Origin of the sequence: Rhizobium sp. BK377, assembly GCF_014193935.1 — a bacterium.
Lineage (GTDB): Bacteria > Pseudomonadota > Alphaproteobacteria > Rhizobiales > Rhizobiaceae > Rhizobium.
Genome location: NZ_JACIAC010000010.1, coordinates 1 through 100,996, shown reverse-complemented (window position 1 = coordinate 100,996; position 100,996 = coordinate 1). Strand labels below are relative to the sequence as shown.

88 protein-coding genes and 1 pseudogene are annotated in these 100,996 nt (G+C 59.7%); 60 read left to right on the top strand and 29 right to left on the bottom strand.

From position 1 onward, the window contains the following. From FHT92_RS27925 to FHT92_RS27915, 3 genes and pseudogenes are all read left to right on the top strand, one after another. Positions 1-286: pseudogene (locus FHT92_RS27925) on the top strand (hypothetical protein); the annotation flags it as partial. A gap of 180 nt (positions 287-466) precedes the next feature. Beyond that, the gene (gene gmd, locus FHT92_RS27920; protein ID WP_183831311.1) at positions 467-1,570 is read left to right on the top strand and encodes a GDP-mannose 4,6-dehydratase; all 1,104 of its coding nucleotides are present in this window, start codon (positions 467-469) and stop codon (positions 1,568-1,570) included. Beyond that, positions 1,563-2,534, top strand: coding sequence for a GDP-L-fucose synthase family protein (locus FHT92_RS27915; RefSeq protein ID WP_183831309.1), 972 nt, complete (start codon positions 1,563-1,565; stop codon positions 2,532-2,534). The genes gmd and FHT92_RS27915 overlap by 8 nt, the downstream gene beginning before the upstream one ends. Before the next feature lie 195 nt (positions 2,535-2,729). On the opposite strand, the gene FHT92_RS27910 is transcribed toward FHT92_RS27915, so the two are convergent. Next, positions 2,730-3,623 carry an AraC family transcriptional regulator gene (locus FHT92_RS27910; protein WP_183831307.1) on the bottom strand — a complete coding sequence of 298 codons (894 nt, stop codon included), beginning with the start codon at positions 3,621-3,623 and terminating at the stop codon, positions 2,730-2,732. A gap of 200 nt (positions 3,624-3,823) precedes the next feature. On the opposite strand from FHT92_RS27910, the gene FHT92_RS27905 reads away from it, so the two are divergent. Then, positions 3,824-4,663: an oxidoreductase gene (locus FHT92_RS27905; protein ID WP_183831305.1), complete on the top strand. Its 840-nt coding sequence runs from the start codon at positions 3,824-3,826 to the stop codon at positions 4,661-4,663. Between the two features lie 76 nt (positions 4,664-4,739). On the opposite strand, the gene FHT92_RS27900 is transcribed toward FHT92_RS27905, so the two are convergent. Both FHT92_RS27900 and FHT92_RS27895 read right to left on the bottom strand, forming a co-directional pair. Then, positions 4,740-5,030: a hypothetical protein gene (locus tag FHT92_RS27900; RefSeq protein ID WP_183743246.1), complete on the bottom strand. Its 291-nt coding sequence runs from the start codon at positions 5,028-5,030 to the stop codon at positions 4,740-4,742. 97 nt (positions 5,031-5,127) lie between these two features. Continuing rightward, entirely contained in the window at positions 5,128-5,400 is a 273-nt protein-coding gene (locus tag FHT92_RS27895; protein WP_183831303.1) for an usg protein, read from the bottom strand. A 281-nt stretch (positions 5,401-5,681) separates the two neighbouring features. Between FHT92_RS27895 and groES the strand changes: the two genes are divergently transcribed. The 4 genes from groES (at position 5,682) to FHT92_RS27875 (ending at position 11,500) form a co-directional block, all read left to right on the top strand. After that, positions 5,682-5,996, top strand: a complete 315-nt coding sequence (gene groES / locus FHT92_RS27890; protein ID WP_183743250.1) for a co-chaperone GroES — start codon at positions 5,682-5,684, stop codon at positions 5,994-5,996. Positions 5,997-6,047: 51 nt separating this feature from the next. Beyond that, the gene (gene groL, locus FHT92_RS27885) at positions 6,048-7,676 is read left to right on the top strand and encodes a chaperonin GroEL (RefSeq protein ID WP_183743252.1); all 1,629 of its coding nucleotides are present in this window, start codon (positions 6,048-6,050) and stop codon (positions 7,674-7,676) included. Positions 7,677-8,179: 503 nt separating this feature from the next. Next, positions 8,180-9,274, top strand: coding sequence for a glycosyltransferase family 4 protein (locus FHT92_RS27880; RefSeq protein ID WP_183831301.1), 1,095 nt, complete (start codon positions 8,180-8,182; stop codon positions 9,272-9,274). A 21-nt stretch (positions 9,275-9,295) separates the two neighbouring features. Further along, positions 9,296-11,500, top strand: coding sequence for an amylo-alpha-1,6-glucosidase (locus FHT92_RS27875; protein WP_183831299.1), 2,205 nt, complete (start codon positions 9,296-9,298; stop codon positions 11,498-11,500). 38 nt (positions 11,501-11,538) lie between these two features. Here FHT92_RS27875 and FHT92_RS27870 read toward each other — a convergent pair whose 3' ends face one another. Next, positions 11,539-11,760 carry a hypothetical protein gene (locus FHT92_RS27870; protein ID WP_183831297.1) on the bottom strand — a complete coding sequence of 74 codons (222 nt, stop codon included), beginning with the start codon at positions 11,758-11,760 and terminating at the stop codon, positions 11,539-11,541. Between the two features lie 214 nt (positions 11,761-11,974). Here FHT92_RS27870 and FHT92_RS27865 point away from each other — a divergent pair, with 214 nt between their 5' ends. The 3 genes from FHT92_RS27865 (at position 11,975) to FHT92_RS27855 (ending at position 13,648) form a co-directional block, all read left to right on the top strand. After that, a complete protein-coding gene (locus FHT92_RS27865; RefSeq protein ID WP_183831295.1) occupies positions 11,975-12,451 on the top strand; it encodes an Hsp20 family protein in 477 nt (158 codons plus the stop codon). Between the two features lie 50 nt (positions 12,452-12,501). Further along, positions 12,502-13,011 (top strand): Hsp20/alpha crystallin family protein, encoded by a 510-nt coding sequence (locus tag FHT92_RS27860; protein ID WP_183831293.1) that lies wholly within the window; start codon positions 12,502-12,504, stop codon positions 13,009-13,011. Between the two features lie 259 nt (positions 13,012-13,270). Next, positions 13,271-13,648, top strand: a complete 378-nt coding sequence (locus FHT92_RS27855; RefSeq protein WP_183743262.1) for a hypothetical protein — start codon at positions 13,271-13,273, stop codon at positions 13,646-13,648. A 49-nt stretch (positions 13,649-13,697) separates the two neighbouring features. Here FHT92_RS27855 and FHT92_RS27850 read toward each other — a convergent pair whose 3' ends face one another. The 3 genes from FHT92_RS27850 to FHT92_RS27840 form a co-directional block, all read right to left on the bottom strand. Further along, positions 13,698-14,084, bottom strand: a complete 387-nt coding sequence (locus FHT92_RS27850) for a hypothetical protein (RefSeq protein WP_183831291.1) — start codon at positions 14,082-14,084, stop codon at positions 13,698-13,700. A 33-nt stretch (positions 14,085-14,117) separates the two neighbouring features. Continuing rightward, positions 14,118-14,543, bottom strand: a complete 426-nt coding sequence (locus FHT92_RS27845) for a DUF309 domain-containing protein (protein ID WP_246735580.1) — start codon at positions 14,541-14,543, stop codon at positions 14,118-14,120. A gap of 240 nt (positions 14,544-14,783) precedes the next feature. Then, positions 14,784-15,704 carry an MYG1 family protein gene (locus FHT92_RS27840; RefSeq protein WP_183831289.1) on the bottom strand — a complete coding sequence of 307 codons (921 nt, stop codon included), beginning with the start codon at positions 15,702-15,704 and terminating at the stop codon, positions 14,784-14,786. Positions 15,705-16,179: 475 nt separating this feature from the next. Here FHT92_RS27840 and FHT92_RS27835 point away from each other — a divergent pair, with 475 nt between their 5' ends. Together FHT92_RS27835 and FHT92_RS27830 are read left to right on the top strand one after the other, a co-directional pair. Continuing rightward, positions 16,180-16,380, top strand: a complete 201-nt coding sequence (locus FHT92_RS27835; protein ID WP_183831287.1) for a DUF4167 domain-containing protein — start codon at positions 16,180-16,182, stop codon at positions 16,378-16,380. Further along, complete coding sequence (locus tag FHT92_RS27830; RefSeq protein WP_183831285.1) at positions 16,377-17,402, top strand: fatty acid desaturase; 1,026 nt, start codon at positions 16,377-16,379, stop codon at positions 17,400-17,402. Before FHT92_RS27835 ends, FHT92_RS27830 begins: the two co-directional genes overlap by 4 nt. A 27-nt stretch (positions 17,403-17,429) precedes the next feature. On the opposite strand, the gene FHT92_RS27825 is transcribed toward FHT92_RS27830, so the two are convergent. Continuing rightward, a complete protein-coding gene (locus tag FHT92_RS27825) occupies positions 17,430-18,233 on the bottom strand; it encodes a helix-turn-helix transcriptional regulator (RefSeq protein WP_183743272.1) in 804 nt (267 codons plus the stop codon). Positions 18,234-18,425: 192 nt separating this feature from the next. On the opposite strand from FHT92_RS27825, the gene FHT92_RS27820 reads away from it, so the two are divergent. From FHT92_RS27820 to FHT92_RS27800, 5 genes are all read left to right on the top strand, one after another. Continuing rightward, a complete protein-coding gene (locus FHT92_RS27820; protein WP_183831283.1) occupies positions 18,426-19,517 on the top strand; it encodes an ABC transporter ATP-binding protein in 1,092 nt (363 codons plus the stop codon). 22 nt (positions 19,518-19,539) lie between these two features. Further along, positions 19,540-20,703 (top strand): spermidine/putrescine ABC transporter substrate-binding protein, encoded by a 1,164-nt coding sequence (locus FHT92_RS27815; RefSeq protein WP_183831281.1) that lies wholly within the window; start codon positions 19,540-19,542, stop codon positions 20,701-20,703. 81 nt (positions 20,704-20,784) lie between these two features. Further along, complete coding sequence (locus FHT92_RS27810; RefSeq protein ID WP_183831279.1) at positions 20,785-21,651, top strand: ABC transporter permease; 867 nt, start codon at positions 20,785-20,787, stop codon at positions 21,649-21,651. Next, a complete protein-coding gene (locus FHT92_RS27805) occupies positions 21,651-22,463 on the top strand; it encodes an ABC transporter permease (RefSeq protein ID WP_183831277.1) in 813 nt (270 codons plus the stop codon). The genes FHT92_RS27810 and FHT92_RS27805 overlap by 1 nt, the downstream gene beginning before the upstream one ends. 13 nt (positions 22,464-22,476) lie before the next feature. Continuing rightward, positions 22,477-23,238, top strand: a complete 762-nt coding sequence (locus FHT92_RS27800) for an SDR family NAD(P)-dependent oxidoreductase (protein WP_183831275.1) — start codon at positions 22,477-22,479, stop codon at positions 23,236-23,238. A gap of 4 nt (positions 23,239-23,242) precedes the next feature. On the opposite strand, the gene FHT92_RS27795 is transcribed toward FHT92_RS27800, so the two are convergent. From FHT92_RS27795 to FHT92_RS27770, 6 genes are all read right to left on the bottom strand, one after another. Further along, positions 23,243-24,277: an L-idonate 5-dehydrogenase gene (locus FHT92_RS27795; RefSeq protein WP_183831273.1), complete on the bottom strand. Its 1,035-nt coding sequence runs from the start codon at positions 24,275-24,277 to the stop codon at positions 23,243-23,245. A 9-nt stretch (positions 24,278-24,286) separates the two neighbouring features. Further along, the gene (locus FHT92_RS27790) at positions 24,287-25,693 is read right to left on the bottom strand and encodes a TRAP transporter large permease (RefSeq protein WP_183831271.1); all 1,407 of its coding nucleotides are present in this window, start codon (positions 25,691-25,693) and stop codon (positions 24,287-24,289) included. Between the two features lie 4 nt (positions 25,694-25,697). Further along, on the bottom strand, positions 25,698-26,270 hold the full coding sequence (locus FHT92_RS27785; RefSeq protein WP_183831269.1) for a TRAP transporter small permease: 573 nt from the start codon (positions 26,268-26,270) through the stop codon (positions 25,698-25,700). Between the two features lie 60 nt (positions 26,271-26,330). Beyond that, positions 26,331-27,305 carry a sialic acid TRAP transporter substrate-binding protein SiaP gene (locus FHT92_RS27780; protein ID WP_183831267.1) on the bottom strand — a complete coding sequence of 325 codons (975 nt, stop codon included), beginning with the start codon at positions 27,303-27,305 and terminating at the stop codon, positions 26,331-26,333. 23 nt (positions 27,306-27,328) lie between these two features. Continuing rightward, positions 27,329-28,087: a FadR/GntR family transcriptional regulator gene (locus tag FHT92_RS27775; protein ID WP_183743291.1), complete on the bottom strand. Its 759-nt coding sequence runs from the start codon at positions 28,085-28,087 to the stop codon at positions 27,329-27,331. Positions 28,088-28,279: 192 nt separating this feature from the next. Further along, positions 28,280-29,134, bottom strand: coding sequence for a helix-turn-helix domain-containing protein (locus tag FHT92_RS27770; RefSeq protein ID WP_183831265.1), 855 nt, complete (start codon positions 29,132-29,134; stop codon positions 28,280-28,282). 104 nt (positions 29,135-29,238) lie between these two features. On the opposite strand from FHT92_RS27770, the gene FHT92_RS27765 reads away from it, so the two are divergent. From FHT92_RS27765 to FHT92_RS27725, 9 genes are all read left to right on the top strand, one after another. Further along, positions 29,239-30,555, top strand: a complete 1,317-nt coding sequence (locus FHT92_RS27765; RefSeq protein WP_113146033.1) for an alpha-glucosidase/alpha-galactosidase — start codon at positions 29,239-29,241, stop codon at positions 30,553-30,555. A gap of 197 nt (positions 30,556-30,752) precedes the next feature. Continuing rightward, on the top strand, positions 30,753-31,547 hold the full coding sequence (locus tag FHT92_RS27760; RefSeq protein ID WP_112542294.1) for a DeoR/GlpR family DNA-binding transcription regulator: 795 nt from the start codon (positions 30,753-30,755) through the stop codon (positions 31,545-31,547). Continuing rightward, positions 31,544-32,506 (top strand): N-acetylglucosamine kinase, encoded by a 963-nt coding sequence (locus FHT92_RS27755; protein WP_183743297.1) that lies wholly within the window; start codon positions 31,544-31,546, stop codon positions 32,504-32,506. Before FHT92_RS27760 ends, FHT92_RS27755 begins: the two co-directional genes overlap by 4 nt. Before the next feature lie 27 nt (positions 32,507-32,533). After that, positions 32,534-33,790, top strand: coding sequence for an ABC transporter substrate-binding protein (locus FHT92_RS27750; RefSeq protein ID WP_183831263.1), 1,257 nt, complete (start codon positions 32,534-32,536; stop codon positions 33,788-33,790). After that, entirely contained in the window at positions 33,787-34,704 is a 918-nt protein-coding gene (locus FHT92_RS27745; RefSeq protein ID WP_183831261.1) for a carbohydrate ABC transporter permease, read from the top strand. The genes FHT92_RS27750 and FHT92_RS27745 overlap by 4 nt, the downstream gene beginning before the upstream one ends. Next, positions 34,704-35,561, top strand: a complete 858-nt coding sequence (locus FHT92_RS27740) for a carbohydrate ABC transporter permease (protein WP_183831259.1) — start codon at positions 34,704-34,706, stop codon at positions 35,559-35,561. The genes FHT92_RS27745 and FHT92_RS27740 overlap by 1 nt, the downstream gene beginning before the upstream one ends. Positions 35,562-35,572: 11 nt before the next feature. After that, a complete protein-coding gene (locus FHT92_RS27735; RefSeq protein ID WP_183831257.1) occupies positions 35,573-36,529 on the top strand; it encodes an SIS domain-containing protein in 957 nt (318 codons plus the stop codon). Then, entirely contained in the window at positions 36,526-37,827 is a 1,302-nt protein-coding gene (locus tag FHT92_RS27730; protein ID WP_183831255.1) for a D-tagatose-bisphosphate aldolase, class II, non-catalytic subunit, read from the top strand. The genes FHT92_RS27735 and FHT92_RS27730 overlap by 4 nt, the downstream gene beginning before the upstream one ends. Positions 37,828-37,898: 71 nt before the next feature. After that, positions 37,899-38,969, top strand: coding sequence for an ABC transporter ATP-binding protein (locus FHT92_RS27725; RefSeq protein ID WP_183743307.1), 1,071 nt, complete (start codon positions 37,899-37,901; stop codon positions 38,967-38,969). A gap of 76 nt (positions 38,970-39,045) precedes the next feature. Here the strand turns inward: FHT92_RS27725 and FHT92_RS27720 are convergent, their stop codons facing one another. Both FHT92_RS27720 and FHT92_RS29530 read right to left on the bottom strand, forming a co-directional pair. After that, positions 39,046-41,274: a methyl-accepting chemotaxis protein gene (locus tag FHT92_RS27720; protein ID WP_183831253.1), complete on the bottom strand. Its 2,229-nt coding sequence runs from the start codon at positions 41,272-41,274 to the stop codon at positions 39,046-39,048. 360 nt (positions 41,275-41,634) lie between these two features. Continuing rightward, positions 41,635-42,081: a hypothetical protein gene (locus FHT92_RS29530; protein ID WP_246735579.1), complete on the bottom strand. Its 447-nt coding sequence runs from the start codon at positions 42,079-42,081 to the stop codon at positions 41,635-41,637. Here FHT92_RS29530 and FHT92_RS29525 point away from each other — a divergent pair. From FHT92_RS29525 to FHT92_RS27695, 5 genes are all read left to right on the top strand, one after another. Beyond that, positions 42,022-42,705: a helix-turn-helix transcriptional regulator gene (locus tag FHT92_RS29525; RefSeq protein ID WP_281413053.1), complete on the top strand. Its 684-nt coding sequence runs from the start codon at positions 42,022-42,024 to the stop codon at positions 42,703-42,705. The genes FHT92_RS29530 and FHT92_RS29525 overlap by 60 nt on opposite strands. A 321-nt stretch (positions 42,706-43,026) precedes the next feature. Beyond that, a complete protein-coding gene (locus tag FHT92_RS27710; protein ID WP_183743312.1) occupies positions 43,027-44,217 on the top strand; it encodes an MFS transporter in 1,191 nt (396 codons plus the stop codon). Between the two features lie 255 nt (positions 44,218-44,472). Then, the gene (locus tag FHT92_RS27705) at positions 44,473-45,618 is read left to right on the top strand and encodes a Xaa-Pro peptidase family protein (protein WP_183831249.1); all 1,146 of its coding nucleotides are present in this window, start codon (positions 44,473-44,475) and stop codon (positions 45,616-45,618) included. A 226-nt stretch (positions 45,619-45,844) separates the two neighbouring features. Beyond that, positions 45,845-47,023 carry an alpha-D-ribose 1-methylphosphonate 5-triphosphate diphosphatase gene (locus FHT92_RS27700; protein ID WP_183831247.1) on the top strand — a complete coding sequence of 393 codons (1,179 nt, stop codon included), beginning with the start codon at positions 45,845-45,847 and terminating at the stop codon, positions 47,021-47,023. A gap of 269 nt (positions 47,024-47,292) precedes the next feature. Then, positions 47,293-48,252, top strand: a complete 960-nt coding sequence (locus FHT92_RS27695) for a S1C family serine protease (RefSeq protein WP_183831245.1) — start codon at positions 47,293-47,295, stop codon at positions 48,250-48,252. A 78-nt stretch (positions 48,253-48,330) separates the two neighbouring features. Here the strand turns inward: FHT92_RS27695 and FHT92_RS27690 are convergent, their stop codons facing one another. Together FHT92_RS27690 and FHT92_RS27685 are read right to left on the bottom strand one after the other, a co-directional pair. Continuing rightward, positions 48,331-49,224, bottom strand: coding sequence for a haloalkane dehalogenase (locus FHT92_RS27690; RefSeq protein ID WP_183831243.1), 894 nt, complete (start codon positions 49,222-49,224; stop codon positions 48,331-48,333). Continuing rightward, positions 49,214-49,813: a TetR/AcrR family transcriptional regulator gene (locus tag FHT92_RS27685; RefSeq protein ID WP_183743322.1), complete on the bottom strand. Its 600-nt coding sequence runs from the start codon at positions 49,811-49,813 to the stop codon at positions 49,214-49,216. Before FHT92_RS27685 ends, FHT92_RS27690 begins: the two co-directional genes overlap by 11 nt. An 80-nt stretch (positions 49,814-49,893) precedes the next feature. On the opposite strand from FHT92_RS27685, the gene FHT92_RS27680 reads away from it, so the two are divergent. Continuing rightward, positions 49,894-50,049, top strand: coding sequence for a hypothetical protein (locus FHT92_RS27680; protein ID WP_183743324.1), 156 nt, complete (start codon positions 49,894-49,896; stop codon positions 50,047-50,049). Between the two features lie 104 nt (positions 50,050-50,153). On the opposite strand, the gene FHT92_RS27675 is transcribed toward FHT92_RS27680, so the two are convergent. The 5 genes from FHT92_RS27675 to FHT92_RS27655 all read right to left on the bottom strand — a co-directional run bounded on the left by FHT92_RS27675 (position 50,154) and on the right by FHT92_RS27655 (position 54,473). Beyond that, positions 50,154-50,570, bottom strand: a complete 417-nt coding sequence (locus FHT92_RS27675) for an organic hydroperoxide resistance protein (protein WP_007826944.1) — start codon at positions 50,568-50,570, stop codon at positions 50,154-50,156. 159 nt (positions 50,571-50,729) lie between these two features. Beyond that, positions 50,730-52,055, bottom strand: coding sequence for an ATP-binding protein (locus FHT92_RS27670; protein ID WP_183831241.1), 1,326 nt, complete (start codon positions 52,053-52,055; stop codon positions 50,730-50,732). Beyond that, the gene (locus FHT92_RS27665; protein ID WP_183743328.1) at positions 52,052-52,792 is read right to left on the bottom strand and encodes a response regulator; all 741 of its coding nucleotides are present in this window, start codon (positions 52,790-52,792) and stop codon (positions 52,052-52,054) included. Before FHT92_RS27665 ends, FHT92_RS27670 begins: the two co-directional genes overlap by 4 nt. Before the next feature lie 134 nt (positions 52,793-52,926). Next, positions 52,927-53,967 (bottom strand): alpha/beta fold hydrolase, encoded by a 1,041-nt coding sequence (locus FHT92_RS27660; RefSeq protein ID WP_183831239.1) that lies wholly within the window; start codon positions 53,965-53,967, stop codon positions 52,927-52,929. 137 nt (positions 53,968-54,104) lie between these two features. Further along, positions 54,105-54,473 carry a DUF488 domain-containing protein gene (locus FHT92_RS27655; protein ID WP_183831237.1) on the bottom strand — a complete coding sequence of 123 codons (369 nt, stop codon included), beginning with the start codon at positions 54,471-54,473 and terminating at the stop codon, positions 54,105-54,107. Between the two features lie 206 nt (positions 54,474-54,679). On the opposite strand from FHT92_RS27655, the gene FHT92_RS27650 reads away from it, so the two are divergent. Both FHT92_RS27650 and FHT92_RS27645 read left to right on the top strand, forming a co-directional pair. After that, positions 54,680-56,455 (top strand): cytochrome c biogenesis protein DipZ, encoded by a 1,776-nt coding sequence (locus FHT92_RS27650; protein ID WP_183831235.1) that lies wholly within the window; start codon positions 54,680-54,682, stop codon positions 56,453-56,455. A gap of 43 nt (positions 56,456-56,498) precedes the next feature. After that, the gene (locus FHT92_RS27645; protein WP_183831233.1) at positions 56,499-57,257 is read left to right on the top strand and encodes an alpha/beta hydrolase; all 759 of its coding nucleotides are present in this window, start codon (positions 56,499-56,501) and stop codon (positions 57,255-57,257) included. A 100-nt stretch (positions 57,258-57,357) separates the two neighbouring features. Here the strand turns inward: FHT92_RS27645 and FHT92_RS27640 are convergent, their stop codons facing one another. From FHT92_RS27640 to FHT92_RS27625, 4 genes are all read right to left on the bottom strand, one after another. Next, positions 57,358-58,341 (bottom strand): ABC transporter permease, encoded by a 984-nt coding sequence (locus FHT92_RS27640; protein ID WP_183831231.1) that lies wholly within the window; start codon positions 58,339-58,341, stop codon positions 57,358-57,360. Next, a complete protein-coding gene (locus FHT92_RS27635; protein WP_183831230.1) occupies positions 58,338-59,330 on the bottom strand; it encodes an ABC transporter permease in 993 nt (330 codons plus the stop codon). Before FHT92_RS27635 ends, FHT92_RS27640 begins: the two co-directional genes overlap by 4 nt. After that, the gene (locus tag FHT92_RS27630) at positions 59,327-60,865 is read right to left on the bottom strand and encodes a sugar ABC transporter ATP-binding protein (RefSeq protein WP_183831228.1); all 1,539 of its coding nucleotides are present in this window, start codon (positions 60,863-60,865) and stop codon (positions 59,327-59,329) included. The genes FHT92_RS27635 and FHT92_RS27630 overlap by 4 nt, the downstream gene beginning before the upstream one ends. A 78-nt stretch (positions 60,866-60,943) precedes the next feature. Then, the gene (locus FHT92_RS27625; protein WP_183831226.1) at positions 60,944-62,083 is read right to left on the bottom strand and encodes a sugar ABC transporter substrate-binding protein; all 1,140 of its coding nucleotides are present in this window, start codon (positions 62,081-62,083) and stop codon (positions 60,944-60,946) included. A gap of 235 nt (positions 62,084-62,318) precedes the next feature. On the opposite strand from FHT92_RS27625, the gene FHT92_RS27620 reads away from it, so the two are divergent. Beyond that, positions 62,319-63,341: a LacI family DNA-binding transcriptional regulator gene (locus FHT92_RS27620; RefSeq protein ID WP_183831224.1), complete on the top strand. Its 1,023-nt coding sequence runs from the start codon at positions 62,319-62,321 to the stop codon at positions 63,339-63,341. Here FHT92_RS27620 and FHT92_RS27615 read toward each other — a convergent pair. Beyond that, entirely contained in the window at positions 63,338-65,641 is a 2,304-nt protein-coding gene (locus FHT92_RS27615; protein WP_183831222.1) for an FdhF/YdeP family oxidoreductase, read from the bottom strand. The genes FHT92_RS27620 and FHT92_RS27615 overlap by 4 nt on opposite strands. A 219-nt stretch (positions 65,642-65,860) precedes the next feature. Here FHT92_RS27615 and FHT92_RS27610 point away from each other — a divergent pair, with 219 nt between their 5' ends. From FHT92_RS27610 to cysG, 7 genes are all read left to right on the top strand, one after another. Beyond that, the gene (locus FHT92_RS27610; RefSeq protein WP_183743346.1) at positions 65,861-66,448 is read left to right on the top strand and encodes an ANTAR domain-containing response regulator; all 588 of its coding nucleotides are present in this window, start codon (positions 65,861-65,863) and stop codon (positions 66,446-66,448) included. 43 nt (positions 66,449-66,491) lie between these two features. Beyond that, positions 66,492-67,769, top strand: a complete 1,278-nt coding sequence (locus FHT92_RS27605; protein WP_210278629.1) for a CmpA/NrtA family ABC transporter substrate-binding protein — start codon at positions 66,492-66,494, stop codon at positions 67,767-67,769. Between the two features lie 454 nt (positions 67,770-68,223). Continuing rightward, positions 68,224-69,465: an MFS transporter gene (locus FHT92_RS27600; protein ID WP_183831218.1), complete on the top strand. Its 1,242-nt coding sequence runs from the start codon at positions 68,224-68,226 to the stop codon at positions 69,463-69,465. Between the two features lie 18 nt (positions 69,466-69,483). Continuing rightward, on the top strand, positions 69,484-71,934 hold the full coding sequence (gene nirB, locus FHT92_RS27595) for a nitrite reductase large subunit NirB (RefSeq protein WP_183831216.1): 2,451 nt from the start codon (positions 69,484-69,486) through the stop codon (positions 71,932-71,934). A gap of 11 nt (positions 71,935-71,945) precedes the next feature. Continuing rightward, positions 71,946-72,275 (top strand): nitrite reductase small subunit NirD, encoded by a 330-nt coding sequence (gene nirD, locus FHT92_RS27590; protein WP_183743353.1) that lies wholly within the window; start codon positions 71,946-71,948, stop codon positions 72,273-72,275. Beyond that, positions 72,275-74,929 (top strand): nitrate reductase, encoded by a 2,655-nt coding sequence (locus tag FHT92_RS27585; protein ID WP_183831315.1) that lies wholly within the window; start codon positions 72,275-72,277, stop codon positions 74,927-74,929. Before nirD ends, FHT92_RS27585 begins: the two co-directional genes overlap by 1 nt. Next, positions 74,901-76,376, top strand: a complete 1,476-nt coding sequence (gene cysG / locus FHT92_RS27580) for a siroheme synthase CysG (protein ID WP_183831214.1) — start codon at positions 74,901-74,903, stop codon at positions 76,374-76,376. The genes FHT92_RS27585 and cysG overlap by 29 nt, the downstream gene beginning before the upstream one ends. Positions 76,377-76,417: 41 nt before the next feature. Here the strand turns inward: cysG and FHT92_RS27575 are convergent, their stop codons facing one another. Further along, positions 76,418-77,305, bottom strand: a complete 888-nt coding sequence (locus tag FHT92_RS27575) for an AraC family transcriptional regulator (protein ID WP_183743357.1) — start codon at positions 77,303-77,305, stop codon at positions 76,418-76,420. 219 nt (positions 77,306-77,524) lie between these two features. On the opposite strand from FHT92_RS27575, the gene FHT92_RS27570 reads away from it, so the two are divergent. From FHT92_RS27570 to FHT92_RS27490, 17 genes are all read left to right on the top strand, one after another. Further along, entirely contained in the window at positions 77,525-78,280 is a 756-nt protein-coding gene (locus tag FHT92_RS27570; protein ID WP_183743359.1) for an SDR family NAD(P)-dependent oxidoreductase, read from the top strand. 401 nt (positions 78,281-78,681) lie between these two features. Beyond that, on the top strand, positions 78,682-81,975 hold the full coding sequence (locus FHT92_RS27565; RefSeq protein ID WP_183831213.1) for a GH36-type glycosyl hydrolase domain-containing protein: 3,294 nt from the start codon (positions 78,682-78,684) through the stop codon (positions 81,973-81,975). Between the two features lie 572 nt (positions 81,976-82,547). Continuing rightward, positions 82,548-83,855, top strand: a complete 1,308-nt coding sequence (locus FHT92_RS27560; protein WP_183831211.1) for an ABC transporter substrate-binding protein — start codon at positions 82,548-82,550, stop codon at positions 83,853-83,855. Continuing rightward, positions 83,855-84,814, top strand: a complete 960-nt coding sequence (locus FHT92_RS27555) for a carbohydrate ABC transporter permease (RefSeq protein ID WP_183743365.1) — start codon at positions 83,855-83,857, stop codon at positions 84,812-84,814. The genes FHT92_RS27560 and FHT92_RS27555 overlap by 1 nt, the downstream gene beginning before the upstream one ends. Next, a complete protein-coding gene (locus FHT92_RS27550) occupies positions 84,811-85,632 on the top strand; it encodes a carbohydrate ABC transporter permease (RefSeq protein WP_183831209.1) in 822 nt (273 codons plus the stop codon). Before FHT92_RS27555 ends, FHT92_RS27550 begins: the two co-directional genes overlap by 4 nt. 4 nt (positions 85,633-85,636) lie before the next feature. Then, entirely contained in the window at positions 85,637-87,688 is a 2,052-nt protein-coding gene (locus tag FHT92_RS27545) for a beta-galactosidase trimerization domain-containing protein (protein ID WP_183831207.1), read from the top strand. Positions 87,689-87,828: 140 nt separating this feature from the next. After that, positions 87,829-88,863, top strand: coding sequence for a LacI family DNA-binding transcriptional regulator (locus tag FHT92_RS27540; protein WP_183831206.1), 1,035 nt, complete (start codon positions 87,829-87,831; stop codon positions 88,861-88,863). Positions 88,864-88,900: 37 nt separating this feature from the next. Further along, entirely contained in the window at positions 88,901-89,998 is a 1,098-nt protein-coding gene (locus tag FHT92_RS27535; protein ID WP_183831204.1) for an ABC transporter ATP-binding protein, read from the top strand. Between the two features lie 2 nt (positions 89,999-90,000). Then, positions 90,001-92,247 (top strand): glycosyl hydrolase family 95 catalytic domain-containing protein, encoded by a 2,247-nt coding sequence (locus tag FHT92_RS27530; RefSeq protein ID WP_183831202.1) that lies wholly within the window; start codon positions 90,001-90,003, stop codon positions 92,245-92,247. 271 nt (positions 92,248-92,518) lie between these two features. Then, positions 92,519-93,652 (top strand): transporter substrate-binding protein, encoded by a 1,134-nt coding sequence (locus FHT92_RS27525; RefSeq protein ID WP_183831313.1) that lies wholly within the window; start codon positions 92,519-92,521, stop codon positions 93,650-93,652. Next, the gene (locus tag FHT92_RS27520) at positions 93,649-94,236 is read left to right on the top strand and encodes an ANTAR domain-containing response regulator (RefSeq protein ID WP_183743379.1); all 588 of its coding nucleotides are present in this window, start codon (positions 93,649-93,651) and stop codon (positions 94,234-94,236) included. Before FHT92_RS27525 ends, FHT92_RS27520 begins: the two co-directional genes overlap by 4 nt. Then, positions 94,236-95,084 (top strand): ABC transporter permease, encoded by an 849-nt coding sequence (locus FHT92_RS27515; protein ID WP_183831200.1) that lies wholly within the window; start codon positions 94,236-94,238, stop codon positions 95,082-95,084. Before FHT92_RS27520 ends, FHT92_RS27515 begins: the two co-directional genes overlap by 1 nt. Beyond that, positions 95,084-96,004, top strand: coding sequence for an ABC transporter permease (locus FHT92_RS27510; RefSeq protein ID WP_183831198.1), 921 nt, complete (start codon positions 95,084-95,086; stop codon positions 96,002-96,004). Before FHT92_RS27515 ends, FHT92_RS27510 begins: the two co-directional genes overlap by 1 nt. A 24-nt stretch (positions 96,005-96,028) precedes the next feature. After that, positions 96,029-97,645 carry an ABC transporter substrate-binding protein gene (locus tag FHT92_RS27505; RefSeq protein WP_183831195.1) on the top strand — a complete coding sequence of 539 codons (1,617 nt, stop codon included), beginning with the start codon at positions 96,029-96,031 and terminating at the stop codon, positions 97,643-97,645. Between the two features lie 66 nt (positions 97,646-97,711). Then, complete coding sequence (locus tag FHT92_RS27500) at positions 97,712-98,656, top strand: acetamidase/formamidase family protein (protein WP_183831193.1); 945 nt, start codon at positions 97,712-97,714, stop codon at positions 98,654-98,656. Continuing rightward, on the top strand, positions 98,653-100,329 hold the full coding sequence (locus FHT92_RS27495; protein ID WP_183831191.1) for an ABC transporter ATP-binding protein: 1,677 nt from the start codon (positions 98,653-98,655) through the stop codon (positions 100,327-100,329). The genes FHT92_RS27500 and FHT92_RS27495 overlap by 4 nt, the downstream gene beginning before the upstream one ends. 512 nt (positions 100,330-100,841) lie before the next feature. Next, on the top strand, positions 100,842-100,996 hold a 155-nt coding region (locus FHT92_RS27490; protein ID WP_183831190.1), incomplete at its 3' end, for a porin.

The window sequence follows — 100,996 nt, the reverse complement described above, 5'->3', positions numbered from 1 at the left end:
GATGCATCTGACGGCGCTTGCCGAGCGAACGCTGATGGTCGTGCAATGGGCAAAGACCAGCCGCCGGGCCGCAGAATTCTGCCTGCAGCAGCTCAGGAGCGCCCGCAATGCCGATATCGTCGTCGCCATCAACAACGTCAAACCCAAACGTCACGCCAAATACAATTTCCGCGACTCCGAATTATACGCAAGGTCGTTGATGAAATATCAGAATTTCGAGACATCTCCGATCGCGGCATGGTTCACCTTGCGTTGGCTGCACCCGTATCTGGGGATGCAAAAATGAGGCAAAACGCTTCGCTCCCCCGCATGACAGGCAAGGCCGGAGCCGCCCGTTCACGCTGCAAGGCACCGCCCCGTCGATGTATTCGGCAAGGCATTCCGCCTGACTGAGGCGGCGCAGCGCCCGTCCCTTGCAGCATCAGCTTGTCAGAAACAGCGTTCGTATTCGAGTTGGAGAGCGATCATGGATACCGGAATGAGACAGAACAGGAAAGTTGCACTAATTACCGGCGTAACGGGTCAGGACGGTGCGTATTTGGCCGAGTTGCTGTTGGATAAGGGCTATATTGTTCACGGCATCAAGCGGCGTTCGTCGTCCTTCAACACCAATCGCATCGAACACCTCTACGAGGATCCTCATGTCGACAATCCGCGTTTCATCCTGCACTACGGCGATATGACGGATGCAACAAACCTCATAAGGGTCGTCCAGGAAACGCAGCCCGACGAAATCTATAATCTTGCCGCACAGAGCCACGTCCAGGTCTCTTTCGAGACGCCGGAATATACCGCCAACGCGGATGGAGGCGGCACGTTGCGGCTGCTTGAAGCCATTCGCCTGCTGGGCATGACCAAGAAGACCCGTTTCTACCAGGCATCCACCTCCGAACTCTACGGCAAAGCGCAGACGGTTCCACAGAACGAGACGACGCCCTTCTACCCTCGATCCCCCTATGCCGTTGCCAAGCTCTATGCCTACTGGATCGTCGTCAATTATCGCGAAGCCTATGGCATGCATGCCTCGAACGGTATTCTGTTCAATCACGAAAGCCCGATCCGCGGCGAAACCTTCGTAACGCGCAAGATCACTCGGGCGGCCGCAGCCATCCATCTTGGCCTGCAGGACCGGCTCTATCTCGGCAATCTGGATGCCAAGCGCGACTGGGGACATGCGCGAGAATATGTCCGCGGCATGTGGCTCATGCTACAGCAGGACGAACCTGAGGATTATGTTCTTGCGACCGGCGAAACGCACACCGTTCGCTCCTTTGTCGAGAAGGCCTTTGCCAGGCTGGGCATGCCGATCGATTGGCATGGGGAGGGTATCGACGAAAAGGGATATGACAAGCTCTCCGGCCGATGCGTGGTAGAAATCGACCCCGCCTACTTCCGCCCCACTGAAGTCGACCTTCTGCTTGGCGATCCGACAAAGGCGCATACAAAACTCGGCTGGAAACACGAGATCACTCTTGATCAGCTGGTTTCGGAAATGGTTCGCGAGGATTTGAAAGTCATGGCCCGCAATGTTCCGTCGGTCGGTGCGAACAAGGGCCTGGTTCATGCCTGATGTCATCTACAGCCTTGCCGGAAAGAGGGTCTATGTCGCGGGCCACCGCGGCATGGTGGGCTCTGCGATCGTGCGGCGCCTCGGGTCCGAGGGTTGCGAGATTTTGACGGTCCCGCACGCCGAGGTCGATCTGAGGCGGCAGGATCAGGTGGAGGCATGGATGGCGAAGAACCGTCCCGATGCCGTCTTCCTGGCCGCCGCCAAGGTTGGCGGCATTCTCGCCAACGATACCTATCCGGCCGACTTCCTTTACGACAACCTGATTCTCGAGGCGAACATCATCCACGCCGCTTATAAAGTTGGCGTCCAAAAGCTGATGTTTCTAGGTTCGTCCTGCATCTACCCGAAGTTCGCCGATCAGCCGATTGTCGAAGCTGCGCTTCTGACCGGATCGCTCGAACCCACGAATGAATGGTATGCGATCGCCAAAATTGCCGGATTGAAGCTCTGCGCTGCCTATCGAAAGCAACACGGCGCGGATTTCATCTCGGCCATGCCCACCAATCTCTATGGACCAGGCGACAATTTTGATCTCGCATCAAGCCATGTCATGCCGGCCCTGATCCGCAAGGCACATGAGGCGAAGGCCAACGGCGATAAGGAAATACGCATCTGGGGCACTGGCACACCAAAGCGAGAATTTCTCCATGTCGATGATTGCGCCGATGCCTGTGTCTATCTGATGAAGACCTATTCCGCCGAAAGCCATGTGAATGTCGGCTCCGGAAAAGACATTAGCATCCTCGAATTGGCGCAGCTGGTTGCGGAGGTTGTCGGCTTCGAAGGCGAGATCACCCGCGATCTCACGAAACCGGACGGCACGCCACGCAAACTCATGAGTGCCGACAAACTTCGCAGGCTTGGCTGGTCTCCAAAGATCGTCCTGAAGGAGGGCATTGCCGATGCCTACCACTCTTTCCTGAATGGGCACTATCTCAAGCGCCAAATCGAGGCTGCGGAGTGAGTGCAGCCGGCCATTGCCACCTAACTGACGCGGCTGATCGTCAACGGATTCATTGGCCGGCGCCCCGCGGCCCTGGTCAACGAAACGCTGGCGGTCGGCACGAAAACTTTTCTCGGCACCTCAGATTTTCTTCAATGCCGATCACGCTTCGGTGCCGGATCGAGGTCGGCGCAATGTTCCACGGCGCACGTATCGTCATATTGTCCTGACGAGGCGAGCGGCATCTGACGCCGGAGGCGCCCCGAACATTCGCTTGTAGTCTCTGCTAAATTGCGATTGGCTGTCATAGCCTACCGCGACGCCCGCCGTGCCGGCCGCAGCGCGTTCTGAAATCAGCATACGTCTTGCCTCCTGCAGGCGCACCTGAGTTCGGTACTGTATCGGCGTCATCAATGTGACGGCTTTGAAATGGCGGTGGAAGGACGTGACGCTCATCCCTGCCATTTCGGAAAGTTCCTCGATCCTCATGGGCTCCTTGTAGTTCGCCTTGATCCAACTCGTTGCTTTTCCAATCTGCCACAGGTGGGAGCCGCTCCAGGCGAATTGGCCGAGCCTCTCGCCAAGACCAGTCCGCGCAAGCCGATAATGGATCTCTTGAACGATCAAGGGCCGGATAAATTCAACCTCGTCCGGGTTGTCCAGCAAATTCAGCAATCTCGCGAAAGGCTCAAGCAGCGATCTTGTAAGCTCGGAAGCGATAATGCCGGCCGGAGGGCTGGTCGGCGTCTGATGCGGTGGAAGGCGTTGCAGGACATCGGCAAGCATCGTCCGGTCGAGGTCCAAAGTGAGGGCAAGGTGAGACTTTCCGTTATCGGCTTTGAACACCTGTGATGCGACAGGTAAATCGACGGTGACGAGCAGGAATGTCGATTGGTCCACGTGAAACCGCTCGTGGCCGAGGCTAACTGTCTTGCCTCCCCGCAAGATGATGCACACCCGTGGATGATAAAGAGCGTGGATCGGATTGATGCTTGTCTCCATCTGGTGGAGCACAAGACCCGGAACGATTGTCGGCGTACGCGGCTTGTCGGCGTGACACTCGACGATGCCGCACATCGTTTCGACGATTTGTTTCACGATCATCTCCATTGCTCCGTGTCTGACACGTGCTCATCGATACGGAAAGGCTGGGGCGGACTGCTTGGCAGGATCGTGCAAAATATTGGCATGATTGCCGTAGTTTCAAAGGGGGCTTGTTGCCAAATTCAGCGACGTTCAGCTTCGCAGGCGGTGGCGTTACGGTTCCTGCCTGCCGAGCCAAGGAAATTTGAAACAGGAAAGGCAATCCAATGTCACAGAAGATTTGGTTCATAACCGGCTGCTCGACCGGTTTCGGTTACGAGCTTGCCAAGCAGGTGCTGGAGCGCGGCGATCGCGCTGTGCTAACCGCTCGCCGCCCGGAAAATCTCGAAGACCTCGTTGAAGAATATGACGGCAACGCTATCGCGCTGCCACTCGACGTAACCGATGAGAAGGCTGTCGAGACGGCCGTTTGCAGCGCCGAAGCGCACTTCGGTCATATCGACGTGCTGGTGAACAATGCTGGCTACGGCTACTTCTCCGCCATCGAAGAAGGCGAAGACGCCGAAATTCGCCGTCAGTTCGAAACCAACGTCTTCGGCCTCTATTCAGTGACACGAAAGGCCCTGCCCCGGATGCGCGCTCGCCGAAACGGTCACATCATCAACATATCCTCGGTTGGTGGTCTGATGGCGTTTCCGGCGACCGGTTATTATCATGCCAGCAAGTTCGCCGTTGAGGGGTTTTCGGAATCTCTGTCGCAGGAAGTCGGGCCGCTCGGCATCAAGGTGACAATCGTGGAACCGGGCGGCTTTCGAACGGATTGGGCTGGTCGCTCCATGATCGAATCCAAGACCGTGATCGACGATTACGCCGAAACAGCGGGCGCCCGACGCAGGGCCGCGCGTGAATATTCAGGCAAACAGCCGGGCGATCCAGTTCGCGGCGCGGCGGCCATAATCAGGGCAGTCGACGCAGCCGAGCCTCCTCTCCGGCTCCTCCTTGGTTCGGATGCATATAAGCTCGCGCAGGGACGCCTGGAGGTTCTGCGGAAGAATTTCGACGCCTGGCAACACGTGACAGTTAGCACGGACTTTCCGCAGAACTAAATTACAACAACATTCGGCCGGTGTCATAGACGCCGGCCGATTTTGGGGCTCGCTCCACCCCATACGCCACAATTCGCTAGTGAACGGCCATGCTCACCAATCGGTAGGGGTGGGCGGCTTTGAATTCTGAAAGCATTGTCGTTGCCTGCTGCAGCACGCGCTCAGCATTTCGAACGTCATCGCGCGCAAGCTCGTCGGCGTTGATCCGGATTGCCGCGGCCATGTTGTTGGATAGCACCGCAAAATGCTTGTTGCCTTCGACAAAGGCCTCCCGTGCTGTGTCCTCCAGAATCCGCGCGATATCGATGAGGGTCTCTTCGCGTTCCTCAACGCTAAGGTTCTTGATGACACTGATCTTTTCTTCCACGTTCCGTCACCCATTCCAAAAAGACATGAGATAGCGACCGAACTCATCGGCTTCGGTCGCAAGAAGAGCTAGGAAGATAAAAATCCAGTTTCAAGTCTCAGTGCAGCTTGAACTCGCCTTCGACATGGCGCCATTCGTTCGGCCCTATCAGGCGCTGGTGGGAATAGCGGACCGAATGCAGCGGCCCATCGAGATTGGTTTGCCAGAAATCCAGAAACTTATGCATCTCAGGGAAATCCGGCGCAAGATCGTAATCCTGCCAGACGTAGGTCTGCAGAACTGATTCAAAATCGGGAATGCGGTAGAGAATGTGAGCGGTGGTGAGCCCGTAGCCATTCAATTGACGTTCGAGATCCGATGAAAATCGCATGCTTCATCTCCGTTTCATGACAGTCAAAAGGTGGCGCAATTTTTTGCGGCCATCAACGGAATTGTGAACGTCTGATTCAGGTTTTCTGTTCCTTTCCAGTGTGTTAGCAGCCACCAAGTGCGAGTGCTAATTTTTTTCATTCGCCCTCTTGAAATCGAAAAAATGCAAAACCAGATCATTTTGCGCAAAACGCTCGACCGAGGTCTTTGCACCCGCCCGGACTGGTCATCCGGTCCGGCCAGGGGAACAACATAATCATTGTTTGTCCATCGGAGGAAAACATGTCGTTCCGACCGCTTCATGATCGCATTCTCGTCCGCCGTGTCGAATCGGAAGAAAAGACCAAAGGCGGCATCATCATCCCCGACACCGCCAAGGAAAAACCGCAGGAAGGCGAGGTCATCGCCGTCGGCTCCGGCGCGCGCAACGATGCCGGCCAGATCCAGGCGCTCGACGTCAAGGTCGGCGATCGCATTCTATTCGGCAAATGGTCCGGCACCGAGATCAAGATCAATGGGGAAGACCTTCTGATCATGAAGGAAAGCGATGTCATGGGCGTCATCGAAGCCCAGGCCGAGCACAAAAAGGCGGCCTGAGGCGCTTTCCAACCATCAGTCAAATAGCTGCCTATCAAAGGAGTGAAGAAAATGGCTGCAAAAGAAGTCAAGTTCCATACCGATGCCCGTGATCGCATGCTGCGAGGGGTCGATGTGCTGGCCAATGCGGTAAAGGTCACGCTCGGCCCGAAAGGGCGGAATGTGGTTATCGACAAGTCCTTCGGCGCGCCGCGCATCACCAAGGACGGTGTTTCGGTCGCCAAGGAAATCGAACTTGAAGACAAGTTCGAAAACATGGGCGCCCAGATGCTGCGCGAAGTCGCCTCCAAAACCAACGATCTTGCCGGTGACGGCACCACGACCGCCACGGTTCTCGCACAGGCCATCGTCAAGGAAGGCGCCAAGGCTGTCGCCTCCGGTATGAACCCGATGGACCTCAAGCGCGGTATCGACCTTGCCGTCGATGCGGTCGTTAGGGAACTGAAGGCAAACGCGCGCAAGATCTCGAACAACTCCGAGATCGCCCAGGTCGGCACCATCTCCGCCAATGGCGATGCCGAGATCGGCCGTTATCTCGCCGAGGCCATGGAAAAAGTCGGCAACGAAGGTGTGATCACGGTCGAAGAAGCCAAGACCGGTGAAACCGAACTCGAAGTCGTCGAAGGCATGCAGTTCGACCGCGGTTATCTCAGCCCATACTTCGTCACCAATGCCGACAAGATGCGGGTCGAATTCGAGGAACCCTATATCCTTATCCACGAAAAGAAGCTGTCGAACCTGCAATCGCTGCTTCCGATCCTCGAAGCTGTCGTCCAGTCGGGAAAGCCGCTCCTCATCATCGCTGAAGACGTCGAAGGCGAAGCTCTTGCGACCCTCGTCGTCAACAAGCTGCGCGGCGGCCTGAAGATTGCTGCTGTCAAGGCTCCGGGCTTCGGCGATCGCCGCAAGGCAATGCTCGAAGACATCGCTATCCTGACGGGCGGCACGGTCATCTCCGAAGACCTCGGCATCAAGCTCGAGAACGTCACGCTCAATATGCTTGGCCGCGCTAAGAAGGTGGCGATCGAGAAGGAGAATACGACCATCATCGACGGCGTCGGATCGAAGGCCGAAATCGACGGTCGCGTTGCCCAGATCAAGGCCCAGATCGAAGAAACCACCTCCGACTACGACCGCGAAAAGCTGCAGGAACGTCTTGCCAAGCTCGCTGGCGGGGTCGCGGTCATCCGCGTCGGCGGTTCGACTGAGGTCGAGGTTAAGGAAAAGAAGGATCGCGTCGACGACGCGCTGCATGCAACCCGTGCGGCTGTCGAGGAAGGCATTTTGCCGGGTGGCGGTGTTGCGCTGCTGCGTGCCGTCAGGGCCCTCGACAATCTACCCACAGCCAACGACGATCAGCGTGTCGGCGTCGATATCGTCCGCCGCGCGATTGAGTCGCCTGCCCGCCAGATTGCCGAAAACGCCGGTGCAGAAGGTTCGGTGATCGTTGGCAAGCTGCGTGAGAAGACTGACTTCTCCTACGGTTGGAACGCCCAGACCGGGGAATACGGCGACCTCTATGCGCAAGGCGTCATCGATCCGGCCAAGGTCGTGCGTACCGCGCTTCAGGATGCCGCTTCGGTTGCTGGCCTGCTGGTAACGACGGAAGCCATGATCGCCGAAAAACCCAAGAAAGATGCCGCGCCGGCCATGCCCGCCGGCCCTGGTATGGACTTCTAAAGCGATTGCGGAGGTCCGCTCCGTCTGCCGGGGCGGACCTCCCACATGCATCGAAACCAACCAAGTTCCATCGGTCGAGATCAATGGAGCCAGGCGATGAGAAAGGAAGATATAAACAGACCGATAGGGCGGAAAACCGCGACAGTGATCAGTACCGCGTATCCGCTTAACCCGACTATGCATGTCGAGGCCCCTGCCGAGGCGTTTGCTGACGCCGGCAATGATGCGAAACGGTCCGTACTCGCTTCATGGGCACCCGAGAAGAACGATCGGCTATCTCAAGGGATAATTTCATCCCATTTCTTCGACATCCAAAGGCCTCGTCGGGGGAACCCGCCGCGAGTTCGCGGGTTAGGTAGCCCTGGCCTGTGCAGCTACCGGAAAGGAGGATGTCGCCGACAATCATTCGAGACCTAGACATCCTATCCGGCCGCTGCGTGCCTTTAAGGATGCAGAGGCGGTTCTTTCCCGAGGACTCTTTGCTCAATTGAGGAGGTTTGCCGATGAAGATCGCTCAGATCGCACCGCTCGCCGAAAGCGTTCCGCCCAAGCTTTACGGGGGGACCGAGCGGATTGTCTCTTATCTCACCGAAGAACTTGTCGCCCAAGGCCATGACGTCACGCTTTTCGCCAGCGGCGATTCGATCACCAACGCCAAGCTCGTGGCGTGCTCGGATGTCGCGCTCAGGCTCAACCCGGCGGTCAGGGACCACCTGCCGCATCAGGTCGTGATGCTGGAGGAGATCCGCAGGCGCGCACACGAGTTCGACGTCCTGCATTTTCATATCGATCTCCTGCATTTCCCGCTGATCCGGGACTTCGCCGATCGTACGGTCACCACGCTGCATGGGCGTCTCGACCTGCCTGATCTCAAGCCCTTCTACGAGGCTTTTGCCGATACTCCCCTCGTCTCGATCTCCAATGATCAGCGCCGCCCGATGCCGCCGGTCAGATGGTCTGGAACAGTTTATCATGGCCTGCCTCGCGACCTGCTGCCGTTCACGGAAAAGCCGAAAGGTAATTACCTTGCCTTCCTCGGTCGCATATCTCCCGAAAAACGACCGGACCGTGCCATCCAGATCGCCGCAAAGGTCGGTATGCCGTTGAAAATGGCAGCCAAGATCGACAATGCCGACAAAGCCTATTGGCAAACCGTTATCGAGCCTATGGTCAAAAGCCATCCGAACGTCGAATTCATCGGCGAGATTAACGAGCATCAGAAGGCAGCCTTCCTCGGCAATGCCGGCGCGCTGCTCTTCCCGATCGACTGGCCGGAGCCCTTCGGGCTGGTCATGATCGAAGCCATGGCGTGCGGCACGCCGGTTATTGCCTTCCGTTGCGGTTCCGCTCCTGAAGTGATCGACGAAGGCGTCTCGGGTGTGCTGGTCGACAGTGTTCAGGAAGCCGCAGAAAATATCGAATGGCTGCTGCGGCTTGATCGTCGTAAGGTCCGAGCAGCCTTTGAGAAGCGTTTCACAGCCGAACGGATGGCGCGGGACTATCTCGGCATCTACCGCGACCTGCCGGGCGTTCGTACCAGAGCCGCGTCTGTTCGCCGGGCGAACGGCCAGTCGCTCGACCTGAAAGTCGTTGCCTAACCGCACGGAGGAGCCATTTCGATGGTTGCAACAGGCAGTAATCCGGCCGTTACATGGGCGAGCCCGGCAGCGCCGATCGCACAGTTCTTTATTCCTGCGACAGCATCTCTGCAGGAGAGGCGACCCCGCACCCTTAAACACGGCGACACCTTCGCCGTCTTCGATCACAACGGCGACGTGCTTTCCGGGCCTGGCAGCCCGGAAGGCCTGTTTCACGGGGATACACGCTATCTCTCGCATCTCTATCTGACGATCAACGGCAAGCGACCAATGCTGTTGTCGTCGACTCTGCGCGACGACAACGCTACCCTGAGGTGCGACCTGACCAATCCCGATCACTTCGACGACAAGGGCAAGCTCACGCTTGGCCATGACCTGATCCATCTGCGCAGGACCCGCTTCCTCTGGAATGCGGGCTGCTACGAGCGGCTGACGGTCAGGAACTATGACGAGCGACCGCAGCATGTCCGGATAGAGATCGGATTTGGAGCTGATTTCGCTGATTTGTTCGAGGTGCGGGGAACGGTGAGGGCCAGGAGGGGACGACATCTTCCAGCTATCACGGAGCGGGATGCGATCCTGCTCTCCTATATAGGCTTGGACAACCGGAAACGGTCGACGCGGCTATCCTTCGATCCGCAGCCGGACCAACTTGGCAGCGATCATGTCGTCTATGATCTCCACTTGGCGCCACACGAGACGCGGTCGCTGTTTATAGAGATCGGTTGCGACCGGACGGCAACCCAACGCCACGGCCACCGTTCCTTCTTCTTTGCCCTGCGGGATGCCCGCCGGGCATTGCGCACCTCGTCCTCACGCGCGGCTTCGATTGCAACATCAAACGGGATCTTCAACGAAGTCGCGCGTCGCAGCATCGCCGACCTCTACATGCTGATGACCGACAAGCCTGAAGGGCCATATCCGTATGCCGGGATCCCCTGGTTCAGTACGGTCTTCGGGCGCGACGCCATCATTACCGCTCTTGAGATGCTTTGGCTCGATCCGCAGATCGCCCGCGGCGTTCTTGGACATCTCGCAATCAACCAGGCGACGGAGATCGACCCCGCCTCCGACGCCGAGCCAGGGAAAATTCTGCATGAGGTCCGCGCCGGAGAAATGGCTGAACTACGCGAAGTTCCTTTCCGCCGCTATTATGGCAGCATCGATTCTACTCCGCTCTTCGTAATGCTCGCCGGCGAATATGTCAGGCGGACCGGCGACGTCGCCACTGTCTCTCGTCTTCTGCCGCATATCGAGGCGGCGCTCGCCTGGATCGACGAGCACGGAGATCGCGATGGCGACGGCTTCGTCGAATATGGGCGCTTGACCGAAGAAGGCCTAGTCAATCAGGCTTGGAAGGACAGCCACGACTCCGTTTTCCATGCCGACGGCGCATTGGCGAAGGGACCGATCGCCATCGCCGAGGTGCAGGCCTATGTCTATGGCGCTTGGCAGGCGGCAGCCGAAATCTTCCGGCGGCTCGACCGGTCGGAGCGGGCTGCAAGCTTCCTTGCCCGGGCAGAAGGCTTGCGCCGCGCCTTCGATGCTTCGTTTTTCGATGAAGAACTCGGCACCTATGTGCTGGCGCTCGATGCAGACAAGCAGCCTTGCAGGGTCCGCTCCTCGAACGCAGGCCATGCGCTGTTTACCGGCATCGCCTATCCCGAAAGGGCTGTAAAGGTGGCCCGCACGCTGATGGGTGCCTCCTCCTTCAGCGGTTGGGGCATCCGCACCATCCCCTCGACCGAGGCCCGCTACAATCCCATGAGCTACCACAACGGCTCGATCTGGCCGCATGATAATGCCATGATTGCCAGCGGGCTTGCCCGCTATGGTTATCGCACTGAGGCTGCCCGGATCTTCGAGGGCCTTTTCGCCGCATCGACCTATATCGAGCTGCGGCGGCTTCCAGAACTCTTTTGCGGTTTTGCGCGTCGGCGGGCACAGGGGCCGACCTTCTATCCGGTTGCCTGCTCTCCCCAGGCGTGGGCAGCCGCAGCACCCCTCTCGCTGCTGCAATCCTGCCTAGGGCTCGATTTCGATCCGAACGCTCTGCAGATCAGTTTTCTTGAGCCAGAGCTGCCCCCTTTCCTGGATGAAGTGCTCTTGCGGCATCTATCTATCGGCAACGGCTCGGCTGATGTCGCCATCCGGCGCTCCGGTCGCCAAGTGGTGGTCGATGTCGTCGAACGCAGGGGCGACGTGCGGGTGCTTACAATAGTGTAGATGAACCACGATCTTCGGAAGGCTGGTGTCTGCCTTCCCTATTCCAGTTCTTCTTCATCCGACGTCAGCAGATCCACGAGCGCAGCAACCCTGCCCGTAGCCAAGCGCCGCCCTTCGCCTATCAGGGCCTCGTCATTGCTGGCCCACGCAAATGCCTCTGCGAGTTCAGCCTGCGTTGCACCAGTCGCGATGACCTCGGCTACAAGTGCTTTATCGACAGGGCCAAGCACGGCGATGACATCGTCTGAAGTCATTGTCATATCCATTGCTCCTCTGTTAGCTACTTACGCTCGGATGTGGTGACACTGCCCCAAAAATCAATTTTTTATCGAAGAATTCCGGTCCCTTGAAACAGCAAGTCACTGAATTATATTAGCATTGTCGGTCGCCAAAAGGAACCGGCACAAGTCCAGGAGACGCCTGTCGCTCTTGGCGTCTCCTTGTATCCATGTTGCTTATAAGGAGGATATGGCTATGAGGACAAACCTCGATTTCTCTCCCCTCTTCCGGTCAAGCGTCGGCTTCGACCGAATGTTGACTGCGCTCGAAACAGCAAGCCGCATCGACACCATCGACAACTGGCCGCCTTACGATATCGTCAAGACGAGCGAGGATGACTATCGCATCGTAATGGCAGTCGCGGGCTTCTCGCAGAACGAGCTGACAATGACACAAGAGCAGAACATGCTCGTGGTTTCTGGTCAGAAGGCGAATTCCCAGGAGGTGCAATATCTGCACCGCGGTATCGCCGGGCGGAGCTTTCAGCGCCGGTTTGAGTTGGCCGACCATGTAAAGGTCGTGACCGCAGGTCTCGTCAACGGTCTGCTGACCATCGATCTCAGGCGCGAAATCCCAGAAGAGATGAAGCCACGTCAGATCGAGATCAAGACCGACCAGGCGCTGCCCAAGGCCGAGACAAAACAGATCGACGCTGAGAAACAAGCGGCTTGAGCCTTCCGCCGACGGGAGAGCTGTGCCCAATCAACAGAAAGGAGAAAACTATGAGTGTCCGTGATCTCATTCCCTGGAGCCGCAACACCGGCAACCAGGTTCCCAGCCTGTTTCGCGACGACGATCGCGATCCTTTTTTATCGTTGCATCGCGAGGTAAACCGGCTGTTCGATGACGTCTTCCGTGGCTTCGGTTCCGGCTTGCCGTCTCTAAGTGGCACGACAAGCTTTGGCGGCGGATGGCCGACCGTCGAGATCTCCGATAGCGAGAAGGAGATCAAGGTGACGGCTGAAGTGCCCGGGCTTGAGGAGAAGGATATTGAAGTCCTGCTCAGCGACGGCGTGCTGACGTTGAAAGGCGAAAAGCAGTCGGAAACCGAGGACAAGGACCGTCGATTCTCTGAGCGCTATTACGGTCGCTTCGAGCGCCGCATTCCGCTCGGCGTCGAGGTCAAGGAAGATAATATCGATGCCCGGTTCAAGAACGGCGTGCTGACGGTGACCTTGCCGAAAACCGAGAAGGCGCAGTCGCAGGTCAAGCGCATCGCCATCAAGAGCTAAACGACTTTGCTGGCGGCGTGCCTTAGGGCAGCCGCCGGCGTCATCGTCCCGATTCGGGAAGACCTATCTTGCCTGAAGAATGAACAGCGCGATCCGCCTGCACGCCGAAATTCAGGCCCGGGGTCATGTGGACAAGAATATTCATGGATGGAGCCTTGCCGTGCTCGTAAAGCAACGCCTACGTCGTTATTCGTGTGGCTGCGGGTATTGCGATCGACGAACCCGACATTGGACCAAATCCATTGCGAAGGAGTCAGCTGTGGCCAATCTTCCCGATATGACGAAACACCGCGGCTTTCCATCGGGTATGCCGGGGAGCGGGATTCAATTCACCATTCGCCGCGCCAACCCGAAGGGTGTGACGCCGATTAAGGCTCTGCCTCGTCGCGCCCGGCCAGGCACCGCTGAACACCGAGTCGACGCAGCTTTCCTGCATGCGCTTTGGCATTATTTCGGGGCGGAACCCTTCGAGCGCGGCAATCTGGACGCGGCTCGGCTCAACCTGCTCTTTGGACGAGAAGTGGTGGCTGTCGACAAGGATTTCGACCCGATGTCCTATGCGGCAATGCTGATCATCAACGAGAAAGTGGCACGTCAGAGTTTCCCGGAAGCGTTTGAAGACGTGATGGAAGTTTGATGAGAGGCTGATGATGGACGCTGTCGGTCGGCTCTCGCCGATCGGCGAGCTAGTCTCCCGTTTCAATGTCCACTTCATAGTCGTCAAGCGTATGCTGAACGGCCTTATTTCCAGCATAGACGCGCTTCAGTCGGGCAAGTTCTGCATCGGTTCCGATGCAGAGTCGCTGCAGTTCCCTATCAATTTGCGCCCTGCGCTCCGCGTCGGAGGAATCTTCGCCGCGGTAATGATCGCATCCATTGCGCCGCTCCATAAAGGCGCGCACGTCCTCCGGCAGTTTTGACACATCTGCTTTCCCATCTGCAGCCAACGATGGCCCGCAGCACGAACTGGAGAATGCGAGAAGCAGGAGACCTTTTGCAATCACGCGTCTGACTATCATCAGATTGAGGAATGCCATCATCATCGGAAAACCAGGCTCATAGCGATTGCCCATATGTTGTCTCAGCCAGAGCTGCCAATAAACCCTTTATGGCGCAAAGCTTAGTGGATCTCCAAGAATGAAATCATAAACTGGCTCCGGCTGTCCCGGCGTGGTCATCCGCAACACTGGCGCGGCCCTTGCCGATGCTTCCGCTCTATCGGCAAGCGTCGTCAGTGACATTCCGAGCGCCTGCGAAAAGGCGTCATGCGGGATTTGCGATAGCTGACGAAACAGCCCGGCAGCACGACCGGCATGACGCAGAGCCGGTGCGCGTTTGCCTTCGCGGGTCTTCACGCCGGCGGCGGAAAGCAGGATCAACCCCTTGAGCAAGGTGCGCAGCGCAGTGCCTCTTTCCGCGACGTGCCAGATCCCTTCCCAGGCCTCATGCGCTTCCCAGTAATAACCATGGTTGAAAAGATCCGCGCCCCACGCGAATTCGTCGGAATCGAGTGTGGGAAGAACTGGCTCCATCTCGACCCGATAACTATGTCCTGCCGGATCCCGCACAGGATGAGGCATCCGGCCTGGCAAATAGGCGTAACGCGGAAAGCTCCGCTGCGGCAGTAGACGAGGACGCTGCATAACCTGAACCGTCATCACGCCGAAAACGATGATCGCAAGCGAAGCTGTACGCAAGCCGCCAGACAAATCGCTTCATCGTACACCATTGGATCCTCACAAGCCTAAGGGGCGTCGTTGATGCGTGACGTCCTACGATAGCGCCTGTTCTACGGCGATTTGTGCCATCGCAAATGCTGCTTCTCGAGTTTTTGCTGCCGCGACGAACAGACCCTTATGGCAGAAAGTCGCTCCTTCGACGCCGCAGATACGTTCGAGTTCATCGCCTATCAGGCCCGCCCAGGATGCGGGCAGGTCGGCGCGCAGCTCGAAGCCTTCGTCAGCACGGCGGATACCGGTCACGCACCAATCGTTTTCCCGCGGGTGAACGACGAAAAGTAGATGATCGGCCTTGGCTCTTACGATCGCCGCGCGAAAAGGCATGCCCATCGGCAGTTCGAGGACGCGCCCCTCGCCTGTTTCGTCGATCGCCTTGAGAACGAGCGCTTCGGCACGCAGCTTGGCATCCTGCGTCGCGATACCGGCCTCGACGAAGCTTCGTGCGATCGAAAGGGCGGCATGGAACGCCCGGTCGTCGGCCTCGGGAATCTTGGCATCGAAAACGGGTTTCAGAGTTTCCAGCAAGGCCGGCAGCGTAAGGCCGGCCAGCTCGCCTGCGATGGAAGGATCAAGCACACCATTGTCGGTCAGATCGACAGGCAAGACGAACTTGGCGTCGAAAGAGGCATGCACCGACGAAACATGCGCTTCGGGCACTCCCAGAGCTGCAAGATAGTCAGTTCCATAGTGTTTCCAGACCAGACCGAAGGAACTGTAGGGCCGCCCGTCCTCACGCACGGGCGCACCACGCTGATGGTGGTCGAAGATGCCTGCGGCGGGATCATACCGCCCACCGACGTCGTAGATGATGCGATCGGTGGCCGGTGTGGTCCATTCGACATTTCGGCTGCGAATGATCTTGGCCTCAGGGAACAGTCGAGTCAGGATGACGCTCGAAAGCAGCTCATCGGCGTGGAAGCCGCCAGAATGCGTAACCAGGTATGAAAGGGTCATTGTCAGATGCGTCTCTCGGAACGGGACTTTGTTGCCCGTTCTGATAGCCTGCGTCGGTCACCAGCTCAACAGCAGGCGGGGAAGCGATATAATTCTTTCGATCCGGATAGCTTGGAGACATCCCCGACGTGATGCAGCCACAATGCTGCAGTAATACCCCGAACATCCGAGGATATTGTATTCTCGATGATGCATGCTCCGTTGCCCGATTGCCGACGCGCTTGCGACCTTCCCATCAGCGATTTGTAGCAGCCGCAGTGGAGTTTGCTTCTGCGCGTGGATCTCACACTGACCAGATCAGAACGACCTCATCTGCCGACGGAAACACCGTCTCGCCGATCGCTAACGCACCCTGCCGCAGTCTCCTAGGACAAGGCATCAGTTGCAAGCTGCGACAGCGGACCATCGCCGAGCAAAGCGCCCAAGCAATCATTCTCAGACAATCAGGAGCGAACCCTCGCGGTTCGGATCTATCATGAATAATCACCATTTCGTCCACCGTAATAGAAGTGCTACACCATCGAGGCAGCGCCTGCTGGATCGACACAAGCAGTACCTTCAGTTTGCCGAGCTGAAGTCTTTGGCCGGCGACCGGATCGGCGCAGAAAATGACTACCAGCATGCCGAACACTTCTTCCGCAGCGCTGCCCAACAGAAAGACGCCGACCGACTATGAACGCAACGATGACGGCTGGCCAAGACGCCGGTGCCGAAAAAGCCTGGCTCAAGATTCTCTCGAATTACCGCAAACCCAATACAGGCCGAAGCCTGTACGAACTGGCCGTGACGCTGATACCGTTTATCCTTCTTTGGGCGGCAGCATCGGTTGCGATCCACTTCGGCTATTGGCTCGGCTTAATCCTCGTCGTCCCTGCCGCCGGCTTCCTGTTGCGGCTCTTCATGCTGCAACATGATTGCGGGCACGGCTCGTTCTTCGGACGGCGTCAGTGGGATGACTGGACGGGGCGCGTGATCGGCATCCTCACACTCACACCCTACGATTATTGGCGCCGTGCGCATGCGGAACACCATGCCTCAGCCGGCAATCTGGACGAGAGAGGTGTCGGTGATATCGCCACGCTGACGGTCGCGGAATATCGTGCCCTGACGCGTCGGGGAAAACTGGCCTACCGCCTCTATCGGCATCCGCTGGTCATGTTCGGCATTGGTCCTGCCTATCTTTTTCTCTTCAAACAGAGACTGCCGTTCGGTATGATGCGCTCCGGGGCGCTGCCCTGGGTTTCAACGATGGCGACCAACGCCGGCATCGCTGCGCTTGCCATTCTTCTCATCTGGGCCGTCGGCATCGTTCCCTTTCTGCTGATCCATCTGCCGATCGTTCTGCTTGCAGGAGCGGCGGGTGTCTGGCTGTTCTATGTCCAGCACCAATTCGAAGACACCCACTGGTCCACGCCTCCGGAATGGACGTTTCCCCATTCCGCCATGCATGGTGCCTCGCATTACGATCTGCCGCGCCCGCTGCGATGGATCACCGCCAATATCGGCATGCACCATGTCCACCATCTGTCGAGCCGAGTGCCGTTTTACAGGCTGCCGGAAGTGCTGCGTGACTATCCGGAGCTGGCGAAGCTTGGGCGCATCAATATGCGTGACAGCCTCGGCTGCGTGAAGCTCATCCTCTGGGATGAGACGGCACGACGGCTGATTTCGCTGCGTGAGGCAGAGGTAAGCGCCTGACGACTGTCCGGGTACGCACCCCAATCGTCAGCTCAGATTTTTCAGATAGAGCGAGAGCAATTGCGTCTGCGAGGAGATGCCGAGCTTGCGGTAGACGTTGCGGCGGTGGACCTTCACCGTTCCCGTCGAAATATTGAGCTTGAGACCGATCGATTCCGACGAATGGCCCTGTAACACCAGTTCGACGATTGCCGTTTCCCGACCCGTAAGGTTGAGATCGTGCCAGACGGTGTCAGCGCGTGGCATGACCTCACTTTTACGGCGGCTTTTACCCCTTGCGGCAAGCTGGGCAACGAAGCGCGGCGCGAGCCCAGCCCAGTAATGTTTCACCATACTGGCCACGAGCGGCTCGACCTTTTTCAGCGTCGCGAATTCGGCGGTCGGAAAAACGCCGGTCCTTTCGCGCCGCATCAGCGACAACACGACAGTAATATCGCCATCGACGGGCACGAAGAAGCCGATTTCCTCGGCAAGTCCGGTCTGGACGTAATAGGTGCGGTAATATTCGCTGGAGAAGAACCTGTCCGGCGCCAGTTCGCGCATCCTGAAGACTCCTTCACGACGTTCTCGAGCGGTATGATAGAAGGGGTCGAGCAGATAAGGACCGGCCTGATAGAGTGTGACGAAAACAACGTGCTCCTCGCGGTCGAAGGTGCTGTAGAGATCGATCGGCCGCTCTTTGCCGCGATAGGCGAAGACGACGACATAGTCGAAGCGCACGAGCGCGGCCATCATCTGGCGGAAGGTGTCGCCGAAAGTGACATCGGTCATGGCGGCCTTGCCGACCGTTGCATTGAAGGCGGCAAACAGCGTTTCCAGGTCTATGCTCATCTAGCCCTTTCCCTCTGCCGTTCCACGCAAATTCGCGCAGACTGGATATACACCTTCCACGAAACGTTATGCGCCTAAATACCTCTCTCGGGGTATATACCGCGCAGGAAGCTCAGGCTTACTCTTTCCTTAACGACGGTGGCAATAAGGCAGCGACAGACTGCCACTCCGAACCAACCGCAGGGAACAGACGTGGCATCCGCTTCGACGAACGATATCGAGTTCCGTTCGGTCACGAAAAACTATGGCGCCGTGACCGCCGTGACGGACATCAACCTTACTGTGCCTAAGGGCGCGTTCCTGGCGCTGCTCGGTCCCTCGGGCTGCGGCAAGACGACCTGCCTGCGCATGATCGGTGGTTTCGAGCAGCCGAGCGAAGGCACGGTGCTGATCGACGGGCACGAGATGAATGGCGTTCCCGCCTATCGCCGACCCGTCAACATGGTGTTCCAGCATTACGCGCTGTTTCCGCATTTCAATGTCGAGCAGAACGTCGCCTATGGGCTGAAGCAGGTGCGCCCTAAGATTACGGCAAAAGAGATCGACCGGCGCGTCGCCGAGGCGCTCGAAATGGTCCGGCTCGGCGGTTTTGCCAAGCGGCGCATCCATGAAATGTCGGGTGGGCAACAGCAGCGTGTCGCGCTTGCCCGCGCCATCGTCAACCGCCCTTCCGTGTTGCTGCTCGACGAACCTCTGGCGGCACTCGACAAGAAGCTGCGGTCGGCCATGCAGATCGAGCTGCAGACCCTGCAGCGCGAACTCGGCATCACCTTCGTCCTCGTCACCCATGACCAGGAAGAGGCACTTTCGATGGCCGACGTCGTCTGCGTCATGAGTGCCGGGCGCATCCGTCAACTCGGCAGCCCGCAGGAAGTTTACGACCGCCCCGCAGATCTTTTCGTCGCCGATTTTGTTGGCAAGACGAACCGTATCGCTGCGGCAATGGAAGCCGATGGTACGACGCTCAGGCTGGCGGATGGCTCAGCAATCGCCTCCGGCAAGCAGCTCGCGTCGGGCGAAGTCATCGCTGCCCTGCGCCCCGAGGCAATCCATCTGACGCGCAAGGCTGCGCCATCAGGCACGTCGTTCAAGGGAACCGTGACGCATCGCATCTTCCTCGGCTCGTCCGCGGAATATGCCGTCAACGTACCCGGGCTCGGCGATTTCCTGATCACGGTGGACCGCCGCAGCATGAACGAGAGTGATCTCGTGGAGCCAGGCGAGGAAGTTTTCCTCGGTTTCGACCCTGCCGCCATCCATGTCTTTCCAGCATCGAATGCATAAACCAAAACAAGGGAACAGCATCATGAGCAAGGATTATAAGGACAATCTGCCCATTTCCGCCGAAGGCTTCATGGACGAATTCATGCGCCTGAAGCGCGGTTCCGTCAGCCGCCGTCACTTCCTCGGGGTCACCGGCCTCGGTCTTGCGACCGCCGTACTGTCGCGCTTCCCGGGCGCACTGTCGACGCCTGCCCATGCGGCCGAAGATCTGGGCACGCAGATGTCGATCGCCACATGGCCGAACTATCACGACCCAGCAACCTTCGAAAACTTCAAGGCAGCAACCGGCGTTGCCGTCGAGGTCAACGTCTTCGGTTCGAACGAGGAAATGCTCGCAAAGCTACAGGCCGGCGCTTCCGGCTGGTCGCTCTTCGTGCCGACCAACTATACGATTTCGACCCATCACAAACTCGGCCTGATCGACGAGCTCGACCTGTCGAAGATCCCGAATTTCAGCCAGGCAACCGAAAGCCCGCGCTTCACCAAGGAAGGCCAGATCGACGGCAAGACCTATGCCGTGCCGAAGAACTGGGGCACGACCGGCTTCTCTGTCAACACGTCCAAGATCAAGACCAAGCTTTCCAGCTGGAAGGACTTCTTCGAGATCGCCCAGACCGAAGCCGATGGCCGCGCCATGGTGCATGACTATCAGCTGACGACAATCGGCAGCGCGCTTGTCTCGCTCGGCTACGACTTCAATTCGATCAAGGCCGACGAACTTGCCAAGGCAGAAGAACTGCTGATCAAGGTCAAGCCGCATCTCTTCGCCATCAACTCCGACTACCAGCCGTCGATGCGTTCGACCGATGCATGGCTCACCATGTGCTGGACCAATGACGGGGCGCAGCTCAACCGCGACATGCCGGAACTTGCCTATATCCTCGGCACCGACGGCGGTGAAATCTGGACCGACTATTATGCGATTCCGAAGGATGCGCCCAACAAGGCCGCGGGTTACGCACTGCTCAACTATCTGATGGACCCGCAGAATGCGGTAAAGGAGCACATCGCCAACGGCGCGCCGACCACCGACAGCCGCGTCATCGCGCTGCTGCCCAAGGAGGTCACATCGAACAAGATCGTCTATCCGGACGAAGCAGCGCTCACGCCACTGGAATTCGGCGCCGCCGTGACACTCACCGATCCGGGTCGCGCGGAACTGATGGCGCGCTTCAAGTCGGCGTAAGTCTATCCTGCATCCCGGCTTCCCTAGCCCGCAGCGTGGAAGCCGGTTCAGCTTCGTGATCCGGTGGATGAAGACCAAGCCATGCCCCTGCCCCACGCCACCAAACGGCGCCTGATCACCGCGGCCCTCGTTGGCCCGGCCAGTGTCTGGCTGTTCGTCTTTCTGGTGCTGCCCTTCATCGCCATCATCGTCTTCGCCTTCGGCGAACGGGCGCCGGAAGGCGGCTATCAGGCGGCTTTCACCTTCGAACAGTTCGCCAATCTCGGCGCGCGCTCGGCCGCCTTCGTCAATACGCTCATCCTGGCGCCGATTGGGGCGGCTGCCTGCCTCATCGTCGCCTACCCGGTCGCCTATTATCTCGCGGTCAAGGCGAGCCCGCAGCGCCGGCTGCTGCTCGTCTCGCTTGTCGTCGTGCCCTTCTGGACCAGCCTGCTGGTGCGCACCTATGCCTGGATGTACCTGCTCGGCGCGCGCGGCATTCCCCATCTGCTCGAATTCGTCGGCATTGAAAATGTCAGGCTGATCAATACGCCCGGCGCCGTGCTGCTCGGCATCGTCTACGGTTACCTGCCGCTGATGATCATGCCGATCTATGTCAGTCTGGAAAAGCTGGATCGCCGGCTGCTCGAAGCCTCGGCCGATCTCGGTGCTAAGCCGATCTCGACCTTCTTCGGTATCACCCTGCCGCTATCGCTTCCGGGCGTGATGACCGGCGTTGCGCTGGTCACGATCCTGCTCCTCGGTGAATATCTGATCCCGCAGCTTCTCGGCGGCGGCAAGGTCTTCTTCATCGGCAATGCACTTGTCGATCTCTTCCTGCAATCGCGCAACTGGCCTTTCGGTTCGGCGATTGCCGTCACACTGGTTGCCGTTGTTGTCATCGTGCTGCTTGTCGCCATGCGTATCGCCTGGCGCGTCGCCGGTACCCGGGAGGTGGATCTCATCTGATGCGCGCGCTCGTCACTTTCGTCTATCTGTTTCTCTACACGCCGATCGCGCTCGTCGTGCTGTTCTCCTTCAACGCGGGCCGCAATGCCAGCGAATTCACCGGCTTCTCGACACAATGGTATGGCCTGGCGCTGTCGAATACGTTCCTGATGGAAGCGTTGCGCAACAGCCTGATCATCGCGATCACCAGTGCAGCGCTCGCCGCGATCTTTGGAACCATGGCTGCCATCGGCATGGAGCGGCTCGGCGCCCGGACGCGCGCGGTTTTTGACGGTCTCTTTGCTGCAGCGATCGTCGTGCCCGGTGTCGTCATTGGCATTGCAACACTCGTTGCCCTCGTCGAGGTCTTCGGCTTCATCAACCCCGTCATCGCCGCCCTCTGGCCGGGCGATCAGCCGCCGAAGCTCGCGCTCGGTTACGGTTCGATCATTGCCGCGCACGGTCTCTTCACCATGGCACTGGTGACGATGATCGTGAAAGCCCGCATCGCGAGCCTCGGACGTGATATCGTCGAGGCCTCCAGCGATCTCTACGCGACGCCATTCACAACGTTCCGGCAGATCGTGCTCCCGCAGATCATGCCGTCGATCCTGGCGGGCTTCTTGCTGGCTTTCACCTTCTCGTTTGATGATTTCATCATCGCCTTCTTCGTGGCCGGCTCGAATACGACGCTGCCGATCTATGTCTTCGCCTCCATTCGCCGCGGCGTGACGCCTGAAATCAATGCGATCGCGACTATGGTGCTCGTCGCCTCGCTCGCGCTCATTTTCATCGCGCGCGTCCTGATGCGCGAAAAGACAACGACAAACTGACCGGGGAAATGCCATGATACTGAAAGATCGCGTTGCAATCGTCACGGGCGCAGGCTCGGGCATCGGTCGCGCCGGCGCGCAGATCATGGCGCGCGAGGGCGCCCATGTCGTCGTTGCGGATATCAACTTCACGAATGCCGAAGAGACCGTGAGCCTGATCGCCGAGGCAGGCGGTAGCGCCGAAAGCCTGGTGGTCGATGTGACCGACGACAGGGGGCTTGAAGCCGGCATTGTCGCTGTTGCCGCACGCCACGGCCGGATCGACATTCTGCACAATCATGCGGGCGCACAGGTGGCGGGTGATCTGGAACAGGTTGCGATCGAAGGCTTCGACAAGTCCTGGAGCCTGAACGTGCGGGCACATTTTATGGCGGCGCGTTTCGTCATGCCGATCATGAAGAAAGCCGGCAAAGGCGTGATCCTGAACACATCCTCATCATCAGGTGTGCTCTACGACCGCGAAATGATCGCCTATACGACGACCAAACATGCTGTCATCGCCATGACCCGGCAGATGGCCGGTGACTATGCAAAATTCGGCATTCGCGTGAATGCGCTCTGCCCCGGATGGGTCGACACGCCGTTCAATGAGCCGTTCATCGCGCAGATGGGTGGGCGCGGCAAGATTGAAAGCTATATCGCTGAAAAGGTGCCGCTCGGCCGCTGGGCTGATGTTTCGGAAATCGCCGAACCGATCCTGTTCCTGGTATCGGACCGCTCCTCCTATATGACGGGCCAGATCCTCGTCGTCGATGGCGGCGAGACAATCGTCTGACCGACTAGAAGGTGAGCTGTACCTTACAAGCCAGTGAACGATCGCCGGCAATGATAAAGGCTGAAACGGCATCGTCGAGCGGCAGGCTGTGGCTGATGATCGGCCGCACATCGATCTTCCGACGTGAAATCAGGTCGACCGCCGTCGCGAATTCCTCGTGAAAACGCTGTGTTCCGTGGATATGCAACTCCTTGCCGACGATGGCGTTGAGGGGAAGAGGCACATCCCCGGTAACGCCGACCTGAACGATGGTGCCGCGAGGCCTGATCGCCGCAATGGCGCTATGAATGGCCGGGGCGGCAGCAGAACATTCGAAGACAAGATCGAAATAGCCTTTTCCCACTTGGAATTCGGCAAGTGAGGCTGCATCCTGGGCCACATTGATCGTGCGGTTAGCGCCCATGGCTTTCGCCCGCGCGAGCGCCGCATCGGCAAGATCAGTGACGACGATTTCGCTGGCTTCATAATGACTGACAACGGCAACCATCAGGGAACCGATCGGTCCGGCGCCTGTCACCAGGACTTTTTTGCCGGCAATGCCCGGCGCACGCGATGCGGCGTGCAGGCAAACGGATAGGGGCTCGCTGCAGGCCGCTTCAGCAGGCGTTGTCGAGGCTCCAACTTCGACGCATTGTCTGGCCGGCACTACCAGCCATTCCCGGAACATGCCCTGCTCATGCGGCAGGCGCATTGCGCTGCCCATGAAGCGCATTTTCAGGCAGTGGATCGGCATTCCGATGCTGCAATATTCGCAAGCACCGCACGGCTGGCTTGGATTGACCGCCACCAGCGTGCCTGGCTCCAAGCTCACCCCCTCGCCTGCCAGTTCGACCGTTCCGGCGGCCTCGTGACCTGGTATCATCGGCTCGCGGACCCGAACCGGTCCGAAGCCGCCGTCCTGGTAATAATGCAGGTCGGAGCCGCAGATGCCTGCGGCCGCCATCTTCAAAAGCACCTCGCCCGGAGCGGGAGCTGTAACCGGAGCAGTCTCGATCCTGAGATCGCCCTTCGCATAAAGCCTTGCCAGCCGGGTCTGCATCGCAACCTCCTACTTCAGAAGCCCGAGCTGCTGTGGCAGCCAGAGGGATACGGAGGGAATGAAGGTGATCAGGATCAGGGCGATGAAGAGCGGCGCCAGCCAGGGCAGGATCGCCATCGTCGTGCGCTCCACGGATAGTTTCGCCACCCGCGACAGTACAAAAAGCACCATGCCGAGCGGAGGGTGAAGCAGGCCAATCATCAGATTCAGGGTCATGATGAGGCCGAACTGCACCGGATCGATGCCGAACTTCGCAACGATCGGCAGAAGGATCGGCACGAGGATGGTGATGGCCGCGATCGTGTCCAGGAAACAGCCGACGAAGAGCATCAGCAGATTCACCAGGATCAGGAAAATCCACTTATTGTCAGTGATGGATAGGATAGCATCGGACAGAAGCTGCGCGGCCTGACTGACGGTCAGCAGCCATGCGAAGACCGAGGCGGCAGTGACGATGAAGAGAACCGAAGCCGTCGTCTCGATCGTGTCGAAGCTTGCCTTGGCGAGCGTCGAAAGCGTCATCGTTCGGTAGCGCACAAGGCCGAGGAATAGGGACCAGAGGACAGCGGCGACGGCCGCCTCCGTCGGCGTGAACCAGCCCATGGTCATGCCGCCGATCAGGATGACCGGCGTCATCAGCGCCATGACGGCGGAAAAACGGAAATACCAATCGAGCACCAGAAGCACGGCAAGGGCAATACCCGCCGCAGCGTTCATCGATACACCGGATCGCGTCATCAGGTAAATCGTCAACGGTACGAGTAGGACGACGATAATCTCCATTCCGGCCGAAAGTAACTGTTTGACGTCGAACGGCGCATCGGAACCCCAGCGCTTCACATAAGCAAAGGCGGCGACTGTGATCATCATCAGCAACGTCATGACGATGCCGGGCAGAATGCCAGCCATGAAAAGAGCGCCGATCGAGACATTCGCCATCATGCCGTAGATCACAAAGGGTAAGGACGGCGGGAAGATCGGGCCAAGCGTCGCGGATGCCGCCGTCACCCCAACCGCAGCCTCGACCGGGTAGCCGTGATCCTTCATCGCCTTGATCTCGATCGTGCCGATGCCGGCTGCATCGGCCAGCGCCGTACCCGACATGCCGGAGAAGATGACGGAGCCAATGATGTTGACCTGCGCGAGACCACCTTTCATCCAGCCGACGAGCGCGACGGCGAAGGAATAGATGCGGCCGGTCACTCCGGCAGAATTCATCAGATTGCCAGCAAGGATGAAGAAGGGAACAGCGAGTAGCGGGAAGCTTTCGACACCCGCGATCATGCGCTGGGCGACGATGATGTCAGGGGCAATGCCATAGAGGACAATGTAGAGAACCGATGCGACGGCCATCGAGATTGCGACGGGCACGCCGATCAGCATCAGCAGCAGAAATGAACCAAGCAAGAGCAGCATCAGGTCATCCTTCGACAGCGTGGAATTCTTCGGGGCGCTCCAGAACGGAATAGCCGCGGCGCATATTGGCGATGAAGACGATCACCGCGCGGATCAGCATCAGCACGAAGGCCGCAAGCACGCTGTAGAACACGATGTTGCGCGGCAGATCGACGGTGACCATCTGCTCGTCGGCAACGATCTGAACATAACGCCACATCAGATAGCAACCATAGGCAAAGAAGCCGATGCGGACGATATCGACGAAGGTCGCGAGAAGGCGCGCAAGGCCTGCAGGCATGTAATGGTAGAAGACGTCCACCTGGATGTGGCGCGAGGTGCGCACGCACATAACGGCCCCTAGAAAGACAACGCCGATCAGGCAGTTGACGGCGATTTCCTCGGTCCAGGCATAGCTGTTGTTGAGCACATAGCGGGTGAAGAACTGCAGGAAGACGCAACCGGCCATCAGCCAGAAGACGATCAGCGTGATCCAGTCTTCGACGGCGTAATCCGAGACATTGGCGGTGGGCGCATGCCCTTCGAACTCGTGGCCGATTTCCTCGGCGGTGATTGGAGTATGTATTTCTTGCGACATGATCGGCCCTGTTCCGGTTGAGGAAGAAGGGCGCGCAGCGTCCCGCGCGCCGTTGTGCTTTTACTGGATGGCGCGGATCGCTTCCCAATCTGCTTTATCGTAGCCGAAGTCCTCGAACTTGACCTTTTCCATCACTGCCTTTTCGAAATCGGCCTTATCGACCTCGGTGACACTGAGGCCTTTTTCCTTGAAGGTGGCGATCAGGCCGTTTTCCTTGCCCTCAATGGTTTTGGTCGTGCGCTCAGCGGCTTCCTGCATGACGTCGCCGAAGATCTTCTTGTCTTCATCGGAAAGGCTGGCCCAGAGCGTCTTCGAGATCACCGTATTCAAATGATCGACGATATGGCCGGTCAGGCTGATGTTCTTCTGGACTTCGTAGAATTTCTTGGCCTCAATCGTCGTCAACGGGTTTTCCTGAGCTTCGACCGTGCCGTTCTGAAGTGCCAGATAGACTTCAGCAAAGGCGATCGGCGTGGTGTTGGCGCCGCAAGCCCGTGGCATGGCGAGGTAGGCAGGAACATCAGGCACCCGGATCTTCAGGCCCCGCATATCGGCGCATTTGGCAATCGGCTTGTTGGACGTTGTGTGGCGCGTGCCGTAGTAACTGACGGCGGCGATATGGTTGCCGGTCTTGTCCTCATAGCCCTTGGCGAGGCGCTTGAAGACGTCGCTCTTCGTGTAGGCGATTAGGTGTTCAGGATTGCGGAAAATATAAGGGAAGTAGGTCACGCCGATCGGCTTGTAGTCGCGGGCAGCAAAGCTCGAACCGGAGATGATGATGTCGACCGTCCCGAGTTTCAGGCCCTGATTGATATCGGCTTCCTTGCCAAGCTGCGAAGCCGGATAGACCTCGATCTTGTAACGGCCGTTGGTGCGCTTGTTGATCTCGTCGGCGGCCCAGACGGAATCCGTATGGAACGGTTCAGAGGTCTCGTAGACATGCGCCCATTTAAGCACGGTCTGTGCGTGTGCGATTGCCGTCGTCGCCATGATTGCGGCGGCGGTGCAGAGTATCGTCGTCAGTTTCAGCTTCATCGCTCTCTCCTCCTGAGATCTCGTTAAATGCCTGCGTTTCCCTTGTTTGGCCCGGCCGGATGGCCGCGCCCCTCCTCGCCCGAAAACTCCTCCCCGAAGCTTTCGGAAAATCTCTTCTGCGAATTCGTCAGATGCGTGCGCATGGCGGCCTTCGCTCCTGCCGTATCGCCAGCGGCGATCGCGTCGCGGATAACCCGGTGTTCTTCCAGCGCGGTGCGCCATGACACCGGTCCTTCGAAATGGCTGGCAAGCTTTTCGAAATACGGCGTCATGCGCATGTCGAACAACTCACCGGTGACGCGGAGCAAGGTCGCGTTGCCGACGATTGCCGCAATGCCGGTATGAAAGGCGCGGTCGGCGACAAGCACGGCGCGCGCGTCCTCAACCACGCCGCTCATCGCGTTCAGCGCCTTGTCGAGAAGGGCAATGTCCTGTGGACCAGCGTTCCTTGCAGCTTCCTCTGAGATCGCACACTCGATGATCGCGCGGGCTTGCAGCAGTTCGAAGGGCCCTTCTACCGGTTCACGGTAGTTACTGATCGCTTCGGCCGCAGATTTGCGTGTGACATAGATGCCGGAGCCCATGCGGATATTGATGTAACCCTCGACTTCCAGCACGATGAGCGCTTCGCGAAGCGTGGGGCGCGAAACCGAAAGCCGCTCCGCAAGGTCGCGCTCAGCCGGCAGCCTGTGGCCGACAGCGAGTTCGCCTCGGATGATCATCAGACGAATCTGGTCTGCCACCTGCCTGTAGAGGCGGCGTGATTCAACTGCCGAAAACATTGTGGCCTCCCGGCGCGCTTCTCCTCAAACGCACAACTGGTCAACTGGCCTGACCAATTAACCTCAAACTACCATCGGGAAAGTTGTGCGTCAATCGGACGCATGCACTCAGACCAGGCTGCTCAATTGATGGGGGAAGCAGATCGTGCCCGCATTTGCAATTCCTCGACCGCGCTCCGATCAGGATACACGCTACGGCTTACCGAGCGACAGACGGAACTGTCGCGGTGTCGTGCCGGTTCGCTGTTTGAAGATGTCGTAAAACCGGCTGCTGGAGCCGAAGCCGCAGTCGAGGGCAATCTCCAGGATCGAGTCCTCCGTCTCGGCCAGTCGCTGCATCGCTCGCGCGAGGCGGTAGCGTGTCAGGTATTCCATTACGGAGATGCCAAGCACATCGCGAAACGCCCGGTTGGCTGTGGTTGGATGCACGTTGGCGCGCCTTCCGAGATCCACCAGGTTAAGCGGTTCGGAAAAATGCCGATTGATCAGATCGGTCAACACCTCTGAGTGGCGGATGGCGGGGCTTACCGGGGTCGCAGCGGCTGCAGCGGACGAGCCTCGATCATCGGCGTGATCAAGGATGAGCCTGCGCACCCTGAGCTTGGCCTCGTCGGCGATCAGCTGACGCCGGACGGGATCGCCCCTGTCCCATTCCTCGACCCAGGCAGAGACCGTGGCCGGCGTCGTCTCGCGGCGGCGAGGCTCGACGACGAAGGCACCCTGCATGATTGCCTGTCTCGCCTTCTTATCGATGGAGAGCGCGAGAAAGTCGACGAGCGGAAGGTAGACGCAAATGAGCGGCGCTTCCGGCGTCACCAGGATTGTCTGATGGGGAATGGCCGCCCAGAAGAGCACAAGACGCCCGGCCTCCACCCTCTCCTGCCGGCCATTGAAGAGATAAGTCATGGCGCCATCGAGAAGCAGATTGATCTCGACATGGTCGTGCCAATGCGCGGCACTCATGGCATCAGCCGTGTGGCGCTCGATCAGGAAGCTCCGCGGCGATCCCGCCCACTCGCCGCTCCTGCTGAATTGATCGTCCGTCATGTCCTTCCTGCGCTTCGATCCGGGAATACTCCCTCCAATAACAGGAAGAAATTCTGATTTGGAAGAGGCACCAGTATGACGGTTTTAATTTACGGGAGACCGAAATGCCGAAGATTTGCCTCGTGGGTGCGGGCAGCACCGTTTTTGCGCAGAACATTCTGGGGGATGTGCTCTCCACACCCTCGGGCAGTGATTATGTGATCAGCCTCTTTGATATCGACCCGGAGCGGCTGAAGACGTCGGAGATCGTGGCGCGACGCATCTGCGAGGCGCTCGACCTGACGAAAGTCAAAGTCGAGGCAACCCTCGATCGTCGCGAGGCACTGCGCGGATCGGATTTCGTCATCCTGATGATGCAGGTCGGCGGCTACAAGCCTGCGACTGTCACGGATTTCGACGTACCGAAGCGATACGGGCTGCGGCAGACCATTGCCGATACGCTCGGCATCGGCGGGATCTTCCGCGGACTTCGCACCATTCCTGTGCTGGAGGCGATCTGCCGCGACATGGAAGAGGTCTGCCCCGACGCGCTGCTGATGCAATATGTGAACCCGATGGCAATCAATTGCTGGGCGATCAAGGAGCTGGCACCCAGTATCCGTACGGTCGGCCTTTGCCATAGCGTGCAACATACCGCCGCTCATCTCGCCGCCTGCCTTCGCGAAGACATTGCAGACATCAATTACATCTCGGCTGGCATCAACCACGTCGCCTTCTTCCTGAAATACGAGAAGCTGCATGCCGATGGCCGGCGCGAAGATCTCTATCCCCGCCTGAAGGCCCTCACCGGCGAGGGACGCGTGCCGGACGACGACCGGGTGCGTTTCGATGTGCTGAAGCGGCTCGGCCATTTCGTCACGGAATCCAGCGAGCATTTCTCCGAATATACGTCCTGGTACATCAAGGACCGCCGTCCCGAGCTCATCGACAAGCTCAACATCCCGCTCGACGAATATATAAGCCGCTGTGAGCGGCAGATTTCCGAATGGCATGCCCTGCGCCGCGATCTCGAAGGCGACAAGCCGATCGAGGTCTGCCGCAGCAATGAATATGCCGCAGGCATCATCAACGCTGCCGTCACAGGTAACCCCGCACTGATCTACGGCAACGTTCCCAACAATGGCCTGATCGAGAACCTGCCGCCCGAATGTATCGTGGAAGTGCCCTGCCATGTGGACCGGAACGGTATCCAGCCGACCCGCATCGGCAGAATTCCCTCGCAGCTTGCCGCGGTCATGAAGCTCAGTGTCTCGGTTCAGGAACTGACCGTGGAAGCGGCGCTGACAGGCAAGCGCGATCGCATCTATCAGGCCGCGCTGCTTGATCCGCATACATCGGCAGAACTGTCGCCGGATGAGATCTGGGGCCTGGTTGACGACCTGATCGAAGCACACGGCGATCTGCTGCCGAAATACCACTGAGGCCGTCAGAGCCGCGACCACCAGAATGCTAGTCGTCAAGAAGCACGCCATCCCTCGGGAGGGCGTGCTTTTGTTTGTCTTTTAAATCCCCGTCGCGGTCCGCAAAAAGATCACAAACGATCAGAATCTTGATTGACATTGATCGTATTGAGTGGGAACGTTGACGCAAATAAAGGATAAACAGCAGGGGGCGATCCGTGAATCAGACTGGCGGCGTGAAAACTGACCGGCTCGATGCCATCCGCAGCCATCTCTATGCGAACGGCTTTTCGACCATTCAGGATCTGGCCGATGCGGTCGGCGCTTCGCTCGCAACAGTCCGGCGCGACCTGCAGGTTCTTGAGCAGGACGGCGCGATCGACAGGGTGCACGGCGGAGCCCGCATCGCCGAAGGGTCATCGGTCGAACTGGCCTTCCAGGAGCGTGAAAAGCGCCATCTTTCGGCCAAGCGCGCGATCGCGAACGCGGCCTATGAAAAGCTTCTGCCGCGCACGGCGATCTTCCTCGATGCCGGCACGACGGTTCTTCAGCTTGCCCGGCTGATCCGCATCAATCCGATGCCGCTGCGCATCTTTACCAACGGCCTGATCGTCGCGCAGGAATTCCTGAACATTCCGCATCTCGAAGTCGTGCTTCTCGGCGGCCATCTGCGCAGTGAAAATGCCTCTCTCGTCGGCCCGCAGGCTGAAGCAATGCTGGAAACGATCTGGTTCGATCAGCTCTTTTTGGGTGCCAGCGCCATCAGCCCGGATGGGGCGATCTATAGTGTCGACAGCGCGGAAGCCAGTCTGAACCGGCGCATGCTCGCCCGCTCTGCCAATGGTTATGTTCTCGCTGATTCCTCGAAATTCGGGACGATGGCGACTTACAAAGTCGCGCCGCTGAATGCGGCAAAACTCATCACCGACAAGGGCCTGGCGCCCCAATGGCGCGCCGAACTCGCCAATTTCGGTGTCGATGCAACCTATGCCGAGCTCGGAGCAAAAGAATGAGCGACGAGCTGATCCTTGGCATCGACGGCGGCGGCAGCAAGATGCTCGTCACTCTGGCCGACAAAGACGGCAGGATTCTGCGCACCGCGCTTGGCGGCGGCGTCAATCCGATGGACAACCCGGACTGGCGGCGGGAACTGGAGAAGTATATCGAACCTTTCCGCAATGAGCCGGGACTGGCCGCCGTTGGCGCTGCCTTGCCTGCTTATGGTGAAGTTGCGCATCTTTCCGCTCTCCAGAAGCGATGCATCGATGAAGCCTTCCCGGATATCCGCAGAACTGTCCTCAACGATGTCGACGCCGCCCATCTCGGCGCATTTGCCGGGCGCCCGGGCATACTCGTCCTGTCGGGGACCGGTTCCATGTCCTGGGCACGCAACGGCACAGGTGCCTCCGCACGCGTCGGCGGTTGGGGCGATGTGATCGGCGACGAAGGCAGCAGCTACTGGATCGGCCGCGCAGCATTGCATCTCATCAGCCAGAGCCTTGATGGGCGTGCCAAACCGACTGTGCTGGCAGAGGCGATTTATGATCACCTCAAGCTCGACATTTCCGATCCGATCAATGCGCTCGGCAGCTGGATCGACGGGCTCGCAAGGCCGCGCGCCGGTATTGCCGCGCTCTCGATCCTCGTCGACCGAATTGCCCAGCAGGGTGACGAAGGGGCGATTGGCCTGATCGAAAAGGCGGCCGACGAGCTTGCCAAGCACCACCGGGCGATATCAGGCCATTGCGAGAGCGGAACCGACTGGACCTATGCGGGCGGCACCTTTTCCAGCCGTCTCCTGCTCGAGGCGGTCGAACGGCGGATCGGCCGGCGCGCGATCGCACCTGCACTTCCTCCCATTGGCGGCGCGCTTCTGGCTGCCGCCCAACTCCTCGACTGGCAGCTTGATGGGCGCTGGTTCGGGCAAATCGCGGTCGAGGCTGAAGCCGTGATCGCACGATCAAGACAATGACTGTCAACGATAAAGAAGGATGGGAACATGCGTAAATTGATATTGCCTTTGCTTGCCTCAGCCGCCCTTGTGATTGGTCTGCCTGCGTTGGCAGACGATGCCAAGCCACTTGCCGGCCAGTCGATCACGGTCCTCATGCCATCGCCGCAGGGCGCCACGGTAGCGGCCGATTTCGAAGCCGAGACCGGCATCCATGTAGACCTCCAGACACTCTCCTGGGACGACATCCGGCCGAAACTGGTAACGGCGCTGGTCGCCGGCACGGCACCGGCCGACGTTACCGAATTCGACTGGTCGTGGACGGGACAGTTCAGCGCTGCCGGCTGGTACATGCCGCTGAACAATGTGATCGACAAGGATACGGTCGCTGACATCGGCGTCGCCAAGATCTTCACTGTCGACGGCCAATTGCTCGGCGTGCCCTATACCAACGACTTCCGCGTCATGCTCATCAACAAGAAGCATTTCACGGATGCCGGCGTCACCGAGACGCCAAAGACGCTCGACGCGCTGGTCGCTGCCGCCAAAAAGATCAAGGAAAAGGGCATCTCCACCTATCCAATCGGCCTGCCGCTCTCGGCGACGGAGGGTGCCTCCACCAGCTGGTATCTGCTGACCAAGGCCTTCGGCGGCGAACTCTTCGACAAGGACTTCAAGCCGCTTTTCCTCACCCCCGATTCAGCCGGCTATAAGGCGCTCGCCTTCGAACTGAGCCTGCTGAAGGATGGTCTGGTCGACCCGGCCTCGACGGGCCTCAAAGACAGCCAGATCAACGAGAGCATGTTCGCCCAGGGCCTGACCAGCATCATGATCTCGGGCGAACCCGGTCGCCTGGGTCAGATGAACGATCCGAAACAGTCGAAGGTCGCCGGCCAGGTGGAAGCGATCCTCGTGCCGACCGAAAGCGGCCAGACCCGCAGCTTCGGCCTTCCGGAAGCACTCGCCATTCCGAACGTCTCGCAGAACAAGGAAGCGGCAGTCGCCTTCGTCAAATGGTTCACCAGCAAGGAGTTCCAGAAGAAGAACGCGGCAAACGGCTTTCTGCCGACACGCACTTCGGCCCTCTCCGAGCTCAATGCGGACGGCAAGCTGACAAGCGGCGATGCGCTCGTTGCGCAGTCGAAGACTGTCGAGCCGCTGTTCCAGCAGGGAACGCCGCCGTGGTATCCGCAGTTCTCAAGCGCGGTGAACACGGCGATCAACAGCGCGGCGAAGGATCAGATGACGGTTGATCAGGCCATGCAGGCCATCGCCGACGCCGCCAAGCAGGCCATGGCGCAATGACGACAGCTACTGTCGAAGGTATCGCAGCCAAGCGGAGTGTCGGCTTCAATGCCGACACGATGCTCGGCCTGCTGCTGGTACTGCCGATCCTTGTGACAATGGCAGCACTTGTCTTCTATCCGATGGGCCGGACGGTCTGGGACTCGCTGCACCGGGTCAATCCAATGCAGGCGGGAACGCCCTTTGTCGGACTGGAAAATTACACCCGCATGCTGTCGGACGGACAGCTGGCGACGACCTGGACGAATACCCTTGTCTATGTCGTTTTCGCCGTCGCTGCCGAAACCATCTTCGGCGTGCTGGCTGCAGCGCTCATCAATCAGATGAAGGTCGGGCGCCAGTGGGTGCTTGCCGCCGTCATCCTGCCCTGGGCGCTTCCCGGTGTCGTCAACTCCGTCATCTGGCTATGGATCTATCAGCCCGGCGCTGGCCTGTTGAACGGCATTCTCGTCGCACTCGGCCTGCCCTTCGAAAACCATGTCTGGTTCAATGACCGGACGAGCGCGATCATCGCAGTCACCGTCGTGCATGTCTGGCGCATGATGCCGTTGACGATCGTCATCGTGCTGGCGGCCATGCAGAGCATTCCGGCGCATCTCTATGAGGCTGCCCGTATCGACGGCGCGACGCGCGTGCAGATGTTCAGCCTGGTCACGCTTCCGCTCGTGCGCAGCGCCATCGCCGTCGCCATGACGAATGCAACTGTCAACGCTTTCAACCTCTTCGACGAGGCCTGGGTGCTCGCCGGATCAAGTCTCGAAACGCGGCCGATCCTCGTGCAGATCTATCTCGAGACGTTCCAGAACCTTCGCTTCTCCTACGGGATGGCGCTGTCGGTAGTCATTACCCTGGTGTCGCTGCTCGTCTCGCTGGTCTACGTCCTCCGCGTCTATCGCAACACACGGTTCGACTGATGAAACCAACCATTCTCTATCGCCTGATGATATGGACGGGTCTTGCCGTGCTGCTGATCTGGTCGCTCGGTCCAATCTACTGGACGATCGCAAGTTCGGTGACGCCGACAGAAGATTTTTCCACGCGGCCGATCCATTTCTTCCCGCAGCATTTCACGCTCGACCATTATTCGCGCCTGCTCGGCATCAACATTGCGCGGATCGGCGGAGTGGAAGTGTGGAAGCAGTTCCGCGCTGCGCTGCTCAACAGCGTGATCACATCTGCGGCCGCCACGGCTCTCTGCGTCGCGATCTCGGCACTCGGAGCCTACGCCTTCACCCGGATGCGCTTTCCCGGGCGTCACCTTCTGTTCGGTGCTGTCGTCGCGACACTCGCCATCCCTGCCTATGCGGTGCTCATCCCGCTCTATCAGATCATGATCAAAATGCATCTGGTCGACACCTATACCGGCGTCTCGCTGATCTATGTCTCGGCCTATCTGCCGCTCTCCCTCTGGCTGTTGCGCAGCGTCTTCGAGCAGCTTCCGATCGCACTCGAAGAGGCTGCACAGCTCGATGGCGCAGGCCGCCTCTTCATCTTCGTCAACATCGTGCTGCCGCTCGCCGGACCCGGTCTGACGGCGGCCGCCATCCTCACCTTCCTGGGGGCCTGGGGCCAATACCTCGTCCCCCTCATCTTCTCACCGCAGGCTACGAAACCCCTGACGGTTCTCATTCCTGAATTCGTCACCAAGAACTTCATCGACTACGGGCTGATCACGGCAAGCGGATCGATTGCGATCGTTATCCCTGCTTTGGTCGTCATCTTTCTCAACCGGTACCTCGTCAGCGGCCTGCTGGCTGGTTCGGTCAAATAATCGGAGACATCATGAACACGACCGAGAAGGTAATCTTCGAGCAGTTCCCCTATTGGGAAAAAGCCATCGGCTCGAATACGGCAAGCAGCAAGGCGGACGACCTCCTCGTCTTTATCGGCTGCGGCACCTCCTTTAACCTTGCCTTGTCTCTGGCCGCCTATGCCAACAGCCTCAAGCGCAGGGCGATTGCGGTGCCCGGCGCAGAGTGGCTGAACCGCCCCTCCTATTTCTGGCCGGAATGGCAGAAGACCCATGTGGTTGCGCTCTCGCGCAGCGGCGAAACGACGGAAACGGTCGCTGCGGCCAAGGCGAGCCGCGCTGCCGGCGCGTTCGTTACTGCCGTCACGGTCGAGCCCAAAAGCGCACTCGCCAGGAATTGCGACCAGCTGATCTGCTCGCCAACCCATCCGGACGAAGGCATCGTCATGACGGTGTCGGCAAGCCTCATGGTCTTGCTCAGCCTGCAGATGATCGGTCAGACCGTGCCGGCTTCGATCGTCGCATCGGCGAGGCAGCTTGCGAACACGCTCGACGCTTCCCTGCCCGATATCATCAAGGACCGTTCGCACTTCGTCTTTCTCGGCGGTGGACCGCTTTTCGGCATCGCGCTTGAAGGTGCATTGAAGCTTATGGAGATGAGCCAGCTCATGACGCAGGCCTTCCATCCGCTCGAATATCGCCACGGGCCGATCAGCCTCGTCGACGAGAAGACGGCGATTATCGTGCTCTACAGTTCGGACCAGAGAGAAGCCGAGGCCAAGCTGGTTGGCGAGCTGCGCGAAAAAGGCGCCGTCGTCATCGGCTTCGGCGGCCCCGGCGACCTGGCGCTTCCTGTTGATGTCGATCTGTCGCTCGCCGGGCTCGCCGTTCTGCCCGCGCTGCAGATCCTCGGCGAACGTGCCGCTCAGGCACGCCACATCGATACGGTCTCACCGCGTCATCTCACTAAAGTTGTCACACTCGCATGAGCGCCGCGGTCGATCAAAATCGCCAGATTGCTCTGGCGAAACTCTTCGGGGACAGAGGGCTGCCCCTGCCCCGTGGCATCACGTCCGTTTGCTCCGCCCATCCGCTGGTCATCGAGGCAACATTGCGACGTGCCGCCCGGCAGGGCGACGTGGTCCTGATCGAGGCAACCTGTAATCAAGTCAATCAGGAGGGCGGCTATACCGGTATGACGCCGGCGGATTTCCGCGCCTTCATCGAACGAATTGCGGCAAGCGTCGGCTTTCCCGCCGCGCGCATCATTCTCGGCGGAGACCATCTCGGCCCGAACCCGTGGCGGAAACTCAGCGCTGACGATGCCATGGCACGCGCCGAAGCCATGGTAAGAGCATATGTGGAAGCCGGCTTCGAAAAGCTGCATCTCGACACATCAATGGGCTGCGCCGACGAACCTGTGGCTCTTGCCGATGAACTGACCGCAGCAAGAGCCGCGCGGCTGGCAGGGGCCGCCGAAGACGCCGCCCGCCGCAGCGGCCGTCGTCCGCCGGTCTATATCATCGGCACGGAAGTGCCGCCGCCGGGTGGCGCCACACATGCCCTGGACGAGATCGAGGTCACGCGACGGGAGGCCGCCGTGAAGACGCTTGACGTTCATCGTGAGGCTTTTACCCAGGCTGGGGTCGGTTACGCACTGGAGCGGGTAGTCGCCATCGTCGTCCAGCCGGGCGTCGAGTTCGGCAACGCCAATGTCGCGCTCTACAGGCCCGAGCGCGCGCAAAAGCTGATCTCCGCGCTCGACGGGATGAAGGGACTGCTTTTCGAAGCCCATTCCACCGACTACCAGCCGGCAGCCGCGCTCTCGGCCCTGGTCGACGGCGGGTTTGCGATCCTGAAAGTCGGCCCCGGCCTGACCTTTGCATTGCGGGAGGCGCTCTACGGCCTCGACGCGATCGCCGCTATTCTCTCCGGGGACAAGAGAGCCGGCCGGCTGGCGGTGACCATGGAGGAGATCATGCTTGCTCAGCCCAGCCACTGGTCCGGCCATTACAGCGGCACGACTGACGAACAGCGCCTGCAGCGACATTTCAGCTATAGCGATCGCATCCGGTACTATTGGCCCGACGCGCGGGCAGCAACGGCAGTCGACGAACTGCTCGCCCGGCTGCCCGAGGCGATCCCGGAAACGCTAATCAGCCAGCATCTCGCTCGCCTCTACCCTGATGTGGTTGAAAAGCGTGTCGTGCCGAAAGCCCGCGATCTTTGCCTAGCTGCCATTGACGCGGCGCTGGCTCCTTACGCCACCGCGACGGCGCCTCGGTAGAAGAGGCGTCGCATGTCGCTCTTTCCGAGCGAACGCAGATCCGAAATCAGATTTTTCAGCCGGAGACAATTATGGCGTCCGTAAACGTGGCGAATGTCCGCAAGAACTATGGTCACTTCGAGGTGTTGCACGGGGTCGACATCGACATCCGCGATGGAGAATTCGTCATCCTCGTCGGACCCTCCGGTTGCGGCAAGTCGACCTTGCTGCGCATGATCGCAGGGCTTGAGGAGATTTCCGGCGGTAATGTTTCGATCGGCAGCAAGGTCGTCAACAATGTCGCTCCGAAGGAGCGCGACATTGCCATGGTCTTTCAGTCCTACGCGCTTTATCCGCATATGACGGTCGAAGCGAATATGGGATTTTCGCTGCGACTGGCGAAAGCGCCGAAAGAGCAGATCAAAGAGCGTGTCCGCGATGCGGCGCAGATCCTCGGCCTCGAACATCTCCTCGACCGCTACCCGAGAAATCTCTCCGGCGGCCAGCGGCAGCGTGTTGCCATGGGCCGCGCAATCGTGCGCCAGCCACAGGTCTTCCTCTTCGACGAGCCGTTGTCCAACCTCGACGCCAAGCTTCGCGTGCAAATGCGCTCCGAGATCAAGCAGCTGCATCAGCGACTGAAAACGACGACCATATATGTGACGCATGATCAGATCGAAGCCATGACCATGGCCGACCGCATCGTCGTTATGCGCGATGGTTATGTTGAGCAGATCGGCTCACCGCTCGATCTCTACGACCGGCCGGCCAATCTCTTCGTCGCCGGTTTCATCGGTTCGCCGGGCATGAACGTCATCAAAGGCAAGATCAGCGCGTCCGGGCCGCTTGAATTCATCGCAGACGGAGGAGCGCACCTGCCGCTTCCGGAGACTGCCGCGGCAGCGCGTGGTACGGAAGTGGTCTACGGCATCCGTCCGGAACATCTGATCGTCAGCCCGGAAGGCGTGAGCGCCGAGGTGGCGGTCATCGAACCGACAGGCGCTGAAACCCAGATTAACGCCAAGCTTGGATCGGATCCCTTAGTGGCAACGGTGCGAGACCGGCTTTCCCTGCAGGCTGGCGATACCGTCAGGATGATGCCTGATCTCACCAAACTGCATCTCTTCGACGCCAAAAGCGAAAAGCGCCTGTCGATCGGCTAGCAGCTCCTTTGGGCCACTGAACGAAAACGGCGCGGCGATGATCGCCACGCCGCACTTCGCATTAACGGTTCGAGCTTTAGAACTCTTCCCAATTGTCGCCCTTCGTATCAAGTGCGCTATTTCCTGAGAAAGCAGAGGCGATCTTGCGACCGAGGGCGCGAACCGGTGACGGCGCCGGTGCATCGTTTCGCGCGGCGGCACGAGGTGCTGCAGAACGCGGAGCATGACCGGTCTCGTTCAGCTTGAACTGGGCAAGAAGCTCGTTGAGCGAAGCGACCTCCTTCGCAAGGTTGTGACTTGCGGCAGTCGACTCTTCGACCATCGCAGCGTTTTTCTGCGTATCCTGGTCCATTTGATTGACGGCCAGATTGATCTGGTCGAGACCGGAGGACTGTTCCTGCGATGCTTCGACGATCGCGGCGATATGGCGGTTGATTTCCTGGACCTCGGCGGCGATCGCTTCCAGCGCCCTGCCGGTTTCGCCGACGAGACCGACACCGGAATTGACCTGTTCGCTCGACGTGTTGATCAGCGACTTGATCTCCTTGGCGGCGTTTGCCGAGCGCTGGGCGAGTTCACGCACTTCCTGGGCGACGACCGCAAATCCCTTGCCGGCTTCACCGGCACGGGCGGCTTCGACGCCCGCGTTCAAAGCGAGAAGGTTGGTCTGAAAAGCGATATCGTCGATGACGCCGATGATGTTGGAGATCTCGCCCGAGGACTTTTCGATCTGCTGCATGGCCGAAACCGCTTTGCGGACGACTTCACCGGATTTTTCCGCGCCAGTCTTGGCGCGTGAGACGAGCTCTCCGACTTCCTTCGCACGCTTGCTCGAATCCTTCACCGTCGTGGTGATTTCTTCGAGGGCAGCAGCGGTTTCCTCGAGCGCTGCCGCCTGCTGTTCCGTGCGCTTGGCAAGGTCGTCGGCGGCCGACTTGATTTCGTTTGCTCCGGAGTCGATACCGCGCGCATTCTGCGACACCCGGTTCAACGCCGATTGCAGCTTGTCGGCGGAGTTGTTGAAGTCGCTGCGAACGCCATCGAGCTTCGTCACGAAGGGCTGATCGATGCGGTAGGACACATCGCCGTCGGCGAGCTTAGCGAGACCGACGGCAAGGTTGTCGACGGCAAACTGCACATCGGCAGCATCTTTCGCCTTTTCCTTCTCCCGCTCGATCTGCTCCCTTTCGCTCATGCTACGATTGGCTTCTGCCTCCTGCTCGAGGCGAACCCGCTCGATCGCATTCTGCTTGAAGACCTGAACAGCGCGCGCCATGGCGCCTATTTCATCCGGCCGGGCCTGACCCTGAACCTCGACATCGAGATCGCCTGCAGCCAGACGCGCCATCGTGCTGGTCGTCTTCTTGATAACCGCAGCAATCGATCGCGCAAAGACGAGGAAGCCAACAAGCGAAATCAGCGAGACGATAACCGTACCGATCGCAGCCATCCAGAGCGCCTGCCGCGACGCTTCAACGACCTCCGTCACATTGGAGCCGATTTCGAAAACGCCGATCTTGCGGCCGGAGAAATCTTCGAACGGAATGGCCGCCACTTCATAGTCCTTATCGCCGAGAATCGCGTGGACACGGACGCGGTCACCGTTGAATGCTGCCTGCAACTGCTCTTGAGTGAGAATTGCCTTGTCGCCGAAAGTCGAGGCCTGTGATACGAATTTCCCGTCCTGAAGGATATGGACTGCAACGGCCGCATCGACCGACTGCGCCAGCGGCGCAAAATAGTCGTTGGTGAGCGAGGTGCCGACATCGACGATGCCGACGGTCTTGCCGTCCTTGATGACGGGAGCCGAAGCAAACATGCTGACGGCGGTCCGCCCAGGTTCGATGCCGGCGCTCAGCTTACCCTGCGTTAGTGCTGCAACGATCGTCTTGCGACGTCCCTTGAGATCGTCGCCAAAAGTATCCGGCGCATGGATACGTGCAACGGCCATGCCATCGGAATTGCTGAAGGTGATGAGCTGAAGGCCCTGCGCTTTGATCGCCGGTAGGCTCGCAGTATATTTTGCAAGAAGGGATGCGCGATCATTCTTGCCGATCAGATCAGCCGTTTCAGGCTCGCCGGCAAGGGTTACCGCAAGCCCGGCTGCCGCCCGCTTCTGAGCCTCCATATCCGCCTGGATTACATGCAGATCCGACGAAAGCTCCTTCTGAAGCGATTGATCGCTCATCGCATTCTGACGATACCAGGCAAGACCACCGATTGCCGCGCTCGCAAACATAACGGCCGCAAATCCATAGGCCGTGATGCGGATCCATATCGGCCGCTTGATCTCTTCCGCGTTCATGACGTCCCCTCAAATATCGATGCCCTTAATTCTTGAGGGGAAAACTTGTTTTTTACTTAATTTCGGATGGTCAATATCAGCAACGAACTGCGGCTTTGCGTCGCCGACGATACCGTGTTCAGCCGCACCTCAGGTTCATGCGCGGCGGTTTATTCCTTTATAAATCAAAGAGTTTTCCATCCTCACCCAATCGGGTGATGCTCAAGTATCGATCCCTTCTCTAAAAGATCAGGCTGGACTAATATTCGGCCTCGGCCGCTCATATGACTTTGCCAATCGAGAGACAGTCAAATGGAGCATACGGATATTGTCAATGCGATCTACCAGGCTTCTGTAAACATACAGTTGTGGTCGAGTACTCTATGCGCGGTTGTCGATTATGTCGGAGCAACAGCCGGCAATATTGTCTATCAGGCACCTGATGGGAAAAGCAGCTTTCTGATCCCCGGCCGGATGCGCGAAGATCTGAACGATCTCTACCTGCAACATTACGCCGGTAATCCCTATGCAAGGGCGTTCGAGAAAATTCAGCCGGACCATGTGGCAATCGGCAATGAACTCATCGACGATGCTGCCGTTCGACAGACCGCTTATTATGCAGACATCTGCGCGCCTCAGAATATCTACAATCAGCTCTTCGTTCCCCACGCCAGCCTGCATGAACGCGGTGGCATCGGCGGGGTAGCGCTTTTTCTCTCCAAAACCCAGGATGCGGAAAACGCCCAGGCTGCCCGGAAGCTCCTGCAGTTGACGCCGCACCTTTCCCGTTCGATAGAGCTTTCCCTTCTCGTCGGAAGCATAAGGCATGAGGCCAGCCTTCTGCAGCGGCTGCTCGAAGCTCTGCCGGATGCCGCCATGCTGCTTGATGACCAGGGCGAGATTGTTCTGTTGAACTCCGCCGCTGAAGACATCCTGAGACGCGGCGACGGCCTTTCGATCAACAGACATGAGCGCATGGCGCTGCCGAGCATTTCCAGCAGCTCTAAGGCTCTGACCCACGCGATCCGGCAAGCCATCGAAATTGCAGGCGGCTCCGCCGCGCAATTACAAGGCGCAGTGCAGATTCTCCGGCCGTCGGGCCTGCCACCCTACCTCGCGCAGGTCACTCCCTTGCCGCCAAATTCCTTTGTCGCCTGGGATTCGGCAGATTCCGGCGCCCGCGTGCTTCTTCAGATCGTCGATGCGGAAAGCCGGGCCACCGGGCAGGCAGAACAGCTCCGCAGCATCTTTAGCCTGACTGCTGCGGAAACGAAGGTAGCTGTGCTCGTCGGCTGCGGATTCTCAGTTCCGGAGACCGCCCGGATGCTTGCCCTTTCTCCCAATACCGTCAAAACGCATACGGCACGGCTTCTGTCCAAGACAGGTGTGCGATCTCAAGCGGCATTTGCGCGGCTAATGGCTTCCGTTCCTGCGCGGCCGGGTCGGCCTTAGTCTGTCTCCATCGAGGCCCGGGCCGTAGCAAGGGTTAGCGCCAGCGCGGCGATGGGACTTGAACATCATATTTTTCTGCCAGGCTCGCTACGGTCGAGGCTGGCTAAGCCGCGCACCGCGAAAGGTCAGATATCCGATGGTTTGACGTCCTGCTTACGGCTGTCAGAACAGAACGCGAGCATCTGCCGACACCTCGTAAAGGTTGCTGTTGCGGTTGTCGTCAACAAGATATATCTCAAAAATGCCACTCGAAATTGTCTTTTTCGCCGTCGTTGCGATTGAGGTCCAACTCCCGAACCGATCACATCCCGGAGCGATCGAATGCACGTCCAGCCGCAACATCGGATCTATGTCTGCTTCTTTCTCTTCGCGATCTCGATGGGAGCGCTGCTCTCGCGCTTGCCTGACCTTCAGGATGCCTTGGGCGTCAACAAGTCCGAACTCGGCCTCACGCTGATCGGCGCGGCGATCGGCGCGCTGATTTCCCTGACATTCGCGTCACCGCTCATTGCCCGCGTCGGCGCGCGCAGGACGGCGTTTCTGACGGTGCTCGGCACGTCTGCGCTGCTGGCGACGATCCCCTGGACCAATACCGCCTGGCTCGTCTTCTTCATTCTGCTCTGCGAAGGGTTGCTCGCCGGAGCGCTAGAGATCAATCTGAATGTGGAGATCGATCGGATCGAAGCCCGGCTCGGCCGCGGCGTGATGAACAGAGCGCACGGCTTCTGGAGCCTTGGATTCTTCCTGACCGCTCTCGTCGGTTCTGCCCTCCGTCAGGCGGGCGTTCCGATGCATCTGCATCTCGCGCTGACATTCACTTTCGTTTTGATCGTCGGCATTGTCGTCATCTCCGGCATTGAGAATGCACCGGCCCGTGCTGGGGTCAAACATGTGGAAGGTGCAAGCATAGCGTTGCCGACATGGGGGCTTATGCCCCTTTGCATTATCGGTATTGCCGCCTTCCTGGTGGAAGGCGCCGGCATCGACTGGTCGGCTATCTATATGCGGGACGCCTTCACAGTCGAGCCCTTTATCGGTGGTCTCGGGCTCACGCTGTTCACTTTCTTTATGGCCGCAGCCCGACTGTTCGTCGACCCGCTTGTCGATCGGTTTGGTGCTCGCGCCGTTGCGACCTTTCTCCTGGTTCTCTCGGTAGGGGGCGTCTGCGCCGTCTGGCTTGCGCCGCACCCCTATGTCGCACTCTTCGGTTTCGCCCTGATGGGCGCCGGTTGTAGCGCAGTCTATCCCCTTGCCGTTTCCGCAGCGGCACAGCGGACCGACCGCCCGGCCCATCTCAATGTCGCGGCCCTCGGACAAATGTCCTTCGTCGTGTTCTTCCTGGCGCCGCCATTGCTTGGCTTCGTCGCCGAACATGCCGGCATCAGGATCTCGTTCCTTGTCTGCCTGCCGGTTATCATCGCGGCTCTGTGTCTGACGAGAGCGCTGAAGCCGCGCGGAATTGACAACAAGGCGAGAATCGAGAGCGAAGCCAATCAAGCAGCGCGTGTGTGATCGGCTATGGCTGGCCAAGCTCGGGCTTGGTCAGGCCGGCCAGAAGAATGGCGAAGGGCGAGCGTACAGGGCAACCTCTGGGTGCCTGCCTCCACCTTTTCGCCTTTCGACACATCGTGGACATGGACACCGGGGATCGTTTATTCGCTGACGAGCACGAGGCAAATCCTGTGGAATGTTTGTCGACACAGTGCCCGCAACCGCCCTATGCTGGAATCAATCATCTAATTTCGGCAAAAATAACGGATATATAGCGTGTCTCTCCCAGCTTGGTCCCATCCCGTCGCAGCCATTGCAGATGAGGAACGAAACAGTCGGCTGTCTCGCTTGCGCGAGCGCATGGAAGCGCATGGCATTGCCGCCACGCTGCTTGGCCCAACCGAGAGTCTACGCTATTTCACCGGACTCGCCTGGCACCTGAGCGAGCGGCTGCTCGGCGCGGTCGTGACGGACGACAAGCTCACGTACATCGTACCCGGTTTTGAGCGCAGCCGCGTCGAGACGCTGCCACATCTGCCCGGTGAGATCGCCGTCTGGGAAGAAGAAGAAAGCCCTGCCGCATTGGTATCGCGGCTCGTCGGCCCGTCCGGCAAGCTCGCGCTCGACGATGCGTTACCGCTCGCCTTCTGCCACGCCTTTACGAAAGAGATGGGGGCGACCCGCCTTGCCGATGCAGGGCCTGCCATCCATGCACTACGCGCCATCAAATCGCCGGCGGAAATTGCCCTCATCCGGTATGCGATGGGCATCACGCTGGATATTCACCACAAGGTCCGCAGCATGCTCGCCCCCGGCACAGCAGCCTCGGATGTGGTTCGCTTCATCGACCAGCAGCATCGTTTGGCCGGCGCCGATGGCGGCTCGACCTTCTGTATCGTCTCCTTCGGTGAAGCGACTGCACTGCCACATGGGGCGGACGGCGAACAGATCCTGCAGGCGGGTGACGTCATTCTCGTCGATACGGGCTGCCGGATCGATGGCTATCATTCCGACCTGACACGCACCTATATGCTGGACGAGGGCAATGACGCGTTCGAACGCGCCTGGGCGATCGAACGCGAGGGCCAGGAGGCCGTTTTCGATGCGGCAAAACTCGGTGCGGCCTGCGAAAGCCTTGATGCCGCTGCCCGAAACACTTTCGCGCGCCACGGCCTCGGTCCGGACTACCGCCTGCCTGGCTTGCCGCATCGCGCCGGTCACGGTCTCGGCCTCGAAATCCATGAAGCGCCTTATATCGTCCGAGGCAACAAAACTCCGCTGGCCCCAGGAATGTGCTTTTCGAACGAGCCGATGATCGTCTTTCCGGGGGAATTTGGTGTCCGCCTGGAAGACCATGTGCATATGACCGAGAACGGTCCCTGCTGGTTTACGACGCCGGCTGCAAATCCTTACGCAGTCTGAGTTCCATTCCGAAGACATGCGTAGCCTGGTCACAGACGCTGCCACGTGCCGCCGCATCAAGCTGAGCCGAGGTCCGCGACAACAGCCCGCAGAAGGCGCACGTCGGCGACCACGGAAGGACCACTTTGCGGATCAAAGATCTTGCTGACATGTTTCGTCATCACAGCAGCGTAACAGGCTAGGCCGTCGCATCGGCAGATCAGACAGATCCAGGATGGAGCACAGAATGTGGCTGAGTGATTTCGAAGTCGTGCTGCGTGATAGGGTCATACCTCGGGGCGCAGTCAGGATCGAAGACGGCATGATCGCAGAAATCAGGGAAGAACCTGCGGCTTCCGCTGATGTCAACGGCGACGGCAGGCTGCTGCTTCCCGGGTTCGTCGACATGCATGGAGACATGATCGAGCGCGAGATCGAACCGCGTCTGAGTGTGCGCTTTCCTTTGGAGCTTGGCATCTTCGAACTGGACAAGAAACTTGCCGGCAATGGCATCACCACCGCCTTTGCCGCGCTGTCCTTCCACGCCAGCAGCGGCCATGGCCAAATACGCTCGGAAGAACATTCGCGTTCGATTATCCAGACCCTGATTCAGCTCCGAAAAAATGACTTACTTGTCGACCACCGGGTCCATGCACGCTTCGAAATCACCTTCACCCATGCCCGCGCCGTCATCGAGGACCTGCTGCGGGCCGGAGCGCTCGACCTCGTTTCACTGATGGACCATACGCCGGGCCAGGGCCAGTATCGCGATATCGAACGCCATATCGAAACGATCGCGCGCAATAACAGGATCACCCTTGAACAGGCCGCCCAGCGTGTTCAGCAACGCATGGAAAATCGTGCCCAGAACAATGACGCGGTTGACAATCTCCAGGGCATAGCCGCGACGGCGCGCGAGCACGGCGTCATCATCGCCTCCCATGACGATGACAGCGCCGAGAAGGTGATGGTCGTCGAGGGATTGGGTGCACGCATCAGCGAGTTTCCAGTCACCATGGCAGCGGCCCAGGAAGCTCGCAAACTCGACCTGGCAACAGCCATGGGGGCGCCGAACGCGCTTCGCGGCTTGTCCTACTCGGGCAATCTTTCTGCCCGCGAGGCCTATGAACACGGCGTTCTCGACATTCTGGCAAGCGATTATCATCCCGCCAGCATGTTGCCAGCCGCCATCGCGCTTGCGAAAGCCGGAGCAGGTGGGCTGTCGGCATCTGTGGCGCTCGTCAGCGCCAACCCGGCGTCCGCGCTGGGGCTCACAGATCGCGGCGCGATCGAAGTTGGCCTACGCGCCGATCTAGTTGTAGCTGAGGGAGGTCATCTGCCACGGCTGAGAGCAACCTTCAGCCGCGGAAAACTGGTTTACTCGGATGGAACAGTCCCGGGACTATCAACACCATCCGCGATCTGACACTGAAGACGGCCATTGCGTTTCGCGGGATATTGCGACGCGGTCGTCGACTTCCACTCGCCTCCTGGCACCAAAACGCTCATCCTGCCCCGCTGCTCTGCAAGACAGCAACCTCGCACATTGCGGCTTCGGGCATCACGTCTCTTGAAAGACGCCGCTACAAGTCTCACCTGATATCTCCATTGTTCACCTGTCGAACGACAGCCCTTTGCCTCCAGCAGTCGCTGCCGGTCCTCAACGTCGACGCCTCGCGTGTCGGAGGAGATTTCATGGGATTCATTGATCGTGACATTCAGCCGTCCTCAGACGCCGGGCTGCTGGATGCCTATTCCGAAACGGTGTCGAATACCGTCGATATGGTCGGCCCGGCAGTTAGCCGCATCGAGCGCATCGGCGGCCGGGCGGGACATGGTTCCGGCTTTGCCATTTCGCCCGACGGTCTCATCGTCACCAACAATCACGTCGTCGGCGATGCAAAGGCCGTCACCATCAAGACGCCCGATGGTGCGGTCGTGGAGGGACGGGTTCTCGGCCGTGACGAAGACACCGACCTTGCCCTGATCCGAGCCAACGACTGGTCCGGCGCCTGGGCGCAGCTTGCCGACTCGAAGAAGCTGAAGCGCGGGCATATCGCCGTTGCCATCGGCAATCCGCTTGGCTTTGAATGGACCGTCACAGCCGGCGTCGTTTCCGCTCTCGGCCGCTCGATGCGCGCTGCGAGCGGTCGTCTGATGGAAGATATCATCCAGACTGACGCAGCGCTCAATCCCGGCAATTCAGGCGGTCCACTGGTCTCTTCGACGGGTGAGGTCATCGGCGTCAACACGGCCGTCATCCAGGGCGCGCAGAGCATTGCTTTTGCGGTTGCCTCGAATACAGCCAAACATGTCGTGTCCGAAATCCTGCGCTTCGGGGAGGTCCGCCGCGGATATATCGGTATCGCCGCCGATACGGTCGATCTGCATCGGCGTATTGCGCTTGAGGCCGGCGTTCCGCAACGGACGACTGTCCGCCTGCGCCGCGTCGAAGACGGCGGCCCTGCCGCCAGAGCCGGCCTTCGTGAAGGCGACTATCTGCTTGCAATCGCCGGCCATCCCGTATCGGGGATAGACGACGTCGTCCGGCTGTTGGATGGGTCGACGATCGATGCCGACGTCGATTTGCTGATTTTCTCTATCGCAGGGCGGATTGAACAACGCACTGTTCGTCCTGCAAAAAGAATACACTAGCATCTGCAGCAGCTGCGCGGAAAAGAGAACGAAGTCGATGCTCGCCTTCGTTCTCCAGTGTGGCAATCGCTCGGCTGGCTATCCGACGAGGTTCTGCGCCTCGGTCTCAGCGATGAACTCGGCAACTGTCTCGCCGATGATTTCGGGGTGATCCTCCTGCAGGTAGTGCAGGCCTTTTCCCAGCTTGATCAGCCGGCAATTGCGCAGACGTCTTGCGAAATCCTCGGCAACAGTCGGCGGAATGAGCGCACCGGGATCGCCGGCGAAGAGAAGCTTCGGATAGTTCGATACCGCCAGAGCCTCATGTGCCTTTTCCATGGTCGCATAGACATCCGCCGGCTCACCCGCAATCGGCAATTCGTTCGGAAATCGCCAGGTCGGCCGGCGCGAGGCCGATGTCGGGAATGGCGCTCGATAGACGGCCATCTCCTCATCGCTGAGTTGACGATGCGTCGCCCCCGGCAATACGCCTTCAACGAAGATATTGTCCTGGAGGATGAGCGCCTCCCCCTCTCCCGGGGTGCGGAACTTGCGAAAAATCTCACGCTCGGTGCTGTTCTGCAGAAATGCGTCCCAGGTTGGGATCGGCCTGATAAACTCCATGAAGGCCAAACCCCGGACGAAGTCGGGACGGCGGGCAGCAAGATGGAACGCCAGCCCGCTGCCCCAATCCTGGGCAACGAGATAGGCCGACTTGATGCCCATCTTCGCTATGAAGGCGTCGAGGTAGCGCACATGGTCTTCGAAGCGATAGGCAATGTCGGGCTTGCCCGATTGTCCGAAGCCGATCAGATCAGGGGCGATGCAATGGGCGGCATCTGCGACATGCGGAATGATGTTGCGCCAGATATAGGACGACGTGGGATTGCCATGCAGAAGGAGGGCGACAGGGCCGTCCGTTCTGCCGGCCTCCCGATAGGCCATTTCGGAATCGAGCACCGGCACGCGCGGCAGACTGATATCATGTCTCATGGGTGTGATCCTTGAACACGGTGGCAAAAACGATCCTCTTGAACCGCTCCAGGGGTTGGGCATCCCGCGAGACTTTCATGCGCAGGATCGCACCTTCCCATGAAGCAAGGAGGAATTCGGCCAGATCTTCCGGCCCGATTGCATTATCGATCTCCCACGAGGCCTGTCCTTCGGCAATGCAAGCCGTAAATGGCGCGCTCCATTCGCCAAAAATTTCCGCGAGCCGCGTACGCAGCATCTCGCTCTGCGGGGCCGCCTCAAGGCTGAGATCGCCTATGAGGCAGCCGCGGCTGAAACCGTCGGCAGCCAGACGGCCGGTGATGATATCGAGGTATTTCTCGATGCGCTGGCGTGGCCTCAGCGCCTTATCCCCCAGCGCCGTCTCGATAGCGCTCTGAAGATCCTGAAAGTAGAGGTCCAGCACTTCCTTCGTGAATTCCTCTTTAGAACGGAAGTGGTTGGTGAACGAGCCTTGGGGCACGCCTGCTTCGGCGACGATGTCGCGGACGCCCGCGCCAATGTACCCCTTGCGGAACATGACCTTGCGGCCTGCCTCGAGAATTGTGTTTCGATGTGAGTGCTTTGCCATAGGAGTTATAATATGGACGACCGTATTAAAATCACGGACGAAATTGCGGCCGCCGCTCAGCGGGCGTCGGACCGAAAAACATGCATAAAAATAAAGGCACCCGCCTGCCGGCCGGTGCCTTCATTATTGCCTTCCGCGATATCGGACTGAGACCAGCCTATAGGGAACTCGACATTCCCGAGGTCGCAGCAAGCAGACCAAGCAGTGGCGACGGCTCGTCAGATAACACGTCATAAACACAGGGTGCTGCAAAAACCGCGGCTCCCAGAATGAAGATAATGATCCTTTTCATCGAGCCTCCGTGGACGCAGCCAAATGCATCCAAGCCACACCGGAATGTTTAGACGAGATTGAGCTCGACATTGATGTTGCCGCGCGTCGCCTTCGAATAAGGGCAGGTCTGGTGGGCTTCCTCGATCAACGTGCGGGCGACTTCAGGCTCCAGACCCGGCAGGCTGATGTTTAGCCGTGCCTGCAGGAAATAGGCATCGCCCGTCATGCCGAGATCGACTTCAGCGTCAACCGCGGTATCGGCGGGAAGCCTCAGCTTGCGCTTGCCGGCGGCAAGACCCATCGCACCGATGAAGCAGGCAGACCAGCCGGCTGCGAAGAGCTGTTCAGGATTGGTGCCGGCATGGGCGCTGCCCGGAGGCGAAAGCTTCACATCGAGCTGCGCATCGCTGCTGCGGGCGGAGCCGTCGCGACCGCCGGTGGTGTGGGTCTTGCCGGTATAGAGAACCTTTTCGATCGTCGTCATGAGAGCACTCCTTGATTTCGCGTCGCTGTCTGCGACATCTGGTAACGGAGTGGTTTTGACCGTTTGACGTATCCTGTATGTTTCCAAAATCGGCCGAACTGTATCAAAGCGTAGCGCCGGTCTATCTGGACATTTTCGCATACAAATGCAGCCAAAAATTCAGTTGGCGCGGATCGTCACTTCGGCCGCGAGACCACCGCCCTCGCGGTTATAGAGCCGCACCGAGCCGCCGATGGCGGCTGCCAATTGCTGGGCAATGGCAAGGCCAAGGCCTGTGCCGCCAGTCTCACGGTTGCGCGACTGTTCCAGCCGGAAGAAGGGTTGCATGGCGGCTTCGAGCATGGCGTCCGGAATGCCGGGGCCGCGGTCCATTACGGTGATAACGATCGCCTCTTCACCTTTTCGCTCAACGCTGATTTCGGCTGCGCCTGCAAATTTCAGGGCGTTGTCAATGAAGTTCGTGAGAACGCGACGAAGCGCATGCGGTTTTGTCGATGCAACGCCCTGTACGAGGCCGACGACACTGACGGCCTTCTGCATGTCTTGATAGTCATAGGCGATGCTGTCGATGAAGGAAGACAGGTCGATACGGGAAAACTTCTCGCCATTGCCATGCGCACTCCGGGCATAGGCGATCCCATCCTGGACCAACCGCTCAATCTCACCGAGATCGCGCACCAGCTTGTCCTTTTCAGGGGAATCGTCGGCCATGTCGGCGCGCAGCCGCATGCGCGTGATCGGCGTCTGCAGGTCGTGGGAGATTGCAGCCAGAATCTGAACCCGCTCTTCGAGATAGTGAGCGATCCGCTCCCGCATGGCGTTGAAGGCGCGCGCGGCATGGGCAACCTCACTCGGTCCGCGTTCGCTAAGCGGCGCTTCTTTCTTTGTCGGATCAAGCGCGTCGGCGGCCGCCGCAAGCGCCCCGAGCGGGCGGATCGCCTGGCGCACGGCAAACCAGGTACAAAGCACCAGGAGCGCCATCTGGACTGCGAGCACATAGGGGAGCCATGCCGCAATGGGCATGGGCGGGCGCGGCGTGATGTCGATCGTCAAGGGACTTCCGTCACTCAGCGTCAGATGCGCCTGCAACCGCGTAACATCGCCCGGAACGGATTCCATGCGGATCGGATAGGCGCCGCCGACTGCTTCTTCGATCCTGCCGCCAATTTCCCTGCCCTTGCTGGAGTTATCGGGCACGCCCGGCAGACCCGGCCCAAGTTCGAAGCGATAATTGCCGCGGCTGAGACGATCGAGCAGGTCGCCGCGCTGATCCGCCGGCAGGCGGTCGAGCACCGCAATCGAGGTTGCAACGTCACTTTCCAGCGTACCGAGCATGACGGCCTTGGCCGACATGGAACGTTCGATGAAGAGCACCGTAAATGACAAACCGTAGGCAATCGCCAACCCGAAAAGCAGGATAAGGAAAAGCCGAGCCTTTAGCGAGCTCGGCCAAAATCCGGAGCGAAGGGCACCGCTCGCACTCATGATCTGGCCTCTTCAATCTCCACCGGAACGGAAAAGACGTAACCTTCGCTGCGCACCGTCTTGATATAGGTCGGCTCGCGTGCGTCGTCGCCCAATCGCTGACGCACGCGGCTGACCAGAAGGTCGATCGAGCGGTCGAAGAGTTCCGCATCGCGGCCCTGGGTCAGGTTCAGGAGCTGATCGCGGTTGAGCACCCGCTGCGGATGGTCGATAAAGACGCGCAGCAGCCGATATTCGGCACCGCTCAGCGCAATCTCGGTTCCCTGCCTGTCGAGAAGATGCCGGCCGACCGTATCGAGACGCCAGTCGCCGAAGCGAAGCCATTGTCCTGCCTCCGAAATCTGCAGGTTTGGCGGCAAGGAGCGGGTGCGCCGCAAGACGGCCTTGATGCGTGCCAGCAATTCGCGTGCGGCAAAGGGTTTCGGCAGATAGTCGTCGGCGCCCATCTCCAGCCCGATGATGCGATCCATCTCGTCGCTGCGGGCCGTCAGCATCAGAATCGGCGTTGCCTTGTGCTTGCCGGCACGCAGCTCACGACAGAGCACGAGCCCGTCATCGCCTGGCATCATGATATCGAGCACGATGAGATCGACCGTATTGCCTTCGAGAAAGCTGCGCATTTGGCGGCCATCGGCGGCGACTGACGTGCGAAGCCCGTTCTTCTTCAGATAGCTTGAAACCAGCTCGCGGATTTCACGATCGTCATCGACGATCAGGATATGGTCGACGTGCTCCATGTCGGACTTTCGGATCCTCTGCTTGTTGGCGCTGCAGAATCGTTATCTCAGATGCAGACTCGTTGCTTACTGTTTTGACTCTGAATTGGCTGCCGCGAAACTGGGAATTCCGTTCGCGGCAGCCGAGGCAGGTTTTAGAAGCGATCGACATCCAGAATGGCCTGGGCAAAGGCCTGCGGTGCTTCTTGCGGCAGGTTATGACCGATACCGCCAGTGATGTTGCGATGCTCATACCTGCCGGTGAACTTCTTCGCGTAGGCCGAAGGTTCCGGATGCGGCGCGCCATTGGCGTCGCCTTCCATTGTGATGGTCGGTACGGTGATAACAGGAAAGGCAGCGAGCTTCTTTTCCAACGCGTCATATTTCTTTTCGCCGTTGGCAAGGCCAAGCCGCCAGCGGTAATTGTGGATGGTGATCGCGACATGGTCAGGGTTTTCGAATGCCTTGGCAGAGCGGTCGAAAGTTGCGTCATCAAATTTCCACTGCGGCGAAGCAAGCTTCCAAATCAGCTTTGCGAAATCATGCCGGTTGGCCTCATATCCCTCGCGGCCGCGTTCGGTGGCGAAGTAGAATTGATACCACCAGGACAGCTCGGCCTGCGGCGGAAGCGGCTTCTTGTTCGCCTCCTGACTGCCGATCAGATAGCCACTGACCGAGACCAAGCCCTTGCAGCGCTCCGGCCAGACAGCGGCCAGGATGTCCGCGGTGCGGCCGCCCCAATCGTATCCGCCGATCACGGCGCGCTCGATGTCAAGCGCATCCATGAAGGCAATGATATCAGTGGCGATGGCAGCCTGTTGACCGTTGCGCGGTGTCTTTGCGGAGAGGAATTCGGTTGTGCCATAGCCGCGCAGATAGGGGATCAGTACCCGATAGCCGGCATCGACGAGCGCAGGCGCTACATCGACATAGCTGTAGATATCGTAGGGCCATCCATGGAGCAGCAGCACAACCGGGCCATTTGCCGGACCGGCTTCAGCGTAGCCGACATTCAGTACGCCAGCCTTGATCTGCTTCAGCGCTGCAAAGGACGTATTCGAGCCTGGCTTGACGGCCGGCGCGGTCACCTGTGACTGAGCGCTGGCGGCGCTGGTCAGGCCGAATTCGACGGCCGCCATGGTCATGGCCGCAACGCCGAAAAGACGACGACGCTGAAGATTGATTTCGTTGGACATTGGTTCTCTCCGTTTCGAGTGGGTGGCAGGGAGAAAACAGCCGGCATGTATCCCCGATGTTTCGGGCATCCGCTTTTATTGCATGCGGATGTAGCATCCGGCCTTCCGGATACATTCGGATACAATTGGCTGCCTTCTTAATTGGAAATTCGCTGGATGAGGACATCGCGGAGCACGACGGCGTTGTTGCGCTCGTCATCGCGGGCCGCGTAAAGCAGGGTGACGGTGCCTTTCTTTGTGAAATCGAGCACCTGATTTATCTCTTCCTCTTTCTGCTGAAGCTCGGCCCTGTAGCGCTTGCAGAACTCCTCCCAGCGCGCCGGTTCATGATTGAACCAGTGGCGCAATTCAGTGCTCGGCGCGACATCCTTTAACCAGGCATCGAAGGCCGCGCGCTCCTTGCTCAGGCCACGCGGCCAGATTCGATCGACCAGCAGCCGGATACCATCCGTATCTGCCTTGGCTGCATAGGCGCGCTTCAGTTTTATGGCTTCCGCTTTGACCATTTTTACATCCTCCGTGCCTGATCGACGCCAGGTAAGGCGGCGATGGAGTGAAGATAGCGCAGCCGCAAGGAAGGCGCTTCCTACACTTCGGTACATATTGCCGCGAACCCGGACACATAGGAGATACATGGCCTCAACAGATTAGCGTCGTTGCTGGCCGAGCCGCATCGCCGTCCAGAACCCAACAGGTTTCAGAGGAAACGATGATGACGCTTCTTATCATTGCCTATCTCGGAGGGGCGCTGACCATTTTCAGTCCCTGCATCCTTCCAATCCTCCCCTTCGTCTTCGCCCGCGCCGGACAGCCATTCGTGCGCAGCACGCTGCCAATGCTGATCGGTATGGCCGCCACATTCGCGTTGGTGGCCACACTTGCCGCCATTGGCGGGAGCTGGGCGATCAATGCCAATGAGTATGGCCGCCTTGCTGCGCTGACCCTGCTTGCCGTCTTCGGCGTCAGCCTGATTTCGCCGCGTATCGCAAGCTTCATTACCCAGCCAGTCGTCAAGTTCGGCAATCGGCTGCTGAACACCTCCGGCAAGAGTGGTTCCGCGCCGACTGCGGCCAGCGCGCTCATTCTCGGCGTCGCGACCGGCCTGCTTTGGGCACCCTGCGCCGGGCCAATCCTCGGTCTCGTACTGACCGGCGCCGCACTCCAGGGCGCCAACCTGCAGACGACGTTGCTGCTGCTTGCCTACGCCGCTGGCGCCGCCACTTCTCTGGCTATTGCACTCTCAGTCGGCGGCAAGATCTTTGCCGGCATGAAGAAGTCGCTTGGCGTCAGCGAGCGCATTCGTCAGGGCCTCGGCGCTGCCGTACTTGCAGGCGTCGCTGTCATTGCACTCGGTCTCGACACTGGCCTGCTTTCGCAGCTTTCCTATGCCAGCACCGCATCCTTCGAGCAGACCGTTCTCGAGAGGGTGAATGTGAAGCCCACTGATGGAGGACCGTCCGAAGTCGCGAGCAACGACAAGACGATCGGTCTTTCCGTTGCGAAGAAACCTTTCCATAGCGATCTGCCGGTCGAAGGTCGGGCGCCGTCGCTTGACGGTGCCGTCGAATGGTTGAACTCGCCGCCGCTGACAATGGAACAACTCCGCGGCAAGGTCGTGCTCGTCGATTTCTGGACCTATTCCTGCATCAACTGCATCCGCACTATCCCCTATGTCCGCGCCTGGGCTGAAAAATACAAAGAACAGGGCCTGGTTGTGATCGGCGTGCATGCCCCGGAATTTGCCTTCGAAAAGAAGATCGACAATGTCAAAAAGGCCATTGGCGACTTCAATATCGGCTATCCGGTCGCGATCGACAACGACTACAAGATCTGGCGTGCGTTCGATAACAGCTACTGGCCGGCTCATTATCTGATCGACGCCAAGGGCCAGATCCGCGAACATCACTTCGGCGAAGGCAACTACCGACAGACCGAGCAGGCGATCCAGGATCTGTTGCGCGAAGCCGGCAGCGAGATGGCAACAAGCGCACCGGTCGTGCCGGATGCGAAAGGTGCCGAGATGAGCCCGGACCTGAAGGACATCGGCTCCGGCGAGACCTATATCGGCTATCAGCAGGCCACTGGCTTTGCCTCCAATGAGAGCATGGGCGCCGATGCTACCAGGGACTATTCGGTCAAGCAGCCGGGTCTCAACCGGTGGGGTCTTTCGGGCAAATGGACTGTCGGCGCCGAAGAGGCGACGCTGGATCAGGCAGGCGGCGGTATCGCCTACCGCTTCAGCGCCCGCGATCTGCATCTCGTTCTTGGCCCAAGTGCTGACGGCAAACCGGTTCGCTTCCAGGTGACGATCGACGGCAAGGCGCCGGGTGCCGACCATGGCAGCGATATCGATGCCGATGGAAACGGCACGGTGACCTCGACCAAGCTCTATCAGCTCGTGCGCCAGTCCGGCGCGGTGGAAGCACGCAACTTCGAGATCCATTTCCTCGATCCCGGCGTTCAGGCCTACGCCTTCACTTTCGGCTGAACATTCCATCTCTCGTTTAACTTGAACAACAGGAGCAAATATCATGAAACGCAAGTATTTTTCTACCATCGCCCTCGCCTTCGCCACCAGCATTATCGCTTTTGCCGCCCAGGCGGCGGATGTGAAGAACATCGTCATCGTCCACGGCGCTCTCGCCGACGGCTCCGGCTGGCGCCAAGCGACCGAAATTCTCGAACGCCGCGGCTTCAACGTCACCATCGTGCAGGAGCCGATCACCTCGCTTGCCGATGACGTCGCCGCCACCAACCGAGTGCTGGACCTGCAGGACGGCCCGACCCTGCTCGTCGGGCACAGCTATGGCGGCATGGTGATCACCGAAGCCGGCAACAGTCCCAACGTCGCGGGCTTGGTCTATGTCGCGGCTTTCCAGCCGGACAAGGGTGAAAGCCTCATCAGCCTAGCAAGTTCCAAGCCGGCTGGCGGCATGAATATTCGTGAAACGAAGGACGGAAAATACCTCTATCTCGATCCGGCCGCCTTCGCCAACGACTTCGCCGCCGACCTGCCGAAGGACGAGGCCGCGTTCTTAGCGAAGTCGCAGGTCTTCGCCTCCAAGGACGCCTTCTCGGCCAAGGTCGGCGATCCCGCCTGGAAGACCAAAAAGAGCTGGACGATTGTCGCGACCGAAGACCGATCGATCAATCCCGACCTCGAGCGCGACATGGCAAAGCGGGCCGGCAGCAAGGTAACGGAGATCAAAGCAAGCCATGCAGTCTTCGCGTCTCAGCCGGAGAAGGTCGCCGATGTGATCGCGAAGGCTGCCGAGGCAGCCGGCAAGTAATCGGATCAAAAGCGCCAACCGGAGCCGGCAGATCACTCCGCCGGCTCATTTCTTTTGGCCGTACAGTCTTCGCCTCGATGAGGCGAAGCGCCGAGTTTCGTCACGAAACCTTCTGCCGCCCGTAAAGCAGCAACATGCCGATGATGACGGCACCATAGATCAGCTGACGCCCGGCCTCTTCGATCTGCATGACCGAGAGGATCGACTGCAGCAGGGTTATCAAGATGACGCCAGCGACGGTTCCGAGATAGGAACCCTTGCCGCCCAGCACATGCGTGCCGCCGAGCACGACGGCGGCAATCGACGGCAGGAGATACGCGTCACCCATGGACTGGGAAGCTTTCGAAGCGTAGCCCGCGAGCAGCACACCACCGAGCGCGCTCAGACCGCCCGAGATGATGAAGGCGAGCAGGGTAATCCTGCGCGTATTGATGCCGGACATGTAGGCGGCGCGTTCGCGATTGCCGATCGCGTAGAGCGACCGGCCGAAAGTCGTGCGCGTCAAAAGGAAGACGGCGAGCAGGCCGACGACGAGCCACACCAGAACGCCGTTCGGAAGACCCGGAATGGTGTAGCCGGTTGCAAGGAAGCGCATGGCCGCAGAAGCCGAATCCTGAGGGGAGAAGCCACCGGTATACACGACCATCAATCCTTGGGCGACGGCATTGGTGGCAAGCGTGATGATCATCGAGGGAATGCGCAGATAGGCGACCGCGAGCCCGTTGACGAACCCGATTGCTGCGCCGCAGAGAATGCCGAAGGGGATCGCGAGGATCGCACCCGTCGTTCCGTAGGCGGTGGCGGCGCAGGCCATCATCGCTCCTGTCGTAACCACCCAAGGCACCGACAGGTCGATCTGTCCAAGCAGGATGACCGCCATCATACCCGTCGCAATCACACCGAGGAACGAAGCCACCTTCAGCTGCTGCAACAGATAATCCGGAGACAGGAAGTTGGAGGAATAGAGCGAACCGCCGAGAAGCAACAGGATGATGCAGCCGAAGGCGATCGCCACGGCGGGATCGACACCGCGCAAGCGTGGAGGCACGGGAATTTGCCGCATGGTGGAAGCATCCTCGCTCATTGGAACCACTCCAGACGATTGCGCACCCGCGACAGGCCGATGCAGCCGATGCTGACTGCCAGCATCAGCACAACACCCTGGAAAAGCGGCTGCCAGAGCGGGTCGAAGTCGAAGACGAACAAGAGGTCGCCGATGGTGCGGAAGGCGAGCGCGCCGAATATCGCGCCGATGGCACTTCCCTTGCCGCCTGCGAGCGAAACGCCGCCGAGCACCACTGCCGCAATCGAATAGAGCGTATAGGCATTGCCGCTCGCAAAGGCCGCCTCGCCGGTATAGGAAAAGAAGGTCAGATAGAGCCCGCCAATCGCCGACAGCAGGCCTGCCAGCGCATAGGCGGCAAGCTTTGCCCGCTTCACCGGCATGGCCGACATATAGGCGGCGTTTTCCGCCGATCCGACTGCATAGGCGGTGCGGCCGAACACGGAACGGCTGAACGGCACCCAGATCACCAGGATGACTAGCGCGAGCACGACAAGGCTTGCCGGGATGACGCCAAACGTCGAGGTGAAGGCATCGGCGAGATCCTCGTTGACCGAGCCGCCGGGTGTGGGGCGTAGCAACAGCGCCAGTCCATAGAAGACCGCACTGGTCGCAATCGTCGTGACGATGGGCTGCAACCGACCGAAGATGATGACCAGCCCATTGAGCAGGCCGCAGGCAAGACCCGTCAGGAGTACGGCAATGACGCCAAGCCCCGTCTGCAGCGGCGTACCGACGACGAGCCACGATGCGAGGCAGTTGCACAGGATCAGGATCATGCCAACCGAAAGATCGATGCCCGCAGTGATCACCACGAAACACTGCGCCATGGCCACGAAGGCAAGCAATGTCGCCTTGTTGGCGGCCGTCTGCACCACGTTGGGCGTGAAGCCGGCGGGATGGTTCGAGACATAGATGATGAACATTAGAATGAAGAGAAGGGCTGCAAAGAGCGTGCCCTTCTGCTGAACGTACCGGTAGCGCCATTCGCCGCTCGCCTGCATGCTCATTGGGCTATCCTTTGCTGTGCTTGGCTGGCGTCGATATTGAGAGCGGCGCTGACGAGCTCGCGCTCGTTGATCTCGTTTCCTTCCAGAACGCGAATGATGCTGCCATCATACATGACGAGCACGCGATCGCAGCAGCCGATCAGTTCATCATAATCGGTGGAATAGAAGATGATGGCGGCACCCGCATCTGCAAGCTTGCGCAGCAGGGCATAGATTTCCTGCTTGGTGCCGACATCGATACCGCGTGTCGGGTCGTTGAGCAGAATGATGCGCGGGCGGTTCATCAGCCATTTGGCGATCACCACTTTCTGCTGGTTGCCACCTGACAGCGAGGCGACGGGCATATCGATCGTCGCGGCCTTGATCGCCAGAAGCTTCAGCAGCTCGTCGATTTCGCGAAGCTCGGCTGCTCGATCAATAACACCGTTGCGCGAAACGCGGTCGAGTGCCGCAATCGAGAGGTTCTCGCGCACCGTCATTGGCAGCATCAGCCCCTCGGTCTTACGATCCTCTGGGATCAGCGCCATCGAGATCTCGCCCGATTTCGCTTCGCCGGGACTCTTCAACGCAACCGGCTTGCCATCAATCGCCACCTCGCCCTTGAGGTCGCGCAGCACACCGAAAAGCGCCAGAAGCAATTCTCGCTGCCCCTGCCCGTCCAATCCGCCGAAGCCGATAATCTCGCCCGGCCGCACATCGAAATTGATTCCGGAAAGCCGGTCTCCCCAGGAAAGGTCGCGACAGGACAGAACCGGCGTGGCTGCTCTCGATTGCATCGGCTTGGGCGGAAAGACATTGGTATATTCACGGCCGATCATCAGTTCCACGACCTGCTGGTCACTCTTGCTGCCGGCGAGATAGGATTCGATGCTGCGGCCGTTTCTAAAGACCGTGCAGTCGTCGGCCAGTTGTGCAATCTCATGCATGCGATGCGAAATATAGATCAGCGCCATGCCCTCGGCCCTAAGTTGCTTGAGCACGCCGAAAACCTTCTCGACATCCGACTGGGTCAAGGCCGAGGTGGCCTCGTCGAGGATCATCAAACGCGGCTTGCGGGCCAGCGCCTTGGCGATCTCTACCATCTGCCGGCGAGAAAGCGGCAAATCCTTCACCAGGGATGATGGATGGATATCGGCAGCACCGGCGCGAGCAAGTGCTTCCTCGGCAATCTGGCGCTGTCTTTTACGATCGATCATACCGAAACGCAGCGGCGGATTGCTGATGACGATATTGTCGGCCACCGAAAGATCGGGAATAAGCGACAATTCCTGGAAGACACAAACGATACCGGCGCCATTGGCGGCGGCCGGTGACGCGAAAGAAACTTCATTTCCGTCGAGCAGCATGCGTCCTTCATCGGGCGCTACCACACCGGCCATAATCTTGATGAGCGTCGATTTGCCGGCACCGTTTTCGCCGAGCACAGCGTGGATCGCGCCCGGTCGAACAGCGATATTGGCTTCCTTCAGCGCAATCGCACCGCCATAGCGTTTCGATATGCCTTCCATGCGCAGAAGTGGTTCAGAAAGGATCATGCATCCAGCCTCCATTCGGTCGTGTCGAGATCGAGACAGCGGGCGCGGACGCCCGCAGTCAGGTCCGGATGGTGGTGCTTACTGATTTTCCTTGTTCTGCCCCATGATTTCCTGCGCGGAGAAGTTGATGCCGCAGGTCGGGAAGGAGTTGCCGACGAAAAAGTTATCGGACTGGTTGGGGTAATAATCCTCACCTTCCTTGAAATCGGGATCGGAAACGAGTGCCGTCGGCAGCTTGACGGCCTGAGGAACGACCTTACCCTCAAGCGCCGCAATGGCCGTCTTGATGGCAACAGCAACCTGCGCCGGGCCAGTACCGGCCGACGAGCATTTCAGGCCATCTGCCGCATGGGCGGCGCAGAATTTACGGAAGCCGTTCTCTGTCTCACCGCCGAAAGGCACGAAGGGATGCTTTGCATCGATCATCGCCTGTACCACGCCGGTATCGCCGCCTTGCGCGGTGATGCCGTCAAATGGGCCATTGGTGGCGATCGCATCGGCGGTTGCCTTCTGCGCCACGCCGTCATCCCACTTGCCGACAACTTCGGTGACGGTAAACTTCTTGCCCGAAGCGTCCAGCGTTTCGTGGATACCGTTATGACGATCCGTATCGACGGAGGTGCCGGCAACACCGCGCACTTCCAGGATCTTGCCGCCTTGCGGCAGGTGCTTCACCAGCCAATCGGCCCAGAGAGCACCAAGGCCCTTCTGATCGACGTTGACATTGATCGCATCCTTGGTGTCGAGAATATTGTCGAACGCGACGAGAACGACGCCGGCTTTTTTGGCGCGCTTGATAACCGGACCGAACGCTGTCGGATTCTGAGCATTGACGACGATGGCATCGTAACCGGCATCGATGAAATTGTTGATCGCCGAAATCTGGGCCGGAACATCCTCGCCGGTCGAGACGACCTTGAACTCTTTCAGCTTGGCAGCGACGTCGGGCTGGGCGGCATAGGCCTTTGCCGTCTGAACCATCTGGATGCGCCATGTATTGGCGATATAGCCGTTAGCAAGCGCGATGCGGTATGGGCCATCCTTCTTCGGAAATTGCAAGAACTGGGTCTCAGCGGACCATGGAACCATGCAATCCGGATCGGCGGCGGGTCCGGACACAACCTTTGGCTCCGCTATGGCCGCGCTGCAGAGAAGAGCAAACGCCGACGCGGAAAACGCGGCGACACCAGCCATCTTAGCTTTCTTCACCTTGAACATTGAATACCTCCTCCTCAGGCGGCCCGAGCCGCCCCTCCACAAGATATTATTGGCATGCTGATTCCGGGAAGGCTCCATCCCATCCCTTTCCGGTGCGATTTGAGCGTAACATAGTTGACAGCGCTGTCAAATCGGATTTGCTAGCGCTGTCAACTAGGATTATCGCGATAGATATTTCGCAATTGCGAGATGGATTACGGATCAATATGAATTGTTCTGTTAGAGCGAGAGGACAATGCGAAGAATAACTTTGGATGATGTGGCAAATCTGGCTGGCGTCAGCCCTATCACGGTTTCACGCGTACTTCGCAAGCCCGACGCGGTCTCGGAGGCGCTGCGGCGGCGCGTGAATGCCGCCATTCAGGAGCTCGGTTATGTCCCCAACATCGCGGCCAGCCGACTTGCCTCATCGCGCACGCATGCAATCGGCGTCATTGTGCCAACCCTCTACAACGTGATCTTTGCCGAATATCTTTTTGCGCTGCACGACGTGCTTGTCGGTGCCGGCTTCCAGGTGATCGTCGTCAACAGCCGGTATTCGGAGCAGGAGGAGGAGAATGCCATCAAGGTATTGCTCGGCCAGCGGGTTGAAGCAATCATTATCGCCGGCATTCATCATACGCAGCTTGCCCATCAGCTTCTGACGCGGGCACATTTGCCCGTCGTCGAGACGTTCGAGTTGTCGCCCGATCCGATCGATCTCAATATCGGCATGCTGCAGGATCGCGCCGGGCAGGCGGCAACGCAGCATCTCATCGACCGCGGCTTCAACCGTGTTGCCTTTCTGGCAGGCAATCTCGACCATCGCTCCCAGTCGCGCTTCGACGGCTATCGCCTGGCGATGCAGGAAGCAGGCCTGGAGAACCTTGAGATCGTCACCCAGCGGCCGCGGCACAGCTCGGTTGCGCTCGGCTCCGACCTCCTGACCTTAATGCATGAACGTGGCGACCGCCCGGAAGCGATCTTCTGCACCGACGACAACGTGGCGCTCGGCGCCATGCAGGAGTGCCGCAAGCGCGGCATCCGCGTGCCAGACGATATCGCCATAATCGGCTTTCATGATCTGGAATTTTCCGCCTGCGCGTCACCGTCCCTCTCATCGATCATGACGAGACGTTTCGAAACGGGCAAACTTGCCGCCGAAAAGGTGCTGGCGGCCCTCAATTCGACGAGCCGCCAGCCACCGAACCAGATCGATCTTGGCTTCGAGGTCATCGCACGCGAAAGTACAGGCGTTACCGTCGAGGCTTCGAGCTAAGCCGCAGCCTGAACCTTGCTCTTGGCGATCTTGACGGGAACGCCCTTGTAACTTGGTGTGCCTGACTTGCGATCGTAGTGATCGAGCGCGATCACCGCATTCATTTCCGGATAATAGCCCGCCACCGAACCGACGGGGATACTATATTCGACCGCGGTGAACCCGATGACGGTCTTCCCGCCGCCGTTGCTGGTCGCTGAACGGATATCGATCCGGTCTCCATCACGCAGGCCTCGTTCGGCAAGATCCTGACTGCTCATGAAGATGACGTCACGGCGGCCGAAAATGCCGCGATAGCGATCGTCGAGACCATAGACCGTCGTATTGTATTGGTCGTGGCTGCGCAGCGTCGTCAGCACCAATGTCGTCGGGTCCTTCAGGCGGGGATCTTCGTCAAGACCGGGTGCGACAAGGAAGTTGGCCTTTCCGCTCGCCGTCTTCCAGACACGATAGGAGGCCGAAACATCGAGCCGGAAGCCGCCGCGGACCCGGACGCGGCTGTTGAACTCGTGAAAATCCGGAAAGACCACTTCGATCTTTTCGCGGATGCGATCATAATCGGCGACCAGCCCGTTCCAGTCGATGTCGTATTTTGTACCGAGTGTGGCCATCGCAATGCCGGCGATGATGGCGGGTTCGGATTTCAGCGACTCGCTCGGCGGCTGGAGGAAGCCGCGCGAGGCATGCACCATCGACATGGAGTCTTCCACCGTCACGGACTGTGGGCCTGACGCCTGGGTGTCGAGGTCGGTCCGCCCGAGGCAGGGAAGGATGATCGATGTCTTTGCCGTTAGGAGATGCGAGCGGTTGAGCTTGGTGGCGATATGGACAGCAAGATCAAGCCTGCGCATCGCCTGGAAGGTGACGTCAGGATCTGACATGGCGACAGCCAGATTGCCGCCGAGGCAGATCAGCGCTTTGGATTTGCCGGCCGCAATCGCCTCAATGGATTCGACCGCGTTGTGGCCCTTCTCTGCAGAAGGACGAAAACCGAAGGCGCGCTCCATACCGTCGAGCAGCGCCTTGTTCGGGATTTCGGTGATGCCGACGGTCCTGTCGCCCTGCACATTGGAGTGACCGCGCAGCGGGCAGAGTCCGGCGCCCAGGCGGCCGACATTACCGCGCAGCATCAGGAAATTGGCAAGCTGCTGGACATTCGCCGTTCCGTTGGCATGCTGTGTGATCCCCATGCCATAGCAAAGAATGACGTTGCGGGCATTGAGATAGACATCGACGGCGCTGTTCAGCGCCTCCATGGTAAGGCCGGACACGCTGAGGATATCGGCCCAGCCGGTTTTGGCGAGATCCTCCTTCAGGGCATCGATACCGATGGTGTGTTCGGCAATGAAAGCCCGGTCGAGAACACCTTCGCCCCCGACCGCAAGATCTGCCTCGTCGCGCTCGAAGATCAACTTCATCAGACCCTTTAGGGCGGCAAGGTCGCCGCCGGTGCGCAGCTGATGATAGGCTGATGCAATGCGCGTCGAGGATAGGGTCACCATCTCCACCGGATTTTGCGGCGCGGCAAAACGCTCGAGCGCCCGCTCTTTCAAGGGGTTGAAGACGATGATCGGCACGCCGCGGCGCGAGGCCTCGTGCAAGGTCGTCATCATTCGGGGATGGTTGGTTCCGGGATTGTGGCCGAAGCTGAAGATTGCATCGGCCTCGTCAAAATCCTCAAGCGTCACCGTGCCTTTGCCGACGCCCAAAGACAGCGGCAGGCCGACGCTGGTCGCCTCATGGCACATGTTGGAGCAATCTGGGAAATTGTTCGTGCCATAGGCGCGCACGAAAAGCTGATAGAGAAAAGCCGCCTCGTTGGAGGCGCGGCCCGATGTATAGAATTCGGCCTCGTTGGGGCTCGCTAGCTTGTTGAGTTCCGCACCAATCAAGCTGAAGGCATCATCCCAGTCGATCGCTTCATATTTATCCGTGGCGCTATTGTATTTCAGCGGATGCGTCAGCCGCCCCTGGTCTTCGAGCTTGTGATCGATCCATTCCCAAAGCTCTGAGACAGTGTGTTCGGCAAAGAATTCCGGCGCGACGCGCCGGGCTGTCGATTCCCAGGTGATGGCCTTTGCACCGTTTTCGCAGAATTCGAAGGATGAGGTATGCTTGGGATCGGGCCAGGCACAGCCGGGACAGTCGAAGCCGTCGGGCTGGTTTGCCCTAAGGAGGGTCGTACTTCCCTGCCCAACGATCTGCTGATGCCTCAGCGTTTTCGCCACCGCTTTCAGCGCATCCCATCCGCCTGCGGGGTGACTGTACGCTTCGACGCCTTCCGGACGCTTGTCGCTCATCTTCGCTCTCCGTCTTCAAGATAGCCCGAGGATAACCGCGAGTGTCGGGGCGGTGCATTATACTGAGGCATAGGTAGCCAGTTGTCGACAAGTGTAGGAATGCGGGCAGGATTGCACATATATAAAGCAAATAGATCATTATTTCATCAACTTCATAAAATGCCTAATAAATTGCCTTTTTGCCTTGTCGGCCTTGTTGCATTGCGTCATAAATGTCGCATGAGCCGGCTCGATCTGACCATCCTTGTGATCGATGAAAATACCATTCGCGCCTCCATCATCGAAGAGGGGCTGCGAGAGGCTGGTCATGCGCGCGTCACTGTCATTCACGAGGTTCAGGGTGTGGCGCGTATTATCGATACGCTGAGGCCCGACGTCATTATCATCGATATCGAGAACCCCAATCGGGACATGATGGAGCATCTGTTCCAGCTGACCCGTACCGTCGGCAGACCGATTGCCATGTTCGTCGACCGCTCCGACACGGCCTCCATTGAGGCCGCGGTGGATGCCGGGGTGTCGGCCTACATCGTCGACGGGTTGAAGAAGGAGCGCGTCAAACCCATTCTTGACATGGCGGTCAGCCGCTTCAATGCCTTCAGCCGGCTGCAGCGCGAACTTGCCGATGCCAAGTCAGCCCTGGAGGAACGCAAGATCGTCGAACGCGCCAAGGGCATATTGATGAAGATGCGCGGCCTGTCGGAGGAGGAAGCGTTTGCATTGCTTCGTCAGACGGCAATGAACGAAAAAAAGAAGATGTCCGACATCGCCCAGAGCGTCGTGACCGCGGCAGGGCTTTTGATGTGATGGCCGGTCTGGTTGCGACTGTCCGGAGGAAGCCGGAGTGAACATGATGACGAAAAGCCCTGATCCCGATGCCGGCCCGCCCGCACCCGCCCGCGCCAACGGCGAAGGTTCCAGAACTCTGCGGGCCGGCTTCATTCCGCTCATCGACGCTTCCGTGCTCATCACCGCAGCGGAATTCGGCTTTGCCAAGCGGGAGGGCTTGACGCTGGATCTCGTCAAGGACGTCTCCTGGGCAAACATCCGCGACCGCCTCGCTTTCCGGCAGTTCGATATCGCCCACATGCTCTCGCCGATGCCCGTTGCCTCCATGCTCGGCCTCGGCTCGAATCCGTCACCGACGATTACTCCCTTCTCTCTCGGACGCGGCGGCAACGCAATCACGCTGTCGACCCGTCTGTTCGACAGGATGAAGGATGCAGCGCACCTGTCGGAAAACGCCAGCGCCCTTGAAAACGCCGAGGCACTGGCAACGGTGCTGGCGGCAATGAAGGCAAGCGGCGAGCCGCTGCCAACCTTCGGCGTCACCTATCCCTTTTCCTCGCATAATTATGAATTCCGCTACTGGCTCGCCGCCGGCGGCATCGATCCGGACAAGGACGTCAAACTCGTCGTCGTGCCGCCGCCGCTGACCTCCGACGCGCTGGCCGCTGGCGCGATCGATGGCTTCTGTGTCGGCGCACCCTGGAATATGGTGGCTTCAGAGCGTGGCGTCGGCCGTATCGTCGCCGCCAAACAGGATATCTGGCCATCTGCGCCGGAAAAGGTGATCGGCATGCGCCCGGAATGGGCGGACAGCCATCCGGAAACGGTCTCTCGACTGATCGTCGCCCTCGATGCTGCGGCCCGCTGGTGCGACCGGCCGGAAAACCACGATGCGCTTGCCGAGGCCCTCGCGGATCCCCGCTATATTGCAGCACCGGTTCACATCATCCGCCATGTGCTGGCAGGCGAATTCAGCCTCGATGCAAAAGGGAACCGGCGCATCATCGACAATTACTTCATGTTCCATTCGGGCTTTGCCAATTATCCGCGCACGAGCCAGGCGCTGTGGATCTATAGCCAGATGATCCGCTGGGGTCAGACCGAACTCGGACTCAACCCCGCACGCGCGGCCGCTTCCGCCTACCGCCCGGACCTTTACCGCACGGCCCTTGGCGAGGGCAGCGCACCTAGCGATGCCGACGTTCGTATCGAGGGCGCCGACGAAAACGACCGCTTCATGGACGGCCATGTTTTCGATCCGTCGAAACTGCCTGACTACATTGCGGGATTTGCGGTAAAGAGCGCCCTGCCCTTCGTTCCGCTTGCTGATGAAGCCTGAATCGGTCGCTGCATTGCATAAATCACTTGCAGCATTTTCGACCGGCGACTGAGCAATCGCACAAAAGTTTTGCACAGCGATTTCGTGCTTTGAAAATCAGCAGCAGCGCAAGCCGAAGAATTTCCCTTTTATTTCAATGATCTGCAGCAACGACAACAGACTGGCACGATGCTTGCAGGGATAAAATTGTACTGGTCAAGGGCGACCGGAGCAGGATTTGGGCGCCATAGGCGCTCATCAGAGACACAGAATTACTCTTGAGCAATCTGCTACCGATTGTTTGAGGCAAATAGGCCACCAGGCCATGAATTCGGCGTCCAACGACGGGCGCCACCAGCAAAGCCGCTGATCAGGATATCTCGCGCAGCTCGTGCATGCGTGTCCTGACCAGCGGCTTTTTGTTTTAACCCCCAGCGATGGATCGGCACGACCTAAGTCGGGCCACGGAGAAGCCATGTCTGTCATCGAGAAAGCGCAGCCCATGTCCGCCGGCGAACCAGCCAAAGCACTGTGGATCTCCACGGTCGCCTTCACTCTCTGTTTTGCCGTCTGGACGATCTTTGCGATCATCGGCATTCGCATCAAGCAGGAACTCGGGCTGAATGAAGCCGAGTTCGGATTGCTGGTCGGCACCCCCGTGCTCACCGGCTCGCTCGTGCGCATCGTCCTTGGAATCTGGACGGGACGGTACGGCGGCCGTCTTGTTTATACGCTCACGATGCTTGCCGCCGCATTGGCGACTTTTCTGCTCTCCTACGCTCACACCTATACACAGATGCTGATCGCCGGCCTCGGTGTCGGGCTTGCCGGCGGCTCCTTCGCGGTCGGTGTCGCCTACGTCTCGCCTTTCTTCCCGGCAGAGAAGCAGGGAACGGCGCTCGGCATCTTCGGCGCGGGCAATGTCGGCGCGGCCGTGACCAAGTTCGCGGCCCCCTTCGTGCTCCTCGCATGGGGCTGGCAGGCGGTCGCCGAGATCTGGGCCGTCGGCCTGGCGCTGATGGCAATCGTCTTCTGGTTCACCACGACCGATGATCCGGCTTTCCGTCTTCGCCGTGAACGCGGTGTCGCCTCCAAGAGCCTCGCCCAGGAATTCGCGCCGCTGCAGAACATTCAGGTCTGGCGCTTCTCACTCTACTATTTCTTCGCCTTCGGAGGCTTCGTCGCTTTGTCCTTGTGGCTGCCGCGCTATCTGGTCGGCGTCTACGGCTTCAACCTGGAAACTGCCGGCATGATCGCCGCCGCCTATTCCATCCCCGGCAGCATCTTCCGCGCCTTCGGCGGCATGCTCTCGGACAAGAAGGGCGCGCGCAGCGTGATGTACGCAATGTTTGCCGTATCGGCAGTCGCCACCCTTATCCTGTCGCTGCCAGCAACCGCCATCACCCCAGTCATCTTTATCGTCGTCATATTCGTGCTCGGCTTCTTCATGAGCCTCGGCAAGGCTGCCGTCTACAAGCACATTCCGGCCTATTACCCGGAGAGCGTCGGCGCAGTCGGTGGCATTGTCGGGATGATGGGCGGTCTCGGCGGCTTCATCCTGCCGATCGCCTTCGGCCTCCTCAAGGACATGACCGGCCTTTGGTCGAGCTGCTTCCTGCTGCTCTTCGCGATCGTCGCGATCTCGCTGATCTGGATGCACCTCTCCGTAAAACAACTGTCGCGCCAAGGGCACTCCGCGCCCGTGGCTGCAACCTGATCCAGGGACTAGTAAAACATGACCGAAAAACTCGTCATCATCGGCAATGGCATGGCGCCTGGGCGCATGCTGGAGCACCTCCTCGAACGGGCGCCCGGACGCTATGACGTCACGATCTTCAACGCCGAGCCGCGCGTCAATTACGACCGAATCATGCTGTCGCCGGTTCTCTCGGGAGAAAAAGACTACGAGCAGATCATCATTCACGGTGACGGCTGGTACATCAAGCACGGCATCACGCTCTACAAAGGCCACAGGGTCGTCAAGATCGACCGTGACGCCAAGACCGTCACGTCCGACCACGGCGTCGTCGAAAATTACGACAAGCTGGTAATCGCTACCGGTTCCGTGCCTTTCATCATCCCGGTCCCGGGCAAGGACCTGCCCGGCGTCATCACCTATCGCGACCTCGACGACGTGCAGGCCATGCTGCTTGCCGCTCAGTCGCGTGAAAAAGCCGTCGTCATCGGCGGCGGCCTGCTTGGCCTCGAAGCGGCGGCCGGTCTTGCCCAGCGCGGCATGGACGTGACCGTGCTGCACGTCATGCCGACGTTGATGGAGCGCCAACTCGATCCTGCTGCCGGCTATCTGCTGCAGAAAGCGGTCGAGGAACGCGGCATCAAGGTCATCTGCAAGGCCAATACCAAGGCGATCATCGGCAATGGCAAGGTCGAAGGCATCGAACTCGATGATGGCCGCATTATCCCGGCGACTCTCGTCGTTATGGCCGTCGGCATTCGCCCCAGTGTCGGCCTCGCGAAAGAAGCCGGCCTTGCGGTCAATCGCGGCATCGTCGTGGATGCCGGCATGCAGACATCGGACGGCGATATTTTTGCGCTTGGCGAATGCGCCGAGGTGGGCGGCATGGTCTATGGCCTGGTTGCACCCCTCTATGAAATGGCCCGCGTCGCCGCCGCGCATCTCTCAGGCGATCGCTCGCCTGCCTTCGTTCACGCCGATACGCCGACCAAGCTCAAGGTTACCGGCATCGAACTTTATTCGCTCGGCGATTTCGCCGACGGCGACGACCGCGAGGAAATCGTGCTGCGCGATGCTTCAGCTGGCGTCTACAAGCGTCTGGTGCTGAAGGATAACAAGATCATCGGCACGGTACTTTACGGCGAGACTGCCGATGGCGCCTGGTTCAATGACCTGAAGAAGAAAGCGACCGATATTTCCGAGATGCGCGAGACGCTGATCTTCGGACAGGCCTATCAGGGAGGGTCGCCGCTGGACCCTATGGCGGCCGTTGCAGCCTTGCCGGATGACGCGGAGATCTGTGGCTGCAACGGCGTATGCAAGGGTAAGATCACCTCGACGATCACGGCCAAGGGGCTGACGTCGCTCGACGACGTGCGCGCCCACACCAAGGCATCCGCCTCGTGCGGCTCCTGTACCGGGCTTGTCGAGCAACTCATGGCACTGACGCTCGGCGACGGCTACAATCCGGCTGCCGTTCAGCCGATGTGCACCTGCACCGAACTCGGCCATGACGATGTCCGCCGGCTGATCAAGGCGAAGGGGCTGAAGAGCATCCCGGCCGTCATGCAGGAGCTCGAATGGAAGACTTCCTGTGGCTGTGCCAAATGTCGCCCCGCGCTCAACTATTACCTCGTCTGCGACTGGCCGGATGAGTATGCCGACGATTACCAGTCGCGCTTCATCAACGAACGCGTTCACGCCAACATCCAGAAGGATGGCACCTATTCCGTCGTGCCACGCATGTGGGGAGGAGTGACCAGTTCGGGCGAACTGCGCGCCATCGCCGATGTCGTCGACAAGTTCGCGATCCCGATGGTCAAAGTGACCGGCGGCCAGCGCATCGACCTGCTCGGCGTCGAAAAGGAAGACCTGCCGGCGGTCTGGGCCGATCTCGGCAAAGCAGGCTTTATCTCCGGCCAAGCCTATGCCAAGGGCCTGCGCACGGTAAAGACCTGCGTCGGCTCCGACTGGTGCCGCTTCGGGACGCAGGATTCCACCGGCCTCGGCATCCGCATCGAAAAGTTCATGTGGGGCTCCTGGACACCGGCCAAATTGAAGATGGCAGTCTCCGGATGTCCGCGGAACTGTGCGGAGGCCACCTGCAAGGATATCGGCGTCATCTGCGTGGATTCCGGCTTCGAGATCCATTTCGCCGGTGCTGCAGGCCTCGACATCAAGGGCACGGAGGTGCTCGGCCTTGTCAAGACCGAGGACGAAGCGCTCGAACATATCGTGGCGCTGACCCAGATGTACCGCGAACAGGCCCGTTATCTCGAACGCATCTACAAATGGGCCAAGCGCATCGGCCTTGATGAGATCCGCCGGCAGATCATGGAGGATCACGACAAGCGCAAGGCTTATTACGAGCGCTTCGTCTTTTCCCAGAAATTCGCGCAGGTCGATCCCTGGTCGGAGCGCGTCTCCGGCAAGGACAAGCACGAATTCCGGCCGATGGCGACCATCGGCTTCAGTCAGGCGGCAGAGTGAGGAGATCAACCATGAACTGGCATCCTATCGGCGAGATCTCCGATATTCCTCTGCGCGGCTCCCGCTGCGTAAAGACCCCGCATATGAATATCGCCGTCTTCCGCACGAGCGAGAACGAGGTCTATGCGATCGAAAACCGCTGCCCACATAAGGGCGGCCCGCTTTCGGAAGGCATCGTGCACGGCAATGCCGTCACCTGCCCCCTGCACAACTGGGTGATCTCGCTGGAGACCGGTAAGGCGCTCGGTGCAGACGACGGTGCGGTGCGCACCGTTCCGCTCAGGAACGAGGGCGGCACGCTCTATGTCGCGCTCGAAAGCCTTGTCATGGCGGCGGAATGATGGGAGCGGAAGTCAAGACCACCTGTCCCTACTGCGGTGTCGGCTGCGGCGTGATCGCCAAGGTGGATGAGACCGGCACCGTAACGGTGAAGGGCGACCCTGAACATCCGGCCAATTTCGGCCGGCTCTGCTCCAAGGGTTCGGCGCTTGCCGAAACGATCGATCTCGATGGTCGCCTGCTCCATCCTGAAATCAAGGGCAGACAGGCAAGCTGGGATGAGGCGCTCGATCTTGTCGCCAGCAGGTTTTCCGAGACCATTGCCGAACATGGTCCCGATTCCGTCGCCTTCTACGTCTCGGGACAGCTTCTGACAGAAGACTATTACGTCGCCAACAAGCTGATGAAGGGCTTCATCGGCTCCGCCAATATCGACACCAATTCCCGCCTCTGCATGTCCTCCTCGGTCGCCGGCCATCGCCGCGCTTTCGGCTCGGATACGGTGCCCGGCCTCTATGAGGATCTGGAACTTGCCGATCTCGTCATACTGACCGGGTCCAACCTCGCCTGGTGCCATCCCGTCATCTACCAGCGGCTGGCAGCCGCCAAGGCTGCCCGGCCGGGCCTGAAGATCATCGTCATCGATCCGCGCCGGACGATGACCTGCGACATCGCCGACCTGCATCTGGCCATCCGTCCGGATGGAGACGTCGCGCTCTTCATGGGACTGCTTGCCCATCTCGCGGCAAGTTCTGCCATCGACCAGAACTATATCGGTGCCCATACGAAAGGGTTTGGAGAGGCCTTTGCCGCTGCCGCCGCATTAACGGTAGACGACCTGCTTGAGCGTACTGGCCTGCCGGCCATGCAGGTGAGGGAATTCTTCCGCCTGTTCGAGATGACTGAAAAGGTCGTCACCTGCTACAGCCAGGGCGTCAACCAGTCCGCTTCCGGCACCGACAAGGTTAATGCCATAATCAATTGCCATCTCGCGACGGGGCGTATCGGCCGGCCCGGCATGGGGCCGTTCTCGCTGACGGGACAGCCGAATGCCATGGGCGGCCGCGAGGTCGGTGGCCTGGCCAATATGCTGGCTGCCCATATGGCGATGGAAAACACTGATGATCGTGACCGTGTGCAGCGTTTTTGGAATGCGCCTGCTATTGCCGCCAAACCCGGCCTGAAGGCTGTCGATCTGTTTCGGGCCGTCGAGGAGGGTCGCGTCAAGGCGCTCTGGATCATGGCGACCAATCCGGTCGTCTCCCTGCCGGATGCACGGCGCGTCGAGGCGGCGATTGCCGCCTGCCCCTTCGTGGTCGTCTCCGACATGCTGCGCGAGACCGATACGACGCGGCATGCGCATGTGCTGCTGCCCTCCCTCGGTTGGGGCGAGAAGGACGGAACGGTTACCAATTCGGAACGCCGCATATCGAGGCAACGCCCCTTTCTCGTTTCTCCGGGACAGGCACGCGCCGACTGGTGGCAGATGGCAGAAGTCGGCCGCCGGATGGGCTTTTCCGCCTTCGACTACACGTCTCCGGCCGATATTTTCGCCGAACACGCGGCACTCTCCGCTTTCGAGAATGACGGCAGCCGCGACTTCGATATCGGCGCCTACGCCGAGACGCAAGCGCCAGCTTATGATGCGCTGAAGCCGTTCCAGTGGCCGCAGCCTTTTGGAACGGAGAAAAGGGAAACGCGGTTCTTCGCTGAGGGCGGTTTCTTCCATTCCGATCGCAAGGCGCGTTTCGTTGCCGTAGAAGCACCGGCAACCGACAGAACAGATTCAGCCTATCCGTTCACGCTGAATACGGGTCGCATCCGTGACCAGTGGCACACCATGACACGGACAGGAAAGAGTGCGCGGCTGTCATCCCATATCGCCGAGCCCTTTGCGGAAATCCATCCGCGCGACGCGATGGAACTCGGCGTGGCTGACGCCGCCCTCGTGCAGATCGAAAGCGGCTATGGCAAGGCGATCATCCGCGCGCTGGTAACCGACCGGCAGGCACGCGGCAGCGTCTTCGTGCCGATGCACTGGAGCGACCAGAATTCCGCTGAGGCGCGGATCGGCGCCGTCGTCAAACCCGCAACGGATCCCGTTTCGGGGCAGCCTGCCTCGAAGAATGTCGCGGTTGCCGTCAGCCGCTATCGCGCTGCCACTTACGGCTTCGCCGTCAGCAAGGCAAAGCCTGATGTGGCAGACGCGGATTATTGGGCACTCGCCAAGGCCGATGGCGGCTGGCGGCTGGAGCTTGCCTTCCGTGACGGCATCGAAGACTGGGCGGCCTGGTGCCGAAAAAGCTTCGGCATTGCCGACCATATCGAGCCACTGGGTTATGCCGACCAGCAATCGGGCGACCGTCGCATCGCCTTCTTCGACGGAGAGAGACTGCTTGCCGCGCTCTTTCTTGGAAGAGAGCCGGTTGCCGTCGCGCGCAGCTGGGCGGTGTCGCAGCTGACTGCCGATCACAGCAATCTGCGTCGCCGCTTTGCCATCATCGCCGGCCGGCCGGGCGCCGACAGGCCGGATCCGGGTGCGACCGTCTGTTCCTGCTTCAGCGTCGGCGTCAACCAGATCGTCGCCGCCGTCCGCTCCGGCTGCCGCAGCGTCGACGCGATCGGCAACGAACTCAAGGCCGGTACCAATTGCGGTTCGTGCCGCGCCGAAATCAGGGGGATCATCAATGCCTGTGTTGCAGACGCTGCCGAATGATGTTGCCGACCGGGCGCCTGCCCGCATGGCGCCGCTCGCCAAGCTGCCGGTCTTCTGGTCGCTTGCCGGACAACGGGTGATCGTTGCCGGCGGCTCGGATGCCTGTGCCTGGAAGGCGGAACTGCTGGCCGCATGCGGTGCGAAGGTCGATATCCATGCCGAGCACCTCGGCGAAGCCTGCATCACCCTCATTGAGCGCGGCTCATCGCATCCGGATGGTGCGCTTATCCACCATCCGACGGCGTGGCGTGAAGATATCCTTGCAGGTGCGGCGCTTGCCATAGCGGACTGCGAAGATGAGGCGGAGGCTCGAACATTTTTTGAAGCGGCTCAGCGAGCCAGCGTTCCCGTCAACATCATCGACAAGCCGGCTTTCTGCCAGTTCCAGTTCGGCTCCATCGTCAACCGCTCACCCGTCGTGGTGTCGATCTCGACGGATGGAGCCGCCCCCATTCTCGCCCAGGCCATTCGCCGCCGCATCGAGACGCTGCTGCCGGCATCCCTGAAATCCTGGGCAGCCATTGCCCAGTCACTGCGCGAGGAGATTGCCCTTCGTCTGAAGCCTGGCGCAGAGCGCCGCGCCTTCTGGGAGCGTTTTGTCGATCGCGCTTTCGGAGCTGAGCCGACGGAAGCAAGCGCTCGCGATCTGCTTGCCGATATGAGACGACCGGCTCAGGCGCGTCCTGTTGGACGGGTGACGCTTGTCGGCGCTGGTCCGGGCGATGCGGAATATCTGACGCTAAAGGCCGTGCGGGCATTGCAGGCCGCCGACGTCATCCTGTTCGATGATCTGGTGTCGGACGAGGTTCTGGAGCTGGCGCGGCGCGAGGCAAAGCGCCTGCTCGTCGGCAAACGCGGCGGGCGAACGAGCTGCCGCCAGGAAGATATCAACGAGATGATGCTGACTTTCGCCAAGGCCGGCAAGAACGTTGCCCGGCTGAAATCCGGCGACCCCATGATCTTCGGCCGCGCCGGCGAGGAAATTGCCTATCTGAAGCAGCATAATGTCCCGGTCGAGGTCATCCCCGGCATCACGGCGGCGAGCGCCATGGCATCACGACTTGGTGTTTCCCTCACCCACCGCGATCATGCGCAGAGCGTGCAGTTCGTCACGGGACATTCGCGCCATGGCAGCCTGCCCGAAACGATCGACTGGCAGGCTATCGCGGACACAAGAAAAACGACGATCTTCTACATGGGTGGACGGACAGCAGGAGCAATCCAGAACAGGCTGATCGATGCTGGCCTCGATACAAGAACGCCCGTCGTGATCGTCAGCTCTGTCGCCAATAGCGACGAGCGGCGCTGGGCCGGCAGTCTGGACGGTCTTTCTTCGGCCATAGCGGAAATCGGCCTCGACCGGCCAGTACTGATCGGCGTCGGAGAGGTTTTTGGCGCTTGCGATCTGATGGCTGAAGCCGATCTGCCGTTTGTTGCCCGGGCTTAAGGACGCGCCGGAGCGGCGAACAGAACCTTGCTTCGTCAACCTCACGCGGCGGTTAGGCCATTTTCCAGTAACGCCTTGAGATCGCGAACGGGCGGCGCTCCAAACTGGCGGGCATATTCCCTCGTGAACTGCGTGACGCTCTCGTAGCCGACGGAATAGGCGGCCGAACTGGCCGGAACGCCTTCCGAAATCATCTGCCTTCGCGCTTCGATCAGGCGCAATTGCTTCTGGAACTGAAGTGGTGACAATGTGGTCACCGCGCGGAAATGCTGATGAAATGACGAAAGGCTCATGCCTGCCGTCTCGGCAAGCTCATTCACCCTTAAGGGACGAGCAAAGCCTTCGCGGATGATGGCAACGGCACGACCAATTCTCTCAGCGTGGCCATCTGTCTGACCGAGCGCCCGGATTGAGGCTCCGTGCTTGCCGGTCATTAGCCAGAAGTGCATCTCCCTTAGATGCTGCCTCGCCAGGATCGGCATGGCTGAAGGCCGATCGATCAGGCCCATCAGCCTGGCGGCGATGTCCGCGACCTCAGTTTCCGTCGGGTCTACGTTAACGGGCTTCGAGGTCGAAGCTGTCACCGGACCAATTTCCGTACCGATTTCGCGGATCATGGCGAGGTCGAGTTCGAGAACGAGAGAATAATAGGGAGCAATGCGACTTGCCATCGTGATCTGGCTCACCGTGGGAACGTCGGCGGTGATCAAGAGACTATCGCCTGCGCCGAAATCGAACGTCTCCGGCCCGATGCTCACTTTCTTTCGACCCTGGAGAACCAGCGCAACCAGAGGTCTGTTGATCGCAAACTGGATTTCGCTTGGGCTCAGGGCGCGGATAGCCGTGAGACCGGCGATCGGGGTCACTGCCACTCCGAATCGATCGACATTGATATCTGCATGACGGCGGACGATCTCCAGCAAGCTCATCAAACCCCCGCGATAATAGAGAAAAAGGCAACTCAAAATTGGCGGTCGGCCTTCACCAACGCCAGACTAGCAAGCCTTTCGGCCGTATCGCAAGTGCATGGGACGATGCAACTCCTCGCTTTCGGAGAAATAGGCAATTCGTTTGGAGAAATAGGCAGCAGTTCCGGTTAGGCTGGAGGCATTGTGTCAATCAGCAGTCATCGCAAAAGGAGTTGACCTATGACGACGATCTCACTCGTAACCGGCGGTAGCCGCGGCCTTGGACGCAACACCGCAGTCAGCATCGCCAAGCATGGTGGCGACGTAATTTTGACGTACCGAAACGGCGCGGAAGAAGCCAACGCTGTCGTGGCCGAAATTGAAGCTCTCGGCCACAAAGCAGTGGCGCTGCAGCTCGACGTCGGTACCACATCGGCATTCCCAGCCTTCGCGGAAGCCGTTCGATCCGCCCTGACTGTGACCTGGTCGCGCTCCAGCTTCGATCACCTCATCAACAATGCCGGTCATGGCGAGATGGCAAGTTTCGCGGAGACCACGGAAGTGCAATTCGACAATCTCTTCAATGTCCACGTTAAGGGCGTCTTCTTCCTGACCCAGACCCTGCTCCCTCTCCTTGTAGACGGCGGCCGTATCGTCAACTTCTCGTCCGGTCTCACCCGCGTTTCCTATCCGGGGTTTTCGGCCTACTCCGCAGCGAAAGGCGCGGTCGAAACTCTGACGCTCTACATGGCGAAAGAGCTTGGAAGCCGTGGCATTACGGCGAATACGGTCGCCCCGGGTGCGATTGCGACAGATTTCCTGGGCGGCGCGGTTCGCGACACGCCAGCCTATAACGAGGCGTTCGCAAACATGATCGCCCTTGGCCGCGTCGGTCTGCCGGACGATATCGGCCCGATGATCGCCAGCTTGATTGGCCCTGACAACGGGTGGGTCACGGCACAACGCATTGAAGTGTCCGGCGGCCAAAATATCTAGTCAGCCAGGGCCGGTTCGGCGTTCCGCTGGGCCGGTCTTGAATGCCTTGAATACAAGCCGCCCTTTCGCGAGGACTTTCTTGTTCTTTGAGGCAGGACAAGGCGGCAGCCTTCAATACCAGCATCGTCGGGAGGGCACCGTGGACTCGGTTGAGCCATCCTCGGCGGCATTTAACGTCCTGCATCGCGAAATATTTAAGGATATTTTCGCAGTAAGATCAATAATTTATACTCTCTTCTCGCTTTATTTTGGTTGAATCAGTTTTGCTTTAGACCAGTGTTTGTTTCGCTCTAATGCGAGTTCGTCATACACGCCACGATCTAATCCGTGACATTCGGTAGTGTTTTGCTCAAACATTTTGCGGCATTGTCCGATTCCCTTTAGGCGACACGAGATCTCACATGCCCTCGAGACTGAATCGCAAATTGCAGCTGCCCCGCCGCGACGACCTCGGCCTTCTGACAATCGCCAATGGCTCCGGCCTTTCCATATCAGCGCTGCCGAACGGCACACTGTTTTCCGTCGACTATGCCGATAGCCTCGGATCGGTACAGATCAACCAGATCCAGGGGTCGCCGCTCTCAGGCGGCGTCGGACGCCTCTATCTGCGGATCGGTGGCAGGAAGCCTGCCGTTGCAGAGATCGTCGGACCACGGGCGCAGGGTCGCTTTGGCCATAGTGAGGCAGGCTTCTCCTGGAGTGGCGAAGTCGCAGACATCCGCTATCACGTGAGCCTGATGCTTGCCCCTTCCGAAACGACATGGTTCTGGCATGTCACGCTTGCGCATTCCGGTACGGAAAAACTACAGGCCGATCTCGTGCTGGTTCAGGATATCGGCCTCGGCGACCGCGGTTTCCTGATGAACAGCGAGGCCTATGCCTCACAATATATCGACCATCATATTGCCGAACATCCAGCCTTCGGCCCTGTAGTGATGAACCGGCAGAACCTCAAGCAGGGCGGCGGGCGCAATCCGTGGCTCGCGCAGGGTTGCCTCGAAGGTGTAGCTGCTTACTCCACCGATGCGATCCAACTGGTCAAATCGGCCGCTGGCGAGGACGATCTTCTCGTCGGCCCCTTCGGCAGCAACCTGCCGAGCCAGCGCCGGCAACATGAAATGGCCTGCCCGGCCCTTCAGTCGAAGCCGCTTTCCACTTCAGCCGAAGGCGTGACCGCGACCTTCTTCGGCCTGTTCCTCAACGATCATCAGGCGGCATCCGACAATGCCGATCTTTCCCGCCTTGATCATCTGAAAGTTCCCGAAGCGAGGGCAACCGGGGCGGCCGAGCAAGTGCCGCCGCGCAGTATCCTGCAGGATGCCCGGCTGCTGGCGGTAGAAACGCTTGACGACAAAGCGCTTGCCCGACTCTACCCTGATCGCATGCTCGAAGAGCGCGTAGACGGAAAGCTGCTGTCCTTCTTCGTGCCCGAAGGCGCTCTCAATCGCCACGTGGTTCTGCGGGAAAAGGAACTGCAGGTCGCACGCCGCCATGGAGCAATCGTGCGCAGCGGCCAGAACATGTTGCTTGACGATGTCACCCTGGCCTCGACCTGCTGGATGCAGGGCATCTTTGCCGCACAGCTGACGATCGGCAATACATCCTTCCACAAGCTGTTTTCCGTCTCCCGCGATCCCTACAATCTGACGCGCACCAGCGGATTGCGCATCCTTGCCGATGTCGGCCACGGCTGGCAGCTTCTCGGCGTGCCCTCGGTCTTCGACATGGGCCTCAGCGACTGCCGCTGGATCTATCGGCTTGCCGACCGCACCATCACCGTGACAGCCGCGGCCTCCGGCGAAGATCCCGCCATGCAATGGGCGATTTCCGTCGAGGGTAAAGCGTGCCGCTTCCTGGTCTTCGGCCACCTCGTTCTCGGCGAGCGGGAATATGACACGAGCGGCTACGCCGAATTCGACGACGATGCCAAGCGCATTCTCTTTCGCCCGGACCCGCATTGGCTATGGGGTGAGCGTTTTCCCGATGCCAGCTATTGGCTTGTGAGCTCCACACCAGATGCCGTTGAGGCGATCGGCGGTGACGAGCTTCTCTATGAGGATGGCGCCGCTCGCAACGGTGCCTTCATTGCGGTGCGGTCTAAGGAAACGCAATCGCTGTCCTTGACGGTCGTCGGATCGATGAGGGACAAGGTGGAGGCTGAACGCCTGGCAGATCGTTACGCAGGCGGCGTGACGCAAGAAGCGATGCTGGCTCCGGCTTCGCGTTTCTGGCGGGAGACAATCCGCGGCCTGACGTTCGACAAACCCGGAGCCGATGCCGTGGCCCATGCCGCGATCCTGCCCTGGCTGGCGCATGACGCAATCGTGCACCTGAGCGTGCCGCACGGGCTGGAGCAATATACCGGTGCTGCCTGGGGCACGCGCGACGCCTGCCAGGGACCGGTCGAGTTCCTGCTTGCCTATGAGCATGATCGCGAATGCAAGGAAGTCGTGAAGACTGTCTTCAGCGAGCAATACCTCGAAAAGGGCGACTGGCCGCAATGGTTCATGCTGGAGCCCTATTCCAACATCCGCTCCGGCGACAGCCACGGTGATATCATCGTCTGGCCGCTGAAGGCGCTCTGCGACTATATCGAAGCGACCGGTGACCTTGCCATCCTCGATGAAGAGGCGGCCTGGCGCGATGACAAGACTATGGGCAGAGCACCATCCGATACGATCGCCGTCCATGTCGACAAGCTCCTCGATACGGTGCGCGAACGCTTCATTCCCGGCACGCATCTGATCCGCTATGGCGAGGGCGACTGGAACGATTCTTTGCAGCCGGCCGACCCGCACTTGCGCGACTGGATGGTGAGCAGCTGGACGATTTCCCTGCTCTATGAACAGATCGTGCGTTATTCCGCCATCCTGCGCCGTATCGGCAAAGGCGCCGACGCCACCGAACTGCGCAAGATCGCCACCGCCATGCGGCGCGACTTCAACAAGCACCTGATCCGCGATGGCGTTGTCGCCGGTTACGGCATCTTCGACCCCGCCCACGACGGCGTCGAGCTGCTGCTGCATCCCGATGACCAACGCACGGGCCTGCACTATTCGCTGATCTCGATGACGCAGGCGATGCTCGGCAAGCTCTTCACACCGGAGCAGCGGCAGGCGCATATGAAGCTGATCGAAAAGCACCTGCTTTTTCCTGATGGCGTCCGCCTGATGGAGAAACCTGCGACCTATGCCGGTGGCCCGGAAACGCTGTTCCGGCGTGCGGAATCCTCTTCCTTCTTCGGCCGCGAGATCGGCCTCATGTATGTGCATGCGCATCTGCGTTACTGCGAGACGCTCGCCATCGCCGAGAATGCGAAGGCGCTCTGGAAAACGATCGGCCTCGTCAACCCGATCGCCGTCACCGACGCCCTGCCGCATGCGTCGCTGCGCCAGCGCAACACCTATTTCAGCAGCAGCGATGCCGCCTTCCTTGACCGCTATCAGGCGATGACCAACTGGGATCAGGTCAAGAAAGGCGAAATCGATATCGACGGCGGCTGGCGTATTTATTCCAGCGGCCCCGGCCTCTATGCCCGCAGCTTCATCGAAAACATCCTCGGCTTCAAACGCCGCTTCGGACGGCGTAAGCGTGAACCGCTGCTGCCGTCATCCGCCTCGATCGCGATCAGGACGGATCATGCGCCTTGGCGCCGGTTGAACGCCCCGTCGAAGGCACCGAAGCGAAAGGGTTAAAGCAATTCCAGGAAAAGTGGGAGCCGGTTTTCCGTCCGGAATTGCGAAAAAACAATAGGATAGAGCGCCTCCTCGGATTCCGCATGCCGGAGGCGCTCTACTAGAAGATGGCTTCGTGCACCCGTCGGAAAGGCTTCAGCTGATCGCAGGGCCTGCATAGGATGCATAGAGTGCCTAGGCATTTTCCCACGCCCTCTGGAAAATGTCAGATTCATTAGCTGTCATATATGGCTGACATTTCTCACGTAGGCGAGCGAGAAACCTATGCATTCTATGCATCCTATGCAGTGAAGACACAGTACCGCTCTATTTCCACCTCTGTGGGACTGTAATTGGCCGGTATCAAATCGGGCATCATCGCCGCACACTTGCCAATGACACGTGCTCCTTCATCAGCGCAGGGAACGCACCTCAATCATCGCTCTGCTTCATTTTTTCGAGGCGACATCAATCATTTACCCGATCGCTCGTTTGTTTATCGATAAAAACATTTGTTTCAGGCAAAATAGATGATAACGTTTCAACTAAATTGAATGCATGACGGCAACAGTCAATGTTTGGGAGGACATGACATGACCAGCAGCAGTAGATTTGCGCCCGAAATCCGTCGTCGCACCCTTCTTGCCGGCGCAGGAAGCGCTGCGCTCTTGGCCGTCAGCGGAGCGGGACGGGCTCAGGATTCAATCAGCGGCGAACTCGTCGTTCTGAACTGGATCGGCGGCTCCGAACTCGAGATGATGCATTCGATCCAGAAGGCCTTTCTGGCGAAATATCCCAATGTCACGATCCGCGAGGTCGCCATCACTGGCCAGGGTGACATGCGCGGCGGCATCCGCACCGCGCTGATGGGCGGCGAAGTCGTTGACGTGCTCTTCAACACTTGGCCGGCCTTCCGCAAGGAACTTGCCGATGCCGATATGCTCCGGCCGATCGACGATCAGTGGAAATCCTTCGGTTGGGACAAACTCATCAGCCAATCGTGGAAGGATCTCGGATCTATTGGCGATAAGACCTATGGCCTGACTTACACGTTCGGGGACCGTTCAGGCATCTGGTACAAGAAGGAGCATCTCGCTAAGGCCGGTATTGCCGAACCGCCGAAGACCTGGGACGAATTTGTCGCCTCCTTCGCGAAGCTTACAAAGGCAGGCTACGCGGCTCCGGTCGCGATCCCCGGCAAATATTGGGCACATGCCGAATGGTTCGAAACCCTGCTGCTGAGAACCGCGGGCGTCGAGACGGCGACGAAGCTTGGCGCTCATGAGATCCCGTGGACCGATCCCGCTGTGAAGACGGCGCTGACGAAATATGCGCAGATGCTGACCACCGGCTGCTGTGGCGCCCCAAACACGATGCTTGCCAATGACTGGGACGGTGAGGCCGACCAGATCTTCCAGGCCGATGCCAAGAACTATCTGCTGATCGGCATGTGGTTGAACAATCGTGCCAAGAACGATTACAAGCTCACCGAAGGCAAGGATTACGGTCTCTTCCAGTTCCCGTCGCTCGGGATGGGCCATGACGATACGTCGAGCGTCGACGCCAAGGAGCTACTGGTGACGACGAATGGCCCCAATCCGAAGGCGGCGGACGCCTTCCTCGATTTCTGGACGAGTGCCGAGGCCGCCAACATTCTTGCCAAAGCCGGCTATGCTTCACCGAGCAGCAATGTCGATGCCTCGCTCTATGGCGAAGCGCAGAAGGTGGCGACACAGGCGGTCGCAAGCTCGAGGCTGCAATTCGTGCTCGGCGACCTGCTGCCCGGCGATCTCGTCGACGAGTATCGCGTGCAGTTGCAAAAATTCCTGCAGGATCCGTCCGATGCCAATATCGACACTGTCCTTGCGGCTATAGAGACAAAGGCCAAGGGTTCCTACTGATGGCTGACACCTCCGCTTCCCCGGTGCGGGAAGCGGCGGGCGTGATGCAGGGTTCTCCGCCGGCAGCTGGCATCAGAAGCCATCGGCGTCTGCTCAGGAACACGCCCGCCGCGCTTATCCTGATTGCGCCGGTTCTCGTATTGTTTGCGATCGCCGTGATCTACCCGCTGGTCGAGACGATCCGGCTGAGCTTCTGGGATATCCAGGGGCTCAAGAAACCAGCCTTTATCGGCTTCGGAAATTATACGCGGCTCTTCGCCGACGCGGCTTTCCGCAACACGCTGCTGACGACCTTGATCTTCACCATCGGCACGACTGCGATCTCGGTGGCGATCGGCTGGGTTCTGGCGATGCTGTGCGCTTTTGCACCACAGCAGACCCTGCCCTTCCGCGTGATGATCTTCGCGGCCTTCGGCATTTCGGAAGCGGTTTCCGGCTATATGTGGATCGGCATTTACAGGCCGGATGCCGGCGGTCTGCTCAATTCACTGATCCAGCTCCTGGGCTTTCCGGGCTTCGCGCACGCCTGGTTGGGTGACGCCAACACGGCCCTCTGGGCGCTGATCGTCGCGGCCTCCTGGAGCGGTGTCGGACTGCCGCTGATGCTGATCTTCGCCGCCATCCAGGCGATCCCTAAATCCGTGCTTGAAGCCGCCTATATGGATGGTGCCAAGCCGCTCTCGACCATGCGACACATCATGATGCCGCTGTCGATGCCGGGCGTGCGCGTCGCCGTCTTCATCAATCTCCTGTCGGCTCTGCGCGCCTTCGACATTATCTATATCCTGACTGGCGGCGGACCGGTGCGCTCGACGGAGACTGTCGGCTATTTCATGTACCGGGAATCCATGACGCAGTTCAAACTGGGCTATGGTGCGGCCGCTACCGTCATCCTGCTGCTTGCAGTCCTGATCGTCTCCATCCCCGCTATCATCCAGCGAACGGCAGGTGCGAAATGACCGGCAAAGCACCTCGCTGGATTATCGCCGTCGTCGGCATCGTCGCCTTCATCTGGGTGATCCCGATCATCGGCATCGTCGTCACCTCGTTGCGCCCGCCCGAGGGCGTCTCGCTCGGCTGGTGGCGCTTTGATCATTTCGATCTCACCCTCGATGCCTGGCGTCGCGTCTGGGACAAATATCCGCTCGCAGACTCCATGTGGGTGACGATGAAGACGGCTGGTCTCGCGACGGCGCTCACCATGCTGCTGACGCCGGCGGCGGCCTATGCCTTCCACTTCCTGACATTCCCATTCCGCCGATTGCTGCTGATCATCATCATCAATGCATTCGTGCTGCCGCAACAGGTCGTCATCATTCCGCTCTTCACGCTTTGGCGCGATATGGGGTTGATCGACAACATCCTATCAGTGCTGATCCCCTATGTCGGGCTCTCTTTCGCCTGGTCGATCTTCCTCGTTAAAAACTTCTTCGAGGATTTTCCGCGCGAACTCGTGGAGGCCGCCAAGATCGACGGCTGCGGGCCGCTGGCAACCTTCCGCCATGTGGTGCTGCCGAACAGTCTGTCGCCGATCTTTGCCGTCGGCATCCTGCAGTTCCTCTGGACATGGAATGCCCTGTTGCTGCCGATGCTCTTTCTGCGCAGTGATGTTCCCCTCCCTGTGCTGCTCGCCCGTATCTCCGGCAGCTACGAGATCAATTGGGACCTGAGATCGGTGGCGGCCATCATCACCACCATCGTTCCCCTGCTCGTCTTCCTCGTCTTCCAACGTCAGTTCGCCGCCGGCTCCCAGACAAGCACCGGCGCAAAGGAATAGGACCATGCCCAAGACCACGAACAAGCCGCTGCGTTACCGCCAGATCCATCTCGATTTCCATACGTCGGAACATATTCCGGGCATCGGCGCCGATTTCGATCCGGATGTCTTCGTCTCGACACTGAAAGCAGCCCATGTCGATTCCATCACCATCTTCGCCAAGTGCCATCACGGCTGGTCCTATTATCCGACCAAGGTCGGCAAGCCGCATCCGCGACTTGCCCGCCCGGACCTTCTCGGTGACATGGTGAAGGCGCTTGCCGCAGCGGATATCGAAAGCCCGATCTATATCTCTGTTCAGTGGGACGAGCTGACGGCACGCGAACATCCTGAATGGCGCGCCATGAGCGCATCGAACCGCTATCATCACGACCGGCCGGCCGACCCCTCCGCCGGCAAGCAACTCAGCCCTGCCTGGCACACGCTCTGCCTCAATCATGCGGGTCTAAGACACTACATCCTCGAACAGGCACGCGAGGTCGCGCAGAACTATCCGACGCAGGGCCTCTTCTTCGATATCATCCTGACGCCGGATTGCGTCTGCCCAGCCTGCGTCGAACGCATGCTGTGCGAAGGTCTCGACCCTGAAAACCCGGCCGACCGCCTGAAGAACGACGAAGCCGTCAACGAGCAGTTTCGCCGCGAGACGAGTGAAGCGCTGTTTGCGGAATTCCCTGGCCTGCGCGTCTTCTACAATTGCGGCCACATCCATAAGCAGGGGCCGGAACGCTTTTCGACCTATTCGCATCTCGAACTCGAAAGCCTGCCGACGGGCGGTTGGGGATACGACCACTTTCCCTCAAGCGCCCGTTATGCGGCAACGCTTGGCATGGACTTTCTCGCCCATACCGGCAAGTTCCATACGTCCTGGGGCGAATTCGGCGGCTTCAAACATCCGGATGCACTGGAATACGAATGTGCCCAGATGATCGCGCTCGGCTCCAAATGCCTGGTCGGCGACCAGCTTCATCCGAACGGAGCGATCAACCCTGACACCTATGCGTCGATCGCGCCGGCCTATCGTCGTGTTGAAAAGCTCGAGCCTTTCCTCGAAGGCGCCAAGCAGATTTCCGAAATCGCCATACTCTCGGCGGAACACATGAACCCGAAGGGCGCACGCAACCATCCAAGCGATGATGGCGCCGCCCAGGTGCTGCAGGAGCTGAAACGGCCTTTCGACGTCATCGATAAGTCTGGCCGTTTCGAGCAATACCGGCTGCTGATCCTGCCGGATGAAATCCCTGTCGATGCCGCGCTCGCCGCACGGCTCAAATCCTATCTCGCGGGCGGCGGCAGGATCATTGCCTCCTGGCGTTCGGGTCTTGATGAAAACGGACGATTTGCTGTCGACTTCGGTATCGAAAGGGGAGCCGCGCCCATCGCTTTCAAGCCGAGCTATGTGAAAGCCGGAAAGGATCTCGATCCGTCCATGCCGGAAACGGCCTTTGTCTTCTACGATGATGCCGAAACCGTCCGTTCGGTCGGTGCGACGGTGCTGGCCGGCATATATCCCTCCTATTTCAACCGCTCCTACAAGCATTTCTGCTCACATCAGCATGCGCCCGACGACCCGGATGCCGATATGCTGGGCGCAGCAGTCACCGAACACGAGGGTGTGGCCTACATCGCTTATCCGATCTTCCGGCTCTACCGGGCGATGGGCCAGCCGCTCTACAAATATCTGGTTCGCGGCCTTCTTGATCGACTTGTCCCCAATCCGGCCATGGTCACCGATTTACCGTCTTCCGGGCGGGCGACACTGACGCGCCAGATCGAGCATGACCGCCATATCCTGCATCTGCTCTACGGTCCGCCGCAGATCCGCGGCAAGGATGTGCGCGGCGACGACGGTTCGACCCGGGTCATGGAGATGATCGAGGACATTCCGGCGATTGGCCCGGTCAATGCCACTGTGCGCCTGCCGACAAAACCGAAGCGCGTTTTTGACGCGATGACAGGAGAGGATCTTGCCTGGAATGCGGGTGACGATGGCGCCATCAACATCACGGTGCCGCGCCTGCGCATCCACAGCGCCGTGGTCTTCGAAGGCGCATAATGCAGATTGAAGTAGGGGAGCCGTCGGACTTTGCTCTTGCCGCCCGCGATACTGGTGGGCGGCGGAGCGCTGGGCTATACGACGGGAAGGCGCTTGGCCTGGCGCCATTTCCCATGGATGAATGCAGGAGCCCGCTCGAAATGCAACAAACGGACCAGACGGCCGGAAGGAAGCGCGGAGCCACGATCGTCGACGTTGCCAAGGTGGCGAACGTCGCAGTCGGCACTGTGTCGCGCTATCTTAACGGCCAAACGATCCGTCGCTCGAACCGCGAGCAGATCGAGCGGGCGATCCAGGATCTCGGCTACCGGCGCAATGCCGCAGCCGCCTCGATCCGCACCGATCTCACCCATATGATCGGCTTCCTGGTGCCGACCTTCGACGAGTTCCATGCCCGAATGCTGGAGCATCTTGCTCATTCCGTGCGTCAGACCGGAAGGGCGCTCTTGACCTACTGCCATGGCGGCGATCCGCGCGTGGTGGCCGAGGCACTGGATTTCTTTGCGGCGCAGCGCGTCGATGCGCTCGTCATGGACGGCACTGCGGAAGTCTATGATCGCGTCGACGACCTGATCCACCACGACATTCCGATCATCTTCTACAACAACGACGTCCGCGGGCTGGCGGCAGACCGGGTGATGGTGGAGAACCATCGCGCAAGCCACCGCATCGTCAGCCACCTCATCGATCTCGGCCACAGCCGCATCGGCATTCTGACAGGCGATCCACGCAATTCCTCGGGTATTGAACGGCTGGAGGGCTATGAGCAGGCGCTGCGCGACCGGGGCATTGCAATCGATCCAACACTCGCAGTGCGCGGCAACTGGCGCATGGACGGCGGTTATCAGGCGACCAAACGGCTGATGTCGCTCGAAAACCCACCGACCGCGATCTTCTCGGCCAATTACGGCATGGCGATCGGGGCGCTGAGCTGGCTGAAGGAAAACGGCAGGCATGTGCCCGAAGATATTTCGCTTGCGAGCTTCGACGATGTGGCGATCTTCCGCCTCTACGAAGCCGGCATTACGGCCGTCGCCCAGCCGGTCGCAAGCGTTGCCGAAACCATTACCGACATTCTCGTGGAACGTCTGACGGAGCCCTCCGGGGGAGCGACACGCAGCGTCGTCCTTGAATGCGACATCATCCTGCGAGGCTCGACGCGACGGATCACCTGACGCGCGCTGCCCACCAGGCGGTTAAAGGGAGGAAGCTTTGGCCAGCGTAGAATTGCACGATATCGACAAATCCTATGGAAGCTTTCAAGCCATCGAGGGCCTGAACCTGAGCGTCGACGACGGATCATTCACGGTCTTCGTCGGGCCTTCCGGCTGCGGAAAATCAACGCTTCTGCGCATGATCGCCGGCCTTGAGAAGATCACCGCCGGCGATCTCAAGATCGATGGGCGGCGCATGAACGAGGCCGACCCGATCGAGCGCGGCGTGGCTATGGTCTTCCAGAACTACGCGCTCTACCCGCATATGACAGTGGAGCAGAATATCGGCTTTTCACTGCGCATGGCCGGCATGGGCAAGGCCGACATCGACCGCAGCGTCGCTGCAGCGGCAGCCACGTTGCAGATCGAAGCGCTGCTGAAACGCAAACCTGCGCAGCTCTCGGGCGGCCAGCGCCAGCGCGTTGCTATCGGTCGGGCGATCGTGCGCAATCCGGCCGTCTTCCTGTTCGATGAGCCCCTGTCGAACCTCGATGCAGAACTCAGGGTCTCGATGCGCGTCGAGATCGCCAAGCTGCATCGTCGTATCGGCGCGACCATGATCTATGTCACCCACGACCAGACGGAGGCTATGACGCTCGCCGACAAGATCGTCGTCATGCGGGCAGGCAAGATCGAGCAAGCCGGCACGCCGGACGCGCTCTATGCCGATCCTGACAATCTTTTCGTCGCCGGCTTCATCGGCTCGCCGCGCATGAATTTCCTCGATGGCAGGTTCGGTGCGGATGGGGCAATCAAGCTCGATTGCGGGACGGCTTTTAGGGCCGGCATCGTCGGCACGGGCCGCGAGATGCCGGTCAAGGTCGGCATCCGGCCGGAGCATTTTGCGGGACGCGATGAGGGCGGCGGTTCAATCGACGTCAAGGTCGAGGTCGTGGAAAACCTCGGCGGAACCCGCTTCATCTATGGCACGCTCAACTCGGGCCAATCGGTGATCGTCGAGGACCGTTCGGAAAGAGTTTTGCGCCCCGGGGAAACGATAAGCGCAGGCTTTCCGGCCCGAAAAGCGCTGCTCTTCGGTGTCGAGGGCCTACGCATTCGTGACGCCCGGCCGGCAAACAGCATCCCGGCAGAATGAGCATGGCGGACAATCTTCTCTGGTATGACGCGCCGGCCCGGTCATGGACGGACGCGCTGCCGCTTGGCAACGGCCGGCTCGGCGCCATGGTGTTCGGCGACCCCGTTTCCGAAAGACTGCAGATCAACGAATCCACCTTCTGGGCCGGCGGTCCCTACCGGCCGGTCAACCCCGATGCCTATCGCCACCTGGAGAGGGTCCGGGAGCTGATCTTCGCCGGCCATTACGTGGAAGCAGAAGCGATGGCCGAGGAGCATCTGATGGCGCGGCCGATCAAGCAGATGTCCTACCAGCCTATCGGCAATCTCCATGTCGATTTGCTGCATTCGCAGAGCGTGACGAACTATCGCCGCACGCTCGATCTCGATACAGCGATCACCACGACCTCCTATATCGCCGATGGAACGACCTTCTTTCGCGAGGCGTTCATCTCTGCCATCGACGGCGTGCTTCTGTTTCGCCTTTCCGCAGATCGACCCCATTCCGTGAAGTGCCGGATATCGCTCGGCAGCCCCCAGCAAGGTCGGCTGATTGCGGGCAATGCCTCACAACTGACCTTTTGCGGCACCGGTAAGGCCGAATGGGGCATTGCCGCCGCCCTGCGCTTCGCTTTCGGCATTCGAGTGATCAATAACGGAGGAACACTAAGCTTCTCGGACGGCGTCATCTCGGGCGACGATGCAGACGAGCTTTTGATCCTGCTCGATGCCGCGACGAGTTTTCGCCGATACGATGATGTCTCGGGCGATCCGGATGGCACGATCGCCGCGCGGCTGTCAAAAGCCTCGGCTCGCAGTCCCGAACTCATGCGTCGGGATCATATGGCTGAACATCAGAGGCTGTTCCGCGCCTTTGCCATCGATCTGGGTTCCACGTCCGCAGCTAACGAGACCACGGATCGCCGCATTGCAGGTTTTGGTGGTCGGCATGATCCTGCCCTCGCCGCCCTTTACGTGCAGTTCGGTCGCTACCTGATGATCGCCTCGTCCCGCCCCGGCACGCAGCCTGCAAACCTCCAGGGCATCTGGAACGAGGAAACCGATCCGCCCTGGGGCAGCAAATATACAACCAACATCAATCTGCAGATGAATTACTGGCTGCCGGCCCCGGCCAATCTGCCCGAATGCATCGAACCGCTCGTCGAGATGGCGCAAGAGCTTTCCGAAACCGGTCGCGTGACGGCGCAGGTGCATTATCGTGCACGCGGCTGGGTCATGCACCACAATACCGATCTGTGGCGGGCGACCGGGCCGATCGATGGCGCCAAATGGGGCCTCTGGCCGACCGGCGGCGCATGGCTCATGGCGCAGTTGCTGGATATTGCCGATTATCTTGACGATGCCGATAGCCTGCGCCGGCGCCTTTTCCCGGTTGCCAAGGCGGCGGCAGAGTTTGTCTTCGATGTGCTGGTTCCCCTTCCCGACACCAAATATCTGGTGACCAACCCTTCGCTATCGCCGGAGAATGTCCACCCGCATGGCGCCTCGCTCTGCGCCGGACCCGCCATGGACAGTCAGATCATCCGGGATTTCCTTTCTCTGCTTCGCCCGCTCGCCGTCTCCATCGGCGGTGAAGACGGGCTTGTTGCCGAGATCGACCGCGTGCTGCCGCGCCTTCCGTCAGACAGGATCGGAGCGGCCGGCCACTTGCAGGAGTGGCTGGAGGACTGGGATCTGCAGGTGCCGGAAATCCATCATCGCCATGTCTCGCACCTCTATGGCCTCTATCCAAGCTGGCAGATCGACATGGATAATACGCCCAACCTTGCCGCAGCTGCCCGCCGCTCGCTGGAAATCCGCGGTGACGATGCGACGGGCTGGGGCATCGGCTGGCGCATCAATCTCTGGGCCAGGCTTCGCGACGGCGATCATGCACTCGACGTCGTCAAGCTGCTCATTAGCCCGGAGCGGACCTACACCAATCTCTTCGATGCTCATCCGCCCTTCCAGATCGACGGAAATTTCGGCGGTGCCGCCGGCATCCTCGAAATGCTAGTGCAATCACGTGCAGGCGAAATTCATCTGCTTCCAGCCCTGCCCAAGGCGTGGCCGCGCGGCTCGGTCCGCGGCTTGCGCCTGCGCGGCGGCATGCTTCTCGACCTCGATTGGGAGAATGGCAGGCCGATGAAGATAAGGCTCACAGCATCGCGCGACGTGAGCACCGTCCTTCGCTTCGGTGGGAGAAGACACAAAATCGAGCTCCCCGCTGGCGAAAGTTTCGGCGGCGACGGAGGGACAGTATTCGGATGACGGCTCCGACGGACTGACGCCGTGATGATGGCGTTCCAGGCAAGGCAGATTGTCCTGCTTAAGGCGAGATCGTCTTTATCCTGTCGTACGGCTGCAATTCGCCCGGAGCTGCTTGACAACACGAGAGTGCCTGTATTTTATTCAAGCCTGCGGATTAGGCAAAAGCTCCTCCGTATTTTACATGACTTCGATAGTCGCTGGGCAGTTTCGCCCCATGATGGCCCCGTCGCAGATGGATGCCCTCATGGGGTTTTTGGTTTTTGGCTTGCACATGACTGATGCATTGAAAATCGGCATTCTTTACTCTACCACAGGCCCCTACGGCTCGATGGGGCGCGACGCGCGCGCCGGCGCGGAATTTGCGATCGCCGAATTCGCCGCAGTAAGCGGCCGGCCCGTCGAGCCGGTCTTCTTCGACCCGCAGGCCGATCTTGCCGCCTATCTCGAAGGCGCGCGTCATTTGCTGCGTGCCGGGTGCCGTCACATCGTCGGCACCATCACCTCGGCCGCCCGCAAAGAGGTCATCCCGCTCATTGAAAAGCATGACGGGCTGCTCTGGTATATGTGCCCCTACGAAGGGTTCGAGGCGAACGAAAACGTCATTTATGTCGGCGGCTGCCCAAACCAGCATCTCCTGCCGCTCTTCGAGCACCTGATCCCGCGCTACGGCAACCGGCCCTATCTCGTCGGCGCCAACTATGTCTGGGGCTGGGAGATGAACCGGCTCGCCCGCGAACTGATCACCAATGCCGGTGGCGAAGTTCTTGGCGAGCGATATCTCCCGCTCGAGGAAACCGCAGTCGGGCGTATCGTCGCCGATATCGAGCAGCGCCGTCCGAGCTTCATCCTCAACAATCTGATCGGCCCCTCGAGCTATGCCTTCCACGAAGCGATTCGCCGACTTGCCGATCGCGACCCCGCCTTCCGGCCCGAAAACTGCCCGGTCGTCAGCTGCGATCTGATGGAATGTGAGCTTGACGATATCGCGCCGGGCGCAGCCGTCGGTCAGCTCTGTGCCGCTTCTTATTTTGACAGCGTCGCGACCTCCGAAAATGGCGACTTCAAACAGCGGATCCTCGCTCACTACGGCGCGCCGCGCCGCATTTCCAGCGTCTTTGCCAGCGCCTATACGGCTGTGCGTCTTTGCGTCGATGCGATCGTGGCGGCCGACGGCGACGAGCCGGCGAACGTGCGTCGGGAATTATACAGCAAGATCTGGGCGACACCCTTCGGTACGCTCAACATCGACCGCGAAACGAACCACGCCGCCCTGCCCTTTCATCTCGGTCGTATCAATACCCATAACGGCTTTGATGTGATCGCCTCGCGTCCGCCGCTCGCTGCCGATCCCTATTTGACCGGCCGCAACAAACCGGCTTCGCCGAGATTGCGGGTGGTCTCATGAGGGAAACGCCCAATTTCACCGGCTGGCATGCTGTCGTTCTCCACCGCGATGACGGCAATGCCGAAAGGCTGATCCGTCAGTTGCGTCTTCTCGGGCTGTCAGCAAGCCTGCAATGGGCGCCAATGTTGGCCGCAAACGCACCCGATCTCGTCATCGTCGATGCCGACCAGGGCTTTGACGATCTGCTGCCATGGAACGGTCTCGGCTCCATCCCGGCATGCCCCGTCGTCGCATTGCTCGGCTCGGAAGCGCCGGGCCGTATCGCCTGGGCGCTCGGTCAGGGCGCCGGTGCGATCATCGCCAAGCCAATCTCGGCCTCCGCTGTCTATCCGGCCCTCGTCATGGCCGTCTCCATTCATCGGGAGCGCAAAGGTGTCGCCGAGCGCCTGCAATATCTCGAAGAACGCATTCGCCTTCGCCCGCTCGTGCATGCCGCAATCGAGAAGCTGATGCAGGCGCATGGCGTCGACGAGGAACGCGCCTATTCGATCCTGCGCAATTGCGCGATGCGCCGCCGCCTGCCGATGGAACAGATCGCCGCCTTCATCCTTGGCGGCATAGAGCCACTGCCCGAGGCCGGCTGATGCGCGTGATCAAAGCCATGCTGCGGCGGCCGCCGGCCCTCTTCGGTCTTATCGTCGTAGTTGTCGTCATTGCGCTTGCGGTGACCGCTCCTTGGATCGCGCCATTCAACCCCGATGAGCAGATGTTCGACGGACTGTCGCTGGAAGGCGCGCCGCTACCGCCCGGCGGTCCCTATCTGCTCGGTACGGATACGCTGGGACGCGACCTCTTTTCGCGCATGCTGTTTGGCGCACGCACCTCGCTCGTCATCGGCCTTGTCGCCAACGGCATCGCGGTTGCAATCGGCCTTCTGATCGGCATTCTCGCCGGCTACGCGCGCGGTATCGTCGGCAATATCCTGATGCGCTTCACCGATCTGATGATGGCCTTTCCGGCATTGCTGCTGGCAATCGTGCTTGCCGCATTGCTGCGCCCGAGCCTTTGGATCGTCGCTATGGTGATCGCGCTCGTCAACTGGGTGCAAGTTGCCCGCATCGTCTATACGGAGACACGCGGCCTGGTGGAGCGCGACTTCATCATGGCCGAACGCTCGCTTGGTGCGGGCCATATACGGGTTCTCTTCCTGCATATCCTGCCGCATCTCGTGCCGACCGCAATCGTCTGGGGCACACTTGGCATCGCCACGACCGTGTTGCTGGAAGCGACTCTTTCGTTCCTCGGCATCGGCGTACAACCGCCGCAGCCCTCTTGGGGAAACATCATCTTCGAAAGCCAGAGCTACTTCCAGGCAGCCCCCTGGCTCGTCTTCTTCCCCGGCGCGTTCATCCTGCTGACGGCCCTGTCCTTCAATCTTGTCGGGGATGCGCTGCGCGACATTCTCGATCCGACCCAGCGCGGGAGAGGCTGATGGTCTTCCTCGTCCTTCGCCGGCTGGTACAGGCCGCGCTCATTCTTCTCGGCGTTGCCGCCATTACCTTCGTGCTGCTGTATGCGCTGCCGGCCGACCCGGCGCGTATGATTGCCGGCCGAAGCGCCACGGCGCAGACAGTCGCCAATATCCGCCACGAACTTGGCCTCGACGAGCCGCTGCTCGTCCAGTTCGCCACATATCTCTCCGACCTCGCGCACGGCAATCTCGGTCGCTCCTATGCACAGAAGACCGAGGTCTGGACGCTGATCGCCGCCCGCCTGCCCGCGACACTCGTCCTCATGCTATCAGGCATTCTGGTCGAACTGGTGCTTGGTCTGACGCTCGGCACGATCGCCGCCGTTCGCCGCGGCGGTTTCACTGACCGGCTTGTGATGACTGCCTCTTTCGTCGGGGTTTCGGCGCCGCAATTCGTCGTCGCTCTGCTGCTTCTTTATGTCTTTGCGGTAACGCTCGGATGGCTACCGATGAGCGGTTACGGCTCATTTGCCCATGTCGTACTGCCAGCCTCCACCCTCGGCGTCCTCGGCGCCGGCTGGTATGCCCGCATGGTTCGATCGGCAATGATCGATGTTCTCAATCAAGACTACGTCCGCACCGCCCGCGCCAAGGGCCTGTCCTCGCGCCGCATCATCTTCCGCCACGCCCTTCCCAATGCGATCCTACCGATCATTGCGATGATCGGTATCGACATCGGCCAGTTTATGGGTGGCGTGGTCGTCGTCGAGGCAGTCTATGGCTGGCCGGGCATCGGTCAGCTTGCCTGGCAGGCCATCCAGCAGGTCGACATACCGATCATCATGGGCGTCACGCTGACGTCGGCACTTGCCATCGTTATCGGCAATCTGCTCGCCGACCTTGTGGCGCCGCTCATCGATCCACGCATCCGCACACGTTGACAGCAACCAAGAAGGGGAACCCGCATGTTCAAACGCTGGCTTCGACACACGACCATGGCAACGATGGTGGCCCTCGCCCCCGCCGCCATGGCACAGGAAACGCCCAAGCAGGGCAGCGATATCGTCGTCACCTACAAGGACGACATCACCACGCTCGACCCGGCCATCGGTTACGACTGGGTCAACTGGTCGATGATCAAGAGCCTCTATTCGCGCCTGATGGATTACGAACCGGGCACGCCGAACCCGATTCCGTCGCTCGCCGAAAGCTTTGCGGTATCGCCCGATGGCCTGACTTATACGTTCAAGCTGCACAAGGGCGTGAAGTTCTCCAACGGCCGCGAAGTAGTCGCCTCCGACGTGAAATATTCGATCGAACGCGCCGTCAACCCGAAGACGCAAGGCCCGGGCGCCGGCTTCTTCGGCGCGATCAAGGGCTTCGAGGACGAGACCGGCGGCAAGACCGAGACGCTGTCGGGCATCGAGACGCCTGATGACAGCACCGTCATCTTCCACCTGTCGCGTCCCGACGCGACCTTCCTGCATGTGCTCGCCATCAACTTCGCTTCGGTCGTGCCGAAGGAAGCCGTCGAAGCCGCCGGTGGCGATTTCGGCAAGAACCCCGTCGGTTCAGGCACCTTTATCCTGAAGGACTGGACGATCGGCCAGCAGCTCGTCTTCGAGCGCAACAAGGATTATTTCGTCAAAGGTGTGCCCTATATCGACAGCTTCAAGGTCGAAGTGGGACAGGAGCCGCTGGTTGCACTGCTGCGCCTGCAGAAAGGTGAAGTCGATATTGCCGGCGACGGTATCCCGCCCGCAAAATTCCTCGAGATCAAGAACTCTGCCGATGGCGCACAGATGATCGTCGATGGCGAGCAGCTTCACACTGGCTACATCACGCTGAACACCAAGGTGAAGCCCTTCGATAACGTCAAAGTGCGCCAGGCCATCAACATGGCCATCAATAAGGACCGCATCGTCCGCATCCTCAATGGTCGCGCAACGCCTGCCAACCAACCGCTGCCACCGCTGATGCCGGGTTACGACAAGTCTTTCGTCGGCTATAGCTACGATGTCGCCAAGGCGAAGGCATTGCTTGCTGAAGCTGGCTTCCCCGCTGGCTTCGAGACCGTGCTTTACTCCACCAATACCGATCCGCAGCCGCGTATCGCCCAGGCGATCCAGCAGGATCTCGCAGCCGTTGGCGTCAAGGCTGAACTTCGCGCTCTCGCACAGGCAAACGTCATCTCGGCCGGCGGTACCGAAGGCGAAGCGCCGATGATCTGGTCGGGCGGCATGGCCTGGATTGCCGACTTCCCGGATCCGTCCAACTTCTACGGCCCGATCCTCGGTTGCGCCGGCGCAGTTCAGGGCGGCTGGAACTGGTCCTGGTATTGCAATGCCGATCTCGACAAGCGTGCGGTTGCCGCGGACTCCATGTCCGACCCGGCAAAGTCCGCAGAGCGTACCACTGCCTGGGGCAAAGTCTTCACCGACATCATGGCCGATGCGCCGTGGGTTCCCGTCATCAACGAGCGTCGCGTCGTTGCTAAGTCGCTGCGCATGGGCGGTGCTGACAATATCTATATCGATCCGACACGAGTCATCAATTACGACGCGATCTACGTGAAGCAATAAGCGCTAAGGAAACAATGCCTTCCCGGTCCAGCCGGGAAGGCTCCATAAAATCGAGGGAGACACCTTATGTGCATTGCCTGCACCCACACGATCCACCGGGCCCAGCATAACTTCGGCTGGAACAAGGATTTCGTACCCGCCGTCGTCGCCAAGCCGGGCGAAACGATCCATTTCGAATGCTTGGACTCCTCCGGCGGCCAGCTCGGCAGCGACGCAACGTTGGAGACGCTGAACAATCTGGACTTCGGCAAGATCAATCCGGTTTCAGGCCCGATCTATGTGGAGGGCGCCAAGCCCGGCGATGCACTGAAGATAACGTTGCGCAAGTTCATTCCCTCGGGCACCGGCTGGACGGCCAATATTCCGGGCTTCGGCCTGCTCGCCGACCAGTTCAAGGAACCGGCGCTGCATGTCTGGTCCTATGACGCCAACAGCATGACCCCGGCCCTCTATGGCCCCGGCGGCCGTGTGCCGCTGAAACCCTTTGCCGGCACGATCGGCGTTGCCCCGGCGGAACCCGGCACGCATTCCGTCGTGCCGCCGCGCCGTGTCGGCGGCAATGTGGATATCCGCGACCTGACTGCCGGTGTCACTCTCTACCTGCCCATCGAGGTCGAAGGCGCTCTCTTCTCCATCGGCGACACGCATGCTGCCCAAGGCGACGGCGAAGTCTGCGGCACAGCGATCGAGAGCCAGATGAATGTCGAGGCGACGATCGATCTCGTCAAGGATGCCCGCCTGCAGGCACCACGTTTCACGACGACCGAGCCGGTCACCCGCCATCTCGATGGCGCCGGTTATGAAGTCACGACCGGCATCGGTCCGGATCTGATGACCGGCGCACGCGAAAGCGTCATGCGCATGATCGATCTTCTGACTGCTGAACATGGCATGAGTGCCATCGATGCCTATCTGCTCTGCTCTGTCTGCGGCGATCTGCGCATCAGCGAAATCGTCGATCTGCCGAATTGGGTCGTCTCCTTCTACTTCCCGAGGATCGTATTCGCGTGATTGAAGCCATGCCCGCCGCGCCAATACTCAGCGTTCGCAATCTCAGTGTCGATGCGCGAACACCCGAGGGCCGCAAACCGGTTCTGAAAGATATCAGTTTCGATCTTGCAAGCGGCGAAACCCTCTGCCTGGCCGGGGAATCGGGCTCGGGTAAATCAGTGACCTCGCTGTCGATCATGGGCTTGCTGCCGAAGGCCTCGCTTCAAGTGGCCTCCGGCAGCATCATGCTCGGCGAACGCGATCTGCTGAAACTCTCCGACCGGGCCATGCGCGGCATGCGCGGCGGCGATATCGCCATGGTCTTCCAGGAGCCGATGACGTCGCTCAATCCGGTCATGTCCATCGGCGCGCAGCTGATGGAAGCAATTCGCGAGCATCAGGGCAGCGAGAATGCCGAGGCAATTGCTCTTCAAATGCTCGATGCCGTGCAAATCATCGATCCGGCCAAGCGCCTGAAGCAATATCCGCACGAGCTCTCGGGCGGCATGCGCCAGCGCGTGATGATCGCCATGGCGCTCTCCTGCCGTCCCAAGGTGCTGATCGCCGATGAGCCCACGACCGCGCTCGATGTGACGGTGCAGGCACAGATCCTCAAGCTGATGCGGGAGCTGAAGTCAGAATTCGGCACCTCGATCATCCTGATCACCCATGACATGGGGGTCGTCGCCGAGATGGCCGATCGCGTCATCATCATGCAGGATGGCAGCATCGTCGAGGAAGGTCCGGCCGTCACCATTTTCCGCGCCCCGCGCCAGAATTATACACAGCAGCTGCTCTCGGCCGTGCCGCGTCTCGGTGCTTTTACCGGCACGGACGGTCCACCGCGCATCACGTCACGCGGTGTCGAGACCCTACATCCGGATCGCGCACCAGTCCTGAATGTGCGTGGTCTCAATGTCACCTATGGTGGGGCTGCGAGCTTTCTCTTCAAGGGTAAGGCGCCGCCCGCGGCAGTCATCGACGTCTCCTTCGACATTCTGCCGGGCGAAACACTCGGCCTCGTCGGCGAAAGCGGTTCGGGAAAATCGACGACCGGCAAGGCCGTCCTCGGCCTCATTCCTTTCACGGGCGATGTGGTCATCAACGGCCGCAACATTGCAGGCCTCAGCCATCGAGAGATGCGGCCCGTACGCCGCACGGCGCAGATGATCTTTCAGGATCCCTATGCTTCGCTCGACCCTCGCATGTCGGTGGGCGCTGCGATTGCAGAACCGCTAGTCATCCACGGCATTGCCGCTAAATCCGAGCGCCAGGACAGGATCGCAGAGCTCCTGCGCCGCGTCGGGCTAACGCCGGATGCCGCTACGCGCTATCCACATGAATTCTCCGGCGGCCAACGCCAACGCATCTGCATCGCGCGTGCCCTTGCGCTTAAGCCGAAGCTGATCGTTGCCGATGAAAGCGTTGCGGCGCTCGACGTATCCGTCCGCGCCCGCGTGCTTGACCTGATGCTGGAACTGCAGGAAAGCATGGGGCTCTCCTACCTCTTCATCTCGCACGACATGGCGGTTGTCGAGCGCATGTCTCACAAGGTTGCCGTCATGCGTGGCGGCAGGATCGTCGAGACCGGCACCCGTCGCCAGATCTTCGAACACCCGGCGGACGATTATACGAAGGCACTGATGGCTGCCGTTCCGGTTCCCGATCCCGACGCGCGGCGCGCGCAGTTTTGAGATTCGGATCGCAGATATAGAAGCGCGCCCTCTGGAACCGCCTGCTCTTTCACGAGGCTTGCTCTCGGTCTCTGTCGAATCATCGCTTAAATCGAATCGCGGCGCGATCGAGTGCCGATCGTGCATGCCGTTATTCCCGTCGGCCAGCCGCATTTTCCGTCTGTAGCGCAGCTCGAATGCGCGAATACAAGCTCGCATCTGGATCGGTTTGCGATAAAGTTGGGTATTGAGGCGCAGACCCCGTGTCCATTTGCGCGCGGCCAACCCGGCTAAGTGGTGCTAAAATAGCAATATTTCGCCGTCCTGTTTTACCTCTTGTTAATACCCGCCTCAGGACTGTTGTACTTCTGTCACACACATCACGGTTTAGTTAGAATTCGCTATAAAATGAGAGCATTCGTTGTTGAGCCCTCCCCCCTTTCGGCTATTTTAGGCCCTACCGAATTGATCGGGTTTTATCAGAGGGGACGTTCTTTCGTGGAACGCACTCGAACTTAGGAGATTGGCTTTCCATGAACATTCGTATGATGTTGCTTGGTTCCGCAGCTGCCCTCATCGCTGCACCGGCATTCGCAGCAGACGCAATCGTCGCTGCCGAGCCGGAACCGGTTGAGTACGTTCGCGTCTGCGACGCTTACGGCACCGGCTACTTCTACATCCCGGGCAC

Coding starts and splice junctions, on each gene's coding strand:
- FHT92_RS27830 (WP_183831285.1), top strand. CDS start 16,377: ATGAACGCAACGATGACGGCTGGCCAAGACGCCGGTGCCGAAAAAGCC.
- FHT92_RS27750 (WP_183831263.1), top strand. CDS start 32,534: ATGCGTAAATTGATATTGCCTTTGCTTGCCTCAGCCGCCCTTGTGATT.
- FHT92_RS27660 (WP_183831239.1), bottom strand. CDS start 53,967: ATGTCCAACGAAATCAATCTTCAGCGTCGTCGTCTTTTCGGCGTTGCG.
- FHT92_RS27815 (WP_183831281.1), top strand. CDS start 19,540: ATGAGCAAGGATTATAAGGACAATCTGCCCATTTCCGCCGAAGGCTTC.
- FHT92_RS27805 (WP_183831277.1), top strand. CDS start 21,651: ATGCGCGCGCTCGTCACTTTCGTCTATCTGTTTCTCTACACGCCGATC.
- FHT92_RS27870 (WP_183831297.1), bottom strand. CDS start 11,760: ATGACAATGACTTCAGACGATGTCATCGCCGTGCTTGGCCCTGTCGAT.
- FHT92_RS27680 (WP_183743324.1), top strand. CDS start 49,894: ATGCATAAAAATAAAGGCACCCGCCTGCCGGCCGGTGCCTTCATTATT.
- FHT92_RS27520 (WP_183743379.1), top strand. CDS start 93,649: ATGAGGGAAACGCCCAATTTCACCGGCTGGCATGCTGTCGTTCTCCAC.
- FHT92_RS27910 (WP_183831307.1), bottom strand. CDS start 3,623: ATGGAGATGATCGTGAAACAAATCGTCGAAACGATGTGCGGCATCGTC.
- FHT92_RS27540 (WP_183831206.1), top strand. CDS start 87,829: ATGCAACAAACGGACCAGACGGCCGGAAGGAAGCGCGGAGCCACGATC.
- FHT92_RS27875 (WP_183831299.1), top strand. CDS start 9,296: ATGGTTGCAACAGGCAGTAATCCGGCCGTTACATGGGCGAGCCCGGCA.
- FHT92_RS27785 (WP_183831269.1), bottom strand. CDS start 26,270: ATGTCGCAAGAAATACATACTCCAATCACCGCCGAGGAAATCGGCCAC.
- FHT92_RS27845 (WP_246735580.1), bottom strand. CDS start 14,543: ATGGAGCCAGTTCTTCCCACACTCGATTCCGACGAATTCGCGTGGGGC.
- cysG (WP_183831214.1), top strand. CDS start 74,901: ATGCCTGTGTTGCAGACGCTGCCGAATGATGTTGCCGACCGGGCGCCT.
- FHT92_RS27610 (WP_183743346.1), top strand. CDS start 65,861: ATGAGCCGGCTCGATCTGACCATCCTTGTGATCGATGAAAATACCATT.
- FHT92_RS27625 (WP_183831226.1), bottom strand. CDS start 62,083: ATGTTCAAGGTGAAGAAAGCTAAGATGGCTGGTGTCGCCGCGTTTTCC.
- FHT92_RS27860 (WP_183831293.1), top strand. CDS start 12,502: ATGAGTGTCCGTGATCTCATTCCCTGGAGCCGCAACACCGGCAACCAG.
- FHT92_RS27685 (WP_183743322.1), bottom strand. CDS start 49,813: ATGGCAAAGCACTCACATCGAAACACAATTCTCGAGGCAGGCCGCAAG.
- FHT92_RS27810 (WP_183831279.1), top strand. CDS start 20,785: ATGCCCCTGCCCCACGCCACCAAACGGCGCCTGATCACCGCGGCCCTC.
- FHT92_RS27745 (WP_183831261.1), top strand. CDS start 33,787: ATGACGACAGCTACTGTCGAAGGTATCGCAGCCAAGCGGAGTGTCGGC.
- FHT92_RS27915 (WP_183831309.1), top strand. CDS start 1,563: ATGCCTGATGTCATCTACAGCCTTGCCGGAAAGAGGGTCTATGTCGCG.
- FHT92_RS27635 (WP_183831230.1), bottom strand. CDS start 59,330: ATGAGCATGCAGGCGAGCGGCGAATGGCGCTACCGGTACGTTCAGCAG.
- FHT92_RS27720 (WP_183831253.1), bottom strand. CDS start 41,274: ATGAACGCGGAAGAGATCAAGCGGCCGATATGGATCCGCATCACGGCC.
- FHT92_RS27730 (WP_183831255.1), top strand. CDS start 36,526: ATGAGCGCCGCGGTCGATCAAAATCGCCAGATTGCTCTGGCGAAACTC.
- FHT92_RS29530 (WP_246735579.1), bottom strand. CDS start 42,081: ATGCCTTATGCTTCCGACGAGAAGGGAAAGCTCTATCGAACGGGAAAG.
- FHT92_RS27735 (WP_183831257.1), top strand. CDS start 35,573: ATGAACACGACCGAGAAGGTAATCTTCGAGCAGTTCCCCTATTGGGAA.
- FHT92_RS27550 (WP_183831209.1), top strand. CDS start 84,811: ATGACCGGCAAAGCACCTCGCTGGATTATCGCCGTCGTCGGCATCGTC.
- FHT92_RS27605 (WP_210278629.1), top strand. CDS start 66,492: ATGATGACGAAAAGCCCTGATCCCGATGCCGGCCCGCCCGCACCCGCC.
- FHT92_RS27790 (WP_183831271.1), bottom strand. CDS start 25,693: ATGCTGCTCTTGCTTGGTTCATTTCTGCTGCTGATGCTGATCGGCGTG.
- FHT92_RS27545 (WP_183831207.1), top strand. CDS start 85,637: ATGCCCAAGACCACGAACAAGCCGCTGCGTTACCGCCAGATCCATCTC.
- FHT92_RS27865 (WP_183831295.1), top strand. CDS start 11,975: ATGAGGACAAACCTCGATTTCTCTCCCCTCTTCCGGTCAAGCGTCGGC.
- FHT92_RS27905 (WP_183831305.1), top strand. CDS start 3,824: ATGTCACAGAAGATTTGGTTCATAACCGGCTGCTCGACCGGTTTCGGT.
- FHT92_RS27835 (WP_183831287.1), top strand. CDS start 16,180: ATGAATAATCACCATTTCGTCCACCGTAATAGAAGTGCTACACCATCG.
- FHT92_RS27880 (WP_183831301.1), top strand. CDS start 8,180: ATGAAGATCGCTCAGATCGCACCGCTCGCCGAAAGCGTTCCGCCCAAG.
- FHT92_RS27725 (WP_183743307.1), top strand. CDS start 37,899: ATGGCGTCCGTAAACGTGGCGAATGTCCGCAAGAACTATGGTCACTTC.
- FHT92_RS27840 (WP_183831289.1), bottom strand. CDS start 15,704: ATGACCCTTTCATACCTGGTTACGCATTCTGGCGGCTTCCACGCCGAT.
- FHT92_RS27645 (WP_183831233.1), top strand. CDS start 56,499: ATGAAACGCAAGTATTTTTCTACCATCGCCCTCGCCTTCGCCACCAGC.
- FHT92_RS27700 (WP_183831247.1), top strand. CDS start 45,845: ATGTGGCTGAGTGATTTCGAAGTCGTGCTGCGTGATAGGGTCATACCT.
- FHT92_RS27575 (WP_183743357.1), bottom strand. CDS start 77,305: ATGAGCTTGCTGGAGATCGTCCGCCGTCATGCAGATATCAATGTCGAT.
- FHT92_RS27800 (WP_183831275.1), top strand. CDS start 22,477: ATGATACTGAAAGATCGCGTTGCAATCGTCACGGGCGCAGGCTCGGGC.
- FHT92_RS27630 (WP_183831228.1), bottom strand. CDS start 60,865: ATGATCCTTTCTGAACCACTTCTGCGCATGGAAGGCATATCGAAACGC.
- FHT92_RS27850 (WP_183831291.1), bottom strand. CDS start 14,084: ATGGGCAATCGCTATGAGCCTGGTTTTCCGATGATGATGGCATTCCTC.
- FHT92_RS27770 (WP_183831265.1), bottom strand. CDS start 29,134: ATGACGGACGATCAATTCAGCAGGAGCGGCGAGTGGGCGGGATCGCCG.
- FHT92_RS27740 (WP_183831259.1), top strand. CDS start 34,704: ATGAAACCAACCATTCTCTATCGCCTGATGATATGGACGGGTCTTGCC.
- FHT92_RS27600 (WP_183831218.1), top strand. CDS start 68,224: ATGTCTGTCATCGAGAAAGCGCAGCCCATGTCCGCCGGCGAACCAGCC.
- FHT92_RS27795 (WP_183831273.1), bottom strand. CDS start 24,277: ATGCAGACCCGGCTGGCAAGGCTTTATGCGAAGGGCGATCTCAGGATC.
- nirD (WP_183743353.1), top strand. CDS start 71,946: ATGAACTGGCATCCTATCGGCGAGATCTCCGATATTCCTCTGCGCGGC.
- FHT92_RS27530 (WP_183831202.1), top strand. CDS start 90,001: ATGGCGGACAATCTTCTCTGGTATGACGCGCCGGCCCGGTCATGGACG.
- gmd (WP_183831311.1), top strand. CDS start 467: ATGGATACCGGAATGAGACAGAACAGGAAAGTTGCACTAATTACCGGC.
- groES (WP_183743250.1), top strand. CDS start 5,682: ATGTCGTTCCGACCGCTTCATGATCGCATTCTCGTCCGCCGTGTCGAA.
- FHT92_RS27665 (WP_183743328.1), bottom strand. CDS start 52,792: ATGGAGCACGTCGACCATATCCTGATCGTCGATGACGATCGTGAAATC.
- FHT92_RS27505 (WP_183831195.1), top strand. CDS start 96,029: ATGTTCAAACGCTGGCTTCGACACACGACCATGGCAACGATGGTGGCC.
- FHT92_RS27525 (WP_183831313.1), top strand. CDS start 92,519: ATGACTGATGCATTGAAAATCGGCATTCTTTACTCTACCACAGGCCCC.
- FHT92_RS27825 (WP_183743272.1), bottom strand. CDS start 18,233: ATGAGCATAGACCTGGAAACGCTGTTTGCCGCCTTCAATGCAACGGTC.
- FHT92_RS27780 (WP_183831267.1), bottom strand. CDS start 27,305: ATGAAGCTGAAACTGACGACGATACTCTGCACCGCCGCCGCAATCATG.
- FHT92_RS27640 (WP_183831231.1), bottom strand. CDS start 58,341: ATGAGCGAGGATGCTTCCACCATGCGGCAAATTCCCGTGCCTCCACGC.
- FHT92_RS27620 (WP_183831224.1), top strand. CDS start 62,319: ATGCGAAGAATAACTTTGGATGATGTGGCAAATCTGGCTGGCGTCAGC.
- FHT92_RS27555 (WP_183743365.1), top strand. CDS start 83,855: ATGGCTGACACCTCCGCTTCCCCGGTGCGGGAAGCGGCGGGCGTGATG.
- FHT92_RS27765 (WP_113146033.1), top strand. CDS start 29,239: ATGCCGAAGATTTGCCTCGTGGGTGCGGGCAGCACCGTTTTTGCGCAG.
- FHT92_RS27755 (WP_183743297.1), top strand. CDS start 31,544: ATGAGCGACGAGCTGATCCTTGGCATCGACGGCGGCGGCAGCAAGATG.
- FHT92_RS27895 (WP_183831303.1), bottom strand. CDS start 5,400: ATGCGATTTTCATCGGATCTCGAACGTCAATTGAATGGCTACGGGCTC.
- FHT92_RS27710 (WP_183743312.1), top strand. CDS start 43,027: ATGCACGTCCAGCCGCAACATCGGATCTATGTCTGCTTCTTTCTCTTC.
- FHT92_RS27565 (WP_183831213.1), top strand. CDS start 78,682: ATGCCCTCGAGACTGAATCGCAAATTGCAGCTGCCCCGCCGCGACGAC.
- FHT92_RS27695 (WP_183831245.1), top strand. CDS start 47,293: ATGGGATTCATTGATCGTGACATTCAGCCGTCCTCAGACGCCGGGCTG.
- FHT92_RS27690 (WP_183831243.1), bottom strand. CDS start 49,224: ATGAGACATGATATCAGTCTGCCGCGCGTGCCGGTGCTCGATTCCGAA.
- FHT92_RS27560 (WP_183831211.1), top strand. CDS start 82,548: ATGACCAGCAGCAGTAGATTTGCGCCCGAAATCCGTCGTCGCACCCTT.
- FHT92_RS27500 (WP_183831193.1), top strand. CDS start 97,712: ATGTGCATTGCCTGCACCCACACGATCCACCGGGCCCAGCATAACTTC.
- FHT92_RS27655 (WP_183831237.1), bottom strand. CDS start 54,473: ATGGTCAAAGCGGAAGCCATAAAACTGAAGCGCGCCTATGCAGCCAAG.
- FHT92_RS27615 (WP_183831222.1), bottom strand. CDS start 65,641: ATGAGCGACAAGCGTCCGGAAGGCGTCGAAGCGTACAGTCACCCCGCA.
- FHT92_RS27675 (WP_007826944.1), bottom strand. CDS start 50,570: ATGACGACGATCGAAAAGGTTCTCTATACCGGCAAGACCCACACCACC.
- FHT92_RS27775 (WP_183743291.1), bottom strand. CDS start 28,087: ATGTTTTCGGCAGTTGAATCACGCCGCCTCTACAGGCAGGTGGCAGAC.
- FHT92_RS27670 (WP_183831241.1), bottom strand. CDS start 52,055: ATGAGTGCGAGCGGTGCCCTTCGCTCCGGATTTTGGCCGAGCTCGCTA.
- nirB (WP_183831216.1), top strand. CDS start 69,484: ATGACCGAAAAACTCGTCATCATCGGCAATGGCATGGCGCCTGGGCGC.
- FHT92_RS27585 (WP_183831315.1), top strand. CDS start 72,275: ATGGGAGCGGAAGTCAAGACCACCTGTCCCTACTGCGGTGTCGGCTGC.
- FHT92_RS27570 (WP_183743359.1), top strand. CDS start 77,525: ATGACGACGATCTCACTCGTAACCGGCGGTAGCCGCGGCCTTGGACGC.
- FHT92_RS27650 (WP_183831235.1), top strand. CDS start 54,680: ATGACGCTTCTTATCATTGCCTATCTCGGAGGGGCGCTGACCATTTTC.
- FHT92_RS27515 (WP_183831200.1), top strand. CDS start 94,236: ATGCGCGTGATCAAAGCCATGCTGCGGCGGCCGCCGGCCCTCTTCGGT.
- FHT92_RS27510 (WP_183831198.1), top strand. CDS start 95,084: ATGGTCTTCCTCGTCCTTCGCCGGCTGGTACAGGCCGCGCTCATTCTT.
- groL (WP_183743252.1), top strand. CDS start 6,048: ATGGCTGCAAAAGAAGTCAAGTTCCATACCGATGCCCGTGATCGCATG.